Source organism: Cognatiyoonia koreensis (assembly GCF_900109295.1).
In the GTDB taxonomy this organism is placed as follows: Bacteria; Pseudomonadota; Alphaproteobacteria; order Rhodobacterales; family Rhodobacteraceae; genus Cognatiyoonia; species Cognatiyoonia koreensis.
The window spans coordinates 284,663-399,222 of record NZ_FOIZ01000001.1 but is presented as its reverse complement, the minus strand read 5'-3'; the positions used below and the strand labels follow the sequence as shown (position 1 = coordinate 399,222).

114 protein-coding genes (2 of these 114 running past the window's edge) are annotated in these 114,560 nt (G+C 58.0%); 68 read left to right on the top strand and 46 right to left on the bottom strand.

Features of this window, described 5'->3' with window-relative positions:
- The 5 genes from BMY44_RS01890 to BMY44_RS01870 form a co-directional block, all read right to left on the bottom strand.
- Positions 1–597, bottom strand: the 5' portion of a protein-coding gene (locus BMY44_RS01890; protein WP_089989576.1) for a DUF1501 domain-containing protein. It extends 600 nt beyond the left edge of the window; only the first 597 of its 1,197 coding nucleotides appear in the window; its start codon is at positions 595–597; its stop codon lies off the left edge, out of view.
- Positions 598–600: 3 nt separating this feature from the next.
- Positions 601–1,977 (bottom strand): DUF1800 domain-containing protein, encoded by a 1,377-nt coding sequence (locus BMY44_RS01885; RefSeq protein WP_089989573.1) that lies wholly within the window; start codon positions 1,975–1,977, stop codon positions 601–603.
- Between the two features lie 190 nt (positions 1,978–2,167).
- Positions 2,168–2,683, bottom strand: coding sequence for a DUF1993 family protein (locus tag BMY44_RS01880; RefSeq protein WP_089989570.1), 516 nt, complete (start codon positions 2,681–2,683; stop codon positions 2,168–2,170).
- Entirely contained in the window at positions 2,680–4,533 is a 1,854-nt protein-coding gene (aspS, locus tag BMY44_RS01875) for an aspartate--tRNA ligase (RefSeq protein ID WP_089989567.1), read from the bottom strand. The genes BMY44_RS01880 and aspS overlap by 4 nt, the downstream gene beginning before the upstream one ends.
- Before the next feature lie 75 nt (positions 4,534–4,608).
- Complete coding sequence (locus BMY44_RS01870) at positions 4,609–5,286, bottom strand: HAD-IA family hydrolase (protein WP_165611765.1); 678 nt, start codon at positions 5,284–5,286, stop codon at positions 4,609–4,611.
- A gap of 155 nt (positions 5,287–5,441) precedes the next feature.
- Between BMY44_RS01870 and BMY44_RS01865 the strand changes: the two genes are divergently transcribed.
- The 4 genes from BMY44_RS01865 (at position 5,442) to carB (ending at position 11,502) form a co-directional block, all read left to right on the top strand.
- Positions 5,442–6,665, top strand: coding sequence for an SAM-dependent methyltransferase (locus tag BMY44_RS01865; RefSeq protein WP_242650460.1), 1,224 nt, complete (start codon positions 5,442–5,444; stop codon positions 6,663–6,665).
- The gene (locus BMY44_RS01860; RefSeq protein WP_089989561.1) at positions 6,662–7,279 is read left to right on the top strand and encodes a CatA-like O-acetyltransferase; all 618 of its coding nucleotides are present in this window, start codon (positions 6,662–6,664) and stop codon (positions 7,277–7,279) included. The genes BMY44_RS01865 and BMY44_RS01860 overlap by 4 nt, the downstream gene beginning before the upstream one ends.
- A 65-nt stretch (positions 7,280–7,344) precedes the next feature.
- Positions 7,345–8,106 carry a lysozyme family protein gene (locus tag BMY44_RS01855; protein WP_089989557.1) on the top strand — a complete coding sequence of 254 codons (762 nt, stop codon included), beginning with the start codon at positions 7,345–7,347 and terminating at the stop codon, positions 8,104–8,106.
- A 63-nt stretch (positions 8,107–8,169) separates the two neighbouring features.
- Complete coding sequence (gene carB / locus BMY44_RS01850) at positions 8,170–11,502, top strand: carbamoyl-phosphate synthase large subunit (protein WP_089994396.1); 3,333 nt, start codon at positions 8,170–8,172, stop codon at positions 11,500–11,502.
- Here the strand turns inward: carB and BMY44_RS01845 are convergent.
- Both BMY44_RS01845 and BMY44_RS01840 read right to left on the bottom strand, forming a co-directional pair.
- Positions 11,491–12,069: a GIY-YIG nuclease family protein gene (locus tag BMY44_RS01845; RefSeq protein ID WP_089989554.1), complete on the bottom strand. Its 579-nt coding sequence runs from the start codon at positions 12,067–12,069 to the stop codon at positions 11,491–11,493. The two genes, carB and BMY44_RS01845, sit on opposite strands and share 12 nt — an antisense overlap.
- The gene (locus BMY44_RS01840) at positions 12,070–13,206 is read right to left on the bottom strand and encodes a DNA cytosine methyltransferase (RefSeq protein WP_278246559.1); all 1,137 of its coding nucleotides are present in this window, start codon (positions 13,204–13,206) and stop codon (positions 12,070–12,072) included.
- A gap of 166 nt (positions 13,207–13,372) precedes the next feature.
- Here BMY44_RS01840 and BMY44_RS01835 point away from each other — a divergent pair, with 166 nt between their 5' ends.
- The 4 genes from BMY44_RS01835 (at position 13,373) to BMY44_RS01820 (ending at position 17,356) form a co-directional block, all read left to right on the top strand.
- A complete protein-coding gene (locus tag BMY44_RS01835; protein ID WP_089989548.1) occupies positions 13,373–13,660 on the top strand; it encodes a hypothetical protein in 288 nt (95 codons plus the stop codon).
- Positions 13,661–13,711: 51 nt separating this feature from the next.
- Positions 13,712–15,088 (top strand): alpha/beta hydrolase, encoded by a 1,377-nt coding sequence (locus tag BMY44_RS01830; RefSeq protein WP_089989545.1) that lies wholly within the window; start codon positions 13,712–13,714, stop codon positions 15,086–15,088.
- A gap of 12 nt (positions 15,089–15,100) precedes the next feature.
- Positions 15,101–16,222 (top strand): beta-ketoacyl-ACP synthase III, encoded by a 1,122-nt coding sequence (locus BMY44_RS01825; protein ID WP_089989543.1) that lies wholly within the window; start codon positions 15,101–15,103, stop codon positions 16,220–16,222.
- A 123-nt stretch (positions 16,223–16,345) separates the two neighbouring features.
- Positions 16,346–17,356: a hypothetical protein gene (locus BMY44_RS01820; RefSeq protein WP_131801556.1), complete on the top strand. Its 1,011-nt coding sequence runs from the start codon at positions 16,346–16,348 to the stop codon at positions 17,354–17,356.
- A 2-nt stretch (positions 17,357–17,358) separates the two neighbouring features.
- On the opposite strand, the gene arsH is transcribed toward BMY44_RS01820, so the two are convergent.
- Both arsH and BMY44_RS01810 read right to left on the bottom strand, forming a co-directional pair.
- Complete coding sequence (arsH, locus tag BMY44_RS01815; protein ID WP_089989536.1) at positions 17,359–18,078, bottom strand: arsenical resistance protein ArsH; 720 nt, start codon at positions 18,076–18,078, stop codon at positions 17,359–17,361.
- The gene (locus tag BMY44_RS01810; RefSeq protein ID WP_089989533.1) at positions 18,071–18,529 is read right to left on the bottom strand and encodes a phage regulatory CII family protein; all 459 of its coding nucleotides are present in this window, start codon (positions 18,527–18,529) and stop codon (positions 18,071–18,073) included. Before BMY44_RS01810 ends, arsH begins: the two co-directional genes overlap by 8 nt.
- A gap of 342 nt (positions 18,530–18,871) precedes the next feature.
- On the opposite strand from BMY44_RS01810, the gene BMY44_RS01805 reads away from it, so the two are divergent.
- A complete protein-coding gene (locus tag BMY44_RS01805; RefSeq protein WP_089989530.1) occupies positions 18,872–19,456 on the top strand; it encodes a thymidine kinase in 585 nt (194 codons plus the stop codon).
- Complete coding sequence (locus tag BMY44_RS01800; RefSeq protein WP_131801555.1) at positions 19,449–19,835, top strand: hypothetical protein; 387 nt, start codon at positions 19,449–19,451, stop codon at positions 19,833–19,835. The genes BMY44_RS01805 and BMY44_RS01800 overlap by 8 nt, the downstream gene beginning before the upstream one ends.
- Here BMY44_RS01800 and BMY44_RS01795 read toward each other — a convergent pair.
- From BMY44_RS01795 to BMY44_RS01770, 6 genes are all read right to left on the bottom strand, one after another.
- Complete coding sequence (locus tag BMY44_RS01795; RefSeq protein WP_089989522.1) at positions 19,832–20,779, bottom strand: 2-hydroxyacid dehydrogenase; 948 nt, start codon at positions 20,777–20,779, stop codon at positions 19,832–19,834. The two genes, BMY44_RS01800 and BMY44_RS01795, sit on opposite strands and share 4 nt — an antisense overlap.
- The gene (locus BMY44_RS01790; RefSeq protein WP_089989519.1) at positions 20,776–21,114 is read right to left on the bottom strand and encodes a tRNA-binding protein; all 339 of its coding nucleotides are present in this window, start codon (positions 21,112–21,114) and stop codon (positions 20,776–20,778) included. Before BMY44_RS01790 ends, BMY44_RS01795 begins: the two co-directional genes overlap by 4 nt.
- Positions 21,107–21,916 (bottom strand): pyrroline-5-carboxylate reductase, encoded by an 810-nt coding sequence (gene proC, locus BMY44_RS01785; protein ID WP_089989517.1) that lies wholly within the window; start codon positions 21,914–21,916, stop codon positions 21,107–21,109. Before proC ends, BMY44_RS01790 begins: the two co-directional genes overlap by 8 nt.
- 132 nt (positions 21,917–22,048) lie before the next feature.
- Positions 22,049–22,552, bottom strand: a complete 504-nt coding sequence (locus BMY44_RS01780; protein WP_089989514.1) for a type III secretion system chaperone family protein — start codon at positions 22,550–22,552, stop codon at positions 22,049–22,051.
- Positions 22,553–22,779: 227 nt separating this feature from the next.
- The gene (locus BMY44_RS01775) at positions 22,780–23,940 is read right to left on the bottom strand and encodes an iron-containing alcohol dehydrogenase (protein WP_089989512.1); all 1,161 of its coding nucleotides are present in this window, start codon (positions 23,938–23,940) and stop codon (positions 22,780–22,782) included.
- A 67-nt stretch (positions 23,941–24,007) separates the two neighbouring features.
- Positions 24,008–24,589, bottom strand: a complete 582-nt coding sequence (locus BMY44_RS01770; RefSeq protein ID WP_131801554.1) for a hypothetical protein — start codon at positions 24,587–24,589, stop codon at positions 24,008–24,010.
- A gap of 149 nt (positions 24,590–24,738) precedes the next feature.
- On the opposite strand from BMY44_RS01770, the gene BMY44_RS01765 reads away from it, so the two are divergent.
- Both BMY44_RS01765 and BMY44_RS01760 read left to right on the top strand, forming a co-directional pair.
- The gene (locus tag BMY44_RS01765) at positions 24,739–25,776 is read left to right on the top strand and encodes a M42 family metallopeptidase (RefSeq protein ID WP_089989506.1); all 1,038 of its coding nucleotides are present in this window, start codon (positions 24,739–24,741) and stop codon (positions 25,774–25,776) included.
- 72 nt (positions 25,777–25,848) lie between these two features.
- Complete coding sequence (locus BMY44_RS01760) at positions 25,849–26,328, top strand: pyridoxamine 5'-phosphate oxidase family protein (protein ID WP_089994393.1); 480 nt, start codon at positions 25,849–25,851, stop codon at positions 26,326–26,328.
- 45 nt (positions 26,329–26,373) lie between these two features.
- Here BMY44_RS01760 and BMY44_RS01755 read toward each other — a convergent pair whose 3' ends face one another.
- Positions 26,374–26,619 carry an accessory factor UbiK family protein gene (locus tag BMY44_RS01755; protein ID WP_089989504.1) on the bottom strand — a complete coding sequence of 82 codons (246 nt, stop codon included), beginning with the start codon at positions 26,617–26,619 and terminating at the stop codon, positions 26,374–26,376.
- Positions 26,620–26,721: 102 nt separating this feature from the next.
- Between BMY44_RS01755 and lgt the strand changes: the two genes are divergently transcribed.
- From lgt to BMY44_RS01730, 5 genes are all read left to right on the top strand, one after another.
- Positions 26,722–27,606, top strand: coding sequence for a prolipoprotein diacylglyceryl transferase (gene lgt, locus BMY44_RS01750; protein WP_089994389.1), 885 nt, complete (start codon positions 26,722–26,724; stop codon positions 27,604–27,606).
- Positions 27,603–28,643, top strand: coding sequence for a class I SAM-dependent methyltransferase (locus tag BMY44_RS01745; protein ID WP_089989503.1), 1,041 nt, complete (start codon positions 27,603–27,605; stop codon positions 28,641–28,643). Before lgt ends, BMY44_RS01745 begins: the two co-directional genes overlap by 4 nt.
- Positions 28,640–29,389 (top strand): peptidoglycan editing factor PgeF, encoded by a 750-nt coding sequence (pgeF, locus tag BMY44_RS01740; protein WP_089989501.1) that lies wholly within the window; start codon positions 28,640–28,642, stop codon positions 29,387–29,389. The genes BMY44_RS01745 and pgeF overlap by 4 nt, the downstream gene beginning before the upstream one ends.
- Positions 29,390–29,670: 281 nt before the next feature.
- Positions 29,671–29,856: a hypothetical protein gene (locus tag BMY44_RS01735; protein WP_089989500.1), complete on the top strand. Its 186-nt coding sequence runs from the start codon at positions 29,671–29,673 to the stop codon at positions 29,854–29,856.
- A 271-nt stretch (positions 29,857–30,127) separates the two neighbouring features.
- Entirely contained in the window at positions 30,128–32,140 is a 2,013-nt protein-coding gene (locus tag BMY44_RS01730; protein ID WP_089989498.1) for a calcium-binding protein, read from the top strand.
- Between the two features lie 61 nt (positions 32,141–32,201).
- Here the strand turns inward: BMY44_RS01730 and BMY44_RS01725 are convergent, their stop codons facing one another.
- Entirely contained in the window at positions 32,202–32,708 is a 507-nt protein-coding gene (locus tag BMY44_RS01725; RefSeq protein WP_131801553.1) for a hypothetical protein, read from the bottom strand.
- Positions 32,709–32,725: 17 nt separating this feature from the next.
- Positions 32,726–33,247, bottom strand: a complete 522-nt coding sequence (locus BMY44_RS01720) for a hypothetical protein (RefSeq protein WP_089989494.1) — start codon at positions 33,245–33,247, stop codon at positions 32,726–32,728.
- Between the two features lie 412 nt (positions 33,248–33,659).
- Here BMY44_RS01720 and BMY44_RS01715 point away from each other — a divergent pair, with 412 nt between their 5' ends.
- Entirely contained in the window at positions 33,660–34,460 is an 801-nt protein-coding gene (locus BMY44_RS01715) for a Hint domain-containing protein (protein WP_165611764.1), read from the top strand.
- A gap of 227 nt (positions 34,461–34,687) precedes the next feature.
- On the opposite strand, the gene BMY44_RS01710 is transcribed toward BMY44_RS01715, so the two are convergent.
- Positions 34,688–35,188: an Lrp/AsnC family transcriptional regulator gene (locus tag BMY44_RS01710; RefSeq protein ID WP_089989492.1), complete on the bottom strand. Its 501-nt coding sequence runs from the start codon at positions 35,186–35,188 to the stop codon at positions 34,688–34,690.
- Positions 35,189–35,362: 174 nt separating this feature from the next.
- On the opposite strand from BMY44_RS01710, the gene trxB reads away from it, so the two are divergent.
- The 3 genes from trxB (at position 35,363) to BMY44_RS01695 (ending at position 38,945) form a co-directional block, all read left to right on the top strand.
- Entirely contained in the window at positions 35,363–36,361 is a 999-nt protein-coding gene (gene trxB / locus BMY44_RS01705) for a thioredoxin-disulfide reductase (RefSeq protein ID WP_089994385.1), read from the top strand.
- A gap of 138 nt (positions 36,362–36,499) precedes the next feature.
- On the top strand, positions 36,500–36,676 hold the full coding sequence (locus BMY44_RS18340) for a hypothetical protein (RefSeq protein ID WP_242650458.1): 177 nt from the start codon (positions 36,500–36,502) through the stop codon (positions 36,674–36,676).
- 292 nt (positions 36,677–36,968) lie between these two features.
- On the top strand, positions 36,969–38,945 hold the full coding sequence (locus tag BMY44_RS01695; protein ID WP_242650536.1) for a bifunctional sulfate adenylyltransferase/adenylylsulfate kinase: 1,977 nt from the start codon (positions 36,969–36,971) through the stop codon (positions 38,943–38,945).
- Between the two features lie 245 nt (positions 38,946–39,190).
- Here the strand turns inward: BMY44_RS01695 and BMY44_RS01690 are convergent, their stop codons facing one another.
- Positions 39,191–39,415 carry a DUF1150 family protein gene (locus BMY44_RS01690; protein ID WP_089989488.1) on the bottom strand — a complete coding sequence of 75 codons (225 nt, stop codon included), beginning with the start codon at positions 39,413–39,415 and terminating at the stop codon, positions 39,191–39,193.
- A gap of 5 nt (positions 39,416–39,420) precedes the next feature.
- Positions 39,421–39,834: an Hsp20 family protein gene (locus tag BMY44_RS01685; protein WP_089989485.1), complete on the bottom strand. Its 414-nt coding sequence runs from the start codon at positions 39,832–39,834 to the stop codon at positions 39,421–39,423.
- 159 nt (positions 39,835–39,993) lie between these two features.
- On the opposite strand from BMY44_RS01685, the gene BMY44_RS01680 reads away from it, so the two are divergent.
- On the top strand, positions 39,994–40,212 hold the full coding sequence (locus tag BMY44_RS01680) for a YdcH family protein (RefSeq protein WP_089989483.1): 219 nt from the start codon (positions 39,994–39,996) through the stop codon (positions 40,210–40,212).
- A gap of 3 nt (positions 40,213–40,215) precedes the next feature.
- On the opposite strand, the gene BMY44_RS01675 is transcribed toward BMY44_RS01680, so the two are convergent.
- The gene (locus tag BMY44_RS01675) at positions 40,216–41,349 is read right to left on the bottom strand and encodes an HWE histidine kinase domain-containing protein (RefSeq protein ID WP_165611763.1); all 1,134 of its coding nucleotides are present in this window, start codon (positions 41,347–41,349) and stop codon (positions 40,216–40,218) included.
- A gap of 141 nt (positions 41,350–41,490) precedes the next feature.
- Here BMY44_RS01675 and purE point away from each other — a divergent pair, with 141 nt between their 5' ends.
- Together purE and BMY44_RS01665 are read left to right on the top strand one after the other, a co-directional pair.
- Positions 41,491–41,979: a 5-(carboxyamino)imidazole ribonucleotide mutase gene (gene purE / locus BMY44_RS01670; protein WP_207510469.1), complete on the top strand. Its 489-nt coding sequence runs from the start codon at positions 41,491–41,493 to the stop codon at positions 41,977–41,979.
- Positions 41,972–43,042 (top strand): 5-(carboxyamino)imidazole ribonucleotide synthase, encoded by a 1,071-nt coding sequence (locus BMY44_RS01665; protein WP_089994380.1) that lies wholly within the window; start codon positions 41,972–41,974, stop codon positions 43,040–43,042. Before purE ends, BMY44_RS01665 begins: the two co-directional genes overlap by 8 nt.
- A 2-nt stretch (positions 43,043–43,044) precedes the next feature.
- Here the strand turns inward: BMY44_RS01665 and BMY44_RS01660 are convergent, their stop codons facing one another.
- The gene (locus tag BMY44_RS01660) at positions 43,045–43,785 is read right to left on the bottom strand and encodes an esterase/lipase family protein (RefSeq protein ID WP_089989478.1); all 741 of its coding nucleotides are present in this window, start codon (positions 43,783–43,785) and stop codon (positions 43,045–43,047) included.
- Between the two features lie 87 nt (positions 43,786–43,872).
- Between BMY44_RS01660 and BMY44_RS01655 the strand changes: the two genes are divergently transcribed.
- Complete coding sequence (locus BMY44_RS01655; protein ID WP_089989476.1) at positions 43,873–44,316, top strand: NUDIX domain-containing protein; 444 nt, start codon at positions 43,873–43,875, stop codon at positions 44,314–44,316.
- Positions 44,317–44,326: 10 nt separating this feature from the next.
- Here the strand turns inward: BMY44_RS01655 and BMY44_RS01650 are convergent, their stop codons facing one another.
- From BMY44_RS01650 to BMY44_RS01635, 4 genes are all read right to left on the bottom strand, one after another.
- A complete protein-coding gene (locus tag BMY44_RS01650) occupies positions 44,327–45,154 on the bottom strand; it encodes a DMT family transporter (protein WP_089989473.1) in 828 nt (275 codons plus the stop codon).
- Between the two features lie 42 nt (positions 45,155–45,196).
- Entirely contained in the window at positions 45,197–45,682 is a 486-nt protein-coding gene (locus BMY44_RS01645) for a GNAT family N-acetyltransferase (protein WP_089989470.1), read from the bottom strand.
- 150 nt (positions 45,683–45,832) lie between these two features.
- The gene (groL, locus tag BMY44_RS01640; protein ID WP_089994377.1) at positions 45,833–47,476 is read right to left on the bottom strand and encodes a chaperonin GroEL; all 1,644 of its coding nucleotides are present in this window, start codon (positions 47,474–47,476) and stop codon (positions 45,833–45,835) included.
- 61 nt (positions 47,477–47,537) lie between these two features.
- Positions 47,538–47,822, bottom strand: coding sequence for a co-chaperone GroES (locus BMY44_RS01635; protein WP_089989468.1), 285 nt, complete (start codon positions 47,820–47,822; stop codon positions 47,538–47,540).
- 227 nt (positions 47,823–48,049) lie between these two features.
- Between BMY44_RS01635 and BMY44_RS01630 the strand changes: the two genes are divergently transcribed.
- The 5 genes from BMY44_RS01630 (at position 48,050) to BMY44_RS01610 (ending at position 51,151) form a co-directional block, all read left to right on the top strand.
- Entirely contained in the window at positions 48,050–48,697 is a 648-nt protein-coding gene (locus BMY44_RS01630; protein ID WP_089989465.1) for a DUF998 domain-containing protein, read from the top strand.
- A 1-nt stretch (position 48,698) separates the two neighbouring features.
- Positions 48,699–49,211 (top strand): DUF421 domain-containing protein, encoded by a 513-nt coding sequence (locus tag BMY44_RS01625; protein ID WP_089989463.1) that lies wholly within the window; start codon positions 48,699–48,701, stop codon positions 49,209–49,211.
- Positions 49,212–49,476: 265 nt separating this feature from the next.
- Positions 49,477–49,782 carry a hypothetical protein gene (locus BMY44_RS01620; RefSeq protein ID WP_089989460.1) on the top strand — a complete coding sequence of 102 codons (306 nt, stop codon included), beginning with the start codon at positions 49,477–49,479 and terminating at the stop codon, positions 49,780–49,782.
- A 33-nt stretch (positions 49,783–49,815) separates the two neighbouring features.
- A complete protein-coding gene (locus BMY44_RS01615) occupies positions 49,816–50,805 on the top strand; it encodes a TraB/GumN family protein (protein WP_242650457.1) in 990 nt (329 codons plus the stop codon).
- A 13-nt stretch (positions 50,806–50,818) separates the two neighbouring features.
- Positions 50,819–51,151 carry a hypothetical protein gene (locus BMY44_RS01610; RefSeq protein ID WP_089989458.1) on the top strand — a complete coding sequence of 111 codons (333 nt, stop codon included), beginning with the start codon at positions 50,819–50,821 and terminating at the stop codon, positions 51,149–51,151.
- On the opposite strand, the gene BMY44_RS01605 is transcribed toward BMY44_RS01610, so the two are convergent.
- On the bottom strand, positions 51,148–51,816 hold the full coding sequence (locus BMY44_RS01605) for a DUF2161 domain-containing phosphodiesterase (protein ID WP_089994372.1): 669 nt from the start codon (positions 51,814–51,816) through the stop codon (positions 51,148–51,150). The genes BMY44_RS01610 and BMY44_RS01605 overlap by 4 nt on opposite strands.
- 114 nt (positions 51,817–51,930) lie before the next feature.
- Here BMY44_RS01605 and BMY44_RS01600 point away from each other — a divergent pair, with 114 nt between their 5' ends.
- The 4 genes from BMY44_RS01600 to BMY44_RS01585 all read left to right on the top strand — a co-directional run bounded on the left by BMY44_RS01600 (position 51,931) and on the right by BMY44_RS01585 (position 56,290).
- Positions 51,931–52,797, top strand: coding sequence for a transferrin-binding protein-like solute binding protein (locus BMY44_RS01600; protein WP_089989455.1), 867 nt, complete (start codon positions 51,931–51,933; stop codon positions 52,795–52,797).
- A gap of 495 nt (positions 52,798–53,292) precedes the next feature.
- Positions 53,293–54,210 (top strand): manganese-dependent inorganic pyrophosphatase, encoded by a 918-nt coding sequence (locus BMY44_RS01595; RefSeq protein ID WP_089989453.1) that lies wholly within the window; start codon positions 53,293–53,295, stop codon positions 54,208–54,210.
- A 252-nt stretch (positions 54,211–54,462) separates the two neighbouring features.
- Complete coding sequence (locus BMY44_RS01590; protein WP_165611762.1) at positions 54,463–55,512, top strand: DGQHR domain-containing protein; 1,050 nt, start codon at positions 54,463–54,465, stop codon at positions 55,510–55,512.
- Positions 55,496–56,290 (top strand): hypothetical protein, encoded by a 795-nt coding sequence (locus BMY44_RS01585; RefSeq protein ID WP_089989448.1) that lies wholly within the window; start codon positions 55,496–55,498, stop codon positions 56,288–56,290. Before BMY44_RS01590 ends, BMY44_RS01585 begins: the two co-directional genes overlap by 17 nt.
- Positions 56,291–56,746: 456 nt before the next feature.
- On the opposite strand, the gene BMY44_RS01580 is transcribed toward BMY44_RS01585, so the two are convergent.
- Both BMY44_RS01580 and BMY44_RS01575 read right to left on the bottom strand, forming a co-directional pair.
- The gene (locus BMY44_RS01580) at positions 56,747–58,459 is read right to left on the bottom strand and encodes a putative bifunctional diguanylate cyclase/phosphodiesterase (protein ID WP_131801551.1); all 1,713 of its coding nucleotides are present in this window, start codon (positions 58,457–58,459) and stop codon (positions 56,747–56,749) included.
- A gap of 85 nt (positions 58,460–58,544) precedes the next feature.
- A complete protein-coding gene (locus BMY44_RS01575; RefSeq protein WP_089989442.1) occupies positions 58,545–58,964 on the bottom strand; it encodes a globin domain-containing protein in 420 nt (139 codons plus the stop codon).
- Between the two features lie 427 nt (positions 58,965–59,391).
- On the opposite strand from BMY44_RS01575, the gene BMY44_RS01570 reads away from it, so the two are divergent.
- Positions 59,392–59,862 carry a DUF1203 domain-containing protein gene (locus BMY44_RS01570; RefSeq protein ID WP_089989440.1) on the top strand — a complete coding sequence of 157 codons (471 nt, stop codon included), beginning with the start codon at positions 59,392–59,394 and terminating at the stop codon, positions 59,860–59,862.
- Between the two features lie 168 nt (positions 59,863–60,030).
- Here BMY44_RS01570 and BMY44_RS18505 read toward each other — a convergent pair whose 3' ends face one another.
- Positions 60,031–60,579, bottom strand: coding sequence for a Crp/Fnr family transcriptional regulator (locus tag BMY44_RS18505; protein ID WP_089989437.1), 549 nt, complete (start codon positions 60,577–60,579; stop codon positions 60,031–60,033).
- A gap of 66 nt (positions 60,580–60,645) precedes the next feature.
- Between BMY44_RS18505 and BMY44_RS01560 the strand changes: the two genes are divergently transcribed.
- A complete protein-coding gene (locus tag BMY44_RS01560) occupies positions 60,646–61,227 on the top strand; it encodes a Spy/CpxP family protein refolding chaperone (RefSeq protein WP_089989434.1) in 582 nt (193 codons plus the stop codon).
- 66 nt (positions 61,228–61,293) lie between these two features.
- On the opposite strand, the gene BMY44_RS01555 is transcribed toward BMY44_RS01560, so the two are convergent.
- The 3 genes from BMY44_RS01555 to BMY44_RS01545 all read right to left on the bottom strand — a co-directional run bounded on the left by BMY44_RS01555 (position 61,294) and on the right by BMY44_RS01545 (position 63,170).
- Complete coding sequence (locus tag BMY44_RS01555; protein ID WP_089994369.1) at positions 61,294–61,872, bottom strand: protein-methionine-sulfoxide reductase heme-binding subunit MsrQ; 579 nt, start codon at positions 61,870–61,872, stop codon at positions 61,294–61,296.
- Between the two features lie 97 nt (positions 61,873–61,969).
- A complete protein-coding gene (locus BMY44_RS01550) occupies positions 61,970–62,845 on the bottom strand; it encodes an MBL fold metallo-hydrolase (RefSeq protein ID WP_165611761.1) in 876 nt (291 codons plus the stop codon).
- 40 nt (positions 62,846–62,885) lie between these two features.
- Positions 62,886–63,170 (bottom strand): DUF2218 domain-containing protein, encoded by a 285-nt coding sequence (locus BMY44_RS01545; RefSeq protein WP_089989429.1) that lies wholly within the window; start codon positions 63,168–63,170, stop codon positions 62,886–62,888.
- 97 nt (positions 63,171–63,267) lie between these two features.
- On the opposite strand from BMY44_RS01545, the gene BMY44_RS01540 reads away from it, so the two are divergent.
- The 23 genes from BMY44_RS01540 (at position 63,268) to BMY44_RS01430 (ending at position 93,017) form a co-directional block, all read left to right on the top strand.
- On the top strand, positions 63,268–64,146 hold the full coding sequence (locus BMY44_RS01540; protein WP_089989426.1) for a LysR family transcriptional regulator: 879 nt from the start codon (positions 63,268–63,270) through the stop codon (positions 64,144–64,146).
- A 283-nt stretch (positions 64,147–64,429) separates the two neighbouring features.
- Complete coding sequence (locus BMY44_RS01535; RefSeq protein WP_089994367.1) at positions 64,430–65,014, top strand: ANTAR domain-containing response regulator; 585 nt, start codon at positions 64,430–64,432, stop codon at positions 65,012–65,014.
- Complete coding sequence (locus tag BMY44_RS01530) at positions 65,011–66,156, top strand: CmpA/NrtA family ABC transporter substrate-binding protein (RefSeq protein ID WP_089989424.1); 1,146 nt, start codon at positions 65,011–65,013, stop codon at positions 66,154–66,156. Before BMY44_RS01535 ends, BMY44_RS01530 begins: the two co-directional genes overlap by 4 nt.
- A 248-nt stretch (positions 66,157–66,404) precedes the next feature.
- Positions 66,405–67,775, top strand: a complete 1,371-nt coding sequence (locus BMY44_RS01525; RefSeq protein ID WP_089989421.1) for a CmpA/NrtA family ABC transporter substrate-binding protein — start codon at positions 66,405–66,407, stop codon at positions 67,773–67,775.
- 83 nt (positions 67,776–67,858) lie between these two features.
- Positions 67,859–68,932, top strand: a complete 1,074-nt coding sequence (locus tag BMY44_RS01520; RefSeq protein ID WP_089989419.1) for an ABC transporter permease — start codon at positions 67,859–67,861, stop codon at positions 68,930–68,932.
- A gap of 5 nt (positions 68,933–68,937) precedes the next feature.
- Positions 68,938–70,596 (top strand): ABC transporter ATP-binding protein, encoded by a 1,659-nt coding sequence (locus tag BMY44_RS01515; protein ID WP_207510468.1) that lies wholly within the window; start codon positions 68,938–68,940, stop codon positions 70,594–70,596.
- A 4-nt stretch (positions 70,597–70,600) separates the two neighbouring features.
- Positions 70,601–73,027 (top strand): nitrite reductase large subunit NirB, encoded by a 2,427-nt coding sequence (gene nirB / locus BMY44_RS01510; protein WP_089989414.1) that lies wholly within the window; start codon positions 70,601–70,603, stop codon positions 73,025–73,027.
- Positions 73,024–73,359: a nitrite reductase small subunit NirD gene (nirD, locus tag BMY44_RS01505; RefSeq protein WP_089989411.1), complete on the top strand. Its 336-nt coding sequence runs from the start codon at positions 73,024–73,026 to the stop codon at positions 73,357–73,359. Before nirB ends, nirD begins: the two co-directional genes overlap by 4 nt.
- A complete protein-coding gene (locus BMY44_RS01500; protein WP_089989409.1) occupies positions 73,356–75,932 on the top strand; it encodes a nitrate reductase in 2,577 nt (858 codons plus the stop codon). Before nirD ends, BMY44_RS01500 begins: the two co-directional genes overlap by 4 nt.
- On the top strand, positions 75,929–76,864 hold the full coding sequence (locus tag BMY44_RS01495) for a glycosyl transferase family 3 (RefSeq protein WP_089989406.1): 936 nt from the start codon (positions 75,929–75,931) through the stop codon (positions 76,862–76,864). The genes BMY44_RS01500 and BMY44_RS01495 overlap by 4 nt, the downstream gene beginning before the upstream one ends.
- Complete coding sequence (gene cysG, locus BMY44_RS01490) at positions 76,861–78,258, top strand: siroheme synthase CysG (protein WP_089989403.1); 1,398 nt, start codon at positions 76,861–76,863, stop codon at positions 78,256–78,258. The genes BMY44_RS01495 and cysG overlap by 4 nt, the downstream gene beginning before the upstream one ends.
- Before the next feature lie 105 nt (positions 78,259–78,363).
- Positions 78,364–78,780, top strand: coding sequence for a CopG family transcriptional regulator (locus BMY44_RS01485; protein ID WP_089989401.1), 417 nt, complete (start codon positions 78,364–78,366; stop codon positions 78,778–78,780).
- A 29-nt stretch (positions 78,781–78,809) separates the two neighbouring features.
- Entirely contained in the window at positions 78,810–79,892 is a 1,083-nt protein-coding gene (locus tag BMY44_RS01480; RefSeq protein WP_089989398.1) for an extracellular catalytic domain type 1 short-chain-length polyhydroxyalkanoate depolymerase, read from the top strand.
- A 1-nt stretch (position 79,893) separates the two neighbouring features.
- On the top strand, positions 79,894–81,078 hold the full coding sequence (locus BMY44_RS01475; RefSeq protein WP_089989397.1) for a C45 family autoproteolytic acyltransferase/hydrolase: 1,185 nt from the start codon (positions 79,894–79,896) through the stop codon (positions 81,076–81,078).
- Positions 81,079–81,473: 395 nt separating this feature from the next.
- Complete coding sequence (locus BMY44_RS01470; protein WP_089989394.1) at positions 81,474–82,565, top strand: LacI family DNA-binding transcriptional regulator; 1,092 nt, start codon at positions 81,474–81,476, stop codon at positions 82,563–82,565.
- Positions 82,562–83,821: an extracellular solute-binding protein gene (locus BMY44_RS01465; protein ID WP_089989392.1), complete on the top strand. Its 1,260-nt coding sequence runs from the start codon at positions 82,562–82,564 to the stop codon at positions 83,819–83,821. Before BMY44_RS01470 ends, BMY44_RS01465 begins: the two co-directional genes overlap by 4 nt.
- A 61-nt stretch (positions 83,822–83,882) precedes the next feature.
- Positions 83,883–84,953: a carbohydrate ABC transporter permease gene (locus tag BMY44_RS01460; protein WP_089989390.1), complete on the top strand. Its 1,071-nt coding sequence runs from the start codon at positions 83,883–83,885 to the stop codon at positions 84,951–84,953.
- A gap of 1 nt (position 84,954) precedes the next feature.
- Positions 84,955–85,833 carry a carbohydrate ABC transporter permease gene (locus BMY44_RS01455; RefSeq protein ID WP_089989387.1) on the top strand — a complete coding sequence of 293 codons (879 nt, stop codon included), beginning with the start codon at positions 84,955–84,957 and terminating at the stop codon, positions 85,831–85,833.
- Positions 85,834–85,836: 3 nt separating this feature from the next.
- Complete coding sequence (locus BMY44_RS01450; RefSeq protein WP_089989384.1) at positions 85,837–86,820, top strand: glycoside hydrolase family protein; 984 nt, start codon at positions 85,837–85,839, stop codon at positions 86,818–86,820.
- On the top strand, positions 86,820–87,890 hold the full coding sequence (locus tag BMY44_RS01445) for an ABC transporter ATP-binding protein (protein ID WP_089989382.1): 1,071 nt from the start codon (positions 86,820–86,822) through the stop codon (positions 87,888–87,890). The genes BMY44_RS01450 and BMY44_RS01445 overlap by 1 nt, the downstream gene beginning before the upstream one ends.
- Positions 87,891–88,172: 282 nt before the next feature.
- Entirely contained in the window at positions 88,173–88,673 is a 501-nt protein-coding gene (locus BMY44_RS01440; RefSeq protein WP_165611760.1) for a GbsR/MarR family transcriptional regulator, read from the top strand.
- A 4-nt stretch (positions 88,674–88,677) separates the two neighbouring features.
- Complete coding sequence (locus tag BMY44_RS01435; RefSeq protein WP_089989377.1) at positions 88,678–89,901, top strand: efflux RND transporter periplasmic adaptor subunit; 1,224 nt, start codon at positions 88,678–88,680, stop codon at positions 89,899–89,901.
- Positions 89,898–93,017, top strand: coding sequence for an efflux RND transporter permease subunit (locus BMY44_RS01430; protein ID WP_089989374.1), 3,120 nt, complete (start codon positions 89,898–89,900; stop codon positions 93,015–93,017). The genes BMY44_RS01435 and BMY44_RS01430 overlap by 4 nt, the downstream gene beginning before the upstream one ends.
- A gap of 283 nt (positions 93,018–93,300) precedes the next feature.
- On the opposite strand, the gene BMY44_RS01425 is transcribed toward BMY44_RS01430, so the two are convergent.
- On the bottom strand, positions 93,301–94,914 hold the full coding sequence (locus tag BMY44_RS01425) for an AMP-binding protein (protein ID WP_089989372.1): 1,614 nt from the start codon (positions 94,912–94,914) through the stop codon (positions 93,301–93,303).
- Positions 94,915–95,445: 531 nt separating this feature from the next.
- Here BMY44_RS01425 and BMY44_RS01420 point away from each other — a divergent pair.
- From BMY44_RS01420 to BMY44_RS01400, 5 genes are all read left to right on the top strand, one after another.
- Positions 95,446–96,321 (top strand): TIGR01459 family HAD-type hydrolase, encoded by an 876-nt coding sequence (locus BMY44_RS01420; RefSeq protein ID WP_089994365.1) that lies wholly within the window; start codon positions 95,446–95,448, stop codon positions 96,319–96,321.
- A gap of 80 nt (positions 96,322–96,401) precedes the next feature.
- Positions 96,402–96,845: a MaoC family dehydratase gene (locus BMY44_RS01415; protein ID WP_089994363.1), complete on the top strand. Its 444-nt coding sequence runs from the start codon at positions 96,402–96,404 to the stop codon at positions 96,843–96,845.
- Between the two features lie 37 nt (positions 96,846–96,882).
- Positions 96,883–97,821 carry a bifunctional riboflavin kinase/FAD synthetase gene (locus BMY44_RS01410; RefSeq protein ID WP_089989368.1) on the top strand — a complete coding sequence of 313 codons (939 nt, stop codon included), beginning with the start codon at positions 96,883–96,885 and terminating at the stop codon, positions 97,819–97,821.
- Positions 97,814–98,278 carry a YcgN family cysteine cluster protein gene (locus BMY44_RS01405; RefSeq protein ID WP_089989365.1) on the top strand — a complete coding sequence of 155 codons (465 nt, stop codon included), beginning with the start codon at positions 97,814–97,816 and terminating at the stop codon, positions 98,276–98,278. Before BMY44_RS01410 ends, BMY44_RS01405 begins: the two co-directional genes overlap by 8 nt.
- On the top strand, positions 98,279–99,325 hold the full coding sequence (locus tag BMY44_RS01400; RefSeq protein WP_089989363.1) for a threonine aldolase family protein: 1,047 nt from the start codon (positions 98,279–98,281) through the stop codon (positions 99,323–99,325).
- On the opposite strand, the gene BMY44_RS01395 is transcribed toward BMY44_RS01400, so the two are convergent.
- Both BMY44_RS01395 and BMY44_RS01390 read right to left on the bottom strand, forming a co-directional pair.
- Entirely contained in the window at positions 99,322–100,101 is a 780-nt protein-coding gene (locus tag BMY44_RS01395; protein WP_242650456.1) for an alpha/beta fold hydrolase, read from the bottom strand. The genes BMY44_RS01400 and BMY44_RS01395 overlap by 4 nt on opposite strands.
- Positions 100,102–100,698: a 2-hydroxychromene-2-carboxylate isomerase gene (locus tag BMY44_RS01390; RefSeq protein WP_089989360.1), complete on the bottom strand. Its 597-nt coding sequence runs from the start codon at positions 100,696–100,698 to the stop codon at positions 100,102–100,104. It lies immediately after the preceding gene.
- Between the two features lie 116 nt (positions 100,699–100,814).
- Between BMY44_RS01390 and BMY44_RS01385 the strand changes: the two genes are divergently transcribed.
- Positions 100,815–101,828, top strand: a complete 1,014-nt coding sequence (locus tag BMY44_RS01385) for a ribose-phosphate pyrophosphokinase (protein WP_089989358.1) — start codon at positions 100,815–100,817, stop codon at positions 101,826–101,828.
- Here the strand turns inward: BMY44_RS01385 and BMY44_RS01380 are convergent.
- From BMY44_RS01380 to BMY44_RS01350, 7 genes are all read right to left on the bottom strand, one after another.
- Entirely contained in the window at positions 101,825–102,172 is a 348-nt protein-coding gene (locus BMY44_RS01380; RefSeq protein ID WP_089989355.1) for an H-type lectin domain-containing protein, read from the bottom strand. The two genes, BMY44_RS01385 and BMY44_RS01380, sit on opposite strands and share 4 nt — an antisense overlap.
- A 168-nt stretch (positions 102,173–102,340) precedes the next feature.
- A complete protein-coding gene (locus BMY44_RS01375) occupies positions 102,341–102,778 on the bottom strand; it encodes a F0F1 ATP synthase subunit epsilon (protein ID WP_089989352.1) in 438 nt (145 codons plus the stop codon).
- Positions 102,779–102,787: 9 nt separating this feature from the next.
- The gene (atpD, locus tag BMY44_RS01370) at positions 102,788–104,212 is read right to left on the bottom strand and encodes a F0F1 ATP synthase subunit beta (RefSeq protein WP_089989349.1); all 1,425 of its coding nucleotides are present in this window, start codon (positions 104,210–104,212) and stop codon (positions 102,788–102,790) included.
- A gap of 15 nt (positions 104,213–104,227) precedes the next feature.
- Positions 104,228–105,103 (bottom strand): F0F1 ATP synthase subunit gamma, encoded by an 876-nt coding sequence (locus tag BMY44_RS01365; RefSeq protein WP_089989347.1) that lies wholly within the window; start codon positions 105,101–105,103, stop codon positions 104,228–104,230.
- Positions 105,104–105,125: 22 nt separating this feature from the next.
- The gene (gene atpA, locus BMY44_RS01360; RefSeq protein ID WP_089989344.1) at positions 105,126–106,661 is read right to left on the bottom strand and encodes a F0F1 ATP synthase subunit alpha; all 1,536 of its coding nucleotides are present in this window, start codon (positions 106,659–106,661) and stop codon (positions 105,126–105,128) included.
- On the bottom strand, positions 106,662–107,222 hold the full coding sequence (locus tag BMY44_RS01355; RefSeq protein WP_165611829.1) for a F0F1 ATP synthase subunit delta: 561 nt from the start codon (positions 107,220–107,222) through the stop codon (positions 106,662–106,664).
- A gap of 277 nt (positions 107,223–107,499) precedes the next feature.
- Complete coding sequence (locus tag BMY44_RS01350) at positions 107,500–108,267, bottom strand: class I SAM-dependent methyltransferase (RefSeq protein ID WP_089989342.1); 768 nt, start codon at positions 108,265–108,267, stop codon at positions 107,500–107,502.
- Positions 108,268–108,330: 63 nt separating this feature from the next.
- On the opposite strand from BMY44_RS01350, the gene gloB reads away from it, so the two are divergent.
- The 3 genes from gloB (at position 108,331) to BMY44_RS01335 (ending at position 112,559) form a co-directional block, all read left to right on the top strand.
- On the top strand, positions 108,331–109,098 hold the full coding sequence (gene gloB / locus BMY44_RS01345) for a hydroxyacylglutathione hydrolase (RefSeq protein WP_089989339.1): 768 nt from the start codon (positions 108,331–108,333) through the stop codon (positions 109,096–109,098).
- Positions 109,099–109,277: 179 nt separating this feature from the next.
- On the top strand, positions 109,278–111,602 hold the full coding sequence (gene clpA / locus BMY44_RS01340; RefSeq protein ID WP_089989336.1) for an ATP-dependent Clp protease ATP-binding subunit ClpA: 2,325 nt from the start codon (positions 109,278–109,280) through the stop codon (positions 111,600–111,602).
- Positions 111,603–112,559 (top strand): M23 family metallopeptidase, encoded by a 957-nt coding sequence (locus tag BMY44_RS01335; protein ID WP_089989334.1) that lies wholly within the window; start codon positions 111,603–111,605, stop codon positions 112,557–112,559.
- A 3-nt stretch (positions 112,560–112,562) separates the two neighbouring features.
- On the opposite strand, the gene BMY44_RS01330 is transcribed toward BMY44_RS01335, so the two are convergent.
- On the bottom strand, positions 112,563–114,392 hold the full coding sequence (locus BMY44_RS01330) for a peptidoglycan -binding protein (protein WP_089989331.1): 1,830 nt from the start codon (positions 114,390–114,392) through the stop codon (positions 112,563–112,565).
- Positions 114,393–114,395: 3 nt separating this feature from the next.
- Positions 114,396–114,560: the 3' portion of a biopolymer transporter ExbB gene (locus BMY44_RS01325; RefSeq protein WP_089994348.1), read on the bottom strand. Its footprint extends 939 nt past the window's final position; 165 of the gene's 1,104 nt are visible here — the last part of the coding sequence; the start codon falls outside the window, past its right edge — the gene reads right to left on this strand; the stop codon is at positions 114,396–114,398.

The following is a 114,560-nucleotide window of genomic DNA, read 5'->3' as shown; positions in this document are numbered from 1 at the left end:
TTCGGCGGCTTCCTGAAAGAGGGGATCTTCGTGCAGTACGAGTTCAAGAAGGCGCTGCGCCTGTGGCGTGATCTGCAGCTTGGCTTCTGGTGACCAGCGCGCCGCTGCGGCCGGACCGGCCAGGACCTGCATCTGTTCGCGCCCGATGGCGTATGCCACCTCTGCCTGCGTGCCGGGCATGGTTTGCAGCAAGCGGTTCAGCCAGCCGTCGTTGATCGTGCCATCCAGCGCGACACCCCCCGCTTCGAGCATGTCCTGCCCGTCAAAATGGCTTCGCTTGTCGCGGTAAGGTGTCGAAACAGCTGGCACAAACCCCATTTCACCCATCTGCCAAAGTGGCAGCAGTGGCGACAGCGCAGGGTGCAAGGCCCAGAACCCGTCCAGGTCAGTAGCCTTCCCGTCGTTCAGATCAGGCCGCATCGCGGCATAGTCCGGATCGCCAAGCGGGCGAAATGCGTCAATCCCATCCATCGCGCCGCGCAGGATGATCACCACAAGCCGGTTGTCCCACGGTGCATCCGCAAAGGATACCGGCGTCAAAAGTGGGCTTGCCGCAAGCGAACACCCGATCGTGCCAAGAAATTTGCGACGATCCATGCCCTATCTCCTTTGGAACGCGGGTGAAGCAAGGATCACGCCGATCCCGTCTGCCCGGCTTTCGGCTGCAGTCGCGGCGAACACGACGGACGGTGGTGCCCGATCGCCAAGGGCGGTGCGCACGAAATCGCGCGGGTCCGGCAAGGGCCGCACGAATTCGCGCGGCATCCGCATGGCCCAGTTGATCCGCCCTGCCATCGCCTGCGGGATGATCCAGTCTTGCGCCGCCTCGGGCCAGCCATCCGGCCCAACCGGCGTTTCCCAAGGCTGCCCCATGACGCGCAGCGGCTGGATGATCAGCCGCTGATAGTCGCGCACTTCAAGGCGCTTGATATCCGTCGCCCGCAGGCCAAGCGCGCGCAGGCTGGCGGTGATGAATTCGATGGGCGGGCGCACCTTGTCACCGCCGGGTGCCCAGGCGGCCGGATGGTCGATCATCGTTCCCAGAACGCTTTGCAAATCGCCTTCGGTCTGTTGAAAGCTTTGCGCCATGGCCTCAACCAGCCCCGCGTCGGGCGTGTCACTGACGAAATGCACGGCCAGTTTGCGCGCGATGTGTTCTGCCGTATCGGGGTGAAGTGCGAGGTTATCAAGCGCGGAATGAATCGTTTGCAGCGTCGCCTTCGGCCCGTAGTTGACCCCAAGTACCGTTTCCGACCCCGGTTCGGCCATCCGCGTGTCGAACTTGAAACCATTGGCCGGGCTAAAGGTCAGACCGGTCAGCAGTTCCGCCAGTTCGCGCACGTCGGTCTGCGTGTAGTCACTGCCAACGCCTAAACTGTGAAGCTCCATCAGCTCGCGCGCGAGGTTTTCATTCAGGCCCCGTTCACGCCGCAGCCCGCGCGGACTGTTCGGTCCGTGCGAATCCGTTTGCTGAAGGTAGAGCAGCATCATTGGATGCGTCGCGACCGCACGCAGCATGTCGCGAAAGGATCCGGTGATATGCGGTCTGATCGCTTCTTCGACGAAGGGTGTGATCATATGGTGGGCAAGCGCGTTGCGCCCTTTGACCGTGAAATGATCGGCCCAGAATGCTGTCAGCCTTTCGCGCAGTCCCAGCGGGGCATCCAGACTGCGCCCGATTGTTGCCAGCGCGTTGTTGCGCCGTGTCTGGCGCGCTGCGATCCGCCATTCCGAGATCTGTTGTTCAGCGTCGGCGCGGCCCGCTTCTGTCGCTTCGTTCCGGCTTGCCCGGCGCAGGCGGACGAATTCAACCATCGAAGGCTGTGTTACGCTGAATGGCGCAATCGGCAAGGCAGTCGCCATCGTATCCGGGCCGGCCAGCCGGTCCATGATCGCGGCCTGCGTCGGCGGCGGTTCATGATGCGGGCTAAGGCCGGTTCCGAACCGGATCGCGCCAAGAAGAGGGTCAAAAGTCATGCAGGTCGTTTCAATTCTGGTCTGATTCCAACATAATTGCTTGCCATCAGAATTACATTAACGCGGCATAATTTCGCCACAATTGGCGACAGTGCACGCAGCCAAGCCGGATTGTTCACAGTCTGCGCATGTGGCGGCTGTCATGCGATAACAAGACGGGCAAAACGTCTGTGGCGGACCTGCTTTTCGGCTAGGTCCAGCTGAATCCGGGCGGATAGTAATGCAGACCATCGAAATCCGCTTTGCCGATGTCGACCCCTGCCTGCCGCAGGATTGCGTAGGCCATCGACAGATGAAACCAAAGGTTGGGCAGCGCGAACTGGACAAGATAGTCCTCGGTCGACTGGTCCAGCATCGCCTCGCCCGCCTGGTGCTGGACGCGCTTGCCAGCTGCCCCTCTGAAATCGGACTCGTTCAGGGCCTTGATTTCGGCTGTGGCGTCCACGATTTGCCCCCGCATGGCGGCAATATCGCGATCCCAGTTGTTAAGTGACCAATCCCGTCCGATGACCGGCAAGACCGTGCGCAATCCAAAGATCGTGACGGTGCGCAGCTGTTCTGCGCAATCAAATTGACCCGGGGCAAGCGTTGCCCCCAGCAGTGATTCATCCTGTTTGGCAACCAGTTCGATCAGATGCGCGCTACGCTCCAGCGCCCGCAAGGCGGACCCGGTGGCAAGCGCATGGATCGCGATGTCGTCCATCATGCCTCTGGTGGTAGCACACGCAGACGCAATTCCCGAATCTGTTCATTGAGCGGCTCGCTTGGTGCGCCCATCATCAGATCTTCGGCACGCTGGTTCATCGGGAACATGATGACCTCGCGGATGTTCTGTTCTTCGGCCAGCAGCATCACGATCCGGTCGATGCCTGCCGCGCAGCCGCCGTGTGGCGGTGCGCCGTATTGGAACGCGTTGACCATCCCGCCGAACCGCTTTTCAACCTCGTCGCGGCCATAGCCTGCGATTTCAAAAGCCTTGAACATGATTTCCGGCTTGTGGTTCCGGATCGCGCCCGACACCAGTTCATACCCGTTGCACGCAAGGTCATACTGATAGCCAAGCACCTGCAGCGGATCGCCATCCAGCGCCGCCATCCCGCCCTGCGGCATCGAAAACGGGTTGTGTTCAAAGTCGATCTTGCCGGTTTCTTCGTCCTTTTCGTAGATCGGGAAATCCACGATCCATGCAAACGCGAACCGGTTCTGATCGGTCAGACCCAGTTCGTCGCCAATGACGTTGCGGGCACGCCCGGCGACACCTTCAAACGCTTTGGGCTTACCACCAAGGAAGAAGGCCGCATCGCCATTGCCAAGCCCCAATTGCTGACGGATCGCTTCCGTGCGTTCGGGGCCGATGTTCTTGGCCAGCGGTCCGGCGGCTTCCATGCCACCTTCGACTTCACCTGATTTCAGTTTTGCCTGTGCTTCCTTGACTGTGATGCCAAGTTCCTGTGCGACAGCATCCGCTGTCTTGTCGCGCCAGAAGATATAGCCCATCCCCGGCAGCCCTTCTTTTTGCGCGAAGGCGTTCATGCGGTCACAGAATTTACGCGACCCGCCGGTCGGAGCCGGAATCGCGCGGATTTCGGTACCATCCTGTTCCAGCAGTTTCGCAAAGATCGCAAAACCAGAGCCACGGAAATGGTCGGACACGACCTGCATCTTGATCGGGTTGCGCAGGTCGGGCTTGTCAGAGCCATACCAAAGTGCTGCGTCACGGTAGCTGATCTGCTCCCACGTCTGGTCCACCTTTTTGCCGCCGCCGAATTCCTCGAAAATGCCGGCGATGACGGGCTGGATCGTGTCGAACACGTCCTGCTGTTCGACAAAGCTCATTTCCAGGTCAAGCTGATAGAAATCGGTTGGTGATCGGTCGGCGCGTGGGTCTTCGTCGCGGAAACAGGGCGCGATCTGGAAATACTTGTCGTAGCCCGACACCATGATCAGCTGTTTGAACTGCTGGGGCGCCTGAGGCAGTGCGTAGAACTTGCCGGGGTGCAGGCGCGAGGGCACCAGAAAATCGCGCGCGCCTTCCGGGCTGGAGGCGGTGATAATCGGTGTCTGGTATTCGCGGAAACCGCTATCCCACATCCGGCGGCGCATCGAGGCGACAACGTCAGAGCGCAGCTTCATATTGTTCTGCATCGCCTCGCGGCGCAGGTCGAGGTAGCGGTATTTCAGGCGCGTTTCTTCGGGGTATTCCTGATCGCCAAAAACCATCAGCGGCAGTTCGTCGGCCGCACCCAGCACTTCCATGTCGCGGATGAAGACTTCGATCTCGCCGGTCGGCAACTTTGTGTTCACCAGTTCTGGATCGCGTGCTTTCACTTCGCCGTCGATCCGGATGCACCATTCGCTACGCAGCTTTTCAACTTCGGAAAAGACGGGGCTGTCAGGATCGCAAAGGATTTGCGTGATGCCATAGTGATCGCGCAGGTCGATGAAAATCACCCCACCGTGGTCACGCCGCCGATGCACCCAGCCGGACAAGCGAATTGTTTCGCCTACGTTCGCAGCAGTCAGAGCGGCGCAGGTATGGGTGCGATAGGCGTGCATTGTATCAATCCTCGGGCGAAAAGCGTTCCGCCCGATACACCTTGTTGCGCCCACGAAGTCAAGCGTGTGCCGAGCTTACTCGGCGGCGAGGAGGTTTTCGGTAAATATCTTTGGATCAAGGCTCTGGATCACCGTCACGCCCTCTGGAAATGCCCCATCAATGTGCATCTCACCCGGGAAACCGAATGTGGCAATCCCGGCGGCGAGGGCGGCTTCGGCACTGACCGGGCTGTCTTCAATCGCGATGGCGTTGCTTGCTGTGACGCCAAGCACGCCAAGTGCGTCCAGATAGATGTCTGGCGCGGGCTTGCTGACCTTCACACGGTCTGCGTTGCCGATATAGTCAAATGTATCTGCTGTCAGATCATCGCCCAGCGCATCAAAGATCGCCTGCGATTGATCCGCCCCCGTGCTGGTGACAAATCCCACCTGCTGGCCTGCGGATTTCGCCGCATCGATCAGGTCGCGCACGCCGGGGCGCAGGCTGATGCCTTCGCTGCGCAGCAGAATGTCGAATTGTCTGACCTTGTTTGCATGGATCGCACCGGCATTCACGATCTCGCCCAGAGAGGCAGCAAAGTCGACGATCCGCTGATACCCGCCGGATTTCTGCAACAAGTGTGCATAGGTGGCGCGGTCCCAATACCAATTCAGCCCCGCGTCAATGAATGCCCGGTTAAAGGCGCGACGCTGCATGTTCGACGTTTCGACGATCGTTCCGATGGATCCGAAAAGGACAGCATGGCCAGACATGGGCATTCTCCAAACACTAATGCGTTGTCGAGATAACCAAGTGTGCGCGCTTTTGTTCCCGACTGCCCAAGAATTGAAGAGACGTGAATTCCAGACTTGGCACCCTGAACAGGGCCGTTAGTCTGCCGCCACATTGCGATGAAGGATTTCTGACATTGGATTTTTGGGAACGGATGCTGGATCAAACGCTGTCGCGCATGATCACCGAAGGTACGCTGGACGTCACCTATTTCAGCGGTACGCGGAAAAGCTATGGCCGTAACACCCGCGTACAGGCGGATATGCGTTTGCGCGACGACAGAATTGCACGTGCGTTGTGTCTGCGTTCTGAAATGGCACTGGGCGAAGGATACGTCGACGGGCAGATCGAAACCGACGATCTGTTCGCAATGCAATCCGTCCTGCTGATGAACAAGGGCATGGATAATTTGCCCCTGCCCGCGCGCATCCTCTTCCGTATGCAGTTCGCCGCGCGTCGCTTTATTCAGGCCAACACCCCTGTCAGCGCGCGCCGCAACGCCGCCCACCACTATGATCTGACGGACGAGCTGTTTGCCCTGTTTCTGGATGAAGACCGCCAATACACCTGCGCCTATTTCAGCGAACCGGGCATGACCCTGGAAGAGGCGCAAACCGCCAAGCGGCATCACATCGCGCGTAAGCTGCTGATCGAGCCCGGCATGCGCGTACTTGACATCGGGTGCGGCTGGGGCGGCATGGGGCGCACACTGGCGCGCGATTACGGCGCGAAGGTCACCGGGATCACCCTGTCGGTCAATCAGGCAGAGTATGCCAACGCGCGCGCCAAGGACGAAGGGCTGGATGCTGTCTATCACTTGCTGGATTACCGCAAGATGCAGGACAGCTTTGACCGGATCGTGACGGTGGGAATGCTGGAACACGTCGGACTGCCGCAATTCAAGAACTATTTCGGGCAGGTCAAGACGCTTTTGAAACCCGACGGCGTTGCGCTGACCCATTGCGTCATGCGTAATACCCCACCCTCGCTGCCATCTGGCTGGCTGGTGAAATATGTGTTCCCCGGCGGCTACGCCCCTGCCCTGTCAGAGGTCATGCCAGTAATGGAGAAGGCCGGACTGAAGATCACCGACATGGAAATCTGGCGTGGGCACTATGCCAAGACCTTGCACGAATGGGCCGCCCGCACGAAGGCGAATGCGAAACGCATCGTCGAAATGCACGACGAAAAGTTCCTGCGCATGTGGCTCTATTATCTCGAAGGGGCCGAAGCGATCTTTTACTATGGGGACCAGTGCAATTTTCAGCTGCAGATGGCACACAATATATTCGATGTGCCGGTCACCCGTGATTACATGGCCGATGCGACCGATATCCGCATGATGGAGCCGCCGTTTTGAAAACCATCGACCAGGACACATGGCCGCGCGCTGCCCAGTTCCGCCTGTTCCGCACCTATGCCAGGCCGCACTATGCGGTGACATCCCGTCTGGACGTTACGCATTTGCTGAGCCGCAAGGCGGACGTGTCGCCCTACCGCGCGTGCCTTTGGGCCATCGGATGCGGGCTGCATATGGTGCCCGAGTTGCTGATGCGCTTTCGTGGCGAAGAGGTCGTTCAGCATGACCAAATCGCATTGTCGATGACAGTGCCGACCGCAGCCGGCAGTTTCAACTATGCCTATGTTCCCTTTCTGCCAGAGTTCGCCGCCTTTGATGCACAGGCCAAAGACCTGATCGCGGCAGCCGCAGGCGCGGATGATCTGGGTGCCAACCGTGGAGAGATCGACGCGGTTGCCTATCTGTCTTGTATGCCGTGGCTGGATTATTCCAGTATCAACAACGCGTTGCCCGGCCCCGATGACTGCATCCCCCGCGTGTCATGGGGCAAGTTCGTGGAAGAAGGTGCGCGCTGGCGCATGGCAATGACGCTTGAGGTGCACCACGCGTTGGTTGATGGACAACACGTCGGTGCGTACTTTGCAGCCGTCCAAGGGGCGCTGGATCAGATCTGATCTCAACCGAATTTCAATAAATTGTCTGCATAACCCGACCCGAACGCAGCAACAGGCGGGTCACTATGCGTATTTTTCGGGTCTACATTCTTTTGGTGTGTTTTCTACCCACCGCAACAGCAACAGCAGAATCATTGTTCGACGCCGGCACGTTTGCGGGCAAACGGGGGGCGCTGGTCAGCGCGGAACCGGATTTCACACCGCCCGAAAAGATGGCCAACGCGCCCAGTCTATTCATCGGCCAGACAGAAGGCGGGATGTTCGCCCCCTTCCCTGTGCGCGCCGCGGCCTTTCCCACACCCACCGATGTTTTGGCCGCCTCTCGGGCACCGGTGCAGACATTTGGCGGCACACCGGTTGCGCGCCTGCGTCACCTGATCGCGCAGGCCGAAGCCGGGCGCGCGGGCTATGACGCGGTGCAGCATGGGGCGAGCATCAGACCGGGCAAGCGTCCGACCGACATGACCATCGCCGAAATCGACCAGTGGATCAAAGACACCCCCGGCCAGCCGCATGCGATTGGACGCTACCAGTTCATTCCGGCCACGCTGCGCCGCCTCGTGGCCGATCTTGGCGTGTCCCCTCAAACCCGCTTTACGCCTGATGTGCAGGACGCACTGGCCGATCTTTTGCTGGTCGAAGCGGGGTTCCACCGCTTTCAACGCGGGGAAATCGCGCGCGCCGATTTCATGCATAACCTCGCCAAAATCTGGGCTGGTCTGCCGCTCCCGAATGGAGAGTCGTATTATCACGGCTACGCCGGGAACAAGGCCACGCTGACCTGGACCTATTTTGACGGCGAGATGGCCCGCATATTTGACGGATAAAGGCTTGCACCTGCCCCACCCATCCCTATAACGCAGGACAATTTGCAGATGGGGGTCCGCGGCATGCCAAAACGTGATGATATCAAGTCGATCATGATCATCGGGGCCGGTCCAATTGTCATCGGACAGGCCTGCGAATTCGACTATTCCGGCGCGCAGGCCTGCAAGGCGCTCAAGGAAGAAGGGTATCGCGTCATCCTCGTCAATTCCAACCCGGCGACGATCATGACGGACCCGGGCATGGCAGACGCCACATACATCGAACCAATCACCCCCGAAGTCGTCGCAAAGATCATCGAAAAAGAACGCCCAGACGCGCTGCTGCCGACAATGGGCGGGCAGACGGGGTTGAATACATCGCTTGCGCTGGCCGACATGGGCGTGCTTGAAAAATTCGGCGTCGAAATGATCGGGGCCAAGCGCGAGGCCATTGAAATGGCCGAAGACCGCAAACTGTTCCGCGAAGCGATGGACCGCCTGGGCATCGAAAACCCCAAAGCAACAATCGTGACTGCCCCGAAAATGGCCAACGGCAAACGCGATCTGGTCGCTGGCGTCGCGCTCGCTTTGGAAGCGCTCGAAGACATCGGGTTGCCGGCAATCATCCGCCCTGCCTTTACCCTTGGCGGCACCGGCGGCGGCGTGGCCTACAACCGCGCGGAATACGAGCATTACTGCCGCACAGGCATGGATGCGTCCCCTGTCGGGCAGATTTTGGTCGATGAATCGCTGCTTGGCTGGAAAGAGTTCGAGATGGAGGTCGTGCGCGACAAGGCCGACAACGCAATTATCGTCTGCGCCATTGAAAACGTCGATCCGATGGGCGTGCATACCGGGGATTCGATCACCGTCGCCCCGGCCCTGACGCTGACCGACAAGGAATACCAGATCATGCGCACGCACAGCATCAACGTGCTGCGCGAAATCGGCGTTGAAACCGGCGGGTCCAACGTCCAATGGGCAGTCAACCCCGCCGACGGACGCATGGTCGTCATCGAAATGAACCCGCGCGTGTCACGGTCCTCTGCGCTGGCGTCAAAGGCGACAGGTTTTCCGATTGCCAAGATCGCGGCAAAGCTTGCAATCGGGTACACGCTGGACGAACTCGACAATGATATCACCGGCGTTACCCCCGCATCGTTCGAGCCAACGATCGACTATGTTGTCACCAAAATTCCGCGCTTTGCCTTTGAAAAATTTGCAGGCTCCGAACCGCACCTGACGACGGCAATGAAATCCGTGGGCGAAGCGATGGCGATCGGCCGCACGATCCATGAATCACTGCAGAAGGCGCTGGCCTCGATGGAAACCGGGCTGACCGGATTTGACGAGATTACGATCCCCGGCGCACCCGACAAGGCCGCCATCACCAAGGCATTGGCGCAACAGACGCCCGACCGGCTGCGCGTCATCGCGCAGGCAATGCGGCATGGCCTGTCAAATGATGACATCCACCATGTCACGAAATTCGACCCGTGGTTCCTTGCCCGTATCCGCGAGATCATGGACGCCGAAGCCGTGATCCGTAAAGACGGCCTGCCCACCAACGAAGACGCAATGCGCCGGGTCAAAATGCTTGGCTTTACCGATGCGCGGCTTGGCATCCTGACGGGGCGTGACGAAGACAACGTGCGCCGCGCCCGCCTGAACCTTGGCGTGAAGGCACAGTTCAAGCGGATCGACACCTGCGCCGCCGAATTCGAAGCGCAAACGCCCTACATGTATTCCACCTATGAGACGCCAGTCATGGGCGAACCAGAATGCGAAGCCCGCCCGTCGGATCGCAAGAAAGTGGTCATTCTGGGTGGCGGTCCGAACCGCATCGGCCAAGGGATCGAATTTGATTACTGCTGCTGTCATGCCTGTTTTGCGCTAACGGATCAGGGCTATGAAACGATCATGGTCAACTGCAATCCGGAAACCGTATCGACAGACTATGACACGTCCGACCGGCTGTATTTCGAACCGCTGACATTTGAACACGTCATGGAAATCCTGCGGGTCGAACAGGAAAACGGCACGCTGCACGGAGTCATCGTCCAGTTTGGCGGGCAGACCCCGTTGAAACTGGCGAATGCGCTGGAACAGGCCGGTATTCCGATCTTGGGCACCTCGCCTGACGCGATTGATCTGGCCGAAGACCGCGAGCGGTTTCAGGATCTGGTCAATCGTCTGGGCCTGAAGCAACCGGTCAACGGGATCGCCCATTCCGACAAGCAAGCGCTTGAAATTGCGGCGGATATCGGCTTTCCACTGGTGATCCGCCCATCCTATGTTCTGGGTGGCCGTGCGATGGAAATCGTGCGCGATCAAAGCCAGCTGGAACGCTATATTTCCGAGGCTGTCGTCGTTTCCGGCAAAAGCCCCGTCTTGCTGGACAGCTATCTGTCCGGCGCGGTCGAAGTGGACGTAGACTGCCTGTCCGACGGGACCGATACCCATGTCGCGGGCATCATGCAGCACATCGAAGAAGCGGGCGTGCATTCCGGCGACAGCGCCTGCTGCCTGCCGCCGCATTCCTTGTCCGATGCAATGATCGACGAAATCCGTCGCCAGACCCGCGCGCTGGCTCTGGAACTGAAGGTCGTCGGACTGATGAACGTGCAATTCGCCGTAAAGGATGAAGAGGTTTACCTGATCGAGGTTAATCCGCGTGCCTCGCGCACCGTTCCTTTCGTGGCAAAGGCGACAGACAGCGCAATCGCGTCCATCGCCGCCCGCCTGATGGCAGGCGAACCGCTGTCAAATTTCCCCATGCGCGCACCCTACCCGGCCAGCGACAACCCGATGGATATTCTGCCACTGGGCGATGCCTTTACCTTGGCCGACCCGAAAACACCCTGGTATTCCGTGAAAGAGGCCGTGTTGCCTTTCGCCCGTTTCCCAGGTGTGGACACGATCCTTGGTCCGGAAATGCGCTCGACCGGAGAAGTCATGGGATGGGATCGAAATTTCGCCCGTGCCTTCCTGAAGGCGCAAATGGGGGCCGGAACGGTTTTGCCGACCGAAGGTGCCGTATTCCTGTCGATCAAGGACGATGACAAGACGGATGACCTGATCGCCGCCGCCCGTGGACTTGTCGAGATGGGCTTTACGTTGGTCGCAACGCGCGGCACCGCGAAGTTCTTTACCGATGCGGGCATGGACTGCGAAACGGTCAACAAGGTTTACGAAGGCGGGCTGACCATCGTCGATCGCATGAAGGACGGGCACATCGCGCTGGTGATGAACACAACCGAAGGGGCCGCCGCGGTCGAGGACAGCCGCAGCATCCGTGCCGTCGCGCTGAACGACAAGATCCCGTATTTCACGACTGCCGCCGCAGCGCAGGCCGCTGTCATGGCGATGCAGGAGCGGCTGACCGGTGAAGTGGATGTGCGCGCGCTACAGGGGTAGTTCGGGCGCATCATCGCTTGAAAGCGATTGCATCTGCGCGTGATACTTCTGCAATCGCGCGAAATGTGCGTTCATTGCGCGCAGCACTTCGCTTGAATCCTTGATCGTCAGGAAATGGTCGACAATTGCCGCATAGTGGCTGGCCTGACGCGGTAGCCTTTGTTCTGGCGAGGTTTTATCCTCGCGTTCTTCGTCGGTCATGACCTGAATGATCTGCGCGGGGTCCGGCGGCGGCGCATCGTTGATTGGCCGCTGCGGGATCTTGCCGTTTACCAGTTGCGATCGTTCATCAAAGGCATGGAACAGCTGCGCCTCCAGCCGGTCGAGTGCGGTTTTGTCCGGACAGGGATAGGTCCAGACGAACGCGATTTCCCAGATGTCGATTTGCCGGTTTGCGATGATGTCAGAGCGTGCAGAGGTCAGGTGCCGCTGCACCCGCTGGCGGATTCCATCCCGCGATTGACCAACGTAGATCGGCACATTGTCGAGGTCGGCCAGGACATAGACCCCGATTTCGCGCGTCAGCTGCGCAACGGCAGCTTTGCGAAACTGAAAGTCCGTCCCCATTTATTCGGCAGCGATCATCATGGCTGATTGGTCCAGCAACGGCGTGAACAGCGCCTGATCAAGGTAGCGCACGACCGGTACCGCCACCCCGTCGCCGATCAGGTGATATCCTTCGTTGTAGTTCGTGGGCAGCTTGTAACGCTCTGGCAGTCCCATCAGCCGCGCGGCTTCGCGCACAGACAGCAGGCGGCTTTTGATCGTGCCCCCATCCACGACCATGACGATTTGCCGGCTTGATCCGCCGCCCGGCGTGCGCAGGCACCCGGCAACCCCGTCAAAGCGTACTTCGGCACGCTGCACTTTGCGCCCGTCAGCATCATGGCGCGTGCGCTTGTAGACAAAACCGATCGCCGGTGCCTTGCGCTTTGCCGCGTTGCGGACCTTTTCGACATGCAGAGGTGCCATCATGGACAGCAGTTGATCCGTCTGCGATTGCGTGTGCCAGACAACATCTGACGGGCGTGGGTCGATCACCTGGCGCACCGTCCGGCGGCGCGTTTGCGCGGCTGGCAAATTCCAGTGGATCAACGCTTTGCGCGTGCGCGCCGACAAGCCGGTCGTCGCCTTGATGATCCGTGCATCAACCCGCTGATCCCCACCCTTCAGGGACGCCGGTACATCTACATCTTTCACCCCGACGACAAAAAGCCGGGGGCGCGATTGTGGCAGGAAATCTTTGGCATCAAGGATCATCGGGCCAAACTGATAGCCGCGGCGCGCAAACGCTGCGCAGATGCTTTCAAAGTCGCGCCCGCCGTGGGACGTGAGTGATCCGACGACGTTTTCGATGACCACGATCTCCGGGGCACGCCCAGCATCTGCCAGTTCGTCGATGATCCGCCAGAATTCAAAGTATGTGCCCGAACGCTGCCCTCGCAGACCAGCCCCCGCACCGGCCAGGGACAAGTCCTGACACGGGAATGACCCCCAGATCAGGTTCGGCGTTGCACCAATGTCGGCACCCTTGATCTGTGCGATATCGCCCTGATGAAACACGCGGTGATGGGCATGATTGGCGCGGTAGGATGCAGCCTTTTTCGCGTCGATGTCGTTTGCAAAGACACATTCCCAACCGGGCAGTGCGGCACTGACCATGCCCCCGCCCGCGAAAAACTCTGCAAACCGCTTGTTGTGCAAAAGGGCCGCTCCGCCGCTGTTGTTTCTTGTTTGTTCTATCAGGTGAATATGCCGTAAAGCCGAACCCCATTGCAAACACATTCTGGGATCATGGGTGGGGAAGACCCGACTTATGTGATCGCGTCAAAACGTGTATGATGGCCCCATTCAATAAAGGAGTTTGGTCATGCGATTGCTTATTCTTGCACCCGTGTTCGCCGCAGCTGCCGCCTGCACACCCCCGCCCCCTGCCCCGACCGTGCTGCCATTTTTCGGTGACGGCTACCGCGCAGAGGGCGATCAATGCCGCCGCGTCGGTGAAAGCGAACTGACTGTTGAATTTCTTGATGACGCAGCCGATCTGGTCGGTTGCCCGGAAGATATGGAAAACCTTGGCGTTTTCGCGCTTGATACCGGCGGGGTCGAAGTTGCGCGGATCGGTGGTTTCGTTCTGTATTCAGTGCCGGTGCGTTGAACAGATCAGGGATCGGCACGTCTACTGCCATGACATAATAAGGAAAAGAACATGCGGAAATTGATTGCGCTTGTGGTGGTTTGCGTCGGCGTGCTGGGGCTTGCCTATGTGTTTGTTCAACAAACTCGGAACGAAGCTGACGCTGTCGCAATCCCTCAACCTGCACCGCCAGCTGCACCTGCGGCCCCACCAGCCCCGCCGCCTGAAGCAGCAGAGTTGGGTGCGCCAGTGCCTGAAGCAGCAGAGTTGGACCCCCCGATTATCATCGCCGAAGAGCCGGTCATGATGCAAAGCGAAGCTTTTGTCGCAGCTGCCCCCGTCCTCGAAGAACTCATGGTCATCGTGGAGGGTGATGAATATCACATCGTAAATCTGTTCTTTGCGACCAATCGCCAGCTGAGTAACGACCCATTCCCCGACACCCCCGCTGACCAGTTCACCGCTGATATGGGGCCTTTGCGCTATGGCGTTGCCGAGGTGTCGATCCCGAAAAACCATGTGATCGGGCATCTGGAAAGCCAGAACTTGGCCCAATCCTGGCTGTCTGACCCCAATCCCAGAAAGCACGTCATTCTGCAAAGTATGGATTTGCAGGAACCTGAAGCTGTCATGGACCAGTTGCGCGCTGTGGTGGCGCAAGGTGGCACGTCAACGCTGATGTATATCCACGGGTTCAACGTCGGTGTGGATACGGCGGCCCGCCGCGCAGGACAGCTGACGTATGACCTTGACTGGAACGGGCCTTCGTTCTTTTTCAGCTGGCCAAGTCTGGATTCCGCGACGGCCTATAATGCCGATCAGGAAAAGGCGCGGGCCTCGCGCCGCGACCTTGAAAGCGTACTGGAACGGATCGCTGCGACAGAAACGGATCGCATCGTCATCATTGCCCATTCGATGGGCACCGATCTGCTGGCGCAGGCGCTGGAACTGCTTGATGCCCGCCAGTCGCCCGCGCTCGACAAGATCGAAACGGTTATTCTGGCAGCACCGGATATCAACGAGCTGATCTTCCGCGCCTCGATCCTGCCCGCCATCACTGCGATTACCGAACGCAATCCGAATTTCACGGTGACAGTCTATGCGTCGGAAAGGGATTCCGCCTTGCAACTCAGCGAGATCACGAACGGAGCCTTGCGCATCGGCGTCATGTCCACGATCACCGATGCCCAGCGCGAGGCGCTCAGACCGGTCCTTCTGGTTGATGCGTCACAGGCGCAGACCAACTTTTTCGGTCACACCTATATCAACGACAACGCGGCCGTGATCGAGGATGTCTATTGCATCCTGCGCAAAGGGCCCGACCCGACGATCCGCATCACGCTCGAAGGCGTCCCCCAGCCCGAAGGGCCGGGGTTTCGCATTCCGCCACGGGAACGTAACGCAAGTCTGGACAATGCGGATCAGGGTGCGCAATTTGTCTGCGACTGAAAGGGACCAGACATGTTTGACGTCGCGCTGACCGGGACCGGGGTATTCACGCCCGAAAACGTGATTACCAATGACGAACTTGTCGTCGCCTTCAACGCCTATGCCGATCTTTACAATGCAAAGCACGCCGCAGCGATAGCCGCAGGTGACGTGGATGCAAAAGCGCATTCCTCGTCCGAATTCATCCTTGCCGCAAGCGGGATCGAACAGCGCTATGTCCTTGACAAAGATGGCATTCTTGACCCGACCCGCATGTATCCCCATCTGCCGGAACGCGCGGATGAAGACCCCGCGATCATGGCTGAAATCGGTGTTGATGCCTGCCGCAAGGCGCTTGATCAAGCGGGTGTTGATCCGGCGTCTGTCGATCTGGTCATTTGTGCCGCGTCCAACATGGAACGCGCCTATCCGGCGGTGGCTGTCGAAATCCAGCAGCTTTTGGGCGCGGGCGGCTTTGCCTTTGATATGAACGTCGCCTGTTCATCGGCGACCTTTGGCATTCAGACGGCTGCGGATATGATCAAATCCGGGTCTGTGCGCACGGCCTTGGTGGTCAACCCCGAGATTTGTTCGGCCCATCTGGAATGGCGCGACCGCGATTGTCATTTTATCTTTGGCGATGTGGCCACGGCGACCCTGTTGCAGCGCGAAGATGACGCGACGGGTGCGCATTTCAAAGTCCGCTCGACCCGTTGTGCGACCCAGTTTTCCAACAACATCCGCAACAACAACGGCTATCTGCGCCGCACCCGCGACCAGATGGAAGACCGCCGTGACATGCAATTCATGCAGAACGGCCGCAAGGTGTTCAAAGAAGTCTTGCCTTTGGTCAGCCAGCATATCGCCGCTCACATGGCAGACGAGGGCATCGTCGCGAGCGATCTGAAACGGCTTTGGCTGCATCAGGCCAACAAGACGATGAACGACTATATCGGAAAGAAAGTGCTGGGCCGCGACCCTGAAACAGGGGAACAACCCAACATCCTGCAGGACTATGCGAATACGTCGTCCGCCGGGTCGATCATCGCGTTTTCAAAGTATTCGGATGATCTGGAAGCGGGCGACATGGGTATCATCTGTTCGTTCGGTGCCGGGTATTCAGTAGGGTCGGTTATTGTGGAAAAGTCGGCCTAAGCCGGTCCAAATTTGACCGGAACCGACAACCGGCCCATAGTCCTACGATTATTTTGAAAGATATTTGTCGGAGTGATTGTAATGCGGGCGTCCGGTTTCTTTAGCTTTCTGAGTGCTTTTTACATGTTTGCGCTGCCCTTAACAGCGCAAGACGCGGTCCCAGAACCTCCCAACTGCCCGCTGAATGTCGTGCCGGGCACATGGGACCTGACTGTCACCGGAACGCAGAATGCAACAGCACGAATTGGCGGCGAAGTCCCGGTGCCCCCTATCGCGGATGCACTGACGTTCTTCCCTTCGTGCGAGGGAAGCCTGATGATTGAATCGCGTGGTGGGATCCAGACAGAGCTGAGCGGTCGCAGCGACGGAGAGTTTCCAAGCACAGTTCAAGGCACTGGCACGATTGTCGCCACGGTCAAAGCTGAGTGGCGAATCACTATTCAATCGCCGACGACCGCAGACGGGACGTTATCACTTGGCGGGATTATCAATCAGCTCGCTGATGGAGAGGCGCTGCACTACCGCATGAACTATGTGGGCGATAAGGACGAACAACACCCCGCCTGTACCTGCCCGACCCAGCTGCGCGCGGCTCTTTCTGATCAGATCAACGATGCCAAAAAGCTGCGAAGCCTTTTTGCGAACCCCGCCTACTATGGCCGCCCCGCTGCGTTTTCACCGGATCTTGATCCATTATTTCCACGTTGGAAATTGGCCTCCTATGATGCGTTGATTGACTACATGTATGCGAACGAAAACGCAGAATATGACGACGCAGTTGCTTACGCCGACTCCGTTACCAACGATGCCGGGCAGGTTCTCGAAACTAGCCAAGAAAGCCAATCAAATGGCAGCAGTGCGTTTTCGGCTTCAGGTAAGACGTGGTATGACAATGATCAGTGCAACATGACCGTCACATCGGGAAACGATAGTTGCTACGCCGACATCATGTTTGCGGCCGTTAGCGCGCATGAGGGCGTTCATTTCGCTGAATGCAACCAGAACAAATCGATGCACAAGACCATTGAAAGCAAGGCGGCAAGCGAAGTGCGTGCCTACACGGCTGAAATTGAATATCTGCGCGGGTGGATCCCCAACAACTGTTCGGGACCTGTCGCAAATGTCACTGATTAGATCTAGCTGCTCACCCGCTTATGCACCTGCTCCGCACTCTCGACCCGCTCTGAATACCGGTCCGTCAGCATGGCAGAGCGCCCCCGTGTCATCAGCGTGAACCGTGCGAGTTCTTCCATGACGTCGACGATCCGGTTGTAAAGCGGGCCGGGCTTCATGCGGCCCTTCTCGAATTCTTTCCAGGCCATTGGCACCGAAGACTGGTTCGGGATCGTGACAAGCCGCATCCAGCGACCGAGAATGCGCAGTTGGTTCACGGTGTTGAAGGATTGTGACCCGCCGCAAACCTGCATCACGGCCAGCGTCTTGCCTTGTGTCGGGCGGATGCCGCCGATCGGCGCAAGGGGGATCCAGTCCACTTGCGTTTTCATGATGCCCGTCATTGCGCCGTGCCGTTCGGGCGAAGACCAGACCATACCTTCGGACCACATGACCAGATCGCGCAATTCAGCGACTTTGGGGTGATCCGCGTCAGCGTCGTCCGGAAGGGGAAGTCCGGATGGGTTGAAGATCCGTGTCTCGCATCCAAGCGCACGCAGCACGCGTGCGCCTTCCTCGGCTGCAAATCGCGAATAGCTGTCTTTGCGGAGTGATCCGTAAAGCAGCAGAATGCGTGGGGGATGGCGTTGATCGTTCCCCCCGACAAGAGCAGCCGTATCCAAAGGCTGCAGTTGCCCGGGAATGATATTGGGAAGATCGCTTAGGTCGATGTCGTCAGTCAGCTTCCTGCTCCAGGTGCAGCTTCATTTCGATCAGCACCTTCTGCAATGCGGTCGTTTCCTGCAACAGGCGTTTTGCCTCATTCACAGATATCACGCCGTCTTCGATGGACTGGTTGTATTCGCCCATGAGCACCGCGAACCGCTGGCTCAACGCGACGACGTCGGAATTCACCCCGCCGCGTTTTTCGTTCGGTGAGGATTCATCGTAGGACAGTGTGATGCCACGCACCTCAGCGAGGGCCGATGTGACATGCGGATAACTGGATGCGGCTTCGAGCGCGACAACCGCATCGACGGGCATGAATCTGTCAGCATGTTCTTCGTTGTTGGAGTAGTAGCGACCAAGGGTGGCTTTGGATTTTCCCGTCAGCGCGCAGGCGGCTTCTATGCCGACATCCTTGACCAGAGCCTCTGTGTGCTTTTTCAAATAATTTGCATAGCTCTTGGCCATGTTTTCAAACCCCCGTCTGTCCTGCGCCGTCTTTACCCCATCGGCAGCTATAAGCGTGGGGGGAAAACGGAGCGGTCATTCCCATTAGTTTCCCCAACGGAATTTGTCATGCGGAATTCATTCCCCGTTAACGAGGACAGTGCAAAGTGTCACTCACCGCACACGTTTTAGCTTAAAACCGGTCGTTCAGGGTTTAAGAACAGCAGAAACGCGCTCAGGCAACACCACTCACGCGCGCGTTTCCGTCGGTCCGGTGCAGCGCCACGCGCGCGCCGGACCCACGTCCAGTTTTTCACATCCCCCGTTTGAAATCCGCAATCAGGCCGATTATCACTCCGCGACATGGCAAAACTGTATTTCAATTACTCGACAATGAACGCCGGCAAATCGACAGTGTTGCTGCAGGCATCGCACAACTATGTCGAACGCGGAATGCAGACCTATCTGATGACCGCCGATCTGGATGACCGCGCAGGCAAGGCGCGGATCGCGAGCCGCATCGGAATCGGTGCAGAGGCCGACACTTTCAGGAAAGGCGAAGATCTGTTCGCCAAGATAATGGCGCGTCTGAACGACGGCCCCTGTTCGTGCATTTTCGTAGACGAGGCTCAGTTCCTGCAAGCCGATCAGGTCTGGCAATTGGCCCGCGCCGTCGATGATCTGGGTGTGCCGATCATGTGCTTTGGGCTGCGCGTTGATTTTCAGGGCAATCTGTTTCCGGGGTCTGCCGCCCTGCTCGCCCTTGCCGATGAAATGCGCGAGGTACGCACGATCTGTCATTGCGGAAAGAAGGCGACGATGGTTGTGCGCAAGGATGCGGATGGCACCGTTCTGAAAGACGGGGATCAGGTGCAAGTGGGCGGAAACGAACGCTATGTTTCGCTGTGTCGTCGCCACTGGCGCGAAGCGGTGGGCGATCGTGCTTAGAAAAGTCCTGATCGGCATCCTGCTGGTTTGCTGCGGTCTGTTTGCGCTGTTTTTCCTCTTTGTCACCCTCGTCCCGCTTGGAACATGGCAGTTCGACGACAGTGAAAGGATCGCAGCAGAAAGCGCCTTTTACGAAGAGCTTTCGGCCCACTCATGCCTAACTGCGGCCGATATCCGTTCTGCAGCCGCCCAACGCGACTGGTTGGTGCAAGAACATCAGACCTTTGATTGGTGTATTTCCGAAAGCGGATTGCAGGACTGGATGTCTGTCACCATCGAACCCGCGTTCATGATGTCCACCGAGGACGAAAACCGCCGCTATTTCGGCTTTGATGCGAATGGCTGTAGCGTCGACTGGTCCTACAGTACCTGCAACTAGACCGCTTGCGGCAGGTCTTCCCCGTCGTCCCATGCAATGATGTTATTCAGCGCCATCTGACCCATCTCTTCGCGCACTTCCAGCGCGGCAGTGCCAAGGTGCGGCAACAGCACCGCATTTTCGAGCGCCATCAGCGCCGCCGGCACCACGGGTTCTTTCGCATAAACATCCAGTCCCGCAGCCGCAATTTTTCCATCGCGTAGCGCAGCGATCAGCGCGTCTTCGTCAACGACGTCTCCGCGCGCGACGTTCACAAATACGCCTGTCGGCTGCATCTGGCCAAGCGCCTCGGCGTCGATCAGTTGGGTGTTCGCCCCACCGCCGGGCACCGTGACCACCACGATGTCAGACTGGCTCATCAACGCATCCAGCGTGTCGACCTGGCGCGACGGGACATCGACCTCTTTCTGGGAACGGTTGAAATAGATCACCGGCATGTCAAAGCCGAAATGGGCGCGTTTCGCGACGGCCTGCCCGATCCGCCCCATACCGACAATCCCAAGACGTTTGCCCGTCACATGGGTGCCAAGCATCTGCGTCGGGTGCCAGCCATCCCATTGTCCGGCCCGCACCAGCCGCTCGCCCTCGCCCGCGCGACGACAGGCGGACAGGATCAAGGTCATGGCGATATCAGCCGTGGCGTCCGTCACGACGTCCGGGGTGTTGGACACCTGAACGCCCGCGGCCTTGGCGGCATTAACATCGATATGGTTATAGCCGACCCCAAAATTCGCAAGCACGCCGCAGCGGATCGTGCCCTTGAAAGCATCGGCAACGAACTGATCGCCAAGGGTGGTCAGGATCGCGTCGTAGTCACGCAAGGCCGCCGCCGCTTCTGCGACCGGCATCCCTTTCGTGTCCTCGCGGACGGTGACGTCAAAGCGGGCCTTGGCGGCGTTGATGTTTGCCTCTGGAAAGGCGCGGGTCAGTAGCAATTTCTTCAATGCAATCGCCCTCCTAAAGGCACATCCTGATCGGGTTTCACAAGAACGACCTCTCCGTCAGCGTCGGGCATGCCTAGCACCAGAACCTCTGACATGAACTTGCCGATCTGGCGGGGCGGGAAATTCACCACCGCCATCACCTGCCGCCCGATCAGGGTTTCGGGGGCATAGTGTTTCGTGATCTGGGCAGAGGTCTTGCGTTCACCGATATCGTCACCGAAATCGATCCACATCTTGATCGCGGGCTTGCGGGCTTCGGGGAAAGGTTCCGCGCGGGTGATCCGCCCTACCCGGATATCGACCTTCATGAAATCGTCGAACGTGATCTCAGCCATTGGCAAGCTCTCGCGAACGATCGGCTGCAGCCTTGACTGCGCGCCGCAGCAGCGCCGGAAACCCGTCCGTTTCATTCATCAGAACTTCGAGCGCGGCCTGTGTCGTTCCGTTGGGCGAGGTCACATTGACCCGCAGCTGCGCCGGGTCTTCCTCTGCCGTTTCGGCCAGAATACCGGCACCGCCCACTGTCGCCTTGGCAAGCCGCATCGCCATATCTTCGGGCAACCCTTCGGCAACGCCGGCCGCCGCAAGCGTTTCGATCAGATGAAAAACATACGCCGGCCCCGACCCCGAAACGGCGGTAACTGCGTCCATCTGCGATTCATCGTCCAGACGGATGGTCTGCCCCACCGCCTTGAGCAGGGTATCGGCAAGCTGAAGATGCGTATCCGTGGCTGTTTCGTTGCCAATCAGCGCCGTGATCCCCTTGCCGATCGCAGCAGGCGTGTTCGGCATTGCGCGAATGATCGGTGTGGCGGACCCAAGCATCTTTTCAAAGGTCGCAATCGGCGTTCCGGCCGCGACAGAGACGAACAGCGTCTCGCCACCGCCCAGCGCCCTCAGCCCCGGCAAGGCGTCACCCATCATCTGCGGTTTCACGGCGACGATGACGATTGCGGGCCTATCAGGGGTTGCGGCATTGATATGAACGCCCGTCCCTTCAACCCACGGCGTCGGGTTCGGGTCCATCACATAGACCGAGTCGGGTGGCAGACCTTCGTCCAGCCAGCCCGCCAGCATCGCCGAACCCATCTTGCCGCAGCCTAGCAGGACAAGTCCCCGTTCGATCACGTCTTCCATGTGTCGCCCCTCGCAGTTTGGCCAAGTGTTAGGCAAAGGTACTGAAAGGTGCAACCACAGGCCGCCAAACCACAAAGAGCGGGGCTTGCCCCGCTCTTGCATCCGTTTTTCCCAAAGTGACCGGTGACAGGATCAGGCCGTGCCGTAGGCCTCGGCGATGGCGACCTGCACGGCATCCTGTGGGGTCCGCTCTGCCCAGGTCACCAGTTGGATCGCAGGGTAATAGCGCTCGCAGCTTGTGACGGCGGCATTGATCATTGTGTCGATCTGTTCCGGCCCGGCAGCCTGATCCCCTGCAAGGACCAATCCATAGCGGTAGACCATCATGTTCTGCTCGGCCCACCAAGTAAAACACCCCGCCCAGCACTGATCGTTGATTGTGTTCAGCGCCTCGTAAAGTTCCGGCATCCTGTGCGCGGGTGGTTCCATTTCGAAGGTGCAGATCAGGCGCAGCGTTTCGTCATAGCCCGACCACGCGAGCGTGATGGAATAGGTCCGCCATTGTCCAACGACCGCCATTGCAATCTGATCGTCATGAATGCGGTCGAATTCCCACGCGTGATGTTCTGCGACGTGTTCTACCAGATCAATCGGATGCACGTCATCTGCGTCTAGATACTGCTCGGAAAGTGCCATCTGCTCGGCCTCGCTGTTTTTTTGTCGATGGGGTCATTGGCAGCGCCCCATCTATGTGCCCGCTCAAGAGTCAGTGGTTTTTGTTTTCGACCCTCACTACATATGGTGGGCCGACAAGGGGCGACCTGTAAAGCAATTTCTTGGGGATAAGTCTGAAAACCTGAACAAACCTTACGAAAACCTCAGGTAAGGTGCCCGCTTGGCCGTTCTTGTGCCTGTGTGTGCGCCTACCAGACCGCGCGGTAAAGCTGGATGATCTCGTCCTTCGTGGGCACGCGCGGATTATTCTGTGGCGAGCCCGAGGCCAGCGCCTGATCAGCCATCAGGTCCAGTATTGCATCATCAACAGCAAGGCCCAGATCCTGCGGGCGCGGCACGTCAAGGTCATCGTTCAAGCGCCGCAGCCCATCGACCAGTTTACGGCAGGCAACGGAATGGCTGTCCATATCATCGGCCATACGCATGACCCGCGCACACGTGGCGTATCGTTCCGGTGCGGCATCGATGGAAAAGGCGGTGATTTCGGGCAAGAGCATCGCGTTGGACAGCCCGTGCGCCACGTGGAAATGCGCACCGATGGGGCGGCTCATCCCGTGGACAAGCGCAACGGACGCGTTCGAAAACGCCATGCCCGCTTGTGCGGCGGCCAGCATCAGCGCCTCTCGCGCGGGGCCGTCTTCGGGGTCCGCGCAGGCCTTGCGCACGTTGGCCGCGATCATGGGCATCGCGGCAAGCGCGAAAGCATCCGTATAGGCAAAGGCTTTGCGGCTGACATAGGCCTCGATCGCGTGGGTCAGGCTGTCGACAGCCGTATCCGCGGTGATCCGCGCGGGTTTCGTTGTGGTGAATGTCCAATCGATCAAGGCTGCAGTTGCAACGCAGGCCAGACCGGACAGATTGTATTTTTCAGGGTTGGTCGTATCGGTGATCACGCACCAGCGTGTCAGCTCTGACCCGGTGCCGCCCGTGGTCGGGATCAGGATGACCGGCACGCCGCAGCGGTCGATCTGCGCGGGGGCCTTGTAGTCGCGCACGTGGCCGGGATTGACGGCCATGAACGACAACGCCTTGGCGGTATCCATCGGACTGCCGCCACCGAACCCGATGATGCAATCGTAGCGCGCTTTGGCGAGGGCGGTCAGCCCTTCGGCAACACAGGCATCCGTGGGGTCTTCGATAACGCCGTCGAAGATGCCCCAAGGCACGCCAGACGTGTCCAGAACATCAGTGACCGTCGCGACATGACCCATTGCGACAAGGTTGCGATCGGTCACGATCATCGGATGCGACAGGCCAAGCTGCGTCAGCACATCCGCAATTTCCAGTGCGACACCGCCACCGATACGAATGATCCGTGGCGACTGAACCCGCCCGATATGTACCGACATGACTGCGCCCTCCCCCTTTCAGAGAAGCGGAGAGGGGCGGCGCTGGCAAGCGATAATACCCCGGATGCTACTCTGCGACGATGGACACCGCAGTTGCACCGACGACGCCAGAACCGTTGAAGTTCACGAAATCTGTTTGACCGGTCGCTGTCAATCCGCGCACTGGTGTTCCCTTGAACACCCCGTCAATCGACCCGTTGGCGACGATTTGATTGACACCGCCGCCAGTCAGCGAGCCACCGAAATCAGCTGAGAACGTATTGGGACGGGTTCCCCCGATTTCACCATTACTCAGTGAAAAGCTCCCGTTGTAGTCAACACCGCTTTCGAGGCCGGCAAAGCTGTGCAGTCGACCACTGACAATCTGGCGATCAAAGTCGGCTGAAATGTCGGCGTCCCCGACAAGGGTCCGTGTTCCGGCACCGGTAACAAAAACCATCGCAGTCGTGCCTTCAAACGTTGCAGTGCCCATGGCGACGGCCGAAAAAGCGCTATTGGGAATTGCGTTGACGCGATCAAGGTCGTCGCTGTGATCCAGAAACGCCCGTGTCGCGGGCGGTGTGAGGTCGATATTCTCTTCGATGGATTGGCCACCGCAGGCTGTTAGCATAACGGCAGCTGCGAACGGCAGGGCGCACTTGAGTGACATTGCGAGATTCCTTTGTCTGTTTGCGCCGAAAAACCAGAAATTTACGTTGCTTTTAGGGCAAATTCGCGCCGTCTTCGTGCCGCGTGTTTGACCATTGCAAACCCGGCACCAGCCTTTCAGGATGTCGACAATCACGAAAGGGACCGCCAATGAATACCGATCTGCTCAAACGCCTTTGCGAAACCCCCGGCGTGCCGGGTAATGAACATCGGGTGCGCGACCTGATCATGTCCGAAATCGACGGGCTGTTCGATGAGGTGTCGGTCGATCCCATGGGGTCACTGCATGGTGTGCGCAAGGCGTCCAAGGACGGTGCCCCGAAAGTCATGTTGCTGTGCCACATGGACGAAATCGGCTTTCTTGTCAGCCATATCGACAAAAAGGGGTTCATCTATGTCCAGCCTGTCGGCGGCTTTGATCCGCGCAACCTGTTTTCGCGCCGCGTCCTGGTCTGCACGGATGACGGCGATTTCAAAGGTGTCATGAACCCCGGCGGCAAGCCGGTTCACATCTCCAAGCCCGAAGACCGCAAGAAAGTGCCCGACGTTGGCGAATTCTTCGTTGATCTTGGCATGGGAAAAGCCGCGCAAGATCACGTGCGCATCGGCGACTTCGTGGTGATGGATGAACCCTTCCTCGAAATGGGGGACAAATTCGTCTCAAAGGCGCTTGATAACCGCATCGCCTGCTGGCTTGGCATCGAAGCAATCCGTGGCTTGAAGAAAAAGGGCCGTGGGGCAGAAATTCACGTTGTGTTCACAACGCAGGAAGAAGTCGGCCTGCGCGGTGCCCGGACATCTGCATTCAAGGTAAAACCCGATATCGGCATCGGCATCGACGTTACGCTATCCTGCGACACACCGGGCATCCCCGACAAGGATGTCACGACAACCCAAGGGGACGGGTTCGGCCTGCACATCCGCGACAGTTCATTCATTGCCGACCGCGATCTTGTCCGTGACTTTGCGGCCGTCGCGGAAAAGAACAAAATCCCCTACCAGCGCACCATGCTGGCCGCTGGCGGTCAGGATGGCGCCGCCGCGCAACAAGCCGCAGCCGGGGCACGTGCCATCGGCATCACCGTCGGCACACGCTACATTCACACGGTGACGGAAATGGTCGCCAAAAGCGATCTGAAAGCTGCGCAGGATATTCTGGTGGCCTATCTGGGCGGGTTCAAGGCCTAGGCCGCACGCTGACGGAACAAAGTTCCTTCCGCGCGGGTTGTCATGGCAAACGTCGCGAAAGGACAAATTGCTATGACCGACCTGAAGAAAGAATTCTGGAATCGAATGGAAGATGTGCAGGCCGGGATGCTGGGCATCAAGGGCCAGGGTCGGCTTGTCGCCATGTCTCCGCAGGTGGATGATGATGTGGCGGGGTTTGTCTGGTTCATCACAGCCAAGGGAACCGACCTTGCCAAAGGTGTGGCCACTGGCCCGCAGGCGGCCCAACTGGTCGTGGCCGATGCCAAGACGGGGCTTTATGCCGATGTAGATGGCACGCTGAGCGAATCCAAGGATGCGGAAGCGCTGGACGAATTGTGGAGCTTCGTCTCAGAGGCGTGGTTTGAGGGCGGCAAGACCGACCCTGACGTCTGCCTGATGCAATTCAAACCAGACGTCGCAGAGATCTCTGTCACCACAACGTCGGGGGTCAAATTCCTGTACGAAATTGCGAAAGCAAACCTGACGGACGAAAAACCTGATGCCGGCGATCAAGGCGTTGTAACATTCTAGGGATTGAAACAGGCGGGCCATCAGGCCCGCCTGTTTCACGGCAGACTACTTCTTGCCCTCAAGCGCCTCGATCCGCGCCATCAGGGCCGCGTTTTCTTCGCGGGCTTTCTGGGCCATTGCGCGCACGGCGTCGAATTCTTCACGGGTGACAAAGTCACGATCCGCAAGCCAGCGGTCCATCAGCGATTTCACTGCCGTGTTCGCCTCGTCCTTGGCACCTTGGGCGACGCCCATCGCGTTGGTCATCAACTGTGAAAGATCGTCGAAAATCTTGTTCTTGGGTGGTTGCATGTCGGCCTCCAAGCCTGTGGTCTGACTCACATATGGGGCGAGACACCGCCGGACACAAGGCGGGTGGTTGACTTCACCGCAGGCTCGGTCGAACAAGTCGCCATGTTGAACGCGATCCCCTTTCCGAACATCGACCCGGTCATTTTTTCGATCGAGTTGGGTGGCTTCACGCTGGCCCTGCGCTGGTATGCCTTGTCTTATATCGTCGGCATCGCAATCGGCTGGCAGGTCATGGCAATGGCACTGCGCCGGCCTGCGATCTGGCCGCACGACACCCCCCCGATGCAAAAGAAGCATCTCGAGGATCTGCTGACCTATATCGTTGTCGGCGTTATTGCAGGCGGGCGGCTTGGTTACGTGCTGTTCTATCGGCCCGACTACTACCTCCAGAATCCGCTCGAAATACCGGCGATCTGGACCGGTGGCATGTCTTTTCACGGCGGGTTCATCGGTGTCGTTCTGGCTGTTGCGCTGTTCAGCCGCAGGCAACAGGTGGCGCTCGGCTCTCTTTCGGATGTCGTCGCACTTTCCGCGACACCGGCCATACTGCTTGTGCGCTGCGCCAACTTCATCAACGGAGAGCTGTGGGGGCGTCCGACAGACATGCCGTGGGGCGTCTTGTTTCCGGGCGAAGCCGCGCAGGATTGCGCAGGCGTGGTCGGGACCTGTGCGCGCCATCCCTCGCAACTGTATGAAGCAGGCCTCGAAGGGCTGCTGCTGGGTCTTGTGCTGATGCTGTTGGCATTCCGGTTCGGAGCGTTGAAGAAGCCATGGCTTTTGACGGCCGTCTTCTTTGTCGGCTACGGGATCGCGCGGTTCCTTGTCGAATTTGTCCGCCAGCCCGACGAACAGTTTCAGGGGCCGGACAATCCGCTGGGTTGGGCGCTTGATTTCGGGGACTGGGGGCTGACCATGGGGCAGATCCTCTCAACCCCGATGATCCTGGCAGGGCTTGCCGTCATCCTGTTCCTGCGCCGCCGGGCATGAGCCTGCGTGACCTGATAGAAGCGCAAATCGCGGCGGACGGCCCGATGCCGCTGTCGGACTTCATGGCGCACAGCCTAATGCATCCGACGTATGGCTATTACGCGACGCGCGATCCGTTCGGCGCTGCTGGGGATTTCACGACCGCGCCGGAAATCAGCCAGATGTTTGGTGAGCTGATCGGGCTGTGTCTGGCGCAGACATGGATTGACCAGGGGGCGGACCCGCATGCGGTGCTGGTCGAACTTGGCCCCGGACGCGGGACGCTGATGGCCGATATCCTGCGCGCCACCAAGGGCGTGCCCGGCTTCGCCCCAGCGGTCCACTTTGTCGAAACGTCCCCGACGTTACGGGGTCTGCAAGCGCAAGCAGTGCCACAGGCAGTCTTTCATGATGATCTGACAACGGTGCCGGACGCGCCGATCCTTCTGGTCGCCAACGAATTCTTTGACGCGCTGCCGATCCGCCAGTTCCAGCGCAGCGGCGATCAGTGGCGCGAACGTGTGGTCGGGCCAGAGCTAAAGCTCGGACTTGCTGATCCGGCCCCCTTTGGCGCAGTGGCCGACCGCCTGGCCGACACGAACCAAGGTGACATCGTCGAGGTCTGCACCGCCCTGCCCGCCCTGATAACCGAACTTGACCAGCGTATCGCGGGCCGTGGCGGCGCGGCGCTGATTATCGACTACGGCGACTGGGCCAGCCTTGGCGATACGCTGCAAGCCTTGAAGAACCACACCAGCATCGATCCATTCAGCGCACCCGGTGAGGCCGACCTGACGGCCCACGTCGATTTCGCGGCCATCGCAAAACACGTCACCCGCGCAGAGGTCACACGACTGACGACCCAAGGTGTCTTCCTGGAACGGCTCGGGATTACGCAGCGCGCCCAAGCGCTGACCAAAGGGCTGAAGGACGAGGCGCTGAAAAGCCATATCGCCGCGCATCGGCGCTTGACCCACCCCGCCGAAATGGGCGACCTTTTCAAGGTGATCGGGATCAAACCGAAACATGCGCCCAATCTTCCGGGATTTGCCACATGACACTTGAAGTCATAACGGACAACACGCTGGACGGCGTCCAGCACGGGTTCTTCACACGCAAGGGGGGCGCGTCCTCGGGCGTCTTTCACGGGCTCAATTGCGGCTTTGGCAGCAGCGACCAGCACGAGATCGTCGCGATCAATCGCGGACGTGTGGCCGAAGCGATGGGTGGCGGGCACCTTTGCGGCGTGCATCAGATGCATTCGGCGACTGTTGTGAAAATCGACGCGCCCGAAGACAAGAAACACAAGGCCGACGCGCTGGTGACGAAAACGCCGGGACTGATCCTGTCGGTGCTGACAGCGGATTGCCAGCCGGTTCTGTTCGCCGATCAAAATGCCAAAGTCATCGGCGCGGCCCACGCGGGCTGGCAGGGCGCAATGGATGGCGTTCTTGAAAACACGGTGTCGGCCATGGTCGATCTTGGGGCCACGCGAGAAAACATCACCGCCGTCATCGGTCCCAGCATCAGCCAGCGGTCTTATGAAGTCGGGCCAGAGTTCCTGGACCAGTTCATGGCCCACGATCCGGCCAGCGCGCGGTTCTTCGTGAACGGTGAAGGGGACCGCCTGTTGTTCGACCTGCCCGGCTACGGTTTGCAACGATTACGGGATGCGGGCGTGGGTCAGGCGCAATGGACGCGGCATTGCACGTATCGCGACCCCGACAGGTTCTATAGTTACCGGCGATCATGCCATGCAAAAGAAGCGGATTATGGCCGATTGATTGCGGCGATCCGGCTCTGATCTGGGCGGGAATGGGGCGGCTTACTGCCCCGCCACCGCCGCATTCTGCGAAACAATGCCACTAGATTGCGCGGGATTGACCCGCGTTCGGGCAACAAACCCCTAGTTTTCTTTGCTTTCGTGATTGTCGCGAATTTGGGCAAAGTCACCGGCCAAAAAAATTGGAAAAAATGCAAAAACCAGCTTGATTGCCAAATTCTTGCCCGACCCGAGGGGGAAAGTGTTTCCAACGCCGCAACAATTGCTGGACGCGGCAGGGACAGGATTAACGGAGCAAGACAATGAGCAAGACACGCTGGATGAAGAAGACAATCGAAGAAGCAGCCAACTGCACCCACAAGATGCCGTGGGAACGTGGCCTGCGGCGTCAGGCGATGATCGCCCGCCGGGTGGAAGAAACACAATCGACTGCGAAGGTCTCGCTGGCACCGCTGCCCGCTTGGATGACCGAAGGCATCAGCGCCTAAAAGCTGACCTCTATTCCCTCAGGTTTCCTCCCAGAGACCTCACTGCCGCATGGTTCGATCAAACGAACCATGCGGTTTTTTGTTCGCAGTTGGGTGCCTCGTGCGCTTGCGCAGTGGCGGGTCAGGAATTCCGTGCTTTGGGATTAACCATAATTGGTGCACACTCCCGACCATAATCTGGCGTGGAGACCTATAAACCTGTCATTTTGAAAAATTGCCTGCGACGGGCGCGGTCCTTCCGCTTCAGATATTATTTTGAAGGGAACACAAGATGCCAACCATTGATGTCACAGATATCGCAGCCAATTTCACCATGTCGTTCGGCTACCAGTTTTCAAGTTATGTCGGTAGCGGGTCAACGTTCTATAGTTGGGAAACCAATGGCGGTCATACGATCACGTTGACCGGAACAGGGATCACAACCGGTGTGGGGAACTTGCCGACTGGCGGGACCATCACCGGCATGCTCATTGATCTGAACGGCACCGCGCCATCTGATGTTGATGTCGAAATTTCGGGGATCGAAAACAAAAACATTACGGACATCGTATTTGTCGCTGGGCCCGATTCTGAGAATACGCTTTGGGCGACGGTCCTGGACGGGGATGTCACGGTCGACGGGGCCCCGACCGAAGATTTCCGGGTCGAGATAAACACTGACTTTGATGAGGTAAGTTTCGGGATTCACAACGGCGAGGATGCGACCATCCGCGGTGATTTCTTTGGTTTTACGTACTTTGGTGGTGTGCAAGTCTTGGAAGGGACAGCACATTTTTCGGCAGGTGAAACAGACTTCGAAGGTTTCATCTACTGGTTTAATCCAGCCCAAACCGTCCGCGGCAACGCGCGTCTGCTAGGCGGGGACGACACAATCATCTGGACCGAAGACACGCGCAGCTATCCCAGCTCCTATGTCTATGCATATGCAGACGCATCATTCGTTTCTGGCAGCGCTGTCGTTGTCGGTGGCGATGACCTGCTTGATGCACGCAATGCCGGTGATGGCATCGGTGCCTTCCTTGTCGGAGATGCCTATCACACCACTGCTGCGACCGCGATGGTCATAGGTGGTGACGATATTCTTTTCGGCGCAAACGCATCCGACGGGGCACCCACGAACCGGCTTTATGGTGATGTCGTCGTTAACTTCACTGACACGTTAATTGCAGGTGATGATACCATCTATGGGCGCGCCGGGAATGACGAAATTTATGGCGATACAGGTTCTACCGGGACAAACTACATTGGCGGCGATGATCTGATCTATGGCGGTAGCGACGGCGAAGATCTGATGTATGGCGGTCGCGGTAATGATCGGATGTATGGCGGCAAGGGCATAGTCGAAATGCGCGGCGATCAGGACAACGACAAGCTTTACGCAGGCGACGGCACCACAACAGCATATGGTGGCTCTGGGGATGATCTGATCAAAGTCACCGGCGATGGTGAGGGATCATTCTATGGCGGAAGTGGAATCGACCGCATCAGCTACTACGACGCCGAGGGCGGGATCACGATTGATCTGGGTGCCAATACAATCTCGCGCTACTGGGCAGATGATGACACCATTTCCAATTTTGAAAACGTGTCGGGTTCCAAGGTCGGCAACAACAAGATCTTCGGCACATCAGGTGCCAATGACATCGACACCTATGATGGCAACGACAAGGTCTATGGCGGCGGTGGTGGCGACAAGATCTCGCTTGGCAAGGGCAACGACTATGTCAAGGCTGATTTCGGGGCCAATACCTATGAAGGCTCCAGCGGCCTTGACACGATTTCATATTACAACAGCAATGACGGCGTGATTGTCGACCTGAAGCACAACGAAGCTGAGGGAGGCTATGCCGAAGGCGACACCATCAGCGGCTTTGAACGGCTGACCGGATCGACCGAAGACGACAAGCTGTATGGAAGCGACGGTGGCAATATTCTGAAAGGTGGTTCGGGCGAAGATAGCCTGTGGGGCCGTGACGGGAACGACAAGCTTTATGGCGGTTCCAACAGTGACCGTTTCGACGGTGGCGAGGGCAACGACAAACTTTACGGCGGGTCCGGCGTCGATACGTTCCACTTTGACAAGGGCGATGATTTCGACACCGTCATGGATTTCCAGAACAACGCTGACCGGATTGAAATCGACGGCTACAGCAGCGGCTTTGATGCATTTGATTATGCAACACAGGTCGGGACGGATGTCGTCTTTAACTTCGGCGGCGGTGATGGCCTGATTGTCGAAAACGTGCTGATCGGCCAGTTGGGGAACGATCTGTTCGTGGTTTAATCGCCCACATCGCAACAGGTAATCCGCCCGCTGTCCTGCAGCGGGCGGTTTCTTTTGGCCCTCAGGGCAGCGGAATCCGCGGCATCGTGAAGCGCACACAGATTTGCCCATCAAGATGGACCGACGGAATATCGATCACATAAGAACAACAGGCAAGGATCGTCCCCGACAAGTCGTCAACGCTGCAACCGAACGACGGCAAAAGCGTCACCGAAGGGCGCTCGATAATCTCAAGCTCTGCCCCGCCAACGACGTCTCCGGCAACGGTTTGCAAAGATGCCGTGTTGCCGCCAGGGTCGGTGACGACGACAAGAACATCGTCACGCGCTTTGGTTGCGGTGTCATAGGCCGCCTGCACCAGAAACAGCGGCGTTTTCTTTTTCAGCAGATCGCGCAGCGGCTGCCCCGCCACACCTTTGACCAAGGCAACTGCAACTGGTCCGCTGACCGTGCTTTGCACAAGCGGGTGTTCCGTTTCGACCTTCAGTTTCGCAGCGGCCTTCTCGAAAAGCGTGTCCGCGACCTTCCGCAGGTCCGTGATTTCGGGTGCCATTACTTGGGTTGTCATGTCATGTCTCCTTCTGTTCACAGGATGAATGGTGTCAGATCGATCGTCAGGTTGTTGCAAACCGTCACACCGATCCCGCCGCCCGGTGACTGTGCGCCGCCGTAACATTTGACCGACAGGCTAAGCGGAAAATCGATACCGACAGAGCATTTGCCGCTGAATTCGATATCGATCCCCTGTGCCGTCGTGGGCGGTGCGGTAATGGGCATGACCGCTTCATATGGCGCTCGCGCGACATCCTCGCCATTGGCATCACTCAGGATACCGGCCCCGTCTTCGGGTCTAAGATGTATCCCGTACGTGCCGTCGCGCAGCCTGAGGTCGCCTACCGTTTGCAACATCACAACACCCATCACCCGTTGCTTGGTGATAATGTCATCAAGTGGCATGTCGCAGATATGCGCGGGCCGGAAGGCGGCAAAGATATCATCCGAACTGACGAAGTAGGTCGTCTTGGATATGTCCTTGGGGTTGATCCCTTTCACAGCACCGAATGTCTTGGTGAGGCGCAGGGATTCATCAACAATGTCTCTCAACATCGCTCTCTCCTTTTTAAATGGATTTTTTCAAATTGGGTGGCCAGAAAATTGGCCGGTCGTCATACAATAAAGGGAGTTTAGCATATTTCGGCCGCGTTCGATACCAGTGCGCGGGCCGCCGCAGGTCAGGTTTTCCTGACGTTTCGCCAGTTTCGCAACATTAAGGGCCAGATCGCATGAATATCCCACGATTCGGACACGGCAGACCCGCAATCACCGCCAAATGTGGCAGAACCAGCCATAACTCGTAAACAATCCCGCTGTCAAAAGTCGGATTGACCACGAAAAATTTCGAAATCGTTAATTTCTTTGACCGTCCGCGATCCCGTTTGCCATATTCTCATCAACAGCAACACTCCTCAGAGTTGTCGGTGGGGCCGACGCTGATGTGACACACCGAAAGGTACGCCACATGAAGACGATGCCCCCCCGTGCCGCAGGCCTCGCGGTGAAAAGTTTTACCTCACCGGTCAAAGTCGACCGGTTCGCTAGTCAAGATGGGCGACCTCAGCGCACAAAGCCTCTGATGCGCAAATATGAGATCGCCCATCTGACCTCTTCCTCCTCGGAAATTGTAGAGAGTACACGGCTTGCCCCAGCATTGCCGGCGTTTGAAGATGCTTTTGCCGCGCTGGGGCGCGGCGCCATTCTTCAGACCAAAACGGGCCCGGTCGCCGTCGAAGACCTCTTGCCCGGCGACCAGGTCATGACATCCCAAAACGGCTTTCAGACGTTGCTTTGGAAGGGCGCGATGACGATCATCCCGGGCGCGCAGAACACGCGTCGGGAAATGGGCACCATGACCCGCATCACCGCAGACGCGCTTGGGCTGGGCCGCCCGTCGCCTGATCTGGTCCTTGGTCCGGCAGCCCGCCTTTTGCACAAGGCCAACGGAATCCGCACGCTGACAGGGGCCGACGCAGCCTTCATTCCGGTGCGTGACTTTGTGGATTCAGCGCAGATCATCGAATTGACACCGATCGCACCGGTCCATGTCTACCAGCTCGGTTTTGAAAACCACGAACTGATGAAGGTGAACGGCGTCGAGATCGAAAGCCTGCATCCGGGTCCGATCCATTCCCTTGGTCTGCGCCATGACATGTTGTCGCTGCTTCAGGCAATGTTCCCGCACAAGGCGCAACTGCCCGATTTCGGAACAATGGCCTATCCGCGCATCCGGCTTCGCGATCTCGATCTGTTTGACGTCGCCTGACATCGCGAGCGATTTGCCACCTGTGCAGACGACGCATCGATAAGGACACGCTCGCACCCACACTTCAAGCGTGACTTTCATTTCCGTCTGAAACGGCAGCTCGTCTTCGACCGACTACGCCTTCAAATCGTCCAGCATGCCGATCATCTGCCGACCCAATTCCTGTTTGGAAAAAGGGTAGCAACATCACGCAGGTCACCTATCCATAACGCGTATGGAAATATCCCTCAGGCGTCTTGGGCCAGTCGCGCTTCCAGAACATCAAAAGGCACGCCCGGATCGTCCTTTGCGCAGCGAATGACCAACGACGTCTTTACCGACGCGACATTCTTCGCACTGGTCAGATCTTCGGTCAGAAAGCGCTGGAATGTGCGCAGGTCGGGGGCCACGCATTTTAGAATGAAATCGACCTCTCCGTTCAGCATATGACACTCGCGCACAAGCGGCCATTGCTGGCACTTGGTCTCGAAGGCAGACAAATCAGCCTCGGCCTGGCTGACCAGACCAACCATGGCAAAGACCTGTACCTCGAAACCCAGTTCTCGGGCATCGACGTCAGCATGATAGCCCTTGATGAAACCCTGCTCTTCCAGCGTGCGAACACGGCGCAGACAGGGCGGCGCGGAAATGCCGACCCGCTTTGCAAGCTCGACATTCGTCATACGACCGTCAGCCTGCAATTCCGCCAGAATCATCCGGTCAATATCGTCAAGTCGTGAGCCTGGCATTCATCTCTCCCTATTTTTAGGAATACTACGCGTGCGGGACAGAAGACGCAATAAAGTTTCACCAAAGCGCAACATCATAACGCCAGATTGGGCACAGCAGCGGTGGTGGACGGGGTTTCAACCCCTTCGCAGCATCGCTATATCGGTCAGCGAACCGTTCCGCATGAGGCTGCCATGTCCACCACAACCCACACCAAAGTTCTGATCATCGGCTCCGGCCCTGCCGGCTATACCGCGGGTGTTTACGCCGCGCGCGCAATGCTGGAACCGATGCTGGTGCAAGGGATCGAACCGGGCGGCCAGCTGACCACAACGACAGAGGTTGAAAACTGGCCCGGCGACACAGAAGTGCAAGGCCCCGATCTGATGGTCCGCATGGAAGCGCATGCACGTGCTATGGGCTGCAATATCGTCTCGGATATTGTCAGCAATCTCGATCTGTCCAAACGCCCGTTTACCGCCAAGCTCGACAGCGGCAACACGGTGACAGCCGATGCGGTCATCCTGTGCACAGGTGCCCGTGCGAAATGGCTCGGGCTTGAGACTGAAGAGAAATTTAAAGGCTTCGGCGTATCCGCCTGTGCGACTTGCGACGGCTTCTTTTATCGCGGTCAGGAAATCGTCGTAATCGGCGGCGGAAACACCGCCGTGGAAGAAGCGCTGTTCTTGACCAACTTTGCCTCGAAGGTGACACTGATCCATCGCCGCGACGAATTGCGGGCCGAAAAAATCCTTCAGAACCGTTTGATGAAAAACCCCAAGATCGAAACCCTGTGGTTCCATCAACTTCAAGAAGTCTACGGCACCGATCAACCGCTTGGTGTGGAAGGGGTCAAGGTAAAGCACACCAAGACCGGCGAAATCACCGACATCCCCTGCAAAGGCGTGTTCATCGCGATCGGACACGCGCCCGCAACGGAACTGGTAAAAGACCAGCTTGAAACGCACAACGGCGGCTACGTCGTCGTGCAGCCCGGCACCACGAAAACAGCCATCCCCGGCGTTTTCGCGGCAGGCGATCTGACAGATCACGTCTATAGGCAGGCCGTGACAAGCGCGGGCATGGGCTGCATGGCCGCACTCGATGCGGAAAAGTTTCTTGCCGAACAGGGCGAAACCGATGTCAGCACGGAATTGCCGCTGGGCTACGGCGCACCGGTCGCCGGGGAATAGCGGGGTTAAGCGCGACGGTTTCAAACCCGTCGCCACGATCCGTGCATAACCAATCAGTCAAGAGCGATTGATTAATTCCCGAGAGCTTGCAACCACGAACAATGGGAGCGACCGCCGACACCGGCGATGGGAAATGACATGCAACACATCCAAATCGAAGTCTGCGAAAGCCTTCCGACCAATGACGCGCTCAACGGGCAACGGGCTAAGGGTTTGATTGCGGACACACTGACACCGAACGTCGAAATGCGGGACCTCTATCCAAAGCTTGGTCTTGTTGAACCAATGGAACCAATCGACACGACTACTTACTAGGATCAGCCCATGTTGCGTCCGCACCTGCATTACTTCGCATAGGATCTTCGATAAGCAATTCGTGCAGCCCAGCGCACCCGCGTTGTGGCCGAATGCCAACACTTGGCGCGATCATCGCTTGCATAAATCTTTGTTCTTGCGTGAACAAAGATCCGCCGACATACGTTCACGCGTGAACAAGCATTGAGTCGACCCCGTGACCATCGTCGCCAAATTCAACGCCGAAGAGCAGGATCAGCTCTTTCGCCTGCTGCGCCAGCTGGAAATCAATCCAGGCGGCACGCAGCGGCATATGGCAGCAGCGCTCAATATCTCGCTCGGGCGGCTCAATACATTACTGCGCATGGCGACCGACGCCGGGCTCGTCGGACGCACCACCAAGGACAGCGCTGACAAACGCCAGCGCATTGCGTACGCCCTCACCTCCAAGGGGGCGTCGGAAAAAATCCGTCTCACAGACACATTTCTGGCTCGAAAATTTGCGGAATACGACGCGCTGCATGCGGAGTTGACCGGGACGACCTCTGGCCTCTCTCCCCTCAAAGGTAGGACTAAACTGATGCAAAATAACCTGGCTCCAATCCCAGAGCTTTACGTCTCTTTCGACAGCGCCCAGAAAATGAAAATGGAGGCGGCCGATCTGACCAGCCACGATCTGACACCGCGCCAGATCTGCGATCTCGAACTGCTGATGAACGGCGGCTTCAACCCGCTCAAAGGCTTCCTGTCAGAAGCCGACTACGACAACGTCGTCGAAAACATGCGGCTTGCCTCGGGCGAACTCTGGCCCATCCCGGTCACACTGGATGTCTCTGAAAAATTTGCCGAAACGGTCGAACTCGGTCAGGACATTGCCCTGCGCGATCAGGAAGGCGTGATCCTTGCGACGATGACGCTTACCGACAAATGGATACCGAACAAGGCGCGCGAAGCCGAAAAGGTCTTCGGTGCCGACGACAGCGCACACCCTGCGGTCAACTACCTGCACAATCAGGCCGGCAAGGTCTACCTCGGCGGTCCGATCACCGGCATCCAGCAACCTGTCCACTATGATTTCCGTGCGCGGCGCGACACGCCCAACGAACTGCGCGCCTACTTCCGCAAACTGGGCTGGCGTCGGGTCGTCGCGTTCCAGACACGCAACCCGCTGCACCGCGCGCATCAGGAACTGACTTTCCGCGCCGCCAAGGAAGCACAGGCCAATCTGCTGATCCACCCGGTCGTCGGCATGACGAAACCGGGCGATATCGACCATTTCACACGGGTCCGCTGCTACGAGGCCGTTCTGGACCAGTATCCGTCAGCCACGACGACCATGTCGCTGCTCAACCTCGCCATGCGCATGGCTGGCCCGCGCGAGGCGGTCTGGCACGGGTTGATCCGCAAGAACCACGGCTGCACCCACTTCATCGTCGGGCGCGACCACGCAGGACCGGGCAAGAATTCGGCAGGCGATGATTTTTACGGCCCCTATGACGCCCAGGACCTCTTCCGCGAACATCAGGAAGAAATGGGTATAGAAATGGTCGACTTCAAACACATGGTCTTTGTGCAGGACCGCGCGCAATACGAACCCGCTGACGAAATTGCGGACAAGGACAACGTGACCATTCTTAATATCTCTGGCACGGAATTGCGCCGCCGCCTGTCTGAAGGTCTGGAAATTCCGGAATGGTTTTCCTTCCCTGCGGTCGTCAACGAATTGCGCAAGACCCGCCCACCCCGCGCACAGCAGGGGTTCACCGTGTTCTTCACCGGTTTTTCCGGATCGGGCAAATCCACGATCGCAAACGCGTTGATGGTCAAACTCATGGAAATGGGCGGGCGTCCGGTCACGTTGCTTGACGGTGATATCGTGCGCAAGAACCTCTCGTCCGAGCTTGGCTTCTCCAAGGAACACCGAGATCTGAACATCCGCCGCATCGGCTATGTCGCGTCTGAAATCACTAAAAACGGCGGGATCGCGATTTGCGCACCGATCGCACCTTACGCGACAACACGGCGCGCGGTGCGCGAAGACATCGAAGCTTTCGGGGCCTTCGTCGAAGTGCACGTCGCAACGTCGATCGAGGAATGTGAACGGCGCGACCGCAAAGGGCTCTATAAATTGGCCCGCGAGGGAAAGATCAAGGAATTCACCGGCATTTCAGACCCTTACGACGTGCCAGAATCGCCCGAGCTGCGGATCGAAACCGAAAGCGTCGAAGTCGACAACTGCGCACATCAGGTCATCCTCAAGCTTGAATCGCTTGGTTTGATCAAAGGCTGACCTGCGTCTTTCTTTGTCCAATCAAACTTCCGCCGGAGGCTTTGAAACAGACAAGGACAGGCGAAACGCCCGAAAACAGAAGGTGCACGAGATCAATTTCGAGACATCCCGCACCAAAAAGTCATAATCCGGGCATCAATCGGGCCAGATCACACACAAACATGGGCGTATCCACGAAAGGATACGCCCATGCGAACCACATTTCAGCACCCTGACATGCGTTGGCTTAACGCCACGCCCTATGCTCAGTGCAGCGCGACCAAGGTCATATCGTTAAGTGCGGCCAAATGGGACGCGACTGCGGGCGACGCCACCAGTGCGACCTGCTCGCCTTGCGCGTTGTGCACCGCGAAAAGCTCTGACGCAGATCCGGCTTCGGCCTGAACGTCTTCGGGCAGATCAGCGACGTCGATCGGCTTGAGGTAAATTGATTTGCCCGCGAGGGCCTTCAGTTCATGTTTCGTGTGCATGATCGCTACCCTTTCCTGATTTCGATCTTCTGGATGATCCGGTCCGGCACGCTGCGTTTCAGATCAACGTGCAACAGACCGTTTTCGATCACAGCGGTTCCGACATCGACACCTTCCGCCAGCACGAAAGAGCGTTGAAACTGCCGCGCGGCGATCCCGCGATGCAGGAAAACACGACCTTCGCTGTCGTCTGTCTGTTTGCCCCGTATGACCAATGTGCTGTCTTCGACGGTGATACTCAAATCACCTTCGGTAAATCCCGCGACAGCCAGCGTGATGCGATAGGATGTCTCGGACGTCTGTTCGATGTTGTAGGGGGGATAGCCGTCATTCCCGGTCTTGGCGGTACGTTCCACCAAGCGTTCCAGCTGTTCAAAGCCCAACAAGAACGGATGCGTTCCCAAAGCCAGTTTTGTCATGCGACACGTCCTCTGATCCAAGCGACATCTCTGATGTGGTCCCATTCTGGCAACCACACCGTCAATATGGGGCGCAGCGCCCGACCCTGCAAGAGGTAGGGCTAGGAGAAATCGCCCCGACCCCTTATATTGCTGACGAAGCTAGGGAATCCGCATTGCATGAATAACAGCACACAGATGCCGCAAGACGACGTCCTGCGCGTCAAACTAGAGGTGTTGCGCCGCGAACATCGTGACCTCGATGACGCAATCGCCGCGCTGCAGGACAGGGCCTCGTCAGATATGCTGACGATCCGGCGGCTGAAAAAGCAGAAACTCCACCTCAAGGACCAGATCGCGGTCCTCGAAGACCGCGTGACACCAGACATTATCGCCTGAGTCTCAGACCTCGGTCAGACTGGCCAGCGGCACCGTCAAACGACCGCTAAAGCCGGCGGCGTCGAACGTTTGGTCCAGTTCACCATTCAGCCGAAGCACACTCAGACGGATCAGCTTGCTGCCAAACCCTATGTCTTTCGAGCTTTCTCCGCTCGCCGCCACACCGCGTTCGGTCCAATGCAGGTGCAGATGGGTGTCTGATTGCTCCCACGAAACCGCTAATTGACCGACATCACCCGCAAGCGCGCCGTATTTCACGGCATTCGTGACAAGTTCGCTCAGCAGCAATGCGAAATTCGTCGCTGACCGCGATTCAAGATTGACCTGCGCGCCCGTGAAGGCGACCTTTTCAGGCCGCCCCTTCACATAAGGCGCAACAAGCGTATCAAGCAGATCGTTCAGGCTGACGCTTCCGGTCGTGTTCTGCCCGCCAGAGCTGATCGGCACGATCAGGTTGTGCGCCCGCGCCAACGCTTCCATCCGCATCTCAAGCGCTTCGCCGACCTCTTCAATCGACTCGCTTTCGCGCAGTGTCATGCGCACAAGGCCACCCACGACCGCAAACATGTTCTTGATCCGGTGGTTCAGTTCTTCCAGCACCAGTTCACGATCCGAAAGCGAGCGCCGCAAAAGCAATTCGGTTTCGACCATATTGGCCAGATCTTCCAGCGCAGCAAGATCGCGTTCGCTCCAGTTTTTCGGCTGGTTGCCTATCGAACAAAGCGAACCCAGCACTTCGCCTTCGGGGCCGTGCACAGGAACGCCCAAATAGGCGACCACGTCATAATCTTTCACGGCACCATTTTCGCGCAACGTTGGATGCACCGTCGCGTCCGCGACGACCAGTGGCGCGTTGCTCGAAACAACGTACTGGCAAAACGAATGCGTCAACGGCGTTTCTGCGACATCAAAACCCTGACGCGACTTGAACGACTGGCGTTGATTGTCCACGAACGACAGCAAGCTCACCGGCTCACCTGTCATGGCCTGCGCCATTCGCGTGATACGGTCAAACGCCTCTTCGGGGAGGCTGTTCATCAAACCCATTTTTTCAAGCGTGCTTAAACGCTTGGTATCGGCCAATGTCGTGGCATGTTCCGCAACAGGAGAATTGGGAAAGTCGGTCGGAATATTCATGTGTCGGTCCCCCTGCGGTGTACCTAGACCATAAGTCGCCACGATCAACACAAAAACCTGCGATGTGCCGTCAGGGCAAAGGGACATTGCAACCTTTGAACTGCTGGCTATATTGCCGCTTCCTGTCAAAAGGGGACATTGATGACCCAACCACCCGTCGGCATTATCATGGGCAGTCAATCCGACTGGGCCACCATGCGCGAAGCGGCCGCTTTGCTTGATGATCTTGACATTTCTTACGAGAAAAAGATCGTCTCTGCCCACCGCACACCCGACCGCCTTTGGGACTATGGGAAAACGGCTGTGGATCGTGGATTGCAGGTCATCATCGCCGGTGCCGGCGGTGCCGCGCATCTGCCGGGCATGATGGCGTCGAAAACGCGCGTGCCAGTGATCGGCGTCCCCGTCCAGACCAAAGCTTTGTCTGGTGTCGACAGCCTGTATTCGATCCTGCAAATGCCGCGCGGGTTTCCCGTGGCAACAATGGCAATCGGTGCGGCCGGTGCGGCAAATGCAGCGCTGATGGCTGCCGGCATCCTCGCCCTGCAGGACCCTGCACTCGCCCAGCGGCTTGAAGACTGGCGCGCCGCGCTGTCGGCCTCCATCCCGGATGAACCCAGTGATGACTGAATCGCTCAAGACAGGGGCAACGATCGGTATTCTTGGTGGCGGCCAGCTTGGTCGCATGCTGTCGGTTGCGGCGGCACGGCTTGGATTCAAGACATGTATCTTCGAACCCGCAGGCGATTGCCCGGCAAGTCATGTCGCCAACTTTCACATGAAAGCGGGCTATGACGATACCGACGCGCTAAAACGGTTTGCAGAAAGTGTCGATGTCATCACCTTTGAATTCGAAAACATCCCGACATCGGCGCTCGATGCGCTTGAAGCTGTAAAACCGATCCACCCGAACCGGCGCGCGTTGGCCACCAGTCAGGACAGGTTGACGGAAAAAGAATTTCTGCGCGGGCTTGGTCTGCAAACCGCGCATTTCGCCGACGTCAGTGATACGGCATCGCTGGACGCGGCCATCGCGAAAATCGGCACACCCGCGATCCTGAAAACACGGCGCATGGGGTATGACGGCAAAGGACAGGCGCGCCTGTCATCACCTCAGGATGCGGCGGATGCGCTGGCAGATATGGCGGGTGCGCCTGCGATCCTTGAAGGTTTCGTCAGCTTCACGCATGAGGTGTCGGTCATCGCGGCCCGCAATCCCGAAGGCGCGATTGCCTGCTATGATCCGGGCGAGAACGTGCACGTCGGTGGTATCCTGTCCACCACGACGGTCCCTGCAAAGCTGACCGCCGGGCAGGCGTCGGACGCCGTATTGATCGCCGCCAGAATCCTGAATGCACTTGATTATGTCGGTGTCATGGGGGTCGAGCTTTTCGTCACAGCCGAAGGCCTGATCGTCAATGAAATCGCCCCGCGTGTACACAATTCAGGGCATTGGACGCAGAACGGTTGCACCATCGACCAGTTCGAACAGCATATCAGGGCAATCGCCGGATGGCCGCTTGGCGATGGCACACGGTTTGCGAACGTCACAATGGAAAACCTGATCGGCGATGATATCGCACAAATACCGGACATCGCGCAAAGCGGCGCGGCAATCCATCTCTATGGCAAGGCGGATGCGAAACCGGGGCGCAAAATGGGCCACGTCAACCGCGTAACAGGCCCGGTCTAGCGCTATTCCTCGCCAAAGATCACATCCGAAAAGCTAAGCGACTTGTCGAATTTTCCGGTCTGCAGGAATGCCTTGGTCTGTGCCATGACCAGCGGATTGTTCATCATGAAGGTATGGGTGACAGGCAGCACCAGATGATCGGTCATGCCGTCAAGTTTCGTGCTTTCAACAGACACCTTGCCGTCATCCGGGCCGTCGATCACGGATGAATAAACCGGATTCAGGCTGCGATTGCCCGCGATGATCCCGACCTCATAGGCTGGCATGCCAAGTTCGTTCGGCACGCTGTCCTCTTCAGTGCCAAGCTGCAGACCCGCAGGGCCGTTGACCCACTGAAACGGTTCCCAATCACCGAAAACGTCAACCAGTTCGGAACCGTTGTTTGGTGGTCCAAGCATGACAACACGGCCCATCTTGTCGGGGCGATTGTTGGTCAGCCAGGCGCGGGTCAAAATCCCACCCATTGAATGGGTGACAAAATTGACGGTCCGGTCGCCGCATGCGGCCACATCCTGCGGCAGATTTTCACGCACCAGCTGGTCGATGGTGAAATCCGTAGATGGATAGCCAGAGTTGATGACCTTATAGCCCTCGCTTTCCAGATAAAGCTGCATCGGGGCGAATGAAATTTCTGTCCGCGCCAGACCGTGCAGCAGCACCACACATTCTTCGTTTTCGGCGACAGAAGGCGTGCTTGCGCAAGCTGACAACAGGAAGACTCCGATGATGGCGAAACGTTTCATGCATCCTAGATAGCACCGGATGCGATTAACGGAAGGTCAGGTTTTTGTAACCTTGCGTTTTTTTGGTGAACCTCGCAGGTTTCGCCCATGCCGACTCCCCGTCTCGCCACGCGCGCCATCATCCTCCATCACAACAAGCTGCTTCTTGTGAACGCCTGGAAAGGCAAATCGCACCTGTGGTGCGCACCCGGCGGCGGGGTCGAACCCCATGCCAGCCTGCCCGACAACCTCGCGCGCGAAGTGATGGAAGAAACAGGTCTGTCAGTCGAGGTCGGCGCAGTATGTCTGGTCAACGAATTTCACGACCCCGGCGGAACGTTTCACCAAGTGGATATCTATTTTCGCTGCACGATCCTGTCCGGTGCCTTGTCTGACCAGTGGATCGATCCCGAAGGAATCGTGACACAGCGCCGCTGGGTCACGCGCGATGAATTGCGCACCCTGACTTGCAAACCGGACAGTCTGGCAAGCGTTGCATGGGACACGTCTGACCACATCACCTATGACGCGCTTGAACCTATCGTCCGCTGACGCGCATTGGCTATCTGCGCACCAGCGAAATGCCGATCCCGCCCAGCACCAGCCCGCCGGCAACGATCAGGCGCATGGTCAGGGGCTCGGCCAAAAACACGGCTCCGGCCGCAACGGCGATCACCGGTACGCTCAACTGCGCCACGGCGGCGGTTGTCGTCGCGATCTTCGGCAAGACCCGATACCATAACGCATAGCCCAGCCCCGATGTGACGGCCCCCGCGGTGATGGCAAGCGCAACGCCGCCACCCGACAGCACACCACCCCACCCCGCGCCAAGTGGCAGGATCACCAACGGCAGGCACAACACAAAATTTCCGGCAGATGCGGCAACAGCGTCAGGCCCTTTTTGGCCCAACAACGTATAAGCCGCCCAGGCAATCCCTGCAGCCGCCATCGACAGGGCCCCCAGCACAGGAACCGCATCTGTTCCGGACGGCCAAAGTAGAACCGCCAGACCAACCAATGCAATCACAGCACCCGCCCAACGCAAGGCAGGAATGTCCTGCCCTTTCACGACGGCAAAGCCGAACATGACGACCTGCAAAACGCCAAACAGGATCAACGCACCCAGACCGGCCCCAAGGGAAAGATAGGCCCACGAAAAGCCGATCATATAGATCGCAAGCGACACCGCCCCGCCAAACTGGCGCGCTCCGAATTGCGGCACGCCGCGACGAGCCAGTACCAAAAGCGTCAGCATCGCCGCGCCCGCAGCCGTGCGGATCACCGCAAAAACCATCGGGTCCATCGCGTAATTGGCCACGGCAATGCGATTCAAAAGCGAATTCGACGCAAATGCCGTCATGGTCAGGGCGGTCAGCAGGAAAATCCTCATGCACTCACCCCTGCGCGGATTACGGCATGCGTGCAAGCAGGATCACAGGTCTTTGAAAGCGTTTGGATAGATCAGGCGTTCCACCGGAATGCCTTCAACGCCGGCGATCAGGGTCCGCTCAAGGGGATAGGGTGTCTCCAACCCCTGCGCATTTGCGCGGGAAAATCCGGCGCGCTCATAAAACTGTACGGGGCCAACAACGACAATCGGGGTCTGCGTGATCCGCGCCCATTCGGTGATCAGACCGACCATCCGTTGCCCGTTGCGGCGTCCGCGCATGTGATCGGCAATCGCCACGGGTGCGAGTGCAAGCCAGCCTTTGGGCGCAGTCAGTTGCGACAAGGCGGCATAGCCGACGACGCCGCCCTCGTAAGGCAGGACCATTTCGCCCATCATCTTGCCGCTTTTGCGCAAGGCATGAACCAAACGCACCTCGGCCTCACCGCCGAACGCCGCGCGCAACAACGCGTCAACGGCGGGTTCCTCGACCGCACGCATGTCGCGGCAGAAATCGGGGCCAACTACCATCTTGTCATGTTCCTGATGTTCCAAGCGAAAGTGCTGCGGTGGTAGGCGAGCGCGATGCAGGTGACAAGACATCATGCCCACAAATGACAAAGGGGCCCGAAGGCCCCTTTGCTTTGCCGTCTTGCGGCAGAAATCGCAGCGCGATTTCGCTTACATCATGCCGCCCATGCCGCCCATGTCGGGCATGCCGCCACCGGCACCAGCGCCATCCTTGGATGGTTTGTCGGCGACCATGGCTTCTGTCGTGATCAGCAGGCCAGCAACGGATGCTGCGTCCTGAAGCGCTGTGCGCACAACTTTGGCCGGGTCGATGACGCCGAACTTGAACATGTCGCCATATTCTTCGGTCTGCGCATTGAATCCGAATGACTTGTCGTTGGATTCACGGATCTTGCCGGCAACAACAGACCCGTCAACGCCAGAGTTCTCGGCGATCTGGCGCAGCGGTGCTTCGATTGCCTTGCGGACGATCGCAATGCCGACTTCCTGGTCAGAGTTCGCACCCTTGAGACCTTCCAGCGTCTTGCCAGCCTGGATCAGGGCAACACCGCCGCCAACGACGATACCTTCCTGAACCGCAGCGCGGGTCGCATTCAGCGCATCGTCAACACGATCCTTGCGCTCTTTCACTTCCACTTCGGACATGCCGCCGACGCGGATAACAGCAACACCGCCTGCCAGCTTGGCAACACGTTCCTGCAGCTTTTCACGGTCGTAGTCGGATGTTGTTTCCTCGATCTGGCCGCGGATCTGGTTGACCCGTGCTTCGATCTCGGCTTTCTCGCCAGCGCCATCGACGATTGTTGTTTCGTCCTTCGTGATGGAAACGCGCTTTGCGGAACCCAGCATGTCGATGGTGACGGATTCAAGCTTCATGCCCAGATCGTCAGAAATCACCTGACCACCTGTCAGGATCGCGATGTCCTGCAGCATGGCCTTGCGACGGTCACCAAAGCCCGGTGCCTTCACAGCAGCGATCTTCAGACCGCCACGCAGCTTGTTGACGACGAGTGTGGCAAGAGCTTCGCCTTCGACATCTTCAGCAATGATCAAAAGCGGCTTGCCGGACTGGATCACGGACTCGAGCAGTGGAACCATTGGCTGCAGCGAAGACAGCTTCTTCTCGTGCAGCAGGATGATCGCGTCTTCAAGTTCGACAGTCATCTTCTCAGAGTTGGTCACGAAATACGGCGACAGGTAGCCGCGGTCGAACTGCATACCTTCGACAACATCGGTCTCTGTTTCCAGACCCTTGTTCTCTTCAACAGTGATAACGCCTTCGTTGCCGACTTTCTGCATTGCGTCAGCAATCTGACGGCCGATTTCTTCTTCGCCGTTGGCAGAGATCGTACCGACCTGCGCAACTTCGGCAGAATCGTTGACCGGACGTGCAGCAGCCTTGATGGCCTCGACGACTTTGGCGGTGGCAAGATCGATACCGCGCTTGAGGTCCATCGGGTTCATGCCAGCGGCAACTGACTTCATGCCTTCTTTGACGATGGCTTGGGCCAGCACTGTCGCGGTTGTTGTACCGTCACCGGCTTCGTCGTTGGTGCGGGAAGCAACTTCCTTGACCATCTGCGCGCCCATGTTTTCGAACTTGTCTTCCAGTTCGATTTCCTTGGCAACAGACACGCCGTCTTTGGTGATGCGCGGTGCGCCAAAGGATTTGTCCAGAACAACGTTCCGGCCCTTTGGACCCAGCGTAACCTTTACGGCGTTCGCGAGTGTGTTGACACCTTTGAGCATCCGGTTCCGGGCGTCGGTATCAAATTTTACGTCTTTAGCAGCCATTTTCATGTGCTCCTTGAATTATGTTGCATATGGCGGGGATAAGCCGCCGACATCCGGCCCCTTAGAGAATACCCAGAATGTCGCTTTCTTTCATGATCAGAAGGTCTTCGCCGTCGATCTTCACCTCTGTGCCGGACCATTTGCCGAACAGAACCTTGTCGCCTGCCTTGACGTCCATCGCGATCAGCTCACCGCTGTCTTTGCGTGCACCAGCACCGCATGCAATGACCTCGCCCTCGGCAGGCTTTTCTTTGGCGCTTTCAGGAATGATAAGGCCGCCAGTTGTCTTCTCGTCGCTTTCGATACGGCGGACGAGAACGCGGTCGTGAAGTGGTGTAAATGCCATTTCAGAACTTCTCCAGTTCGAGTTTCTCCGGTGTTAGCACTCAGCAGGTGCGAGTGATAACGAAGGTTAGGTAAGGAAGCTGTTTCCGTCTGTCAACCGGTCTGTGAGCAGAATTCGCGCGAACTGACGATCCTGTCCGGTCGCGCGCAAGCTCCACGCCAAAACCGGCAAATCCGGAACAATAATTGACGCGACAAGTTGTCCTTTCATGCACCGCAAGAATCCTGATGTCTGACCACAAAACTGACCCGCTGCTGAACACGCAGCCATGGTTGCTGCTGGTGCTCGGGTGGTATGCGGTTTTCGGCTGTGCCGCCTTTATCGCAAGCATTTTCATCGCCGACGCGGTTGTCCCCAATCACGACTGGATTGCGGATACGATCAGCGATCTCGGGGCGGGCGAGTATGAATTTATCGTGGACATCGGGCTGTACGCTTTCTCGGCCTCGCTCATTTCTGTCGCGTTGATTGCAGCGCATGAACATCTCGGCGGATGGCGGTGGAGCGTTGGTCTGGTGTGCCTCGCGATCCTTGGCCTCATCGTCTTCCTCGTCGGGGCGCGCAATGAATACGGCGACAATGATTCCGAGGGCGTGGTGATCCACATCTATCTTGTCTACGGACTGGGCGTCCTGATGTCAGTCATCCCGTGGCTGATGGCCAAGGGCACGAACCGCGTTTCGACGACATACGGACGTCTGCTGACCGGCATGTCCGCGCTGTGGATCTTGTCAGCACCGATCTTTTTCATCCTGCCGACGGCGTATGACGGCATTTACGAACGCTACCTGGGGCTGATCGCCATCGCTGTCGTTCTGACGCTGGCGCATCTTTTCATCCGGCGCGGCAACCTGATCCGCGCGAAGACGACATAGGATGTTCTTCGAAAGCACCACACTCGATACCATCGCGCGCGCCATGCTGCTGTCGTCGGTGGGGGTCTGCTGGGTCATTCTGTTCGTGCGCATCGTCGGGTTGCGCGCATTCTCGAAAATGACCGCCTTCGATTTTGTGATCACCGTTGCGATCGGCTCGCTTCTGGCGGGGGCAAGTCAGGCATCGTCCTGGTCTGCATTCGCTCAAGCATCCCTCGGGATCGGGGCGCTTCTGGGTGTCCAATATCTTGTTGCTCTGTTGCGCAGATCGTCAGGGTCATTCCGAAAGCTGGTGCAGAACACGCCGATCATGCTGATGAAAGACGGAAAGATGTTTCCCGACGCGCTTGCGAAAGCCCGCGTGCACGAAGACGACGTCATCGCAAAACTGCGCGAAGCCAACGTTCTGGACCTGTCGCAGGTGCGTGCGGTCGTGCTGGAAACAACAGGGGACATATCGGTACTGCACGGCGATGCGCTGGATGACAAACTGATCGACGGGGTCACGCATTAGGGCGGTAAAACGCACTGATCCTGCCGCCGTTCAATCGGCATCACCCCGCAAAATCAGCACCATTCACGAAAAACCATTTGGTGAAATGACAACCTTTGGGTTACCCAAAGTCACGCAACGAAGCGAATCAAAGGAGATAACAATGCGAGCGATGGAGCACACCCTACCCACCAACCGGTAGAGCCGCGCATTGTTATGTTCGGCGCTATCAGCCCGAACACCCGACGTCCTGACATCACGATTCACTTATTTGCGGAGCATTCCAATGCATCCCCCATTTTTCCATACAGACCACCGGTCTGTCGTTCACGTCCCTCATCCTGCCAGCCACACGACCGGGCTGCGGCGCACAGCACCTGTTGTCTTGCCCATCACCGTGTCCCATCTGGTCGAGAACCCGTTTATCCCGACCTATCTGGTCGAAGATGTGATGCAGGACGAAATGCCAGATACACGCCCTGTCATGCTGCGGGCCGTACCTGCACCCCGGCACAAAAGCTTGCGTGATGTGATTGGGCGCTGGCTGATCAGACTGGGCCAACGTATGATCCTTGAAAACCATCCGGGCTAAGGCCCGGGTGGCACCAACAATACAGGATTGCTGATGTTTCGTTCTTGCCTTGCCGCCGCATTTTCACTCGCCTCCCTACCCGCATTTGCAGATTGCGGCGGCCCCGCCTTCATGGACCGGCTGACTGACACGGAACGGACACAGATCGAAACGACAGTTGCGGCCACGCCATTCCCCAGCGGCCTGCTCTGGCAGGCAAGCCGCGAAAAGATGCAGGTCACAATCATCGGGACAATGCACATCTACGATCCGCGTCTGGCACCGCTTGTCGCGGAACTGACACCACTCGTGCAGGGGGCCGACATCCTTCTGGTTGAAGCCACAGCCAAGGAAGAGGCCGAAATGCAATCGGCCATCGCCAACAATCCCGAAATGGTCTTCATCACTGACGGGCCAACGCTGCCCGAACAACTCGATGAAGACACATGGCAAGCGCTCAGCGAAGCCTCCTCTGCGCGGCAAATTCCGCCGTTCATGGCCGCCAAGATGCAGCCTTGGTACCTGTCGCTCGCCCTCGCCATCCCGCCCTGCGCGATGCCCGACATCGTCGCAGGCCGCCGGGGTCTGGATCACATGCTGATGGAAGCGGCCGCCGCGGCAGATGTTCCGATGCAGGCCGTTGAACCATGGACAACGCTGCTTGATGTGATGCAGGCGGGCAGTGCTGCGGAACAACTTGAAATGTTGCAACTCGGCTTGATGGCACCGGATCTGCAAAGCGAGATGTTCGTCAGCATGCTCGATGCGTATTTCTCTGAAAATGTGGCCGAAATCTGGGAAGCATCACGGATCGCGGTCAACTATGTGCCCGGACTGGACCCGGAACGCGGGCGCGAACTTTTTGCGGAAACCGAAGACCTGATCCTGACACAGCGCAATCTGGCATGGATCCCTGAAATCACGACCGCCGCGCTTGCGCATTCGGATGTGGTTCTTGCTGTCGGCGCGGCTCATTTGCCGGGCGAACAAGGTCTGCTTAACCTGCTTGCCCAAGACGGCTGGACCGTCACGCCCTTGCGCTGATCCGGGGGCGACAATGCTTTTACGGGTCACAACCGGACTTTTGTGCGTGCTTTCAGCGACGGGTGCACATGGCGAAACGCCAACCTTGATCCATGTCGATCCGGTTGGCGGCGTCTATACGCAAAGCTGGCTGATCGACGACGAAATCTTCTATGCCGCCGGCATTCGCACCGCGACAGTGATCGGCGATGGAAAGCTCGGCGATTTCAAAGGCACGCTTTATGTCGATTGCGGCACCCCCGAGAATTCGAAATGGCTGTCGGTCGAAGATTTGTATCTGGACGCATCCGCTGTCCCGCGCGCAGCGATTGTCGGTATCCGCAAGGCGCTTTGCGACCAGCCCTAGACGTCGCCCCAATCCGCGAGCCCTTTGCGGCCCGCATCCGTCAGATCGTACACGCCAAGTGACACACGGCGGAACCAGCCATAGTGATCGTTGCGCATGATGGTCGTCGCGGTGGGAACCTCGGCCCAGTCCTTGACCTTTGCGCCTTTTGACGGGCCATGCACCGCCAGAAAGCGCGCGCATTTCAACGCGTCCTGCCGGTAACCGGTGACAATCCCGTGGCGGGTCGCACCACCTGCGTTCGGGTCACCGTCCAGACGATCGAACGCCTTACGCAACTGCGCCTGCTTTTTCTTGGACTTGCGCGGCGCATAAGGACCGGGGTCCGCATGCACCTCGACAAAACCGTCACGCAACCGCACGGTCATGACACCCAGCCCCAAACGGCGGGCGATCTTGACGTTATCCTTCAAGGCGCGGGCAAAGGGTTTGCCGGTTTTGTGTTCAACCGCCAAATAAACACTGTCTGACAAGGACAACCTGTCGATCCCCTGATGAAACAGGGTCAGGGAAAAGGACAGCTTCAACTCGACCAGAACGGTCTCGTCCCCTTTTCGGGCGACCACGTCGACCTTGCCCACCTCACCTTTCACAGCATAGCCCTGACGGGTCAGGTAGGCCTTGACCGGCGCGTAAAGCGCGGATTCCCTTGCAACATTTGCCATGATCGCAATTTTCAGCGTCTGGTGCGGAAGGACAAGCGGGAAATTGCCATGCAGCTTGGAATTGGGTGAAACGCTGTTAACGTGACCCTCCACGCTGCCTTACCGGAGATCCCCATGCGATATTCTGCCAGCTTCGCCCTGCCCTGTTTTGTCTTGTTATCAGCATGCGGCGGGAGCAGCGGGCAAGGCTTTGACACGCGGCCGATCTCTGCTGCCGGATTCGCAACGGCAGACACCGAAATTGCGGGCGACTACGATTATACGCTGACAAACCCGCAACGCATCCGGATCACATCCGATCAGACAGCAACGCAAGAACGCACAGGCGACATCACGCTCAGCGGAACGGTCGGCGAAGGCCCTGTCACCCTGACGATCGACGGTGAAACCTACACGCTTGAACGCTCGCCCACGAACAGGACGACGTATGAAGTGGATGACGATTTCATCAACCTCTTTACGGCCCTACCTGTAGGCGAAAATGTCGTCGCGCTGCGGGTCTTTGCTGCAGTGGACGGCGATTTCAACTTGGGCGGTTTCGTCGCGGGCTATGATACAAATCCCGCAGAAGTCGGAGCGCGTGACGGCACGGCGATCTACTTCGGGCGCTCAGACCTGACCTTGCGGCGTGGCTTTGATGACGCGTTCGGCCAAGGGACAATCAATCTGATCGTCGATTTCGATGATGCGTCCGTCAGCGGCGGTGGCATCATCCGTGACGACGAACTCGGGGTCGCAGATTTCAATTTCCAGGACTTGACTGTTTCGTTCGATGACGCGGAAATCAACGAAAACGGTTTTGAAGGAACGTTCGTCCTGTCGTTCGACGGCGGCGTCATCGAAACGAATGATACAATCTACGAAGGGCGATTCTTCGGGCCAAATGCCGCCGAAGTCGGTGGGCAGTTTCATGGCAGCATCGTTGAACCGCTGGAAGATCAGGACACGCTGATCGACGGGATCTTTGTCGCCGCCGAATGATCGCTACCCCCGCCCATTGCTGGACGGGGGCTGGTTCTAACGACCACCCAGACGGCCCGGAAACCTCGGGGGGCGTGCATCCGGTCGGTTGCGCCGTTCCAGTCCGGTCGGCCGGCGCGCCGATTTCGGAGTGACGTGTCGGCGTTCCGGCGTGCGACGGCTTACATCGCTCTTGGTTGCGGACTTGGGTTTGCGTGTTTTGCTACGAGGCATCTTTGCACCTCCATGGAAATTGGCATGGGGCCCGCGGACGGGCCAATGGTTCGCCCGATCGGGCGTCAGTGCAGATGGTCCATTGTCAGGATACTCCTGTCCGAAAAGGTCAAAAACTGGGGCGATTAACCGCGGATGTCCATTTTCAGAGTCCTCCTCAACAGGTGGCACCAACGTATCACCGCAACGCATAGCCGTCAAACGCGGCAACGGGGTGACAGCCACCAGCGGCAAGCCTATAAGGCGCAGAAATCCACACCCATCGCGTGAAAGACCAGTCACATGACCACTCTCGTTTTCGGCCACAAATCCCCTGACACCGACAGCACGGGCTCTCCCCTGATCTGGGAATGGTTCCTCAACCACATGGGCACGGACGCCAAGGCTGTCCTGCTTGGCACACCAAACACCGAAGCGGCGTTTGTGGCGCAGCGCTGGGGGTTCGAAATACCCGAGATCATCGCAGACGTCGCCGACAACCAGGCATGCGTGATCGTCGATACGAACAACCCGGCCGAACTGCCCGCCAACATCAACGGCGCGGACGTGCAGGCAATCATCGACCACCACAAACTGGTCGGCGGATTGGAAACCAAAGGGCCGATCGACATCACCATCCGGCCGCTGGCCTGCACGGCGACCATCATGCACGACCTGATGGGCGATCACGCAGACCACATGCCCGAAGGGATCAAGGGGCTGATGCTGTCCTGCATCCTCTCGGACACGCTCGAATTCCGCTCGCCCACCACGACAGACACAGACAAGGCGCTGGCGCAAAAGCTGGCCGCCGATCTGGGCATCGACCTGCACAGCTACGCGAGCGAAATGTTTGCCGCAAAATCGGACGTCTCGGCGTTTTCGGACGCGGAACTGCTGCGGATGGATTCCAAGGAATACGCCGTGGGTGACACGAAATTCCGGGTCTCCGTGCTGGAAACGACCGCGCCCAAGATCGTGCTCGACCGCAAGGACAGCATCATGGCCGCCATGCCCGCCGTCGCCACCCAAGACGGAGTCGATCAGGTCCTGCTCTTCGTCGTGGACATCCTGAACGAGGAAGCGACAATGTTCATCCCCAACGACCTGTCAAAAAGCGTAGCCGAAGCGTCCTTCGGCGCAACCGTCACCAGCGACACGGTCGTGCTGCCCGGCGTGATGAGCCGGAAGAAACAGATCATTCCGAATTTGAAGGTGTGACGGACGGGAAACCGGCGCGATAATGAGAAGCCCCGGACGAAAGTCCGGGGTTTTTTTGTTGTGTGGGAGGCTGACAGAGGGCGGAAACCGGACTTTCGCTGCGGCTATAAAAAGCCAAGGTAGACGTCCGTCAAGCAGGCCTCGGTTTACGGAAAATCAAGCGCATGATCGGATAGCTAGCTTAAGTGAACAGAACATATTAAACGGTGGAAAGAATGCTCCCGCCCACCATGCTCAAGAAAGGCGTTTTTCGTGCCAGACAAAAAATTCAAGGCCAAGTGCATCACTGTCAAGCTTGACGATATAGTTGCATATACCTTTTCGATGCCTGTCAAAGACTTGGTCCACCTATACTATGTAGCCGTCCGCGGGAAAGATGATGAAGATGGAGCTGTTCAGCGGCCGCTAAGCCGTAGACGGATTGAAAGTGTTCGGGATTACATTCTGGATGGCAACACCTTCTTTAACTCCTTCATTTTGAACTGGAATGAAAAACCGAAGCTCATTGTCCTCAAGGATGGCACGATAGCATTCCCTCTCATTTCCGAAGCCGCGCAGGCTATTGACGGACAGCACCGGCTGGCAGGCTTGGAAGCAGCGATGGAAATAGACGATAGCGTTAGCGAACGTGACCTCATCGTAACGATGTGTATTGGACTATCCACAAAGCAGGCCGCGACCATCTTTCTAAACATTAATACTGAGCAACGTCCGGTCCCGAAAAGCCTCTTGTTTGACCTGTTCGGAGAAACCGCAAGTGATCCCAAGCATGCAATCAACAGGGCCAAAGACATCGCTTCACACCTCAATGATGATGAGAACTCACCACTTTATCGTTTGATCAAATTCCCTGGTGCAACAAGAGGTTCCGGAAAAATAGAGCTGTCCACCTTTGTAACTGCATTTAAGCCAAGCTTAGAGATGGACGGAGAATTTTATCTGCGTAAGCTTAAGACGCTCGAGCATCAACAAACTGTCATTAAAAACTATTTCGATGTTCTGAAAACCGCGTACACCGAGGCCGAAATCTGGACAAAGTCATCACAAAATCCTTTTTTCAAAGCAGCCGGTTTCAATGGTGCCGTAGACTTCTTACTTGGAAAACTGGTTTTCAAGTGCGCAGAAGAGGGCGATTTTTCGAAAGAATTCATGACCAAAGTTCTAGATATAGATGCGTCGGATGCTTTGACATGGGAAGATCTCAAAGGGATGGATGGGAAAACGGCCCGCAAGAGAGTAACCGAACATTTCGAGCGTGGACTACTGCGAAGTGCAAAGGCTGGGGATGAATTTAAGTTCTGATCGGTTGAAGACGCAAATTTACTTTGAAAGTCTCTTGGGGTGCACAAATCCTGAGGCTATTAAGCAGTTTCAAGATAATGCGACGGGGATAGTTCTCAATCGTGGTCAAGCGACGGCTTTTCGAAAGTTCTGTGGTTTAGACGCAAGGAGCTTTCTGTTTAAAGGAGCTGTTTCGCTGTTCTCGGCTCTTTCAGGCATTTCGAAAGGACGTCAAACTTGGCCGGTCGTTCAGCTATATTATGCAAACTATTACCTGCTTCGAGCAGAATTACTGTTGCGAAACCGCTGCATACTTCGAGCCAACCGAGTATTCACAACTTTGTGTCTAAATGGTGAGGCAGTTGAAAAAGTATCAAACAAGAACGCCAAAAGTGATCATGATCTAACGATATTTTTTGCAAAGAAGTACCTCAACGGGTTGGATGTACTTCTCAGTCAAGAAATTGAGGGCGAACTGCCCTATGAATGGTTGAAAAAACAGAGAGACTGGTACCAATATAAGCAAGACAGTTACATTGAACTAAACGATATAGGACCCTTCTATTCATTCGAGCAGATGGATTTGCTCACGCAGGTGAATATGTTTTTGGCAGACTCGGACCCTTACTTTTGTTTCGATCCGGACTATGCAGCGCTTGCTTTGCCCATCAAGAGATTCCAGCTTTCCCTTATTAGCGCCAATGAACACGCTGTTCAATTTGACAACAATGCAAAGTCTAAATTGTTGAGGTTTCAGGGTGAGGGTTTAGCATGCGCTCGAGTACTTCAGCTTCTCTGACACAAGACTTTTAGTTGTTGAGCTTCACTTTCAGTACCTTTCTTCACCAACATTTTGTTCTTCATCAAATAGGAGCATAACTGCTTGCAGTTGACGGCTATGGACTATGCAAAGCTGAATTGTCGGCTTACAGCGCAACTTAGCCCATGTTGGCATCGGGATGCTGCAATGCAGCGTCGATTGTCCGGTCCAACGTCCGCTATGGGCCGTTCGTTTAATCCTAGAACTGCCAATCTCTTAGGATGCTGCGCTGCCTCCGAGGGCCGCAATGGGCCCAGTCTGCACAATTTCTGAGCTGCAGCGCGTGTCTGGTCAAGGCAACGTGATAGAACTCTTACCGAAATTATGGTTCAGGCCGGCGTAATTCTCTACGTAACGCTCGACTACTCCGTTTTGCTGCCATCTTGAATGGAATGGTTTCCAAAGGGTGCGCTAACGTTTCGCAGAAATGGGGCGTTACTTTCGAATTGGCGGTAACGCCTTCTTTTCTTGCGTCCGTCGAAGCCAGCGCGGTATTTCAGAATTGGGTATTGGGCGTGATACTCCGTAGCCTTGGAAGTGGTCGCAGCCGAGCGCATTCAAGACGAGACGCTCTTCGGGTGTCTCGACCCCTTCCGCCAGGGCATCCACCCTGAGGGCATGAGCCAATCCGATCATCGCGCCTGTAATTTTACATAATTCGGGATAAAGGTGGATGTCTTTCACGAAACTTCGATCAATCTTGATACGATCAACTTTGAAATTCTTCAGATTTGAAATCGACGCGTGGCCAGTGCCGAAGTCATCCAATTCCAGCTTGAAACCAGCTTCAGCCAAGCCTGCTATACTGTCCATTATCTGTTTCGATTCATTGTCGATCATCGCGCTTTCAAGAATCTCAATCCCAATCATGGATGGCGACAAATTGCTTTTGTCGATTGCAGAAAGCATCGAATCGACCAGGTTTTCCTCAAGCAATCGCGACCCCGTCAAGTTGATCGACACCTGAGGAATATTCAGCCCATCATCAACCCAACGCCTCATCGATGCGAAGGTCCGCGCCATGAGGTACTCATCTAGCTTTTCGAGTAGGGCTGCCTCTTGAGCGGCTTGCAAGAAATGAAACGGAGCGAGTAGGCCTCGTGTGGGATGATGCCAGCGCGCGAGGGCCTCAAGGCCGACGAGTTTACCCGTCCTGCCCTCGACCTGCGGCTGAAAAAAGGGCTCGAATTGATGGGTATCGATTCCCAGGCTGATCTGGGACTGTAGATCGGCTTTCTGATCTTGCTGGATACGCAAGAACGGCGTGAAAAACCGAGAAGTGCCTCGCCCGGCATTCTTTGCGTGATACAACGCTAAGTCAGCATTTATCACACACTTGGCAAGAGAGGTGCCATCAGCCTTGGCTTTGACAGCAATTCCGATACTTGCACCGATCCGGTGCCTCTTGCCGTTAAACAAAAACGCGGTCGAAATATTCTCAATGATCTGATCGGCACGTAGCGCCAGATACTCTTCGGTGCTTGGACCATAAAGCACCAGAACGAACTCGTCGCCGCCAATACGCGCCAAGAAGTCGTCGTTTCGCAAGGTGGATGCCATCGCATCCGTTGCATGTTTCAACGCAGCATCTCCGGCGGCGTGCCCGATGGTGTCATTGATCTTTTTGAACAAATCCAAGTCGACGTGCATGATAGCAGCCGTGCCCTCAGGCAAGCCTGTCGTCTCCCTCCGAGCCAACTCGTCTTCCAAAGCGCGTCGGTTTGGCAAGCCCGTTAGTTGATCTATGAGTGCGAGCTTTTCCGTATCGGTTTGGGCCGTATCGGCGATGAACTGCGCCGCCGCTAAGATGGCGTTATTCGCATCAGACAACTGACATACCACCAGTTGAATTAGCTCAGAAAGATCAGCTCGAGAAGGGGCCTCGCCGCGTGAAAGCGACGAACAGATACTACGTGCGATCATCTCAAAACAATCGTAAATCGCTTCGTTCTCGCGCGAGAACGCCTCTGAAATCATCTTTGAAAGTGCTGCATCGCATCCACTGAGAAGGCTCGCTTGAGAATTTCTAAGGCTTGACCGGGTTGCCAAGAACTCTTGTAACGCTTCACGGGCTCGAAACTGGCTGGCAAGCATGTCGCGGCTCAAGGTGTCAGACGCGACACTCAGCAGTGCGAACTTGTGGCTCAAGACCTGTAGCCTGCATGCATCTTGAACGAGCTGGGTCAGGCACCTTCGTGTAAGGCTCTCGACCGAGGTGCCTTCTACTAACTTACTAAGCGACACGCTGCGCTGCGCCTTCAAGCATGGTTGCGCAGACAGCCTCCAAAGCTGTTTTCCAGGCGGCTTGGGTTTCGTCGGTCCATTTATCTTCCATCATCGAGGAAATCGTTTGAATCAGAACATCCGTGACGACGACGTAGTGGCCAGGCTCTGCTCCATAGTGGACGTGTCGTGCGCCGAGCGCGTGAAGATCGGCTTCGATTTCTGTTAGGTCTCTTGCGCTTTCGACCACCTTCACAATTGTGTTCCACAGCTTTTCACTTTGCTCAAACATATCTTCTGAAAAGAGGTTGCGGACACCAGGTGCAACCCTAAAAAGGTTCGCATAAAATACATTCGTTGCTGCAACATTTGCTTCAGCAAGAACCTCTGCAGAGGTCCGGATCAAATCAACCTGAGTCTGGGACAGCATTATCTAACCTGTGTCTTGAGTGACAATCACCGCCATATTTCACATCAGCCCTTAAGGAACTGTGTCGGTGGTGGAATGGGCGCTGCTGCGGCATCACACATTGGAACGAATGATGCCCTCTCGGTCCTTCATTTGAAATGAACGCAGTACCGTTTCTTAACCAGAAATCCAAAAGCGAACCTCTCGACGTGCACGGCTAGGTCTGCTTTGTTCCGCATGTTACCAGTTCGTGCGCGGTAAAGCGAAAGTCGATACGCCGCGAACCGGCCTTTCGTGATCTGCACGGCAAAAGTGCTGGAAGAGTCCACTTCGACCAATGCTGCAACTGGTCTCAACGACTGCACGCGGACGATAGAGCAAGTATCGGGTCGCCCCGACGGGTTTGGATTTCGTATTCGGAGAGTGACACAATAGGAGCGCTCCACCCATGAACTTCCAAATCAAAGCCCTGCCAAAGACCGAGTTCGAACACCTTTTTGAGATGACTAATGCTGAACTCGCGGAACATCAGGCATGTCGGCAAGTCGTGACTGCAAAGCCCGGAACACCCTGTCGCGTAAGCATGGCTGAAGCCGAAGTCGGGGAGACCGTCATCCTTCTGAACTACGCGCATCAGCCCGAGAAAAGCCCGTATCAGGCGAGCCATGCGATCTTTGTAAGAGAACATGTCGAGCAAGCCGAGATCGCAATAAACGATGTGCCGGATGTCATTCGATCCCGGTTGATTTCCGTTCGTCTGTTCGACTTCGATCACATGATGGTCGATGCCGATGTCGTTCCGGGCAATACGGTGTCGTCAGTAATCTCCAAGGCACTCGAGAAGCCAGAGATCGCCTACATTCACCTTCACAATGCGAAGCCCGGTTGCTTTGCGGCGTCTGTCCACAGAACTGATTGATCCCCTCGTGGACCAGAAGCGGAAATTGATGCTGTTGGATTCAAAGACAACAACGTCCCGCGATTGGTAAGTTCAACAAAGTCCGCGTTGCGCGCTTGCAGCGAATGACCACAAAGCGGGCTGCGACCACAGCATCTTGAGAATAAGGCCAGGGTCGGCTGCGATTAGTTAGTCCGATCCGGCGTTCGCCTTGTGTAAGCGACGTCGGGCAATCTCTCGATAGAAGGCCTCCGGCGAGACCGCCAATTCCCGTGCCACGTTCTGCCATTGTCCCTTGGTGGGTAGAGCTCCACTATGGTCCATCCAGGCGTCTAGGCGTTGCTCGACCGTCTTCAGCCCCCTGATTTCTGCAAGAAGGCGCGTCATTTGGACTGTCCGGGCCAACCGCGCCTGCCAAGCCCACGATAAACTGGGCTCAGCTTCCAATCGTTTGATCAATCGTTTGACAGACAGCCTCCGCACTCGCGCAGATTCCACAATCCTGGCATTGCAATGATAGGCTTCCGCATAGATCGAGGCCTCTGCGAGGACATCACCTGGACGCGCCCATTGAAAACACATCACCTGCCCATTGATTTGCAATCTCTCGAGATGAACGGCCCCGTCTTCAATGAGATGCACAAAGCGCACTGCGTCTCCCGCGAGGAACAGATACGTATTCGGGTCCTTTTGCTGGACGTCTGCACCCTCGAAGAGTGTATCTAAAAAGTTTTCCACAACATGATAATTATCATATCGTCTGAGCGCTGCCTATGCTGAACTCCCACCAGACAGGAGTAGATTATGCGCAGATACATCATCCTCGCTCTCGCCCTAGCAGCGGTGAGCCATCAGAGTGCCGCCGATGAGACGCAAATACCATATGCGGGCTTGGAAACTCGGGAGATAGCAACGCTTTCGGAAAGTGACATCGCGGACCTGGAAGCGGGTCGTGGTTGGGGTTTTGCTCTGGCGGCAGAGTTAAATGGACATCCTGGTCCAGCACACGTTCTGGAACTCGCGGAAGACTTGGATTTGTCTGCTGATCAGATCGCCCGTATGGGATTGATTTTCCAGGAGATGCAAGAAGAGGCCGTAGCGCTAGGCACCGAATTCATCGCCGCAGAACGCGCGCTCAACGCTGCCTTCACCCGGGGAAGGCTCAACGCGCCCGAACTTGTGGCTTTGGTGAACGCTGCTGGTAATGCCCGCGCTAACCTTCGCTTTGTCCATCTGTCCAGTCATCTACAGACGTTGGATGTTCTGACCATCGAACAAATCGATCGATACAACATCCTGCGCGGGTATTCTGATGATCCTTGCGCAAACATCCCCGAGGGCCACAACGAGGCGATGTGGCGGCGGCACAATGGGTGCGATCGCTGACAAAAAGCTGACAGCCACAAAATAGCGCGCAATTCAGGCCGTTGGCCGCGCGGTTCTGTGCCGCAGTCAGTTGCGCCAGATGCGATAGGTTTCCAAGGCGGCAAGCGGCAGGAAATGCACCAAGGCCGGACCGATGTTGTTGTGGACAAAAATCCAGTGGAGAAGCGTGGCGAGCGCGGCCAGATAGACCCAGCGTTGCAGCCGCTTCCACGTCGGTCCCATTTTGCGCACAGACCAATCGTTTGACGTAGCAGCCAATGGCAAGAAGACGAAAAAGGCAAGCCATCCAGTCCAGATGCCAAGTTCCAGCGCGTCACCCAAAAGGGCGCGAAGGGTCCCGATATCGATGACATACAGCACCGTGTGAAGCGCTGCGTAGGCAAACGCCGCGACGCCGAAATAGCGGCGGCGTTTCAACATCCAGCGCCAAAACCCAGAGTTCGGCAATAGCATCCGCATCGGGCTAAGGATCATCGTGGTGATCAGAAAACGCGCCGAAAATTCGCCGGTCGGATGCAGCAGCATCTCTTCGACCGATTGCCCGGCACTTGGCTCAGCGCTTAACAAGGCGCCGATCATCGGGATAGAGGGCAGTGCCAAAAGCCCCCAGATGAAGGCACGGGAATTGATTGCGTCTTTCAACATTTCAAAGCAAGGGGTCATGGCCGTAGTGGGCGTTGGCGCCAGTCCTGTTCCAAGGGGAAAATAAGGGGCCGCAGCGTGCACCGCGGCCCGTCCTACACTAACGCGACCAGTATTCCGCGATCAGGCTCAACAGGAAGTCCCCGCTGTAACCGGGGTAAGCCGCCTTGATCTGCGCAATCGCATCATCAGGCGTCGCGGCATTGGTCATCGCATCATCAAGTACCTTGATGTAGGCGATTGCGGTGTCGAGTTCTCCGCGCGTGGTTGGCAGGCCATGTCCCACGAGAAGCGTTTCGAACGCCGGGTCGTCGCGCATTTCTTCCAGCGTCGTAATCCAGTTTGTGCGGTTCACACCGGGTGCAAAGAAGATACCGTTGTAAACAAGGTCCTGGACGATTGCGACTTGCTGTTCGGGCAAGACGGTCACCAGCATATGCGGCGCCTCATTGTCGCGATAGTGGCGAAACTCGACCGGCACGCCGGACATCTCGGTCATGCCCGGCGCGATATCGCCGCCGTCCAGCACGTTTGTCGGAATACCGAACTGGCCGCCCTCGGCCTCGGCGCGCAGCCCTTCGCGAATTTCGGGCAACGTATTGAACGTGACACCGTCGATCATGGGCGCGCCGCCCCAATGGTCGGGGTGTTCGTGGCTGATGATGGCTTGTCCGACCGGCTTGCCGGTCGAGGCGATCAAGGCGCTGACCTCTTGCGCGGTCGGCGGCATGAACGTTGCGTCGACAAGCAGCAGCTGATCGTCGAATTCCACGATGTGGGACGTCACATTCACCGTCATGGCGGGTGAAACGTAGGTGTGAAAGCCGACGCCGCCTTTCGAAAAACGATGCACCGTGCCGGGAGGCATGTCACCGCTTTGTGCCAGAGCGGCACTCGGTGTCAGGGCTGTGCGCAGCAATGACGCCGCCCCCAGGGTCAGCGCCGTGCCTTTGAGCAGGTTTCTACGGGATATCATAGGTGTTTCCATTGGTGTCGTCCTCTCTGTTGTGGTGGGGTTACGCGGATCGTGTCCACGTGATGGTTGGGTTTTCACGAAACGCGAAGCGCGCCAGATGATCGCCAAGAAAGCGTTCGATCTTTGGCAGTTGAGTGGGCTTCGCTTCGCCGATCATGGTTAGTTGGGTGTCATCTGCATGGAACTTGCAGGTTCCAAAAGGCAGGGACACGCGGCCCGCTTCCGGTGTGAACTGGACTTCGACCTTGTGGGCGAAATGCTTGCAAAGCTTCTGCAGGTAGCGGCTGGCGTTTTGGGTTGTGACGATTGCGGTGGTTTGGGTCATCTGCGCTCTTCCTTGTGTGTCGAACCCACAGATAGACCTCAAAGAAGTTTTCGATTATCCCATAATGATTGGTAGTTATGTTTGACGGATTAGAAAGATGAGCGACGATTACCGCGGCCTTGCTGTCTTTGTCGCAGTGCATGAGGCGGGCAGTTTCAGCGCGGCTGGCCGACGCCTGAAACTGTCGACCTCTGTCATCAGTCATCATATCTCCAAGCTGGAGGCCCGGCTTGGCGTGCCGCTCTTCTTTCGCTCGACCCGGTCCTTGACGCTGACGAGCGAGGGTCAAAAGATCCTTAGTGCAGCCACGCGCATGGTTGCGGCGGGTGACGAAGCGCTTGACGCACTGTCAGATGACAGCGAACAGCCTGTCGGTGCACTGCGGATCACGATGCCAGCCTTCGGGATGAACAGCACACTGCACAATTCCGTCTGGCGATTTGCCAAGGCGCATCCGATGGTCGCCATTTCCCTTCACAGCGGGGACAAACCCATTGATCTTGTGCGCGAAGGCTTTGATCTTGCCATCCGATTGGGCCAGTTGGCCGACAGCACCCTGAAAAGTCGCCGTCTGGGCACGTTTCACCGCAAGATTGTTGCATCGCCCGACTACCTCAACAGCAGACCGAAAATTCAGACGCTGACTGACCTCGTCGCATGCGATTTCATCTCGCTGTCCATGTTGCCCGACACATTTACAATGCGCGAAGGGGGTGAGGACATGCGGGTCACGTTGCAAAACATCAGGCTTGAAGTGGACGCAATAACAGCGGGGCGCGCAGCGGTTCTACAGGGCCTTGGGGTGATGAACCTGCCTGTAAATGAGATTGAAGTTGACCTGAAATCCGGCGCGTTGGTTGAGGTTTCGCAAAAGTGGTCGCTCCCCTCATTGGGAGTTTATGCTGTCTGGCCGGACTCTGGCCCGCAGAAAAAACTCACGCGCCGTTTGATCGATTTCTTGGCAGAGCAAAAGTGATTGCGTGCCACCGATCGCATTGAACACGAGGAGCACCTGCTTACGGAGAATGGCCTGCGTTGAGCCTGTGAAAACAGCACACAAAGCTTTCACGATACCGGGTTTCATAGGGTCAAAGCGCCTTTCGTTGCGACGCCCCTTGGACCCACGACGCTCGCAAGGTGCAAGAAAGTTAGGCACTTGGACGTGGGGTGCCCGCTTTTGGTGCGCTGGCACGATCTAGGTGAAAGTGCCCCGCGGTCAGGCAGTTGACGTTCCCGCAGCCGGGACAAATGAAGGCGTCATGAACCGTGACCTGCGCATTCTTGTCGTTGAGCCTGATCCTGAGCGCGTGCAGGATATCATTACCGCATTGTCAGACGCAGGTTGGTCGGACGTGCGGGCGCTGGCGCAGATTTCAGGTTTGGAGCGGACAGTCCGCGAGTTTATCCCGGATATCGTTCTGATCGATCTGGCCAATCCTGATCGTGATACGCTTGAACATATTTCATATGCGACGGAATCGACGAAACGTGCCGTGGCGCTTTTTGTCGATCAGACCGACGACAACCTGACCCAATCCGCGTTGAATGCGGGGGTCAGCGCCTACGTCGTCGATGGGCTGAAGATGGAGCGGATCAAATCCGTACTCGAAACGGCTATCGCGCGTTTCAAGGTCATGCGCCAAATGAAATCGGAACTGGATGCGGCGAAACAGGCGCTAGAGGATCGCAAGACCATCGACCGCGCAAAGGGTATTCTAATGCGTCAGCGCAATATGTCGGAGGACGACGCCTACACGCTGCTACGCAAAACCGCGATGGGCCAGAACCGCAAGGTCATCGATGTGGCTCAGGCTTTGGTCACAGCAGCGGACCTGCTTTCATGAGCGATATCGTCCTGAATTGCGGCTATGTCCCGCTTGTTGATTGCGCGCCCTTGGTGATCGCCAAAGACCTCGGCTTTGCCGCTGAAGAAGGACTTGCGCTTAATCTTGTGGCGCAGCCGTCTTGGTCGGCCTTGCGCGATATGCTGGCCCTCGGCCATCTGGATGCGGCACATATGCTGTCCCCGATGCCGGTTGCCATGTCGATCGGGCTGGGCGGATTGCCCGCGCGAATCGATACGCTGATGGTTCTGTCGGTGAACGGTACGGTGTTCGGGGTTTCCCATGCGCTCGCGGCCGAATTGGGCGCGCTGCCGTTCGGGGATGCGCGGGCGCTCTTGGCGGCGCTTGCGGCGCGCCGGTCTGGACCACTCCGGATCGGCGTTCCCTTTCATTATTCGATGCATCGCTTGTTGCTGTCCTACTGGACCGCGACCGTTGAGGGCTTTGAGGTTGAAGAGATCACCGTGCCGCCCCCGCGCATGGCCGATGCGGTTGCAGATGGGTTCGTGGATGCGTTCTGGGTCGGCGAGCCATGGGGCAGCGTGGCGGTTCAGCAGAACGTCGGGCAGTTGATGATGACAGGCAGCGACGTGTGGAAATTTGCCCCCGAAAAGGTGCTGGCGGTGCGCCATGATTGGGCGGGGGCAAACGAAGATTCCGCGCGTCGGCTGATGCGGGCGGTCTATCGGGCCTCGGCTTGGCTAGATGCACGCAAGAACCGGACGCTGGCCGTCGAGATACTGGCGCGCAGCGAACATCTCAGCATGTCACCCGATCTTATTGATCCCGCCTTGTCGGGTCAGATCACCCCCCGACTGAACGATGCGCCCCGACCGGTGGCGCATTTCGTGCAGTTCCACAAACATGCCGCATCCTTTCCATGGCGCAGTCAGGCCGCGTGGATCGCCCAGCAGCTTGGCGCGGATGCCGCTGGCATTGAAAAGGCCAAGGCCTGTTTTCGCTCTGATTTGTATCGCCAGAACCTTGGCGGGATTGGGGTCGACATGCCCGGCGCATCCGAAAAGGTCGAAGGTGCGCTGCGGTTCGAAACCGCTGTCGCCTCGACTTGCGGGCATATGATTCTTGCACAAGATGCTTTCTTTGACGGCAGAACCTTTGATTTTCCGCGTGAAAAACGATGAAAACTTGGGCAGTTTCTGCATCGCGGCAGAAATCAATGCGGCATTGCAGCATTTGCATTGCAAGGCCTGCGGCCGCACAGCCATCATGACAACAAGGGGCAACGTAGCCCACTAAATCGCGCTGACCGATGCAGGTCGCGCACCACATAAGAGCAAAGCCGCTCGTAGAGAAAACGGACCTCCTCCCCCGTGATCTTTACGCGCGGCTTTTTTGTTTTTGCCCTTCGGGGCCGTAGAAGGAACGAAATATGAAAAATACTTTCGCGATGCTTTTGGCCACTTCCAGCCTCTTGGCGACGTCGGCTGCGGCCCAGTCCCTTGATCTGGAAAAAGAAGATCTGACCCTCGGCTTTATCAAGCTGACAGATATGGCACCTTTGGCCGTTGCCTATGAGCTGGGGTACTTTGAGGACGAAGGCCTTTTTGTCACTCTTGAGGCACAGGCGAACTGGAAGGTCTTGCTGGACGGCGTCATCAGTGGCGAGCTTGACGGGGCGCATATGCTGGCCGGTCAGCCATTGGCCGCTACAATCGGCTACGGCACCGAAGCGCATATCATCACACCGTTTTCGATGGACCTGAACGGCAACGCGATCACCGTCTCGAACGAAATCTGGGAGCAGATGAAGCCGAATGTTCCAGCCATGGATGATGGCCGTCCCCAGCATCCGATCAGCGCAAGCGCGCTTGCCCCCGTGGTCGAGGATTATCTTGACCGGGGTGAGCCGTTCAACATGGGCATGGTGTTCCCCGTTTCGACCCACAACTATGAAATCCGCTATTGGCTTGCGGCCGGGGGTCTTGAGCCTGGGTATTATAGCGAACAGGATATCTCGGGGCAGATCGGTGCGGATGTGCTCTTGTCGGTGACACCGCCGCCGCAAATGCCCGCAACAATGGAAGCTGGCACGATCTTTGGCTACGCCGTGGGCGAGCCGTGGAACCAGCAGGCCGTGTTCAAGAATATCGGCGTGCCCGTCATCACCGATTACGACATGTGGAAGAACAACCCTGAAAAGGTGTTCGGCATCACGGCGGAATTCGCCGAAGAGAACCCCAACACAACGCTGGCCCTGACCAAAGCGTTGATCCGTGCAGCCATCTGGCTGGACGAAAACGAAAACGCCAACCGCCCTGAAGCGGTCGAGATGCTATCGCGACCCGAATATGTCGGTGCGGATTATGAAGTGATCGCCAACTCGATGACCGGGTTCTTTGAATTCGAAAAGGGCGATGTCCGCCCCGCCCCTGACTTCAACGTCTTCTTCCGGTACAACGCGACCTATCCGTTCTACTCTGACGCGATCTGGTATCTGACGCAGATGCGCCGCTGGGGTCAGATTTCCGAGACAAAGCCGGATACATGGTATTTCGACACCGCAGCCGAGGTTTATCGCCCCGACATCTATCTTGAAGCCGCACGGATGCTGGTGGACGACGGTCTGGCCAATGAGGCCGACTTTCCATGGGATAGCGACGGTTTCAAAGCCGCGACACCCGCCGAGGACATCATTGACGCGATCCCCTTCGATGGCCGCACACCCAACGCGTATATCGACAGCCTGCCGATTGGCCTGAAATCCGGTCAAAGCGTCGTTGACGGCCAAATCCAGGGCTAACGCATCCGTGTCCACCTGACCCCGTTGTCGGGTGGACGCCCTTCCCCATCGTTCTTTTCAAAAGCTGCAGTTGGACACCCGATATGACCGCGATTGACCCCACCACACTCGACACCGAGGAACGCCGCATCCGGCGGTTTGCCCGCATCAACAAGGCCGACGCGTGGTTTCGCGTGCTGGGCCTGTCATGGATCACCCCGATCCTGCGCGCCGCCGCAGGCGACAACCCACGCGCCCAAGCCGGTGAAATCTGGCGCTTGCTGGGTGTTCCGCTGTTGGCAATCGCTGTCTTCATCATGCTTTGGGGCGCGCTTGCCCCGCGCGTTCAAACTTCACTGGGTGCGGTCCCCGGCCCCGTGCAGGTCTGGGAGCAAGTGGGTGAACTGCGCCAAGATGCGATCCGCGAAGGCGAACGCGAGACGGCGTTTTATCAACGTCAGGATGAACGCAACGCCGAGCATATTGCCAACGGCGATACCGACAAGGTCCGCGACCGTGTCTATACAGGCAAGCCGACCTATTACGATCAAATCTGGACCTCGATCAAAACCGTGTTCTTCGGGTTCCTGATCGCTTCGATCGTAGCCATTCCACTGGGTATTGCCGCGGGCCTGTCGGCCACGGCCAATGCCGCGCTGAACCCGCTGATCCAGATTTTCAAACCTGTTTCACCGCTGGCGTGGTTGCCGATTGTCACGATGATCGTTTCGGCCACCTACACGACCAGCGACGGCATGTTCTCCAAGTCTTTCCTGATCTCGGCCATTACGGTGACGCTCTGTTCACTTTGGCCCACGCTAATCAATACCGCCCTTGGTGTCGCCAGCATCGACAAGGACCTTGTGAGCGTCAGCCGCGTTCTGAAAATGAACACATACACCAAGATCACCAAACTGGTGTTGCCCTCGGCACTGCCGTTGATCTTCACCGGATTGCGGCTCTCGCTTGGTGTTGGCTGGATGGTGTTGATTGCCGCCGAAATGCTTGCACAGAACCCTGGTCTTGGCAAATTCGTCTGGGATGAATTCCAGAACGGATCATCCCAATCGCTGGCACGCATCATGGTGGCGGTGTTCACCATCGGTATCATCGGGTTCCTGCTGGATCGTGTGATGTATGCGCTGCAGACCATGTTCACCTTCTCGAACAACCGGTGATCGACATGGGTATTCTGGAACTCTCGAACGTCTCGAAAAGCTACGGCGACACGCCGGTTCTACGGGATATCAATCTTAACGTGGAAGAGGGTGAATTCGTCGTCATTCTGGGCTTCTCCGGGACCGGCAAGACCACGCTTATCAATCTGATGGCCGGGCTTGAGCAGCCCACCAGCGGCACAGTCACCTACAAGGGCGCACCCATTACCGAACCCGGGCGCGAGCGCGGGGTCATTTTCCAAAGCTATTCGCTGATGCCATGGTTGACGGTCAACGGTAATGTCGCCCTGGCCGTCGACACCATGTTCCCTGAACTGTCCAAGGACGAACGCGCCGCGAAAGTTGCGCATTATGTGGGCATGGTCGGGCTCAGCCACGCGGCGACGCGGCGTCCGGCAGAATTGTCTGGCGGCATGCGCCAACGGGTCAACGTCGCCCGCGCGCTCGCGATGGATCCCGAAATGCTGCTGCTGGACGAACCCCTTTCGGCGCTGGATGCGCTGACCCGCGCCAATCTTGCCGACGAGATCGAGGCGATCTGGGACGAGGACAAGAAGACCTGTGTGCTGATCACCAATGATGTCGACGAGGCGATCATCCTCGCCGACCGGATCATTGCCCTTAATCCCGACGGCACGCTGGGCGATGAATTCCGCGTTGAAATCCCCCGCCCCCGTGACCGCATCGCAATGAACAACGACCCAACGTTCAAGGCGCTTCGGGCAAAGGTCACAACCTATCTGATGGATGTCGGGATCGCGGCCAAGGTCGAGGAAACCCGCACCTTGCCGAACGTGACACCCATTCACGGCGTGCCTGCGGCGGTTGCAAAAGCACAGGAAGGCGGGATCGAAGAACGCTTCCTGAACTTCTCACAGCTCGACAAGGTGTATCCAACGCCCAAAGGCCCGCTGACCGTCGTCGAAAACTTTGATCTCAAGATCAACAAGGGTGAATTCATCTCGCTGATCGGGCACTCGGGCTGCGGAAAATCAACGGTTCTGACAATGGCCGCCGGGCTGAACCCGATCAGCAAAGGCGCGATCCGTCTGGATGGCTGGAACGTTGAAGGTGCCGACCCCGAGCGCGCGGTTGTGTTTCAATCGCCAAACCTTTTTCCATGGCTGACCGCCAAGGAAAACGTCGCGATTGGGGTGGATAAGGTCTATCCCAAAGCGTCGCAGTCAGAACGGCAAGATGTGGTCGAATACTACCTCGAACGGGTTGGGCTGGCGGACAGCATGGACAAGAATGCCGCCTCTCTGTCCAACGGGATGAAACAACGTGTCGGCATCGCCCGCGCCTTTTCCCTCTCTCCCAAACTGCTGCTTTTGGATGAACCATTCGGGATGCTGGACAGCCTCACGCGGTGGGAATTGCAAGAAGTGCTGATGGAGGTCTGGTCGCGCACCAAGGTGACGGCGATCTGCGTCACCCATGATGTGGACGAAGCCATCCTGCTGGCGGATCGTGTCGTGATGATGACCAACGGACCCCAAGCGACCATTGGCAAAATCACCGATGTGAACCTGCCGCGCCCACGCACCCGCAAGGCGCTGCTCGAACATCCCGACTACTACAACTATCGCCAGGAAGTGCTCGATTTCCTTGAGGAATACGAACACGGCTCAAAACCGAAACCCAAGGCAATCGCGGCGGAGTAAGACCATGAAACAGAACCTTGTCGTCATTGGTGCCGGAATGGCTTCCGGTCGGGTGTTGGAGCACCTTCTGGAACAAGACCGCGATGCTTATGACATCACCCTTTTCAATGCAGAGGCACGCGGAAACTACAACCGCATCATGCTCTCGCCGGTTCTATCGGGGGAAAAGACCTATGCCGATATCGTGACCCACGATGACGGCTGGTATACGGAAAATGACATAACCTGCCGCTTTGGCGAACATGTGGTGGCGATTGATCGCGCAGCGAAAACGGTCACGGGCCAGAACGGCACGGTGCCTTATGACAAGCTGCTGATTGCCACGGGGTCAGCGCCTTTTATCATTCCGGTGCCGGGCAAGGATCTGCAGGGCGTCATCACCTACCGCGACCTTGATGACACCAACGCGATGATCAAGGCCGCCGCCAAGGGTGGCAAGGCCGTTGTCATCGGTGGCGGGCTCTTGGGGCTAGAGGCCGCCGCGGGGCTGGCCGAACGCGGAATGGAGGTAACCGTACTGCACCTGATGGGCCACCTGATGGAACGCCAACTGGATGAAAGCGCGGCTTTCTTGCTGCGCCGCGATCTGCAGGACAAGGGCGTCAAGGTCATCTGCAAAGCGTCGACGTCCGCGATACTGGGTGAGACCCATGTCGAGGCGGTGTTGCTAGAGGACAAAACCGTGCTTGAGGCCGATCTGGTGGTCATGGCTGTCGGTATCCGCCCGGAAACACGGCTTGCAACTGATGCCGGGCTGGAAGTTGCCCGCGGCGTTGAGGTGAACGCACAACTCCAAACCTCTGACCCGGATATTTTTGCGGTTGGCGAATGCGTGGAATTTGACGGGCAGTTGTTTGGCCTTGTCGCACCGCTTTATGATCAGGCCAAGGTCGTGGCGAAATCGCTGCTGGGACATGGCGATGCCTTCGTCTCCAAGGAACTGGCAACAAAGCTCAAGGTGACGGGCTGCGATCTTTTCAGTGCCGGGGATTTTGCCGAAGGCGACGGCCGCGAGGATATCGTGTTCCGCGATCCCGCACGTGGCGTCTACCGCCGGTTGGTGATCGAAGACAACGTGGTGATCGGCGCGGTCATGTATGGCGACACCAACGACAGCAACTGGTTCTTCGGGCTGATCCGCGACAAAACCGACATTGCGGACATGCGCGATACGCTGATCTTTGGGCCCGCCTATCAAGGGGGGACCCCCCTGGACCCTTTAGCAGCTGTTGCAGCCTTACCGCGTGATGCGGAGATCTGTGGCTGCAACGGTATCTGCAAAGGCCAAATCGAAGACGCCATCGCGGCGGGTGCCTCTGATCTGGGTGCGATCAAGTCCACAACCAAGGCAAGCGCGTCTTGCGGAACCTGCACCGGGCTTGTCGAACAGGTGCTGGCCGCCACGCTGGGCGATGAATTCGTCATTCCCGCCGCTGCCACGGTCTGCGGCTGCACGGATATGACCCATGAAGACGTGCGGCGCATGATCAAATCACGGCGGCTTACCTCGATGCCCGCGGTCTGGCAGGAATGCGGCTGGAAAACCTCCTGCGGCTGCCACGTCTGCCGCCCGGCGCTGAACTTCTACCTGCTCGCCGATTGGCCGCTGGAATATCGCGACGACCCGCAAAGCCGGTTCATCAACGAACGCAAACACGCCAACATCCAGAAGGACGGCACATTCAGTGTCGTGCCGCGCATGTGGGGTGGGATCACCACCGCGAACGAATTGCGCGCGATTGCCGATGCCGCCGACAAATACATGGTCCCGACGGTCAAAGTGACGGGGGGCCAGCGGATCGATCTGCTTGGGGTAAAAAGTGAAGACCTGCCCAACATCTGGGCCGATCTGAACGCGGCGGGTATGGTGTCGGGCCACGCCTATTCCAAAGGGCTGCGCACGGTGAAAACCTGCGTTGGCACCGATCATTGCCGCTTTGGCACCCAGGACAGCACCGGCCTTGGCATAAAGCTCGAAAAAGAGCTTTGGGGATCGTGGACCCCACACAAGCTCAAACTTGCCGTGTCCGGTTGCCCGCGCAATTGCGCCGAGGCGACGTGCAAGGACATCGGCGTTGTCTGTGTCGACAGCGGCTATCAGGTCAGCATCGGTGGCGCTGCGGGCATGGACGTCAAGGAAACCGAACTGCTGATGCAGGTCGCGACCGAACAAGAGGCGATCAACGTGATCAAGGCAGTCACCCAGCTTTACCGCGAAAACGCCAAGTATCTGGACCGGATATACAAGTGGATGGCCAAGGTCGGTCTGGACTGGATCAAGGCCCGCATCGAAACCGAGCAGGACGCATTGGTGGACCGGTTCGAGCTAAGCCAGTCGATTTACCGTAAAGATCCCTGGGCGGAACACACCCAGACAAAGGCAGACAGCTACCGCACCCTTGCCAACCTTTCACTGGAGGCCGCAGAATGACCGACTGGATCGACATCGCCCCGCTGTCAGAGGTGCCCCGACGCGGTGCACGCATGATAAAGACTGCCCTTGGCTGTGTCGCCGTGTTCCGCACCGCCGAGGATGAGGTTTTCGCGTTGGACAACGCCTGTCCGCATAAGGCCGGGCCATTGGCCGAAGGGATCGTGCACGGCAAATCGGTGACCTGCCCACTGCACAACTGGGTGATATCGCTTGAGACAGGACAGGCGCAGGGGGGCGATGACGGACAGGTGGCCACCTACCCTGCCCGCGTCGATAACGGGCGCATTCTGCTGGATCGCACCTTCCTGCGCGCACGGGTCGCGGCATGACGCTGACCCGCACCACCTGCCCTTATTGCGGCGTGGGCTGCGGCGTGCTTGCTGGCGCGGACGGCACGATCAAGGGCGATCCCGCCCATCCTGCCAATTTCGGGCGGCTCTGTTCCAAGGGGGCCGCCTTGGGCGAAACGACTGATCTGGACGGGCGGCTTTTGCGGCCCATGGTGAACGGCAAAACCACTGACTGGGACAGCGCCCTTGATCTCGTCGCCGCCAAATTCAGCGCGGCAATCGCTGAATACGGCCCCGAAAGCGTCGCCTTCTACGCCTCTGGCCAGTTGCTGACCGAAGATTATTACGTCGCCAACAAGCTGATGAAAGGCTTTATCGGCGCGGCCAATATCGATACCAATTCGCGGCTTTGCATGGCGTCGTCGGTCGCAGGTCATAAACGTGCATTTGGCACCGACACGGTCCCCGGCACCTATGAGGATCTTGAGCAGGCGGATCTGATCGTTCTCGTGGGATCGAACCTCGCCTGGTGTCATCCGGTGTTGTATCAACGCATTGCCGCCGCGAAAGAGTCACGGCCCGACCTGCAAGTCGTGAACGTTGACCCGCGCCGAACCGCGACGACCGATCTGGCCGATCTGCATCTGCAGATTGCCCCCGACGGGGATATCGCGCTGTTCAACGGTTTGCTGGCGCATCTTGCCAATACCGGCGCGCTGGACGCATCGTTCACCGCCGCCCACGTAAATGGCATGGCCGAGACCATCGCGGCGGCACGCTTGTCAGACCCTGCCGATACCGGCTTGCCCCAAGAGGATCTGACCCGCTTTTTCGACCTTTTCGCCCGTACTGATAAGGTCGTTACCGTCTATTCCCAAGGGGTCAATCAATCGTCCTGCGGCACCGACAAGGTCAACGCGATCCTGAACTGCCACCTCGCGACGGGGCGGATCGGGCGCGCGGGCTGCGGTCCGTTTTCCGTCACCGGTCAGCCTAACGCCATGGGCGGGCGCGAGGTTGGGGGATTGGCCAATATGCTGGCCAACCATCTTGAGATCGAGAACGCAGACCACCGCGCTGCCGTGCAGGATTTCTGGGACAGCCCGACGATCTGCACCAAATCGGGGCTGAAAGCGGTTGATCTGTTTCAGGCCTGCGCAGACGGCAAGATCAAAGCGCTCTGGGTGATGTCGACAAACCCCGCCGTGTCCCTGCCCGATGCCGATAGCGTGGCCGAAGCGATTGCGCGTGTGCCGTTCGTCGTGACCTCGGACATCATCGAAAAGACCGACACAAACGCCATTGCCGACGTCCTTTTGCCGGCAGCGGGTTGGGGCGAAAAAGACGGCACCGTGACCAATTCCGAACGTCGCATTTCACGCCAGCGGGCCTTTCTAAAAACACCGGGTGACGCGCGGCCCGACTGGCGGATCATCAGCGATGTGGCCGCACGGATGGGATTTGGGAACGCCTTCGCCTATCAATCACCTGCCGACATCTTTGCGGAATATGTTGCCCTTGATACCGCGCTGTCGGCGACCCCGCGCGACCTTGATCTGAGCATCTTCGCAGACGTCGATTATGCCGAAATGATCCCGACCCAATGGCCACGCAACGCTCATCGCTTTTTCGCCGACGGGCAGTTCTATCATCCCGACGGCAAAGCACGGATGATCGCTGTTACATCGCCGCAATTGTCCAAGCCAAGGTTTGCCCTGAACACGGGCCGCAACCGCGACCAATGGCACACCATGACACGCACGGGGAAATCCCAACGGCTCAGTGCGCACCTTGCCGAACCCTATGTCGAAATACACCCCGCCGACGCAATCGCATTGGGCGCTGGCGCGGGGACGATCATCAGGGTTGAAAGCCCCAATGGCTCAGCACTATTGCGCGCATTCATCACCGATCGTGGCCCGCGTGGGCAGTTATTCGCACCGATGCATTGGACGCGCCAACGCGCCAAGCGTGGCACGATCAACAGCGTGACGTCCGCTGTGGTCGATCCCGTTTCAGGCCAGCCCGCGCTCAAGTCCGGTGCGGTCACAGCGCAGGTCTACCGCGCGGCGTGGTACGGGTTTCTCGCGTGCCGTCACCAGCCTTTGCCGCAGACACCCTATGCCGCCGTGGCCCCTACCGCCACCGGCTGGCAGGTGGAACTGGCGGCGCGCAAAACGCCTGCTGACTGGGAGGCTGAAGCCAAAACGCTGGCGGGCCTGCCCAGCGCAGAAACGTCGATCCAGACCGATCTGGCCAGTGGGACCACCCGCATCGCCCTCATACAGGGAGGCGTGATCGAGGCGCTCTTGTTTGTTGCGCCTCGTCCCGTCGTCTTAGCCCGAAACGCAATCATCAGCGTGATCGGCACCCAAACACCCCCGCTTGCCGCACTTGCTGGTCGCAACGCTGCCAACCGGCCCGACCCCGGCGCAACGGTTTGCGCCTGCTTCAATGTCGGGCGCAACACGCTGATGACGGCCATCGCTGCTGGTGCCAATTCCGTCGCAGCCCTTGGGGGGGCGACCTGCGCGGGCACGAATTGCGGGTCCTGCAAACCCGAGCTCAAATCACTCATTACCGGGGCATCGATGCCGATGGCCGCCGAATGAGCCTCGCACCCTTTGTTCGCATCGTAGCGCGCGGCACCGGCCGTGCGCGGCCCCTGACCCTGCCAGAGGCACAAGAGGCAATGGCGCTTATCCTGCAAGGCAACGCCGCGCCAGAAGCGATTGGCGCGCTCCTCATGGTGCTGCGCCTGCGCGGTGAAACACCGGAAGAAATCGCAGGATTCACCGCTGCATTGCGGACCCACGTGTCGGGCAAACTGCCCGCCGCAGACCTTGACTGGCCGTCCTATGCCGCAGGGCGCAGTCGTGGCGCACCGCTGTTTCTTCTTGCGGCGCGGCTGGTGGCGCAAGCGGGATACCGTGTGTCGATGCACGGCTGGAATTCGCATCAGGCGGCCAGCGCCTCGGTGCGCGAGGCCATCGCATTCGCCGGACCGGGTGTGACATATACGCGCCTAGAGATGCTCAGCCCGGTTGCGTTCAGCTTGCTGAATTTACGCGACACCCTTGGTCTGCGGTCCTGTTTCAACACGGTGTTGCGAATGTGGAATCCCTCGCAGGCGCTTGTCAGCGTGCAGGGTGTGTTCCACCCATCCTACCGGAGCCTGCAAGCGCAGGCCGCCGACCTGCTCGGCCAGCGCGACCTTGCGATCATCAAGGGCGGTGGAGGCGAATTCGAACGCCACCCTTCCAAGGAAATCGCCGTCTACGGGCTGCGCGACGGTGCCCATACCAAGGACACCGCCGGGGCCCTGCTGCACGATGCCCGCCGCCTGCACGAGGCAGGCAAGGACGTTGACTTGCGCGGCCTTTGGCACGGGGCAGTAGAAGATGCGTTCGCCATCGCGACCGTCACCGGCACCGCCGCCCTTGCGCTTTTCGCCCTTAAGGCCGCACCGACCCTGACCGACGCCGATCATATGGCGCGCGCCCTTTGGGATGCCCGCCACCAGACAGAAAGCCTTTCCGCATGAAAACCTTTCCCATGTTCCTGCAAATGGCCGGACGCCGCGTTGTCATCGCAGGCGGCGGTGAACAGGCCGCGCAAAAGGCACGCCTGATCCTGAAGACAGAGGCGCAGATCGAGGTACTGGCACAGGAATTGGACCCAGAACTGGCGGACCTTGCGGCGGCAGGGCGCGTGACGCATCGGGCTGGACCGATCACACCCGCCAGCTTTGCCGACACAGCGCTGGTCTTCGTCGCAACCGGCTGCCCGGGGCTGGATATGGCGCTGCATGCGCTGGCCAAAGCCGCAGGAGCGACGGTCAACGTGGTCGACCAACCAGACCTTTGCGACGCACTCACGCCGTCCATTGTGGACCGTGATCCGGTTGTCGTGGCCATCGGCACGGAAGGCACGGCACCCGTCCTGGCGCGCCAGATCAAGACCAAGCTGGAAGAAACACTGGAACCGCGTCTGGGCGACCTCGCGGCGTTGGCGGGCCGTCTGCGTCACGCGGCGGCCGCGCGGCTTGCCCCGCGCGCACGGCGCGATCTGTGGCGATGGGTCTTCAACGACACGCCCCGCCGCATGTTCACCAGCGGGGCCGAGCGGGACGCAGCAAAGCTGATCAAGACAGCCATCGACACCGGCGAATTCGGCACATCACATGGCGGCTGCGTCAGCCTCGTCGGTGCGGGCCCCGGCGCAAAAGACCTCATCACGCTGCGCGGCGTCCAACGCCTGCAAGAGGCCGATGTGATCTACTACGACCGCTTGCTCGATCCCGAAATCCTTGAATTGGCCCGCCGCGACGCAGAGCGGGTCTATGTTGGCAAAGCACCGGGTTGTCACAGTTGGCCGCAAGAAAAAATCACCCAAACGCTGGTCGCTGCGGCCAAACGCGGGCAGCGCGTTGTGCGTCTGAAATGCGGCGATCCCGGTGTGTTCGGGCGCAGCACAGAAGAAATGGACGCCTTGCGCGCCGACGGTATTCCCGTTGAAATCGTCCCCGGCGTGACCGCTGCCTGCGCCGCCGCGGCAAGTGCCGGCCAAAGCCTGACCGATCGCGGCGTGATCGAAACGGTGGTGCTGACGACCGGACATCGCAAGGACGGCTATGCGATCCCCGATCAGATCAAGGGCATCACACCGGGCACCTGCGTCGCACTTTACATGGCGGTCGGCTTGGCCCCAAGCATCGTCGACACGCTCACCCTGCAACACCCGGACGTCGCCTTTGATGTGCAGGTCGTAGCAAAGGCGCAACGCAAGGGTCAGACCCTGATCTCTTGCGCGCTTTCCGATCTGGCAAAGGCGATCACCACCAACGATATCGCAGGTGAGGCCATGATTTTTGTCCGGTGGCCGCGCGATAACGTACAATCACAAAATCACGGCGGGCACCTGAGCGTGGCGTCGTGATGCATCCCCCGTGACGCACCACGGGCTTACGCAAGGTCAGCAAGATTTGCCGTTGCTCTGCGCCAATTACCATCCATATAACATCCATAGAGATGGAGAATGCGGATGAGCAATGTAACACACCTGCGCGACAAGCAGCCCGAAAACGAAAAAATCACGATCAATCTTGGCTTTGTGGACCTCGGCCGCATCGATCTTTTGGTGCAGGAAGGGTTCTATTCGAACCGAAGCGATCTGATCCGCACGGCGATCCGCAACCAGTTGGAACGTCAGGACGAGATTGTCAGCAAGTCGCTGGACCGGCACACGATGGAGCTTGGTCTGCGGGACTATACTGTCGCCGATCTCGAAGCGTTGCGGGATGCAGGCGAGGTGCTTCACGTCAAGGTCGTCGGACTGGCAAGGATTGATGCCGACGTCACACCAGAGCTCGCGCTTCAAACCATCGGGTCGATCACCGTGCTGGGGGCATTGCAGGCCAGCCAAGACGTCAAAAAGGCCCTTGGCGACCGCATCAAATAAGTCGCCACACACATAACAAAGGAAAAACCATGAAACTTTTCAACGTCAGCGCAACGCGCCCGGCGACCGATGCCGCATGGCTGTCGGCTGCCAATGATCTGGTCCAACGCACACTTGCGCAGCATGGCCTCGTATCGCCTTTAGATGGAAGTCAGCAGAAAGGCGGCCCGAACCTGTCATCGCTCGACGCTCTGCTGTCGAAATTGTCAGGTCCGACCATGGCGACTCGCTCTGCACAAATCAGTGTACCGGACGGCGCGACTTTCAACGATGATACGTTCACCTGTGCATCCGGCAGCCGCCGCTATCGTCTTTATGTCCCGGCCTCGGCCTCGCAAGGGGCCAGCGGTGTGGTCATGATGCTGCATGGCTGCACACAGACGCCCGAGGATTTTGCAGCAGGAACCGGCATGAACGCGCTGGCCGATCGCGACGGGTTCGTCGTGATTTACCCGGCACAGTCACGCGGTGACAATGCGCAGACCTGCTGGAACTGGTTCAGGCGGGGCGATCAGCGCCGCGGTCGCGGGGAACCCGCACTCCTTGCGGCGTTGACGCAAAAAGTTTGTGCCGAACACGCTGTCCCACGAGAGCAGACATTCGTTGCAGGTCTTTCCGCCGGTGCGGCGATGGCGGTGATCCTTGGCGAGACTTATCCAGATGTCTTCGCTGCAGTCGGCGCGCATTCCGGGCTTCCGGCGGGATCGGCCAAAGACGTTCCTTCCGCCTTTGCCGCTATGGCTGGGAACAGTCTTGACGCACCCGATCCGATCCGCGCTGAACACCGCGTGCGGACAATCCTGTTTCACGGATCCGCCGACCCGACTGTCCACCCATCAAACGGTGACGCCATCGCGCGGCGGGCACGCAGCGCAGGCCCGTCGCAAAGCATTGAAACCTCGACCGCCGGTGATGCCGCAGGTCGGACTTACACAAGAGACACATCAAGTGATGGGGTTGGAACCACTTTCGTCGAAAGCTGGACAATCAACGGACAGGGACATGCCTGGTCAGGTGGTCGACCGGAAGGGTCCTACACTGATCCCAAAGGGCCCGACGCCAGCGCAGAAATGATCCGCTTTTTCTTCGAAACCTCCGCCAGGAACCTCTGACATGACAAATATGACGTTGACCTTCGACGCAGTTGAAGAGGCCAAACCCGGTCCGAAATGGGCAGCCCGCTGGGCGCGCTCGTGGCCCGATTACGAAGCATGGTTCGTCGCGCGGGGCGGCGATGCCGGACCGTCCCGCGCCGATTGCCGCGCTGCGCTCAAGAAACATATGCCCGAGCTGATCGCGACCTACGATGAACTTGTCGCAATTGCAGGCGGATCCGACCGGGCGGCGCGGTTTCTGGCCACATGGTGCCCGCCGACCTATCTTGGCGGATGTTCTTTGGCCGCCGTCGCGGACCGGGATGACGTCCGGCTTGTCCGCAACTACGATCTCTCTCCGGATCTGAACGAAGGGCTGTTGCTGCGCACGGAATGGACAGGCCGCGCGGTCATGGGCATGGTCGAGTTTCTCTGGGGCCTGTCAGATGGCATCAATGACGCAGGCCTCAGCGTGGCTTTGGCCTACGGCGGCAGATCAGAGACGGGCATAGGGTTCGGCATCACAACGATCCTGCGCTATTTGCTGGAAACCTGTGACACGGTGGCAGAAGCGATCGCAGTTTTGAAACGCATCCCATCGCACATGGCCTACAACGTGGTGCTGGCGGATAAGGCGGGTCAGGCTGCTAGCATCGAACTGGCCCCGGGTGGGGGTGCCACGATCATGCCCCAGGCAATCGCGACCAATCATCAAAGCAAAGGGACCGCCGCCCACAGGCCACACTTTACACAGACGGTCGAGCGGCTGGCACATTTGAAGGCATTGAAAGCGACCCCACGCAATCTTGGAAAGCTCTTTCTTGAAAAGCCACTACGACAGGATCGGTATGCCCAAGGCTTTGGAACGCTGTTTACGGCGGAATACGATCCCAAGGCGCGGTCGCTTGTTCTGTGGATGAATGGTGAGCGATGGGACCAAAGCCTTGACGCATTCCAAGAACGGCAACACGTCGCTGATTATTCACATGCGGCAATCGAGTGCGCGACTGGCGCATCTGATATCCCAGCCGATCACACTGTTGATTGGTCGCGGGCAGCGATGATCGATTGGTCACAACTGTCGCGCGATTATGCGATGGGCCGCGGTCAGGATGTGAGCGCGTATCTTCCTGCCGCCGCAACGATACACGGGAAAGCGGTATCTCAATACTGCGCCAAGAGTCCGCTCGGAGCTTGCCCCTGACAGTTGATTCCAGGGCAAGGCTTTGGATGCGACAGAAGTTCCGAAAGCGACTGGCTGGTCGGGGCCCCTATTGCACAAAGCAAGATCGCGATGGGTCTTGGCAAGTGCAAGCTGGGTGACATGCGCGCATAGCGGGTCAGTCTGATTTTCCGACGACTGATCCGGCAATCCGCCATGCCCCACCTTCAACGACAATCGACGTTGAAGGTGGGGCATATCAAAAGGACGTATTCGTCATTTTCGCAAGCCAACGCCTGCCCGCTGAAATTTGTTCTGCAACGGAAAGACCGTTTCAAGATAATTGACAGGTAATGACATCGGTGTCATGACATCGGTGTCATTTTTGATTGAGGCGAATCAAACGCCTCGCTTGCGGCTTGGGAGGGGCGTCGGACATGGCAACAATCTACGACGTCGCACGGACCGCAGGCGTATCGCCCAAAACTGTCAGCCGCGTGCTGAACGGCGATGCCCCCGTCAAGAAACACACCAAAGAGGCCGTGAACAAGGCCATCGCCGAACTGGGCTATGTGCCATCAACTGCCGCCAGGGCGATGCGATCCAACAAGTCGGGGTTGGTCGGGCTGATTACAGGTGCGATTTCATTGTCGCCCAATCGGTCCGAAAATTCGGGCCTGCCCGACCTTCACATCGTTCAGGGCATCCAGCGGGCGATGGAAGTCAGCGGCAAGACGCTTCTCATTGCAGATACCGGCGGCCAGATGGACCGCGTGCCGCAGTTGATCCGCACATTCGAGGAACACCGCGTCGAAGGCTTGCTCTATGTGGCTGACCACCACCGCCAAGTGTCGCTGCCGCCAGTGTCACCGACCACCAAGATGGTGCTGGCCAACTGTTTCGACGACAAAGGCACGCCGTCGGTTCTGCCCAATGATCACCAAGGCCAGTTCAATCTGGTGAAAAGCCTGATTGCCAAAGGGCACCGCCGGATCGCCTATCTCGCACTCAGCACACAGCTTGTGGCGACCGGCCTTCGGATCACCGGGTACAAGGATGCGCTGGCGGCCGCGAACATCGGATTTGATCCCGCACTTCTGGTGCCGGCCGAAATCGACATCTCTGAAGATGACGCCGGTGTGCAACTGCTGTGGGATGCGATTGACCGGGTCTTGGCACTGCCTGAACCACCTACCGTTATCTGTTTTGGCAACGACCGCATGGCCATGCGTGCCTACGGCATCCTGCGCAGCCGTGGCGTGGCCCTGCCCGATGATTTGTCGGTTGCGGGCTATGACGGCCACCGGTTGATCACCGAAACGCTTTACCCGACCCTCACATCCGCCGAGCTGCCTTATGCGGCCATCGGAATCCGTGCCACTGAACTGCTGCTTGGCATGATCAATGGCACCGCAGACGCGCCCTCCAAACCAATTCTGGTTGGAGGCCCCGTAACTCCCGGTAATTCCGTGAAGGATCTGCCGGCCCCCATCATTAATCTATCGTCAATAGGGAGGACGACACTATGAAACTCGGATTAACCTTTGGTGCAGCGCTTGTTGCATCTGTCAGCTGGGCCAGCCTGGCCGCAGCGCAAACTGAACTGAGCATGTGGTATCACGGCGCAGGTAACGAGGTGGAAGCCAACATTCTCAACAAGATTGTTGAAGACTTCAACGCCAGCCAGTCCGAATGGACAGTTGTTGTCGAAAGCTTCCCACAGGAAAGCTACAACGACTCCGTTGTCGCTGCAGCCCTTGCTGGCAACCTGCCCGACATCATCGACGTTGACGGCCCTGTCATGCCGAACTGGGCATGGGCTGGCTACTTGCAGCCGCTGCAAATTGACGAAGCGGCCATAGAAGGCTTCTTGCCCGGCCCATTGGGCTATTGGGACGGTGAATTGTACTCTGTAGGTCTGTGGGACGCAGCCGTTGCCATGGTTACACGTCAGTCTACGTTGGACGCACTTGGCCTGCGCACACCTACCCTGGCCGAGCCTTGGACCGCCGACGAATTTCAAGCGGCGCTTGATGCAGCCAAAAACTCCGGCGATTTCGACTATGCGCTTGATCTGGGCATGGCATGGACAGGCGAATGGTATCCATATGCCTTCAGCCCGTTTCTTCAGTCCTTTGGTGGCGACATCGTTGATCGCTCCACTTACGCGACAGCGGATGGTGCCTTGAACGGCGAAGAAGCTATTGCCTTTGGCGAATGGTGGCAGTCCCTGTTTGCTGACGGTTATGCACCGGGCACATCTCAGGACCCCGCGGATCGCGATACCGGTTTTGTCGACGGCAAGTACGCGTTCTCTTGGAACGGTAACTGGGCAGCGCTGAACGCACTAGAAGCACATGACGACACGCTGTTCTTGCCTGCACCTGACTTTGGCAATGGCCCAAAAATCGGTGCTGCGTCTTGGCAGTTCGCTGTGTCCTCTGCGTCTGAGCATCCCAATGGTGCTTCCGCATTCATCGAGTTTGCTTTGCAGGATCAGTACCTTGCTGATTTCTCGAACGGCATTGGCCTGATCCCGCCAACTGCAGAATCCGCTGCGATGACCGAAAACTACGGTGAAGACGGCGCAATGGCAGTTTTCTACGATCTGACAAAAGAGCAGGCGCTCGTGCGCCCTGTGACGCCCGGCTACGTTGTATCGGCCAAAGTGTTTGAAAAAGCGCTGGCTGACATCGCCAACGGTGCAGACGTTGCTGACACGCTGGATGCGGCTGTTGACGAAATCAACGCCGACATCGAACGCAACGGCGGCTACGGCCACTAAGTCGACTTTGCGGGGCGGCGCTTGTGCCGCCCCGCATTTCCCTTCTGGAAAGCAGTAAAAAATGGCATCCAAACTGACAACATCTAACCGTGCAGGATGGGGCTTTGCCCTGCCCGGCTTCGGGTTGATCATGCTGTTTATCGTGATCCCCTTTTTCTTTGCCTTCTATCTTTCGCTGACCAACCAGCGGCTGATTTCGCCCAACCCGACCGAATTTGTGGGGCTTAGCAACTATGACCGGTTGCTCAGCATTTCGATCCTGACGCTAGAACCTGAACGCGATGACAACGATGCCGTGATCCGCGATGAGGACGGCGCAATCGAGTACCCCCGCGTGCGGACTTTTACGCGCAACAACCCTGACTATCCGCAGTATGACGGCATGCGCGAATGGTTCCGGTGGCAGTGGGGCGATGACGTGAAAGTTGTCGTGGCCAAGGACGTGGTGTTCTGGAAATCGCTGCGCAACACATTGATGTTTGTGATCGTCGTGGCCCCCGTTCAGGCGGGCATCGCGCTGGGGCTTGCATTGCTCGTCAATCAAAAATTGCGGGGCATCAACGTCTACCGCGCAATATACTTCATGCCAGTGGTGGTCTCTATCGTTGTGGTTTCGTTGCTGTTTCGATTCATCTACGACGGCAATGATGGCCTGCTGAACAACATTCTCGGCTTCCTCACCTTCGGACAATTCGAAGGCCGCGATTGGTTAGGCAGCCCTGACACCGCGCTAGGCGCGATCAAGGCAATGTCGATCTGGCAGGCGGTCGGGTTCCACATGGTGATCTGGCTGTCAGGCCTGCAAACCATCTCGCCCACCTTATATGAAGCCTCATCAATCGAAGGCGCGTCCAAATGGCAGACCTTCCGCTATGTCACATGGCCGGGGCTGCGCAATACGGCAGTGCTGATCCTGATCGTCATTACCATGCAGGCCTTTGCGCTTTTCGCCCAGGTCGATGTCATGACCCGCGGCGGACCGCTCGACAGCACCACAACGGTTGTGTTCCAGGCGATCGAACGGGGTTACGGCAAGCAGGACATCTCGGGTGCGTCCACGATTTCGGTCATTCTGTTCCTGCTGGTGCTGACGATCAGCCTGACCCAACGCTTTTTGACAAGGGAGCGCTAAGATGGCCGCTATTACCCAAGACAATCACGGGCTTCGGCTGGCAGTGCGCTACGTCGTCCTGACGCTGATCGCGGTGATCTTCATCTTCCCGCTTCTTTTCATGGTGATGTCCAGTTTCAAGCCGGACCTGCAATTGCTGCGGGACACATCAAGCCTGCGCGCATTCCTGCCTGTTGGTGACCTGAGCCTTGATAACTACTACGATGCGTTCCGGCGCGCGCCCATCGGACTGTTCGTGTTCAACTCGGTCCTCGTGACGGGCGTAACGGTGCTGTTGTCCCTGTTCTTCTGCTCGCTTGCTGCGTTTTCCTTTGTCTATCTCAACTGGAAAGGCCGCGATCTAGCCCTGACGATCATCATCGCGACGCTCATCATCCCGTTTGAAACCATCGCGATTCCACTTTTGCTGTTTGTGTCCAAACTGCCGTGGATCGGGCTGGAAGGGATCGAGTTCGGCTGGCTCGACAGCTATCATGTCCAGATCATTCCGTGGATCGCGGACGGGCTGACCGTGTTCCTGTTCGTGCAGTATTTCAAAGATCTGCCCTCCGAACTGATCGAAGCCTCCCGTGTTGAAGGGGCATCGTGGTGGCAGATCTACCGCAAGGTGGTCATGCCGCTGGCTGGCCCCGTGATCGCGACCGCGGCAATTCTCAAATTCCTTGTGATGTACAACCAATACCTCTGGCCGCTCATCGTGGTGCAGCAGGAAACCTACCGCCCCGTCTTGGTCGGGCTGCAATACTTCTTCCAGCTCTCGATCACATGGGGTGAAATCATGGCCTATCTGACGATCATCACCGTCCCCGTTCTGGCCTTCTATCTTGTTCTGCAACGCGCGTTCATCGCGTCGATTGCCTCTACCGGTGTGAAAGGCTGACCCATGGTCCTCGCTCTAAAAGATCAGTATGTCTGGGATAGTTGGTATGTCCACGATGGTGAAAAATACCATGGCTATTACCTCAAAGCACCGCGATCCATCGGTGACCCCGAACTGCGGCATTTCAACGTTAGCTACGGCCATGCAACCAGCACAGATCTGGTAAACTGGGACCACCTCGGGACCTGCTTTGCCCCATCCGACGACGGCTGGGACAACTACACCACATGGACCGGATCGGTGGTGCGCGGCGATGATGGCCTTTGGCACCTCTACTACACGGGCACACGCAAGAACGACCCGCAGCTAAGACAGAAGATCGGGCACGCGACCTCGACCGATTTGCACAACTGGGAACGGGTCGGCGACGGGCTGATCCTTGATCTTGTCGGGCCGAATGCACCGCATTACGAGGCGGATGTCTCGAACGGAGAATGGCACGACCGCGCCATGCGCGATCCTTGGGTGATGCGCGACCCGGACGGTGATGGCTGGCTGATGTATTTCACCGCACGTGTGCCGGGCGTGGCAGAAGCCAATGACGCAGGCTGCATCGGCTTTGCCACATCCCCCGATGGCTACGACTGGGCGCTTCAGCCACCGGTTTTCACTGGAGGCTTCGGCCAGCTTGAGGTCCCGCAAGTGTTCGAAAAGAACGGGATCTGGTACTGCCTCTTTTGTACCGCTGCGCATCACTTTTCAAAGGAGCAGACCGCGTTGCGGCCTCTCGTGAGCGGCAACCACTATCTGATCGGTGAAGGCCCGCGCGGGCCCTGGCGCATCGCGCCCGGTTTCCTCGATGGCTCCCTGCCGTGTTCGCGCTACGCCGCGCGCATCGTCGACACCGATGAAGGCATGGTCATCCTCGGATTTGCGGATCATCCCGATGGCGAAACCTTCGGCGGCTACATCATGGACCCAGACCCCGTCGAAATCGTCGCCGGTGGTGAACTGGTCGTATCCCCTCAAAGACAGGCGGCAGAATAATGGCAACGGTGAAACTGCGCGATGTGCGCAAAAGCTATGGTGACGTTGAAGTTATCAAAGGCGTCGACATCGACATTGATGATGGCGAATTTGTTGTTTTTGTCGGCCCGTCCGGCTGCGGAAAATCCACGCTGTTGCGCATGATCGCAGGACTCGAGGACATCACCGACGGCACGCTCGAAATTGACGGAAAGCGGATGAATGACCTCGAGCCGTCCAAACGCGGCATCGCTATGGTGTTCCAGTCCTACGCGATTTTCCCGCATATGACCGTCCGTGAAAACGTGGCCTTCGGGCTGACCATCAACAAGGTCAGCAAGGCGGAGAAAGCCAACAAAGTCGCCGAAGCCGCCCGCATTCTGCAAATGGAACACCTGCTGGATCGCCGTCCGTCCGAACTGTCGGGCGGTCAACGCCAACGGGTCGCGATCGGCCGTGCCATCGTGCGCGACCCCAAGGTGTTCTTGTTCGACGAACCGCTGTCAAACTTGGATGCAGCACTGCGGATGGATATGCGGATGGAGATCGGCAAGCTGCACCAGGACCTTGGCACCTCCATGATCTACGTGACCCACGATCAGGTCGAGGCCATGACACTGGCCGACAAGATCGTCGTGCTGAAAGACGGGATGGTGATGCAAGCTGGTGCTCCGATGGAGTTGTATCACAACCCCGCCAACCTGTTCGTGGCAGGTTTTTTGGGCGCGCCATCCATGAATTTCCTGAACGTTACGGTGGATGACTTTGGCGATGACTGGGTCCAGGTCTCAAGTCCGGTCCTCACCAGCGTAAAAGTCCCCCGCAAAGGCCGTACATTCACGAAAGGCCATACAGCCATCCTCGGCATCCGCCCGCAATACCTGACAACCGCAGCAGAGGGCGAAGGCATGTTGGTTGGCAAAGTCGTTCTGACCGAGCGTTTGGGCAGCGAGACCGTCGTGAACCTCGTCGCGGCTGACGGAAGTACATTGATCGCGGCCATCGCGGAAGATGCAGTCCTTGTGCCAGGCAACGAAATGTCATGGACATTCGATCCCGCGCTTGCGCACGCCTTCCCGGAAAGCCTGTGATCCGCATGGATCTGATCAGGCATTTACCCGTTTCAGCCTGAAGCGGCCGCACCGCGTAAACGTCGACTAAAAATCTGCAAGGCAAAAGGCATCTTTATGCTCTGCAACAGTGGTCCTGCGTCAAGACTGCGCGCGCAATGTCCGCATTGACGCCGTAACCATCCGCAACGAACGAAAACCGCCCGCCCCAAGTGACGTAGCGTATTTGTTCAGTCATAACTGAACGAATTTGACGGCATGCATTTGTCGTGCAATAGGCAGCGGCAACCAAAGGATTTGCGCGTGCCAAAACAAAATCAACTTGATGCCATTCGCACCGATTTTATCGAAAAGTCGGGCCTGATCTCTCAGGCTGAGGGACTTCCACGTATTGCCGGGCGCGTGTTTGGTATGCTGATCTTTGACGGCGAATTGGTATCATTCGGTGATCTTGCCAACCGCTTGCAGGTCAGCCGCGCCAGCATCAGCACAAGCATCCGCCTTTTGGAAGAACGTGGACTGGTAAAGCGCAAGACAAAGCCGGGGCAGCGCGGTGACTTCTTTCAACTCGCGCAGAATCCTTATGCAACCATGCTGGAAGGCGTTCACAAACGAACCTTGTCCACGCTGGACGATATTAAACAGACGATTGCTGCGTTGCCGGCGGATGCCGAGGCCACTGCAAGGCTGACCGCCTACGCCGATTTCTACGCATCCTTGGAATCTGCGGTGACTGTCGCGCGCGACGAACTGCAATCCAAGAAATCAAACACGGCGCAATCGCCCACAATCCCAAAGGATTAACCACATGCCAGATGACAACAGGTCGACGCCGGTTGATCCCGCTTCGCAAGTCAAGGCTGCTACGCGTTCTCCAAGCGAGGGCGACCCTACGCCTGCCGGTTCGCCCAAAGGTACCGAGAACGATAGCACGCCCAATCATTTGACATTTCAGTCAGACAAGGGCGCATCGCGCTCCACCTGGATCGCTGGCGTTCTGGTCATCGCCATTGTTGGCTGGATGGGCAGCGGCTTTGTCATACCGTCGGAAAATGCTGCACCCGTCCTGACCCGAGAGGCGCCAAAACCGGTGGCCGTCGCGGTTGCAACGTCAACTGCTGAAACGGTTACGCAGTACTATCAAGCCGAAGGTCAGGCCCTTCCCGATCGCGATACGATCCTGCGCACAGAGACATCTGGCGACATTGCCGAGGTTCTTGTCAGAAAAGGTCAGGATGTCTCTGCTGGTGATGTGATCGCGCGGATCGACCCAACTGGAAACTTAGCCGATGCAAGCCGTGCGGCTGAAGAACTGGCGCGGGCACAACGCGAATACGACAACGCGCAAGAGCTGCTGAACCGTGGCGTCTCCACGGTGGATCGTGTCTCGCAAGCCAGCGCAACACTTGCAGCGGCGCAGGCGCAGGTCACAGCGGTGGCGCAAGCTGCCGAGGCGCTGACAATCACCGCCCCCTTTGCGGGCCGGATCGAAACGCTTGATCTTGATGAAGGGGAATTCGTTTCGGCCGGAACCGAGGTGGGCCGTCTGGTCGATATCACACCGCTGACCGTGGCCATACAGGTGCCACAGCAATCGCTGAACCGCTTGTCTGCAGGTCAAACTGCAACAGTGAAATTCATCACCGGCGAGGAACGCGACGGCATCGTGTCGTTCGTTGGAACGTCCGCTGCAGCCGAGACACGCACCTTCCTTGTCGAAGTGGAAGTGCCGAATGAAGATGGTGCGATCCCGGCAGGGATTTCCGCAGAAATCGTCATTCCGACGGGTGAGGCCACCGCACATTTCCTGTCGCCCTCCATCGTGTCGCTCGACACCCAAGGCGCATTGGGCGTCAAAACGGTCGACGCTGAAAACGTCGTAGAGTTCTTTCCAATTCAGATCGTGCGCGCGCAGATTGATGGCATCTGGGTCACCGGACTGCCGGATAAGGTCGATGTGATTACTGTCGGTCAAGGCTACGTCAACGCAGGTGAAACCGTGGCACCCGCCGCAGGGGAACAGAAACCATGAACGCTATCATCAACGCGGCTTTTTCCCGCTCTCGCGTCATTGTCATGACCCTTTTGATGGTCCTCGCCGTCGGGGCCTATGCCTATGTTTCGATCCCCAAAGAGGCCAACCCAGAAGTTCCGCTGCCGCTTTTCTATGTGTCTACCGGTCTTGACGGCATCAGCCCAAGCGATGCCGAGCGTCTGCTGCTTGAACCGATGGAAACCGAATTTGGATCAATTACCGGCCTCGACAGCATGAAGTCAGACGCGTCAGAAGGATTTGCCAGCATCCAGCTGGAATTCATCCCCGGCGGCGACAATGACGAAGCTATGGACAAAGTGCGTGAAGCCGCAGACCGCGCGCAAAGCGATCTGCCGGAAGATGCCCGTGACATCACAATCACCGAAATCAACACCGCGCTCTTCCCGATTATTACAGCGATCCTCTCAGGTCCGGTGCCGGAACGGACGCTGAACGATCTGGCTGAAACACTTCAGGAAGAAATCGAAGGGCTGGAGGGTGTGCTTGAAGTCGATATCGGCGGACAGCGGTTCGAGTTCCTCGAAGTGCTGATCGACCCGACTGTGTTTCAGACCTACAACCTGTCATTCGACGAACTGATCGGACAAATTCAGCGCAACAACCGTCTGATCGCAGCAGGCGCCATTGAAACGGGATCCGGCCGGATCGTGTTGAAAGTGCCCGGTTTGATCGAAAACCTAGAAGACGTCATGGCAATGCCCGTCAAGGTACGCGGCGATGCCGTGGTGACGTTTGGCGATGTCGCCACGATCCGCCGCACATTCGAAGATCCGACCAGCTTTGCCCGCATCAATGGTCAACCCGCACTTGCGCTGGAAATCACCAAGCGATCCGGCGCGAACATCATCGAGACGGTCGCAGAAGTGAGAGCACTGGTCGCCGAACTTCAAACAGAGTGGCCCGAAAGCATCGAGATTACCTATCTTCAGGATCAGTCCAAGCAGGTCAAAGACCTGTTAAGCGATCTGGAAGCCAACGTCATCGCGGCGGTCATTCTTGTGATGATCGTCATCGTGCTGGCGCTTGGTGTCCGGTCGGCTTTCCTTGTCGGTCTGGCAATCCCCGGGGCGTTCCTTGCAGGCGTCATCGCGCTCTGGGCGATGGGCTTTACGATGAACATCGTCGTTCTGTTCTCTCTCATTCTTGTGGTGGGGATGCTTGTGGATGGTGCAATCGTCACCACCGAACTTGCGGACCGCAAATTGCAGGAGGGCGTGCCCGCCAGAGAGGCCTATGCCTTTGCCGCCAAGCGGATGTCGTGGCCAATCATTGCATCCACCGCGACAACACTCAGTGTATTCTTCCCCCTGCTCTTTTGGTCCGGCATGGTTGGCGAGTTCATGAAGTTCCTGCCCATCACCGTCATCCTGACACTGTTTGCGTCCCTGTTCATGGCGCTGGTCTTCATTCCAGTTGTCGGTGGCCTGATTGGCAAACGCCAGCCGCAATCTGCACAGGCAAAGGCTGCGCTTCACGCCGCCGAACTTGGCGACCCGCGCGATATGGGTGGCTTTACCGGCACGTATGTCCGCATTCTGGAATGGGCTATCTTGCGGCCAGCAACGACTTTGCTTCTGGCTGTCGCATTGCTGCTCGGTGGCTTCGGTCTTTACGGTCAGTTCGGCAAAGGTATCAGCTTTTTCCCATCGGTCGAACCTGACTTCATGCAGGTGCAGGTCCGCGCCCGAGACAATTTTTCGATTTTCGAACGGGACGCACTCGTGCGCGCCGTGGAAAACCGCATCCTGCCCTATGACGAGGTTGCCAGCATTTATGCGCGCTCGGTGATGAGCGCGGGCCAGGGTGATGAAGAAACCATCGGCACATTGCAGTTGGAATTGACGCCATGGGATACACGGCGCACAGCGGCCGAGATCGGCGTGGATATCCGGCAAAGCGTGTCCGACATCGCCGGGATCGACGTTCAGGTGCAGACCGAAAGCGGTGGCCCGACAGCGGGCAAGCCGGTCAATCTTCAGGTGACCGGTGGAACGGCGCAGGCGCAGGCGCAGTCCGTGCAGCAAATTCGCGATATCATGGACAGCATTGGGGGCTTTACCGATGTGACGGACACGCGGCCCGTGCCGGGCGTCGAGGTATCCATCATCGTCAACCGCGCCGAAGCTGCGCGTTTCGGGGCAGATGTCAGCCTCTTGGGTCAGGCGGTACAGCTGCTGACCCAGGGTATCACTGTGGCAGACTATCGGCCTGATGATACGGATGGCTCGCTCGATATCAGGGTGCGGTTCCCGCGCGAGGAACGGTCGCTGGCCGAACTGGCAAGTCTACGTGTGCCCACGACCTCCGGACTTGTTCCGATCTCCAACTTCGTGACCTTTGAACCGACAGATCGCACAGGTGTCATTCGGCGCATCGACGAAAAACGTGTCACCACGATCGAGGCGAACGTGGCACCCGGCCTGCTCGTCAATGATCAGGTGATCGCCTTGACGGCAGAACTGAACGCAGCAGACCTTCCAGACCGCGTGACATTCAGTTTTGCAGGTGAAGCAGAAGACCAACAAGAAAGCATGGTGTTCCTCGTCGGGGCCTTTGTTGCGGCCATCTTCCTGATGTTCGTGATCCTCGTGATCCAGTTCAATAACTTCTTCCAGGCATTCGTGGTGATGAGCGCAATTGTCTTCTCGGTCGCGGGTGTCCTTTTGGGGCTGCTCATCACGGGGCGTCCGTTCGGGATCGTCATGGGCGGGATCGGGGTCATCGCCTTGGCGGGTATCGTGGTCAACAACAACATTGTTCTTATCGACACCTACAACGATCTGAAAAAATCCGGGCAGTCACCGCTTGAGGCCGCATTGCGGACGGGCGCGCAACGTTTGCGGCCGGTCATCCTCACTTCGGTCACGACCGCGCTTGGTCTCATGCCGATGGTGATCGGATTGAACCTCAACTTCTTTACGCGGGAAATCGTCTACGGCGCGCCATCAACGCAGTGGTGGACAGAACTGTCGTCGGCCATCGCAGGCGGACTGGTCATTGCGACCGTCCTGACGCTCGTGGTGACACCTGCCATGCTCATGCTGGGTGAGCGCAAGGCAAACCGATCGGTCGGAATGCCAGTGCCCGCATGAAGTCGCCTAAGACGCTCCGAATAAGCGTGATGATCCTGCCGGTGAAGCGCGCTGGCGAACGGTCGTCCCGGCTCAACAGCCTGACCGGACCGAAATGCAGCCCGAACTACGGCAGCTCTGGTCTGCGCATATTGCACTCTACAGGCGATGTCTGGCAGGTGCCGCGGCGCATCCGAAGGCGGTTCTGCGGCCATTTTCCCTAATGCCGCACTAACCTCAGACGACTGCTATTCGCTACTGTTCGGACAATGCAAGTCGCGCGATATATTGGATTTCACTCGGCTCAGCTTTCGCGCAGCAAAAATCGCTGCACCTTCCCGCTTGGTGTTTTGGGCAAAGCATCCACAAAGGCGATCTCTCGCGGGTAAGCATGAGCCCCAAGCCTGTTCCGAACATGAAGCCGCAATTCCTCTGACAGCTCATCCGTGGGCTCGCTCCCTTTGCCAAGCACCACGAAGGCTTTGACGATATGCCCGCGCTCTGCATCCGGTTTGCCGACAACCGCAGACTCCAGCACCGCGGGATGTTCGATCAGGCTGCTTTCCACATCGAACGGACCGATGCGATACCCGGCAGTTGAAATAATGTCGTCAGAACGACCGACGAAACTGAAATCACCCGCTTCATGCCGCTCCACAGTATCGCCTGTCAGGAAGTAGTCTCCAGTCCAATCCTCGCCTTCGCGCCCCCAATAGCCGGGAAAGGAAAACAGCGGCGACTGCGTCATGTTCACGGCCAGATTTCCGGGGGTTCCATTGGGGACTTCGGCCCCATCCTCACCCAGAACGGCAAGGTGAAAGCCGGGCGTTGCCAGCCCCGCGCTGCCGGGCCGCACTTCATGATCGATACCGTGATGGTTCATCATGACCATGCCAACTTCTGTCTGCCCGTACTGGTCATGCAGCGTGACCCCGAGTTCTTCCTGAGACCAGCGGATCACTTCGGGGTTCAACGGCTCTCCCGCGCTGGAGGCGACGCGGAGTTGGCCCTTGAGTGCGTCAACCGCTTCATCGCCAGCCGCTTTCAGCAATCGATAGACCGTCGGTGCAGCCGCAAAATTCGTGATCTTGTGCTCGCGGATGATCTTGCACGTCGCTTCGACAGAAAACCCTGCCTCCTGAAACGTGACCGTACTGCCTAACAGTAAAGGGCCAATCGCCGAATAAAAGAGCCCATAGGCCCATCCGGGATCAGCGATGTTCCAGAAGCGGTCGTCAGGGCGTAAATCAAGGCCGAGAGTCATATAGCTGTGAAAAGCGCGTAGCGCCTTGAGCGGCACGCCGACCCCCTTCGGCGCGCCTGTTGTCCCGCTGGTGAACAGCATGAGGAACAAGTCATCACCGCGCAGAACGACCGGCGCGAACTCACTTGATTGCCCCTCCAGTGTCGCCCGAAAGTCGAGGTCTGTTTCCCGGGAGTCTGAAATCGACACAACGGTCGGGCAATTCTGGACATCGTCCAACTTGGGCCGGTTCGCAGCATCCGTTACGATCAGTTTTGCCGCTGATCCTGCAAGACGTTCCTCGATGGCCTTGGGACCAAAAGCCGTAAACAAAGGCTGATACACAGCGCCTGCGCGTAGCGTACCTAGCATGGTCACCAATAGTTCTGACACCCGCGGCAGCAGGCCGGCAACGCGGTCGCCCGGCCTCACACCTTGTGCTTTGAGCATATTGGCGAAACGGGCGGATTGTTCCTTTAGATATTCATACGAGACCGTTCGCGACCCGCCATCCGACCCAATCCAGTTGAGGGCCACACGATCGCTGCCGACATGGCGATCACAACACTCGATGCAGGCATTCAAACCATCCGAAAAACTACCTTCGAAGTTCGTATCGATTTTCGCCAAATCGAAATCATCGCGTGCCGCAGCATAGGTTTGTCTATTTGTCATGTTTCCCCCCAGAAAGTATCGCCGTCACGCATCAAAACGCAGCGATCCAGCCTTTCGCTTGCATTTGGGAGGTGCAGCTTGACTGCGTCTGCCCTGCGTTCACAACCACGCACCGATCCCGCCTGTCGCTTATTCAAGCATATTTGCGGTGAGAGAGATATAGCGGTGGGCAAACCTCAAAGTGGAGGTCTCGTCCCCGGATGAAACTAACAACCATTTTCGCGTAGGAGCAAACTCTCAACCTGCCCGCAGCGAAATACTCCTTCATCCCGCAAATCAATCATCACGCCATCTCGTAACTTGATGCTTGCCGCGAAGGTCCGCGATGCGGGATGCACCTACGGTATGTGTCACATCTGCCACTAGCAGGTTTGGGCCACAAGTAACGTCGAAGACCGTCTGAGGTCCCCTCTTCCCGCGCAACTTCAAGACCAGATTTGCGACCCGCCCCCGGACATTTTCCGGTGTACGCCCTGTGCACGTCTGGTGTACGCGTGGTGCACAGCCAAAATGCCGTTGAAACAGGTGCACATGACCCAGATTATTTCCGCCTTCTCCGAGGTGTCAGACCGCTACGACGCCGCCTTTGTCGACCTTTGGGGCTGCATGCACAACGGCATCGCGGCCATCCCCGAAGCGGTCAAGGCGATGCAGGATTACCGCGCACGCGGCGGGTTGGTTGTGCTTGTCACCAACTCTCCCCGCCCTTGGGATTCCGTCGCCAAACAGATCGCGGATTTCGGTGTTCCTGACGATGCATGGGACGCGATCGCGACCTCTGGCGACAGCGCCCGTGCGGCCATGTATCTGGGTGCGGTCGGATCAAAGGTCTGGTTCATGGGCGAAAGCCCGCGTGATGATGATTTCTTCAAGCCTCTCAAGATCATAGAGGATCCGGTGACGATCACCAAAGTCCCGCTGCAAGAGGCCGAAGGCATCATCTGCTGCGGGCCATTCGACCCGTTAGCCGATCTTGACGTGAACCGGCCAGAGTTTCTGTATGCCAAGCAGAAGGGCCTGAAACTTCTTTGCGCGAACCCAGATATCGTGGTGGATCGGGGCGAGGTCCGCGAATGGTGTGCCGGCGCGTTGGCAGCACTTTACACGGAAATGGGCGGTGAAAGCCTCTACTTCGGCAAGCCGCACCCGCCGATCTATGATCTGGCCCGCCGCCGTCTTGCCGCATTGGACAAGGCCCCGAACGATCCGGCGATCATCTGTATCGGCGATGGAATCGGCACCGATATTCTGGGCGGCCAACAGGAAGACCTCGATACGCTTTTTATCACGGGTGGCCTTGCCAAAGAAGAGACCGGCACCGACCAGCAGCCCGATCCTGCCCTTTTGGACCAGTATCTAAAGGACCAGATGACGACGGCGACCTACAGCATCGGCTATCTGCGGTAATCCGGGTTCCGCAGTTGCAAAGTAATTAAATTACGCCTATACGGTCACTGTTGGTTTTTTATTACCCGCAGGAGGACCACATGTTGGATAATGCGCCCCGTGGCACGATCGTCATCGAAGACATCGAAATTGGCATGGTGCGCCATATCCAGAAGGTGGTGACGGACCGCGACATCGAACTGTTTGCCGAAGTGTCGACCGACCGCAACCCTGTGCATCTTGATGAGGACTATGCGCAGGACACGATCTTTGGCGGGCGCATTGCCCATGGCATGCTGACCGCCGGGCTGATCTCTGCCGTGATTGGGGAACAGTTGCCCGGTCATGGGACCGTCTACCTTGGCCAGTCGCTCAAGTTTCTAGCCCCGGTCCGTCCCGGTGATACGGTCCGCGCCGAAGTCGAAGTCGTCGATATCGACTATTCCAGACGCCGCGTGTGCATGGAAACGCGCTGCCTTGTCGGGGAAAAGAAGGTGCTGGTTGGCGAGGCGACAGTGCTGGCACCGTCCGGCAAATTCGACTGACCTTGCGCCCTTGCCACGGCCTTGCTACCGAGGCCGCATGCACATTATCCGCGACACCGAATTCGTAGACCCGAGCGACCGCGGTGCCGTCGCGGCGATTGGTAATTTCGACGGTGTGCATCTGGGCCATCAGTCCGTCATAGATATGACCCGCAAGGCTGCAGAGGCCGCGCACGCACCGCTTGGCATCATGACGTTTGAACCCCATCCCCGGAGCTATTTCGCACCTGAACTTCCCCCTTTCCGGCTGATGAACGCTGCCGCCAAAGCAAGCCGCATGGAAAAGCTGGGTGTTGAAAAGCTCTATGAAGTTCCGTTCAACGAAACGCTTGCAGCACTCACCCCGCGCGAATTTGCCACTGTCATCATCAAGGACAGGCTTGGCCTGAAACATATCGTTGTCGGTGCCGATTTCTGCTTTGGCAAAGGGCGCAAAGGAACCGTCAACGACCTGATCGCTTTTGGTCAGGAAATGGGATTTGGCGTTACCATCGCACCGATCGAAACCATCGGTGATACCGCGATCAGTTCGACCGCGATCCGCACCGCGCTGAGCGATGGGCGGCCCCGTGATGCCGCAAAGATGCTGGGCCATTGGCACCGGATCGAGGGCGAAGTGATCCACGGCGAACAGCGTGGACGCGAGCTTGGCTACCCAACTGCGAATATGTCCATCGACACGCTGCACCCGCCCAAATTCGGAGTCTATGCCGTCAAGGCCGACGTGCTGGATGGACCGCACAAAGGCAACTACTTTGGTGCGGCCTCTATCGGTGTGCGCCCGATGTTCGGCGAGAACGTTCCAAACTGCGAAACCTTTATCTTCGATTTCAAGGGTGACCTGTATGGAAGTCATATCTCCATCGCTTTGATCGACTTTATACGTCCCGAACTAAAATTCGACGATGTGCCCGCGCTGATCGCGCAAATGGAAACCGACTGCCAAGAGGCACGCACCGTGCTTGCAGATGTCTGACATTGATCGCGACGGTCTTGGCCGGTTCTGGGAACGCAAGAAGCTGACCCAGATGAACCAGCGGGAATGGGAAGCGCTGTGCGACGGCTGCGGCAAGTGCTGTCTGAACAAGATCGAGGATGACGAGACGAGCGAGGTCTTTCTGACCCGCATCGCATGCCGATTGCTCGACGATGAATCCTGCTTGTGCAGTCGCTATCCGATCCGCCACCAATTCGTGCCCGAATGCATCGTGCTGACCCCGAAAACGCTTGAAGAAAATATGTACTGGCTGCCGCAAACCTGCGCCTATCGCCTTGTTTATGAGGGTCGCCCGTTGTTTGACTGGCATCCGCTCGTTTCGGGCGATCCGGGTTCGGTGCATCGCGCTGGCGTCAGCGTGCAGGGCATGACTGTCCCCGAATTCGAAGTCGACGAGGACGACTGGGAAGATCACATCATCGAGGAGCCGCTTTAGATGTATTTCGCATCCGACAACGCCGGTCCGGCGCATCCGAAGGTGCTAGAGGCGCTGACACGCGCCAACGCGGGCTATGCCATGGGCTATGGTGCGGACCCGATCATGGACGACGTGCGCGCGCTGATCCGCGACGCGTTCGAGGCCCCCGATGCAATGGTGCATCTGGTCATCAACGGCACCGCCGCCAATGCGATCATGCTGGCCACGATGACCGACCCTTGGGATACCGTTTTCTGCACCCCCATGGCGCATATCCACGAAGACGAATGCAACGCGCCGGAATTCTATACCGGTGCAAAACTGACGCTGGTTCCTGACCTGGATGCCAAGATGACGCCGGATGCCTTGGAAGCCGCCATTCTCAAGGAAGAAAACCGCGGCGTTCATGGGCCGCAGCGCGGGCCGGTGTCGATCACGCAAGTCACGGAAAAGGGCACCGTCTATACGCTTGAGGAAATACAGGCGCTAACGGCCGTGGCCCGCAAGTACGGGCTAAAGACCCATCTGGACGGTGCCCGTTTTGCAAATGCAATGGTCGCGCTTGGCTGCACACCCGCCGAGATGTCCTGGAAAGCCGGCATCGACGCTGTGTCTTTTGGTGGCACCAAGAACGGCCTGATCGGTGTAGAAGCCTGCATCGTCTTTGACCCCGCCGTTTCGCGCCCCTTCGAGCTGCGCCGCAAGCGGGGCGGCCATTTGCTAAGCAAGCATCGCTATCTGTCCGCACAGATGGAGGCCTATATGACCGATGGCCTGTGGACATGGATGGCAGAGCAGGCCAATGCCCGCTGCGCCCGCCTGACGGCAGGTCTGCGCCGGATCGCACATGTCAGCCTGCAATACGAACCGGCTGCCAACATGATCTTTTTTCAGACCACCCGCGCGCACCACAAACGGGTGCTGGACGGTGGGGCCGTTTATTACGTCATGGACGGCGATGAACAGGCTGGCGAACCCGATGAATTCCTGACCGGTCGTCTGGTCTGCGACTGGTCCATGACCGACACAGGCGTCGATCAGTTTCTGGCGCTGATGGCGGGCTAGGCTTTGGCCATGATACGCGCGACCTCGGGCACGTGGGTCAGCGGCAGCATATGTCCGGCACCTTTGACCACACGGTCCGATGCATGGGGCAATCGCGCCACCAGTTCTGCGTGAATGGCCGCGATCACTGACGGGGATTTGTCCCCGCGGATCAGCGTCGCCGGCACTTTGATCCCTTCCAGCACGCCTGGAGACAGCAGCTTGGCGTTGTCGTCCTGAATGGCGCCAGCACCGGCGGGGATCAGGTGGATGCGCGCGGCGAGGTGTGATTTCACCGGCGCTGGCAGATCGGACCATGCCCCCTGCCCCCAGAGGCCGTGAAAGATTGCCGCCGCCGTCATTACGTCACCACGGTCCATCGCTGCGGTGAAGGGCGCGAAATCTGCCTCGTGCGCTGCGTAGGCTGGCGTGCCTGCAGCGGCGGCAAAGAAGACTGGCTCGATCAGGCTCAGGGCCTTCACGCGCGCTGGCCACATCACGGCCATGCGCAAGGCAACTGTCGCCCCGAACGAATGACCGATGATGTGTGCGGGGCCGTCGGTGCAAAGCGCGCCGCCGATTTCGGCGCAGACGGTCTGGAAATCACCACTGCCCGACCAGTCCGCACTTTTCCCGTGCCCCGGCATGTCGAACAGGCAGGCAGGCTGTGCGCGCGCGTTCACCAGCGGCAAAAGGCTGCGGTGATCGGCCAGCGAGCAATGGATCAGAAGATCAGGCGCAGGCCCCTGTTCGTGGCTGACCACCCAGACATCATGTCCGGCAACAGTTTGCAGCACTCAGAGCTTGCCTGCCAGATGTGCATTCAGGTCGGCGATGCGGTCTTCACCCCAGAACCGCTCGCCTGAATCGACGATGAAGAACGGCGCACCGAACGCGCCGCTTGCGACCGCATCTTCGAGATTGCGTGCATAGGTGTCAGCGGCAGTCATCATGCCCTTGTTGGCAACGTCCGGATCGAATCCTGCCGCTTTCATGCAATCGGCAATGACGTCATCCTGACTGATGTCGCGTTCTTCGGCCCAGCAGGCGCGGGTCAGATTGGCGACCAGCGCTGCGACGTCGCCGCCTGCTTCTTGCGCGGCGATGATCGCATAGGACGACGGTGCCGGATTGGTGGGCCAAAATGCCGGCTTGAGGTTCAGTGGCATGTCCAGAAGCGCCGCGCGACGGCGCATATCCTGCAGACGATATTCCTGCCGGTTGGGATGGCGATCTTTCGGGGGGACGCCGCCGGTGCGGGCAAACAAACCCATGATGTCCATCGGTTTGTAGCTGATCGTCGCGCCGTGTTGCGCCGCAATCTCTGCCGGGCGGGTACCCGAGAGGTATGTGAACGGGCTGATCGTTGCAAAGTAGTAATCGATATGAGCCATTTGCTTGGTCCTTCGGCGGCAATTCTTTGCGCGACCGTAACGGTGTGCTAGGCCGTGTCAACGACACGAATCTGTTACGTGCCGCACGCGCCAACTGCCACAGGACCTTCCCCCTCATGCCCAATGCGAATGAACCCAAGCTGATTTCAGGCAACGCCAACAAACCGCTCGCCGAAAAGGTCGCGCGGCGCATGTCAATGCACCGAGGGATGGACGTCAATCTTGTGGATGCGCGTGTTGAACGTTTCAACGACGGCGAAATCTTTGTCGAAGTTTTCGAGAACGTCCGCGGCGAAGATATGTATATCATCCAGCCGACATCGAACCCGGCGAACGACAACCTGATGGAATTGCTGATTATCTCTGACGCATTGCGTCGGTCGTCAGCTGCACGGATCACAGCGGTCATCCCCTACTTTGGCTATGCGCGGCAGGACCGCCGGTCAAAGGCGCGCACCCCGATCACGGCGAAGCTAGTCGCCAATATGCTGATCGAAGCCGGTATCGAACGGATCTTGACCCTGGATTTGCACGCAACGCAAATTCAGGGTTTTTTCGATATTCCTGTCGATAACCTTTACGCGTCACCGATCTTTGCGCTTGATGTCATGCATCACTTCAAGGACCAGATCGAAGACGTGATGGTCGTGTCCCCCGATGTGGGCGGCGTGGCCCGCGCCCGCGATCTTGCGCAACGCATCAATGCCCCCCTGTCGATCGTGGACAAGCGCCGTGGCAAGCCCGGTGAAGTCGCTGAAATGACCGTCATCGGTGACGTAAAGGGCCGCACCTGCCTGATCGTGGACGATATCGTCGATACCGCCGGCACGCTTTGCAAGGCGGCAGAGGTGCTGATGGAAAACGGTGCCAAGGAAGTGCATTCCTACATTACGCACGGCGTTCTGTCTGGCCCCGCTGTCGAACGCATCAGCAAGTCGGTGATGAAGAACCTTGTGATCACGGATACGATCGCGCCCACCGACGCCGTCAAGAACTGCAAGAACATCCGGATCGTCGGCACGGCCCCGGTCTTTGCACAGGCGATTCTCAACACTTGGTCCGGCACATCGGTGTCATCGCTGTTCAGCCACAAGACGTTGCAACCGATCTATGAAGGTACCTATCGCTAGATATCCCAAGCGTCTTCACTGCTGAGTGCACCGATGGATTGCCACGCCACGCGCACGCGGGCAATTTTGGTGTCGCCCCATGTGCGGAAGGTAATGGCAAACCCGCTTTTCGTGACTTTCTCGGCCTGCACGTCCGCGCGCGAAAATGCTTCGTTGGACATATCGAACATCGAAATCGACACAGTGACCGACGGAGGACTGTCATAGCTTTCAGAGAATGTGACAGGTACAGAAATCTTGCGCGGGCCTTCGCCGGTCCACATGTCGCCGTCGTGTTCAAAGTCTGAGAAAAGGACAACGTCGCCCTGATCAATGCCAACCAAATGGCCGTGAATTTTCCGCATCTTGTTCCAAGTCGTTCCGCCGCGCCCTTGGGGACGTTTTATCGCAGAAATCTGGCACGAAGACGACAGGGAAAAGGCGCTGTTCTGGAGAAACGCCCAAGCTGTTAATGGGGGCGGAACGAAAAAGGCCCCGCGCGATGCAGGGCCCTTTGGATAGTGTTGGATCGTTTAGCCGAAGTTCGATTGCTTCGGATCAAGACCGATGTGCGTGCCGACAGCCACCATATCCGCGATCAGCTTGGCGGCGTCATCGACGGGGCCGGGTTCGTTCTTGAAGACTTCCTCGGCGTTCTTTTTGGCGGCGTGGGCATCAGCCATCATGCCGTCAAAGACTTCTTGCGTCATCTCTGCGCGCGGCAAGGCCTGCTCTGCCAGAACGGACACGCCCGTCGCGGTGATTTCAGCAAACCCGCCGGACACCACATATTCGTCCGTGCCGCCCGCATGGGCGACCGACAAGACGCCGGGGCGCAATGTCGTGATGGTGGGCGCGTGGCCAGCCATCGCGGTCATGTCGCCGTCGGCACCAGGAATTTGCACTTCGCTCGCCTCTACCGACGCCAGGCGGCGTTCGGGAGAGACCAGATCGAATTGTAGGTTTGCCATGTCGGCTCCTTACGCTGCAGCTGCAGCCATTTTTTGGGCTTTGGCTTTCACTTCGTCGATGCCGCCAACCATGTAGAACGCACCTTCTGGCAGGTGGTCGTATTCACCAGCCACAACCGCTTTGAAGGACGCGATGGTGTCTTCCAGCGGCACCTGCACACCGGGCGAACCGGTGAACACCTGTGCCACGTCAAATGGCTGGGACAGGAAGCGTTCGATCTTACGGGCGCGTGCAACGGTCAGTTTGTCTTCTTCCGACAGTTCGTCCATCCCGAGGATCGCGATGATGTCCTGAAGCGACTTGTAGCGCTGCAGGATCTGCTGCACGTCGGCCGCCACGCGATAGTGTTCATCACCCACGATTGCAGGGTCCAGCAGACGCGATGTGGAATCGAGCGGGTCAACCGCAGGGTAGATCCCTTTTTCCGAGATTGCACGGTTCAGAACCGTCGTCGCATCGAGGTGCGCAAAGGATGTCGCCGGTGCAGGGTCGGTCAAGTCGTCCGCAGGCACGTAGATCGCCTGAACGGATGTGATCGAACCGTTCTTGGTGGATGTAATGCGTTCCTGCATCTGACCCATGTCTGTCGCCAGTGTCGGCTGATAGCCCACAGCCGATGGAATACGACCCAGAAGCGCTGACACCTCGGAACCCGCCTGTGTAAAGCGGAAAATGTTATCCACGAAGAACAGAACGTCTGTCCCGGACTGGTCGCGGAACTGTTCGGCCATTGTCAGACCGGACAGGGCAACACGCATACGCGCACCCGGTGGTTCGTTCATCTGACCGTAGACCAGTGCCACTTTGGACTTTGTCAGGTCTTCGGCGTTGATAACGCCGGATTCGATGAATTCGTAGTAAAGGTCGTTACCTTCACGGGTCCGCTCGCCCACGCCGGCGAACACGGAATAACCGGAGTGCACCTTGGCGATGTTGTTGATCAGTTCCTGGATGAGAACCGTCTTGCCAACACCGGCACCACCGAAGAGGCCGATTTTACCGCCCTTTGCGTATGGGGCCAGCAGGTCGATAACCTTGATGCCTGTAACCAGCACTTCGGATGCCGTGGACTGCGCTTCGAATGGTGGCGCTTCTGCGTGGATGGACCGTGTTTCCTTGGCGCCGATCGGGCCTTTTTCGTCAACGGGGTCGCCGACCACGTTCATGATCCGGCCCAGTGTCGCGTCGCCCACAGGCACGTTGATCGGCCCGTCTGTGTCGGTCACTTCCTGACCGCGCACCAGACCTTCGGTCGAGTCCATCGCGATGGTCCGCACGGTGCTTTCACCAAGGTGCTGGGCCACTTCCAACACCAGCTTCTTGCCGTTGTTGTCGGTTGTCAGCGCGTTGAGGATCTCTGGCAGGTGGTCGCCGAACTGCACGTCAACGACGGCGCCGATAACCTGCGTGATTTTGCCTTTAGCATTCGCCATTTAAGTTTCTCCGGTCTAGAGCGCTTCCGCGCCCGAAATAATTTCAATCAGCTCGTTGGTGATCACAGCCTGACGCGAGCGGTTGTATTGAATGGTCAGCTTGTCGATCATCTCGCCAGCGTTGCGGGTCGCGTTGTCCATGGCGGACATCCGGGCACCCTGCTCGGACGCACCGTTTTCAAGCAGTGCGGAAAAAATCGCAGTCGCCACGCCACGGGGCAGCAGGTCGGCCAGAATGGCTTCTTCGCTGGGCTCGTAGTCGTAAAGCGTCGCATCTGCATCGTCTTCGACCTCTGGGGCCACGAACGGGATGATCTGCTGCGCCGTCGGGTGCTGTGTGACAACGTTTTCAAAGCGCGCAAAGAAGATCGTCGCGACGTCGAATTCTTCCGCATCAAATCGCGCAAGAACGTCCTTGGCGATCCGCTGCGCGTCGGCGTAGCTTACCCGCTTTACATGCGTCAGATCGACGTGCCCGACGAAATGCTCGCTTAGCTCGCGCTTGAGCGCATCGCGACCTTTCTTGCCGACAGTGAGGATTTTCACCTCTTTCCCGTCAGCAAGCAGCTTTTGTGCGTGGGCTTTGGCCAGCTTGGCGATATTGCCGTTGAAGCCGCCGCACAGGCCGCGTTCAGCGGTCATGACCACCAACAAGTGCACCTTGTCGCTGCCGGTACCCGACAGCAACTTGGGTGCAGATGCCGACCCGGCGGAACCGGCGGCCAGCCCTGCCATCACAGCGTTGAAACGCTCTGTGTAGGGGCGTGACGCCTCGGCTGCATCCTGCGCACGGCGCAATTTTGCGGCCGCGACCATTTGCATCGCCTTTGTGATCTTCCGCGTGGATTTCACGCTTTCGATCCGATTTTTCAGGTCCTTAAGACTAGGCATAAGGGTCTCCTATGTCCGAGGATTAGGCGAAGTCTTTGGCGAAAGCGTCGATTGCCGATTTGATCTTGTCTTCGGCGTCGCCTTTGATCTTCGGGTCTTCCTTGGTGATGAAGTCCAGCACGTCCTTTGCTTTGGTGCGCATGTGCTTGAGCAGGCCAGCTTCGAAACGACCGACGTCCTTGACGGCAATCTTGTCGAGGTAGCCGTTCGTGCCCGCGTAGATCACGCAGACGATTTCCGCGTTGGTCAGCGGCGAATACTGCGGCTGTTTCATAAGTTCGGTCAGACGCGCACCACGGTTCAGCAACTGCTGTGTGGCTGCATCAAGGTCAGAACCGAACTGCGCAAAGGCCGCCATTTCACGATACTGCGCAAGTTCCAGCTTGACCGGACCGGCCACGGATTTCATGGAGTTCGTCTGTGCTGACGAACCAACCCGCGACACGGACAGACCGGTGTTCACCGCGGGGCGGATGCCCTGATAAAACAGTTCGGTTTCAAGGAAGATCTGACCGTCTGTGATCGAAATCACGTTGGTTGGAATAAACGCTGAAACGTCGCCACCCTGCGTTTCGATGATCGGCAGCGCGGTCAAGGAACCAGCACCGTTGTCTTCGTTCAGCTTTGCCGAACGTTCCAGCAGGCGCGAGTGAAGATAGAAAACGTCGCCTGGATAAGCTTCGCGCCCTGGTGGGCGGCGCAGCAGCAGCGACATCTGACGATAGGACACAGCCTGCTTGGACAGGTCGTCATAGATGATCAGTGCGTGGCGGCCGTTGTCGCGGAAGTGTTCCGCCATCGCGGTCGCCGCGTAAGGTGCGAGGAACTGCATCGGAGCCGGGTCGGACGCGGTGGCCGCAACGATGATCGAATATTCGATCGCGCCGGTTTCTTCGAGCTTCTTAACCAGCTGCGCAACTGTCGAACGCTTCTGGCCGATCGCAACATAGACGCAGTACAGCTTGTCGTACTCTTTTTCGGCAGCGTCGTTGTAAGACTTCTGGTTCAAGATCGTGTCGAGTGCCACGGCAGTTTTGCCGGTCTGCCGGTCACCAATGATCAATTCGCGCTGGCCACGGCCAATCGGTATCATCGCGTCAACGGATTTCAGACCTGTCGCCATCGGCTCGTGGACCGACTTGCGTGGAATGATGCCCGGAGCCTTGGAGTCGGCAATCGCACGTGTCTTTGTCTTGATCGGACCTTTGCCGTCCAGCGGATTGCCCAGACCGTCAACAACACGGCCCAGCAGTTCGTCTCCGACGGGCACGTCCACGATGGACTTGGTGCGCTTGACGGTGTCGCCTTCCTTGATGTCACGGTCGGACCCGAAAATAACAACACCGACGTTGTCGCTTTCAAGGTTCAGGGCCATCCCGCGGATACCACCGGGGAATTCGACCATCTCACCGGCCTGTACGTTGTCCAGACCGTAGATACGCGCGATACCGTCACCAACGGACAATACGCGGCCCACTTCGGCCACTTCAGCCTCTTGGCCAAAGTTCTTGATCTGGTCCTTCAGGATCGCAGAGATTTCAGACGCTTGGATCGCCATTTATCCGACCTCTTTCATTTTGTTCTGGAGTGCGTTGAGCTTGGACTTGATCGACGTGTCGATCATTTTCGAGCCCACTTTAACGATAAGACCGCCGATGATGGATTCATCCACGGTCTCTTTGATTGTCACGGCCTTGCCGACCTGTGCTTTCAGGGTTTTCGCCAGCTTGTCCGTCTGCGCCTTGGTCAGTGCCTTGGCTGACGTCACTTCTGCTGTCACTTCGCCACGCTCTTCGGCGAGGCGTTCGCGCAGTGTGCTGACCAGTTGTGGCAGCACGAACAGACGCCGCTTGGTCGCCAGAAGGCCCAGCACGTTTGTTGTCGTCGGCGAAAGTTTCATTTTCTTGGCGATCGCGGCAACTGCGCCTGACTGCTCGTCGCGGCTGTAAAGCGGCGAAGTCAGCAAGGTGCGGAAATCGGCGCTGTCATCCATCGCGACTTCGAGCGCCGCAATATCTGATTCAAGTGCCTTCAGACCTTTGCCTTCTTTGGAGAGGTCAAAAACCGCAGAGGCATAGCGCTGTGCGATGCCGGTTGAAATCGAAGCTGGTTCGGACACGTCCACCCTTCCGATGTCTCGGGCCATCCCGCGCTTCCCCCGGTGAGTATCAGGAGCGCGCGGTTAGGCAGCTAAAATGCCCTCAGTTTTTACCGGGGGCATCAAAATCTCGTGCGATGTAGCAGAGGGTTTTCAGGGTCGCAAGCGTTAGGGAGAGATAATCCACAGCACAATTTACAATGTTTACTGACAGAATCGCAGAGCTGTTGAAATTAAGCAGTAAATCTTTCGTCCGAAGCGACTGTTTCTGAACCGAATCTTGGAAATTCATCTTTGGTCAATCATTGCGCACCCGCGCGCCCGCTGGCTTGGGAACAGGTGCCCCGATCCCTTCCAGTGCCTTTAACGGCCGTCTGACCGCTTCGCGCAATCCCGGCCCCGGCGACGCCGCCATCTGCTTGGAGACCTCGACGATCAGGACGCCGCCGCCGCGGATAAAGGGTACCTTGTGTCCGACATTTTCAAGGAACCCGGACATGTTTCGCCATAACTTGCGGTGCGACGGCGGTTGGTAAAGTGCGGACAGCGTGCGTTCTGTCACGAACCGGTGCTTGCGCAGTTGCGCCTCCAATTGGCTAAGCGAATAGGGTCGGCCATAGCCGAAAGGTGTATTGTCGGACCGCGACCAAAGACCGGACCGGTTCGGGACAATGAACACCGCATGCCCCCCCGGCCCCAGCACCCGCCAGCATTCGTCCAGCAATGCGGTCGGGTTTTCCGAGGTTTCGAGCCCGTGCAACACGACCAGCTTGTCGGCGACACCTGTTTGCAATGGCCAGACCGTGTCTTCGCACAGGACAGACACATTCTTTTCGCCTGCCGGCCACGGCATCACCCCTTGTGGTCCTGGCATCAATCCGATGACCCGCCGCGCGTCTTTCAGGTATGGACGCAGCAAAGGCACGGCAAAGCCGAAACCCACGACGGTCTGCCCCTTTGCTTCGGGCCAGAGAGCAAGCAATTCGTCGCGGACAACCTTTTGCGCGCCGCGCCCCAAGGCACTGCGATAGTAGAAATTGCGCAAATCAAGCACATCTAGATGCATTGAAGGTGTGGCTCCGTTCCGTCAGTCTGCACCATGACAAGAACCAGAAGAAGCGACAAGACCATGGCCCTTTCCCTCGTGACGATCCCCTGCCTTGCCGACAATTACGCCTTTCTCTTTGGAAACCCCGATACGAAAGAAGCGGTGCTGTTCGACGTGCCAGAAGCGGGCCCGATAAATGAAGCTGTTGCGAAATCGGGTTGGAAACTGCGCACTGTCGTGCTGACGCATCATCATTGGGATCACATCGACGGGCTTGACGGTCTGGAAAACTGCGACACCCTTCAGATCATCGGTGCCAAGGCGGACGCGCATCGCTTGCCACCGTTAGATCATGCGGTCAGCGATGGCGACCGCATCCAGCTTTGCGGAGAAGAGGCGCAAATAATCGATGTGTCGGGCCATACGATCGGCCATATCGCGATCTATCTGCCCGAAAGCGGGTATGCGGTCACGGCGGATAGTCTGATGGCAATGGGCTGCGGGCGGCTGTTCGAGGGGACCGCGGCACAAATGTGGGATAGCTTGCAGAAGCTTCGCGCGCTTCCGGCGGAAACAATCGTCTGTTCAGGCCATGAATATACGACCGGGAACGCCAAATTCGCGTTGTCACTTGAACCGAACAATTCGCAACTTATTTCAAGATCAGAAGCGATCGCCGCAAAACGCGCAAGAGGCGAACCAACGGTGCCTTCCGTATTGGCCGACGAATGCGCAACAAACCCCTTTCTGCGGGCTGACGATCCGGTCCTTCAAGACGCAATCGGTATGACCGGAAGTGCGGCGGCAGAGGTTTTTGCCGAAGTGCGGGCCCGGAAAGATCGATTTTAGGGCAGAAATGCCGAAAATGTGACTGTTACACCGCTGTCACAATCTGTCGCGGCGATTGTGAACGCAAAAACGAAAAAAGGCCTTGAAGGTTTGGACGTAAACACCAAACCTTAAATGTATGAGGTCATGGTGCGATTGGGCATACCCCCACCGCGCCCCCGATTGAAGGAGCACCCAACGTGCCATCATTTTCTTCCACGCTTGAGCAGGCGATCCACGGTGCGCTGGCATTGGCCAACGCGCGCAGACATGAACTCGCAACGCTGGAACATCTGCTTCTGGCATTGATTGATGAACCCGACGCAGCGCGGGTGATGCAGGCGTGTTCGGTCAATCTGGATGAACTGAAGAAAGACCTCGAAGATTTCATCGAAGACGATCTTTCCACGCTCGAAACCGATGTCGAAGGCTCTGAAGCTGTACCGACAGCTGCCTTCCAGCGCGTGATCCAGCGCGCAGCAATCCATGTGCAGTCGTCTGGTCGCACCGAAGTGACCGGTGCAAATGTGCTTGTGGCCATCTTTGCGGAACGTGAATCCAACGCGGCCTATTTTCTGCAAGAACAGGATATGACGCGCTATGACGCTGTGAATTTCATCGCGCACGGCGTCGCAAAAGACCCCGCATTTGGCGAAAGCCGCCCAGTGCAAGGATCCACATCCGAAGATGAGATCAATGCCGACACGGATGGTGACGTCAAGGAATCCGCGCTTGCGAAATACTGCGTCGATCTAAACGCCAAGGCGACAAAGGGCGAGGTCGATCCGTTGATCGGTCGCGCGCATGAGGTTGAACGCTGCATTCAGGTGCTGTGCCGCCGCCGCAAGAACAACCCGCTGCTGGTTGGTGATCCGGGTGTCGGGAAAACCGCCATCGCTGAAGGTCTTGCTTTCAAGATCGTCAACGGTGAAACGCCCGACGTACTGTCCAAGACGACGATTTACTCGCTCGATATGGGTGCGTTGCTTGCCGGAACCCGCTATCGCGGAGATTTCGAAGAGCGCCTGAAAGCCGTGATGTCCGAAATGGAAGATCACGACGATGCTGTGCTGTTCATCGACGAAATCCACACAGTGATTGGTGCAGGTGCAACTTCGGGCGGCGCAATGGATGCGTCCAACCTGCTCAAGCCTGCCCTGCAAGGTGGTAAGCTGCGGTGCATGGGCTCGACAACCTACAAGGAATTCCGCCAGCATTTCGAAAAGGACCGCGCGTTGTCGCGCCGGTTCCAGAAAATCGACGTGAACGAACCGTCTGTCGAAGATGCAGTGAAAATCCTGCGCGGGCTGAAGCCTTACTTTGAGGAACATCACTCGATCAAATACACGGCTGATGCGATCCGCACGGCTGTCGAACTGTCAGCACGCTATATCAACGACCGTAAATTGCCCGATAAAGCAATCGACGTCATCGACGAAGCGGGTGCGGCCCAGCATCTTGTGGCCGAATCCAAGCGCCGCAAGACGATCGGTACCAAGGAAATCGAAAGCGTGGTCGCCAAGATCGCCCGCATTCCGCCAAAGAACGTCAGCAAGGACGACGCGGAGGTCCTTAAAGACCTTGAAAAGTCGCTCAAGCGCGTTGTGTTCGGTCAGGATCCGGCCATCGAAGCCTTGGCATCGGCGATCAAGCTGGCCCGCGCCGGTCTGCGCGAACCTGAAAAGCCCATCGGGAACTATCTGTTTGCCGGGCCAACAGGTGTGGGCAAGACCGAAGTGGCCAAGCAGTTGGCTGACACGCTTGGTGTGGAACTGATGCGCTTTGACATGTCAGAGTATATGGAAAAGCATGCGGTCTCGCGCTTGATCGGTGCGCCTCCCGGCTATGTCGGCTTTGATCAGGGCGGCATGCTGACCGATGGCGTCGACCAGAACCCGCATTGCGTGCTTTTGCTTGACGAAATGGAAAAGGCACACCCGGATGTCTACAACATCCTGTTGCAGGTTATGGACCACGGGAAATTGACTGACCACAATGGTCGGACGACCGATTTCCGCAACGTGATCATTATCATGACGTCGAATGCTGGTGCCGCTGAACTGTCCAAGAACGCACTTGGCTTTGGCCGTGAAGGCCGCGAAGGCGAAGATACGGCCGCGATCGAGCGGACGTTTACACCGGAATTCCGCAACCGTCTTGATGCCATCATCAGCTTTGCGCCGCTGCCGAAGGATACAATCCTGCAGGTCGTCGAAAAGTTCGTGCTGCAACTTGAGGCGCAGCTGATCGACCGGAACGTCCATATCGAGCTGACGCCAAAGGCCGCCGAATGGCTCGCCGACAAGGGTTACGACAGCAAGATGGGCGCCCGCCCGCTTGGCCGCGTGATCCAGGAAAACATCAAGAAGCCGCTGGCCGAAGAACTGTTGTTCGGCAAGCTGATGAAGGGCGGTTTGGTGAAAGTCGGCGTCAAGGATGGCAAGCTGGATCTGCGGATTCAGAAGCCGGAACAGGCGCGTTTGCAGGACAAGGGCAACAAGCCGCCGCTGCTGACAGCCGACTAGATGCGGCTTTGCACTGCAGTCATTCTCTCCCTCGCGGCCACCCCGGTCGCGGGGGAGTTTTCGTTAGAGTTGCCGATTGACTGCATTCTGGACGACACCTGCCATATCCAGCAGTTTGTGGACCGTGACCCAACGTCCGGCGCGTCTGACTTCCAATGCGGTAGCCTGACCTATGACGGCCACAAAGGCACTGATTTCGCCCTCCCCTCGCTTGCGGCACAGGCAGAAGGCGTCGCTGTTCTGGCTGCCGCACCGGGGCGCGTCGTCGGTGTGCGCAATGACATGCTTGATGCGCTGCAAAACGGGCCGGATGCCCCTGACATCACGGACCGCGAGTGCGGCAACGGCGTGGTCATCCGCCATGACGACGGCTGGGAAACACAATACTGTCACATGGCGCAAGGCTCTGTCACTGTGATCCAGAACCAGATCGTCGCGGCCGGCGATACGCTTGGCATGGTCGGTCTGTCCGGTCAGACACAGTTCCCCCATCTTCACCTGTCCGTTCGCAAAAACGGCGATGTCGTGGACCCGTTTGACCCAGACAACAGCGCGCGCTGCGGCCCCGCTACGCAAACGCTGTGGGCGCAAACGATTGAAACACCTGCAGGCGGGCTAATCACGTCGGGGTTTTCCGCAAGCGTCCCCGAGTTCGCCGCCATCAAGGCTGGCGCGGTTGGGGCGACGGAACTTGCGGCGCAAGACCCGATTGTCATCTGGACCTACGCGTTCGGGTCAAAACCAGGCGATACATTGACGCTTTCGATCACCGGCCCCGAGGGCGAGGTGATCCGCGAAACCGTGATCCTTGATCGCACGCAGGCGCAGTTGTTCCGCGCAATCGGTCGGCGTGCGCCAGTTGGTGGCTGGCCTGCTGGTGATTACGAAGGTCAGGTTCTGCATGAACGCGGTGAGACACTTCTTGATACGCAGTCCACATCCGTCGTGGTGCGCTAGCGCCTAGCGTTCGGTCAGTTTCAATTCGATGCGTCGGTTTTGCGCGCGTGCTTCGGGCGTATCGGCGGGGTTCAAAGGCTGGAATTCACCAAACCCGTTCGCAGCCAGCCGGTTGGGCGGGATGCCAAGCGACTGTTCCATGTAGCGCACGACTGACAGGGCGCGCCCTTGCGAGAGTTCCCAATTGTCCCGGAAGCGGCCCGTACCCGATAGCGGCAGATCGTCCGTATGCCCATCGACACGGATGATCCAGTCGATCCCTTGCGGGATTTCGTCGGCGATGTCTTGCAGGATCGCGGCAATCTTGGTGATCTCGGCCCGGCCTTGCGCGGACAATTCGGCCTGACCCGGCTGGAACAGCACTTCGGACGAAAAGACGAACCTGTCCCCTTCGATGCGCACCCCATCCTGGCCTTCCAGCACGTCGCGCAACTGGCCGAAGAAATCGGACCGGAACCGTTCCAAATTCTGCGCCTCGGCGGCCAGACGGGCGGCTTCTTCTTCCAGACGCGTCCGCTCTGCTTCTTCGAGCGCGGCACGGCGACGTTCTTCGGCTGCGACGCGGGCCAGCGCGGTGTTCAACTGGGTGCCGAGTTCCTGGATCTGGATTCGCGCATCCACGTCGTTTTCGGTGGCAAGGTTAAGCAGCGATTGCAAGTTGCTGATCTGCTGGCGCAATTCGGCCACCTGCGCATTCAGGACCGCCACCTCGCGCTGGCTTTCGGCTGATAAGGCTTCTTCTTGTTGTAGGGCTGAATTGGCGACCGCCAGCAAGATGGCTTGACGGTCTGCTGCGCTTTGCTGGCTTTCAAGCTGCGTCGCCAAACGTTCGTTTTCAGCCTCTTGCGCCAGTTTCGCGGCGAGCGCTGCGGCCAGCGCCTCGCGTAAGGCATCAGGGTCGTTTTCGCCGCTGATCTGCGCCTGCAAGTTCTGTTGCGCCAGCAGGGCGGCGTTCAACTGTTCTTCCAATGTGGCGCTTTCGGATTGTGCGTTTGCCAAAGCCGCTTCTGCCGCAGCTTGTGCCGACAGGGCGGTCGCAATCGTCAGGTCCAGATTGTCCTTAACCGCCTCTGCTGCGGCCAGCAGTGTTAGCGTTTCCTCTGCTTCCCGACGTTTTTCTTCGAGCGCGAGGGTCATCGCCGTCAATTCCGCATCTGCATTCGCAAGTCGCTCGCGGATCGCTTCTGCTGCGGCGGCATCTGCCAGCTGGGCGGCTTCAATCTCTGACAGCGTCTCTGACTGCGCGTCACGCTCGCTTTCCAGATCGGCGACCAGTGCTTCCAACGCTTCGCGGCGTGCTGCTGCCAGCCGCGCGGCTTCTTCCCCTGCGTCGATTTCATCACGGGCGGTTGCCAGCGCCAGATTCAACTGCTCCTGCTCGGACAAAAGGGTCGCGCGTTCTTCTTCCAAAGTGGCGACAGTGGCATTCGCGGTGTCACGCTCGGCCAGCAATCCGGCAACACGCGCCTCGAAACCCGTGATCGCGTTTTCGGCTGCGCGCAGGGCGGCTGCTGTCTCGTCACGCTCTTCGGTCAGGGTCGCTATGAGCGCTGCTTGGGCGGCGGCCTCTGCGGCTGCAGCATCCAGACCGGCATTGAGTTGGGCATTCTCGGCCTCTGCTAGACCAAGCGTGCTGGACAGAATGGCGATTTCGGACGAAAGCGCGTCCAGTTCGCTTTCCTGTCCTGTGATCGTCTCGCGCAGGACGAATTGGATGACCATGAAGATCGTCAAAACGAACATCAGGACAAGTAATAGCCCCGTCATCGCATCGACAAACCCGGGCCAGATCGCCGTGTTGAAACGTTGCGAAGACCGGCGTGCCAGTGCCATGCGTCAGCCTCCGTCCGGACGGCCGCGGTGGCGCATCACCATCTTGAGCGCATTGATATCACCGCGCAGTTCCGCCAACGTTTCTTGTCGACCTGCAGAGAGTTCTTCCAGCACGCGCAACAACTGCACGTCAATAGATCGCAGGCGCATCCGGCTTTCCGCATCCAG

Bases quoted from the DNA above. Each gene is read 5' to 3' on its own strand.
- BMY44_RS01885 (WP_089989573.1), bottom strand. From the start codon at position 1,977: ATGACTTTTGACCCTCTTCTTGGCGCGATCCGGTTCGGAACCGGCCTT.
- BMY44_RS01880 (WP_089989570.1), bottom strand. From the start codon at position 2,683: ATGATGGACGACATCGCGATCCATGCGCTTGCCACCGGGTCCGCCTTG.
- aspS (WP_089989567.1), bottom strand. From the start codon at position 4,533: ATGCACGCCTATCGCACCCATACCTGCGCCGCTCTGACTGCTGCGAAC.
- BMY44_RS01870 (WP_165611765.1), bottom strand. From the start codon at position 5,286: ATGTCTGGCCATGCTGTCCTTTTCGGATCCATCGGAACGATCGTCGAA.
- BMY44_RS01855 (WP_089989557.1), top strand. From the start codon at position 7,345: ATGCGTATTTTTCGGGTCTACATTCTTTTGGTGTGTTTTCTACCCACC.
- carB (WP_089994396.1), top strand. From the start codon at position 8,170: ATGCCAAAACGTGATGATATCAAGTCGATCATGATCATCGGGGCCGGT.
- BMY44_RS01845 (WP_089989554.1), bottom strand. From the start codon at position 12,069: ATGGGGACGGACTTTCAGTTTCGCAAAGCTGCCGTTGCGCAGCTGACG.
- BMY44_RS01835 (WP_089989548.1), top strand. From the start codon at position 13,373: ATGCGATTGCTTATTCTTGCACCCGTGTTCGCCGCAGCTGCCGCCTGC.
- BMY44_RS01830 (WP_089989545.1), top strand. From the start codon at position 13,712: ATGCGGAAATTGATTGCGCTTGTGGTGGTTTGCGTCGGCGTGCTGGGG.
- BMY44_RS01825 (WP_089989543.1), top strand. From the start codon at position 15,101: ATGTTTGACGTCGCGCTGACCGGGACCGGGGTATTCACGCCCGAAAAC.
- BMY44_RS01820 (WP_131801556.1), top strand. From the start codon at position 16,346: ATGTTTGCGCTGCCCTTAACAGCGCAAGACGCGGTCCCAGAACCTCCC.
- BMY44_RS01810 (WP_089989533.1), bottom strand. From the start codon at position 18,529: ATGGCCAAGAGCTATGCAAATTATTTGAAAAAGCACACAGAGGCTCTG.
- BMY44_RS01805 (WP_089989530.1), top strand. From the start codon at position 18,872: ATGGCAAAACTGTATTTCAATTACTCGACAATGAACGCCGGCAAATCG.
- BMY44_RS01790 (WP_089989519.1), bottom strand. From the start codon at position 21,114: ATGGCTGAGATCACGTTCGACGATTTCATGAAGGTCGATATCCGGGTA.
- proC (WP_089989517.1), bottom strand. From the start codon at position 21,916: ATGGAAGACGTGATCGAACGGGGACTTGTCCTGCTAGGCTGCGGCAAG.
- BMY44_RS01780 (WP_089989514.1), bottom strand. From the start codon at position 22,552: ATGGCACTTTCCGAGCAGTATCTAGACGCAGATGACGTGCATCCGATT.
- BMY44_RS01775 (WP_089989512.1), bottom strand. From the start codon at position 23,940: ATGTCGGTACATATCGGGCGGGTTCAGTCGCCACGGATCATTCGTATC.
- BMY44_RS01770 (WP_131801554.1), bottom strand. From the start codon at position 24,589: ATGTCACTCAAGTGCGCCCTGCCGTTCGCAGCTGCCGTTATGCTAACA.
- BMY44_RS01765 (WP_089989506.1), top strand. From the start codon at position 24,739: ATGAATACCGATCTGCTCAAACGCCTTTGCGAAACCCCCGGCGTGCCG.
- BMY44_RS01760 (WP_089994393.1), top strand. From the start codon at position 25,849: ATGACCGACCTGAAGAAAGAATTCTGGAATCGAATGGAAGATGTGCAG.
- BMY44_RS01755 (WP_089989504.1), bottom strand. From the start codon at position 26,619: ATGCAACCACCCAAGAACAAGATTTTCGACGATCTTTCACAGTTGATG.
- lgt (WP_089994389.1), top strand. From the start codon at position 26,722: ATGTTGAACGCGATCCCCTTTCCGAACATCGACCCGGTCATTTTTTCG.
- BMY44_RS01745 (WP_089989503.1), top strand. From the start codon at position 27,603: ATGAGCCTGCGTGACCTGATAGAAGCGCAAATCGCGGCGGACGGCCCG.
- pgeF (WP_089989501.1), top strand. From the start codon at position 28,640: ATGACACTTGAAGTCATAACGGACAACACGCTGGACGGCGTCCAGCAC.
- BMY44_RS01735 (WP_089989500.1), top strand. From the start codon at position 29,671: ATGAGCAAGACACGCTGGATGAAGAAGACAATCGAAGAAGCAGCCAAC.
- BMY44_RS01730 (WP_089989498.1), top strand. From the start codon at position 30,128: ATGCCAACCATTGATGTCACAGATATCGCAGCCAATTTCACCATGTCG.
- BMY44_RS01725 (WP_131801553.1), bottom strand. From the start codon at position 32,708: ATGACAACCCAAGTAATGGCACCCGAAATCACGGACCTGCGGAAGGTC.
- BMY44_RS01720 (WP_089989494.1), bottom strand. From the start codon at position 33,247: ATGTTGAGAGACATTGTTGATGAATCCCTGCGCCTCACCAAGACATTC.
- BMY44_RS01715 (WP_165611764.1), top strand. From the start codon at position 33,660: ATGAAGACGATGCCCCCCCGTGCCGCAGGCCTCGCGGTGAAAAGTTTT.
- BMY44_RS01710 (WP_089989492.1), bottom strand. From the start codon at position 35,188: ATGCCAGGCTCACGACTTGACGATATTGACCGGATGATTCTGGCGGAA.
- trxB (WP_089994385.1), top strand. From the start codon at position 35,363: ATGTCCACCACAACCCACACCAAAGTTCTGATCATCGGCTCCGGCCCT.
- BMY44_RS18340 (WP_242650458.1), top strand. From the start codon at position 36,500: ATGCAACACATCCAAATCGAAGTCTGCGAAAGCCTTCCGACCAATGAC.
- BMY44_RS01695 (WP_242650536.1), top strand. From the start codon at position 36,969: ATGGCAGCAGCGCTCAATATCTCGCTCGGGCGGCTCAATACATTACTG.
- BMY44_RS01690 (WP_089989488.1), bottom strand. From the start codon at position 39,415: ATGCACACGAAACATGAACTGAAGGCCCTCGCGGGCAAATCAATTTAC.
- BMY44_RS01685 (WP_089989485.1), bottom strand. From the start codon at position 39,834: ATGACAAAACTGGCTTTGGGAACGCATCCGTTCTTGTTGGGCTTTGAA.
- BMY44_RS01680 (WP_089989483.1), top strand. From the start codon at position 39,994: ATGAATAACAGCACACAGATGCCGCAAGACGACGTCCTGCGCGTCAAA.
- BMY44_RS01675 (WP_165611763.1), bottom strand. From the start codon at position 41,349: ATGAATATTCCGACCGACTTTCCCAATTCTCCTGTTGCGGAACATGCC.
- purE (WP_207510469.1), top strand. From the start codon at position 41,491: ATGACCCAACCACCCGTCGGCATTATCATGGGCAGTCAATCCGACTGG.
- BMY44_RS01665 (WP_089994380.1), top strand. From the start codon at position 41,972: ATGACTGAATCGCTCAAGACAGGGGCAACGATCGGTATTCTTGGTGGC.
- BMY44_RS01660 (WP_089989478.1), bottom strand. From the start codon at position 43,785: ATGAAACGTTTCGCCATCATCGGAGTCTTCCTGTTGTCAGCTTGCGCA.
- BMY44_RS01655 (WP_089989476.1), top strand. From the start codon at position 43,873: ATGCCGACTCCCCGTCTCGCCACGCGCGCCATCATCCTCCATCACAAC.
- BMY44_RS01650 (WP_089989473.1), bottom strand. From the start codon at position 45,154: ATGAGGATTTTCCTGCTGACCGCCCTGACCATGACGGCATTTGCGTCG.
- BMY44_RS01645 (WP_089989470.1), bottom strand. From the start codon at position 45,682: ATGGTAGTTGGCCCCGATTTCTGCCGCGACATGCGTGCGGTCGAGGAA.
- groL (WP_089994377.1), bottom strand. From the start codon at position 47,476: ATGGCTGCTAAAGACGTAAAATTTGATACCGACGCCCGGAACCGGATG.
- BMY44_RS01635 (WP_089989468.1), bottom strand. From the start codon at position 47,822: ATGGCATTTACACCACTTCACGACCGCGTTCTCGTCCGCCGTATCGAA.
- BMY44_RS01630 (WP_089989465.1), top strand. From the start codon at position 48,050: ATGTCTGACCACAAAACTGACCCGCTGCTGAACACGCAGCCATGGTTG.
- BMY44_RS01625 (WP_089989463.1), top strand. From the start codon at position 48,699: ATGTTCTTCGAAAGCACCACACTCGATACCATCGCGCGCGCCATGCTG.
- BMY44_RS01620 (WP_089989460.1), top strand. From the start codon at position 49,477: ATGCATCCCCCATTTTTCCATACAGACCACCGGTCTGTCGTTCACGTC.
- BMY44_RS01615 (WP_242650457.1), top strand. From the start codon at position 49,816: ATGTTTCGTTCTTGCCTTGCCGCCGCATTTTCACTCGCCTCCCTACCC.
- BMY44_RS01610 (WP_089989458.1), top strand. From the start codon at position 50,819: ATGCTTTTACGGGTCACAACCGGACTTTTGTGCGTGCTTTCAGCGACG.
- BMY44_RS01605 (WP_089994372.1), bottom strand. From the start codon at position 51,816: ATGGCAAATGTTGCAAGGGAATCCGCGCTTTACGCGCCGGTCAAGGCC.
- BMY44_RS01600 (WP_089989455.1), top strand. From the start codon at position 51,931: ATGCGATATTCTGCCAGCTTCGCCCTGCCCTGTTTTGTCTTGTTATCA.
- BMY44_RS01595 (WP_089989453.1), top strand. From the start codon at position 53,293: ATGACCACTCTCGTTTTCGGCCACAAATCCCCTGACACCGACAGCACG.
- BMY44_RS01585 (WP_089989448.1), top strand. From the start codon at position 55,496: ATGAATTTAAGTTCTGATCGGTTGAAGACGCAAATTTACTTTGAAAGT.
- BMY44_RS01575 (WP_089989442.1), bottom strand. From the start codon at position 58,964: ATGCTGTCCCAGACTCAGGTTGATTTGATCCGGACCTCTGCAGAGGTT.
- BMY44_RS01570 (WP_089989440.1), top strand. From the start codon at position 59,392: ATGAACTTCCAAATCAAAGCCCTGCCAAAGACCGAGTTCGAACACCTT.
- BMY44_RS01560 (WP_089989434.1), top strand. From the start codon at position 60,646: ATGCGCAGATACATCATCCTCGCTCTCGCCCTAGCAGCGGTGAGCCAT.
- BMY44_RS01555 (WP_089994369.1), bottom strand. From the start codon at position 61,872: ATGTTGAAAGACGCAATCAATTCCCGTGCCTTCATCTGGGGGCTTTTG.
- BMY44_RS01550 (WP_165611761.1), bottom strand. From the start codon at position 62,845: ATGATATCCCGTAGAAACCTGCTCAAAGGCACGGCGCTGACCCTGGGG.
- BMY44_RS01545 (WP_089989429.1), bottom strand. From the start codon at position 63,170: ATGACCCAAACCACCGCAATCGTCACAACCCAAAACGCCAGCCGCTAC.
- BMY44_RS01540 (WP_089989426.1), top strand. From the start codon at position 63,268: ATGAGCGACGATTACCGCGGCCTTGCTGTCTTTGTCGCAGTGCATGAG.
- BMY44_RS01535 (WP_089994367.1), top strand. From the start codon at position 64,430: ATGAACCGTGACCTGCGCATTCTTGTCGTTGAGCCTGATCCTGAGCGC.
- BMY44_RS01530 (WP_089989424.1), top strand. From the start codon at position 65,011: ATGAGCGATATCGTCCTGAATTGCGGCTATGTCCCGCTTGTTGATTGC.
- BMY44_RS01525 (WP_089989421.1), top strand. From the start codon at position 66,405: ATGAAAAATACTTTCGCGATGCTTTTGGCCACTTCCAGCCTCTTGGCG.
- BMY44_RS01520 (WP_089989419.1), top strand. From the start codon at position 67,859: ATGACCGCGATTGACCCCACCACACTCGACACCGAGGAACGCCGCATC.
- BMY44_RS01515 (WP_207510468.1), top strand. From the start codon at position 68,938: ATGGGTATTCTGGAACTCTCGAACGTCTCGAAAAGCTACGGCGACACG.
- nirB (WP_089989414.1), top strand. From the start codon at position 70,601: ATGAAACAGAACCTTGTCGTCATTGGTGCCGGAATGGCTTCCGGTCGG.
- nirD (WP_089989411.1), top strand. From the start codon at position 73,024: ATGACCGACTGGATCGACATCGCCCCGCTGTCAGAGGTGCCCCGACGC.
- BMY44_RS01500 (WP_089989409.1), top strand. From the start codon at position 73,356: ATGACGCTGACCCGCACCACCTGCCCTTATTGCGGCGTGGGCTGCGGC.
- BMY44_RS01495 (WP_089989406.1), top strand. From the start codon at position 75,929: ATGAGCCTCGCACCCTTTGTTCGCATCGTAGCGCGCGGCACCGGCCGT.
- cysG (WP_089989403.1), top strand. From the start codon at position 76,861: ATGAAAACCTTTCCCATGTTCCTGCAAATGGCCGGACGCCGCGTTGTC.
- BMY44_RS01485 (WP_089989401.1), top strand. From the start codon at position 78,364: ATGAGCAATGTAACACACCTGCGCGACAAGCAGCCCGAAAACGAAAAA.
- BMY44_RS01480 (WP_089989398.1), top strand. From the start codon at position 78,810: ATGAAACTTTTCAACGTCAGCGCAACGCGCCCGGCGACCGATGCCGCA.
- BMY44_RS01475 (WP_089989397.1), top strand. From the start codon at position 79,894: ATGACAAATATGACGTTGACCTTCGACGCAGTTGAAGAGGCCAAACCC.
- BMY44_RS01470 (WP_089989394.1), top strand. From the start codon at position 81,474: ATGGCAACAATCTACGACGTCGCACGGACCGCAGGCGTATCGCCCAAA.
- BMY44_RS01465 (WP_089989392.1), top strand. From the start codon at position 82,562: ATGAAACTCGGATTAACCTTTGGTGCAGCGCTTGTTGCATCTGTCAGC.
- BMY44_RS01460 (WP_089989390.1), top strand. From the start codon at position 83,883: ATGGCATCCAAACTGACAACATCTAACCGTGCAGGATGGGGCTTTGCC.
- BMY44_RS01455 (WP_089989387.1), top strand. From the start codon at position 84,955: ATGGCCGCTATTACCCAAGACAATCACGGGCTTCGGCTGGCAGTGCGC.
- BMY44_RS01450 (WP_089989384.1), top strand. From the start codon at position 85,837: ATGGTCCTCGCTCTAAAAGATCAGTATGTCTGGGATAGTTGGTATGTC.
- BMY44_RS01445 (WP_089989382.1), top strand. From the start codon at position 86,820: ATGGCAACGGTGAAACTGCGCGATGTGCGCAAAAGCTATGGTGACGTT.
- BMY44_RS01435 (WP_089989377.1), top strand. From the start codon at position 88,678: ATGCCAGATGACAACAGGTCGACGCCGGTTGATCCCGCTTCGCAAGTC.
- BMY44_RS01430 (WP_089989374.1), top strand. From the start codon at position 89,898: ATGAACGCTATCATCAACGCGGCTTTTTCCCGCTCTCGCGTCATTGTC.
- BMY44_RS01425 (WP_089989372.1), bottom strand. From the start codon at position 94,914: ATGACAAATAGACAAACCTATGCTGCGGCACGCGATGATTTCGATTTG.
- BMY44_RS01420 (WP_089994365.1), top strand. From the start codon at position 95,446: ATGACCCAGATTATTTCCGCCTTCTCCGAGGTGTCAGACCGCTACGAC.
- BMY44_RS01415 (WP_089994363.1), top strand. From the start codon at position 96,402: ATGTTGGATAATGCGCCCCGTGGCACGATCGTCATCGAAGACATCGAA.
- BMY44_RS01410 (WP_089989368.1), top strand. From the start codon at position 96,883: ATGCACATTATCCGCGACACCGAATTCGTAGACCCGAGCGACCGCGGT.
- BMY44_RS01405 (WP_089989365.1), top strand. From the start codon at position 97,814: ATGTCTGACATTGATCGCGACGGTCTTGGCCGGTTCTGGGAACGCAAG.
- BMY44_RS01400 (WP_089989363.1), top strand. From the start codon at position 98,279: ATGTATTTCGCATCCGACAACGCCGGTCCGGCGCATCCGAAGGTGCTA.
- BMY44_RS01390 (WP_089989360.1), bottom strand. From the start codon at position 100,698: ATGGCTCATATCGATTACTACTTTGCAACGATCAGCCCGTTCACATAC.
- BMY44_RS01385 (WP_089989358.1), top strand. From the start codon at position 100,815: ATGCCCAATGCGAATGAACCCAAGCTGATTTCAGGCAACGCCAACAAA.
- BMY44_RS01380 (WP_089989355.1), bottom strand. From the start codon at position 102,172: ATGCGGAAAATTCACGGCCATTTGGTTGGCATTGATCAGGGCGACGTT.
- BMY44_RS01375 (WP_089989352.1), bottom strand. From the start codon at position 102,778: ATGGCAAACCTACAATTCGATCTGGTCTCTCCCGAACGCCGCCTGGCG.
- atpD (WP_089989349.1), bottom strand. From the start codon at position 104,212: ATGGCGAATGCTAAAGGCAAAATCACGCAGGTTATCGGCGCCGTCGTT.
- BMY44_RS01365 (WP_089989347.1), bottom strand. From the start codon at position 105,103: ATGCCTAGTCTTAAGGACCTGAAAAATCGGATCGAAAGCGTGAAATCC.
- atpA (WP_089989344.1), bottom strand. From the start codon at position 106,661: ATGGCGATCCAAGCGTCTGAAATCTCTGCGATCCTGAAGGACCAGATC.
- BMY44_RS01350 (WP_089989342.1), bottom strand. From the start codon at position 108,267: ATGCATCTAGATGTGCTTGATTTGCGCAATTTCTACTATCGCAGTGCC.
- gloB (WP_089989339.1), top strand. From the start codon at position 108,331: ATGGCCCTTTCCCTCGTGACGATCCCCTGCCTTGCCGACAATTACGCC.
- BMY44_RS01335 (WP_089989334.1), top strand. From the start codon at position 111,603: ATGCGGCTTTGCACTGCAGTCATTCTCTCCCTCGCGGCCACCCCGGTC.
- BMY44_RS01330 (WP_089989331.1), bottom strand. From the start codon at position 114,392: ATGGCACTGGCACGCCGGTCTTCGCAACGTTTCAACACGGCGATCTGG.